This window comes from Aquabacterium sp., assembly GCF_030652515.1.
Taxonomy (GTDB): domain Bacteria; phylum Pseudomonadota; class Gammaproteobacteria; order Burkholderiales; family Burkholderiaceae_C; genus Aquabacterium.
Window position 1 is genome coordinate 1 of the sequence record NZ_JAUSAR010000155.1, and the last position, 115,343, is coordinate 115,343.

A 115,343-nucleotide genomic window follows, 5' to 3' on the forward strand; every position below is an offset into this window, starting at 1 on the left:
TTCATGCCATTGATGGCAGCTTGTGCTTCTGGGTCGGTGCCCATTTCAACGAAACCAAAGCCCTTGGAGCGACCGGTGTCGCGGTCCATCATGACCTTGGCGGAGCTGACTGCTCCAAATTGCGAGAAAGCATCTTGCAGATCCTGATCGCGCACGCTGTAGGCAAGATTGCCCACGTAAAGTTTGTTGCCCACGAGAGAGCTCCTTTCAAAGTAACCATGTGGAGCTTCAACCCATCAGGACCCATTCCATCGAAGGTGCCGCTTCCAGACACAGACTCGCACATTATGGGTGAGACTTTATTGTCTGGCCAATATTTTCAAGCGTTTTCAACCCTTATTTGTGCGCATATGTCAACCCACTGACCCGGCTGTTGTGCTTCTCCCTCAATCCTGGCTAAGGGCTTGCCCCTATCATTTGCCCCATGCCCACCACCTCTTTTCATCACCCGCAAGGGTTGTCTTTTGCCCAGCGGTTTGACTGGTGGCGTGCCCTGATCCGGGTGCTGGCCAGTGTCGAGGCGATCCGCGATGGCCGCGCCATGTACGTGCTGCTGGCCAGTTTCGCGGCGACGGGGCTGGCAGTGGCCAGTGCCCAGGCCTCGATGGCCCGCAGCGAATTGCCCTGGGCCATCGGGCAGGGGGCGGCCGCCTTGTTCATCGCGTTTTACGGCAGCAACGCCGCCGGCCTGTTGTTGATGGACCGCGCCATGGGCCGGCCCGGCCGAGACGTGGGCCAGGCCTTGGAAGATGCCCTGGGCATCGCGCACCGCCTGCTGGTGACCTTGGTCGTGATCTCACTGGCGGCCGCGGTGCTGGCGGGTGCGGTGCTGGGCTTGTTCTGGCTGTGTTCGCTGCCCAAGGTCGGGCCCTGGTTGTTCGTGGTGGTGGTGCCTTTGACGGTGATGGTGCTTGGGCTGGCCCTGGTGGCGGGGGCCTCCATCGTGGGGCCGCTGGCCGGGCCCTCGGTCTGGGCCGGGGCCTCGTCATTCGAGAGTCCGCGCATCTTGTGGCGCCTGATCCGTGAGCAGTTGCTGCAGGCGGCGGTGTTGATGGCGTCACTCAGCGTGGTCACCGCCCTGGTCGGCGCCGGCGCCAGCTTCGTGGTCATCGCGGGTGGTCGCGTCATGGCGCTGTTGTCGATCTGGCTGCTGGACGTGGACGTGGCACCCGAGCTGTTCATGGCGGGCTTGTTCGGCCACAGCCTGCGTGGCGTGCCGGTGGCCAGTGTGCCCGCCGAGGCCGTGCCCTACATCTCAGCGGCGTCGGTGGGTGGTGGCGTGGTGTTCGCGCTGGGCCTGGTGCTGCCCACCTTGGTTTACCTGCGCGGGGTGTGCGAAATCTACGTGACCTTGCGCGAGCGCATGGCCGAGACCGATGCGCACCGCGCCGATCTAGAAATGAGCCAGGTAACCGCCATCGACCGCCAGGGTCTGGCCGGTGATGTAGCTGGCGGCGCCTGAGGCCAGGAACACCACGGCCCCGGCGATTTCATCGGGGCGGCCCCAGCGGCCCAGCGAGGTGCGCCTGCCCAGCCACTCAGCCACGGCGGTATCGGCCACCATGGCGTGGTTGGCTTCGGTGGCAAAGTAACCCGGGGCCACGGCGTTGACCGTGATGCCGCGCGGCCCCAGCTCGGCGGCCAGCGCGCGGGTCAGGGCGTCCAGCCCGCCTTTGGCCGTGGTGTAGACCACGTCGCCCGCGCGTGAAATCGGCCCGGCGATCGAGGTGATGTTGATGATGCGACCGCCCATGCTCGTGTCGCCCCCCGTGGGCATGAGGCGCGCGGCCTGCCGGGCCAGCTCGAAGGGCGCCACCAGGTTGACCTCCAGCAGGCGACGCACATCGTCCAGCGCGAAATCGTCCAGGGCCCGCCGGTCTCGCTGGCCCACGTTGTTGACCAGGATGTGCAGGGCACCATGGCGCTGTCGCAAGTCGGCCATGGCGCGGGATACCGCGTCGGCGCTGCCGATGTCGAACACGGCGGGGTGGGCCTGGCCGCCCAAGGCCTGGATCTCGTTCACGGCCGCGTTGACGGTGTCTGCGTGTCGGCCATTGACCAGCACCTGTGCACCGGCCTGGGCCAGGGCGTGGGCCATGTTCAGGCCCAGGCCACGGGCCGAACCGGTGACCAGGGCCAGGCGGCCATCCAGGCGAAAAGGGTGGGGCGGGGTGTAAGCGAGGGGCATGACCGATACGATAGGGCTTTTTGCCCCCGAGCCCTTTGCCATGACGACGCCCGAGCCTTGCCCTTGCGGATTGCCCGCCACCTACCTGGCCTGCTGCGGGCGTTATCACCAGGGCCCGTTGGCGGGGCAGGCGCCTACGCCCGAGGCCTTGATGCGATCGAGGTACAGCGCCTTCGTCAAAGATTTGCGCGATTACCTGCTGAGCACCTGGCACCCCGCCACCCGCCCGTCCCTGATCGAGGCGCCCGAACCCGGCTTGAAATGGCTGGGTCTGGAGGTTCGCCAGGCTGTGATGACGGGTGAAGACCAGGGCACGGTGGACTTCGTGGCGCGCAGCAAGTTGGGTGGCCGTGCCCACCGTTTGCACGAAGTCAGCGCGTTTGTCCTTGAAGGTGGGCGGTGGTATTACGTGGACGCCCCTCAAATGCGGGGTTAATGCCGGACTGAAAGGGCTTCCCCCGAAGACAAGTTGCGGGCAAGTCCGTATGGTTGGGGGTTGTAGTCCACGCATTAGACGAAGCGCATCACATGTTGCCCTCACTCACCCCCGTTCAGACCATGATGGTGATCCTCGGCTCGTCGGCCGTGCTGATCACTGCCTTGGAAGGCGTGCTGATTGCACGTGCCCGTGGCCCCGAGGCCTACGACTGGAAGGCGTTCTGGACCACGATCCGCATCAACCTGTGCCGGGCCATCGTGGAGTCCATTCCCATGGGTGTGGTGATCGGTGTGGCCTTGCCCTTCGGCGCCTGGGCCTACGAGCACCGCCTGTTCACCGTGCCGATGGACACCTGGTGGGGCTGGGTGGCCATGTTCTTGTGCACCGAGTTCTTCTACTACTGGTTGCACCGCACCGGCCACCGCGTGCGCTGGTACTGGGCCTCGCACTCGATCCACCATTCGGGCAACCAGTACAACCTGGCGGCGGCCTTTCGGCAGTCGGTCACGGGCAAGATCTCGGGCGGCTTCGTGTTCTTCGCGCCGCAGTGCTTCTTTGGCTTCTCGCCCGACGCGGTGCTGATCTCCTACGGGGTGAACCTGGCCTACCAGTTCTGGATCCACACCGACCTGATCGACAAGATGGGCTGGATGGAAGGCTGGCTGAACACGCCGTCGGCGCACCGCGTGCACCACGCCGCCAACGTGGAATACCTGGACGCCAACTACGGCGGCACCATCATGATCTTCGACCGCCTGTTCGGCACCTATGTGCCCGAGAAGGAAGGCGTGCCCATCCGCTACGGCCTGGTCAAGCAGGTGACCACCCACAGCGCGCTGAAGATCCTGTTCAGCGAATGGATCGGCATCTTCAAGGACGTGTTCCGCGCGCGGCGCTTGCGTGATGCCCTGGGCTACATGTTCATGCCACCAGGCTGGGCGCCTGATGGCCGGGGCCTGACGACCGAAGATTTGCGCCGCGAGATGAAGGCCCTGACCGGCTCGCCCACGGGCGTGCCCCCTGAAGAGTTGCTGGACCGTCGGCCCATGACCCGCGGGGCGGCAGCAGCTGACGATGCCGATCTGGCATTCAAATCTGCCCGCTGATCTCTTTGTCGGGGTGTTTTGGGGGCGCTGTTTTGGGGCGCTCAGCAGGCGGTGTCGGCTTCCAGCCGGGTCAGCCACTGCATGGCGTGCTGCCGATCGGCGCCACACATGTCGGGTGAGGGTTGCAACGATCCGCACACGGCGGGCCGCTCGGGCAGGCCAAACAAGCGACAACGCCAATCAGCGTCCAGGTGCGGGCAGGGCACGCCAGCGGGCTTGCCTTGTGGCAAGCCCGGCATGGGAGATGAAATGGAGGGGGCAATGCAACACGCGGCGCAGCCTGGGCGGCAGTTCATGGCCTGCATTGTCGGTCGGTCACCGCGGCGCTCTGGAAAAAAAGCCCTGTTTTAATGTTTTTCGCGATGACAGCGCTTGTTGGATTGGCATCCTAACGAAGCGCGCTGGCTTTGCAACCCCCTAGTTTCACTCACGCCCTGGTTTGACCACGGGCTGAGCGAGCACGCCAGGCCAGCCCTGCCAGGCCGACGCCCATCAGCGCCCAGGTGCTGGGCTCGGGCACTGCCTGCAAGGTGCCGACGATGATGCCACCCTCGCGGAAGGCCATGGCGCTGCCCAACAATTGCACTTCGCCCTGAGCGTTGACGCCGAAATGCGCCCAGCCAAAGGTGGTGAAGAAGGTGTCGAGGGTGTTGTCGGTGACGGCTTGCTCGAAGCCGGGGTCAGAGAAGCTGCGGGTGCGGATGCCCAGGTAGAAGTCCTGGCCCACGTAGACCGGGGCACCCAAAGTGCCGGGGGCGGAGGATGTGCCATAGATGAAGGTGGCCGCTGGATTGCTGCCGATGGCTTCGTTCTTGAACACATCACCTTCCTGGACCAGGAAAACGTCGGCGCCTTCATCCGCGGTGTAGGTGACGCCGGTGAGCGACCCCGACGCGAGGTACAACAGCACAGCGGCATAGTCACCCGCCGGCGTTTGATCGACGCGCAGTGAGAAATTGATGGGGGAAGAGGGCAGGTCATTGCGCAGCGTGGTGTCCAGGGACACATGGCCCGCTTCGACCACGGCGTGGGTTTGGGTGGCAGCGAGCGCCAGAACGCTCCAGGCCAAGGCGTGTTTGATGGATGGTGTTTTCATGGAATCCTCCTGAATGGTTTGAATGGCACAACGCCACCACGCGTCGTCCTCACCGCAGTTTATGGGCTTTGTTGCGAATCATTCTTGCGTGTAAACCCCTTTGCCTTGGGGTTGCGGCTTGGCCAGGCGATTCGACCCCGCTGACAGGGGTAATTCAGTACAATCCCAGGTTGCCCAAAAATGAGGCAATTTCCCTGACTTGCGCGAGGTGGCCCATGCTGTACCCCAAAGAATTCGACGTCATCGTGGTGGGTGGCGGCCATGCTGGCACCGAAGCCGCCTTGGCCGCCGCCCGCATGGGCTGCGCCACCTTGCTGCTGAGCCACAACATCGAGACGCTGGGGCAGATGAGCTGCAACCCGTCCATCGGCGGCATCGGCAAGGGGCACCTGGTCAAGGAGATCGACGCGCTGGGCGGTGCCATGGCGGCCGCCACGGATGAGTCCGGCATCCAGTTTCGCATCCTGAATTCCTCCAAGGGCCCCGCCGTGAGGGCCACCCGGGCCCAGGCCGACCGCATCCTGTACAAGGCGGCCATCCGCACCCGACTGGAGAGCCAGCCCAACTTGTGGCTGTTCCAGCAGGCGGTCGATGATCTGATGGTGGAGTCGGATGGGGTGAATGAGCGTGTGGTGGGTGCTGTGACCCAGGTGGGCATCCGCTTTCGCGCCAAAACGGTGGTGTTGACGGCGGGCACCTTCCTGGACGGCAAGATCCACGTCGGCTTGCAGAACTACAGCGCGGGCCGGGCGGGCGATCCGCCTGCGGTGTCGCTGTCGGCGCGCCTGAAGGAGCTGAAGCTGCCGCAAGGCCGCCTGAAAACCGGCACGCCGCCGCGCATCGACGGCCGCAGCATCGACTTCAGCCAGTTGACCGAGCAGCCTGGTGACGGCATGGACGGTGCCAGCCCCGTGCCGGTGTTCAGCTTCATGGGCTCGGCCGAGCAGCACCCGGCGCAGTTGCCTTGCTGGATCACGCACACCAACCAGCAGACCCACGACATCATCCGCTCTGGCTTTGACCGCAGTCCCATGTTCACCGGGGTGATCGAGGGGGTGGGGCCGCGCTACTGCCCCAGCATCGAAGACAAGATCAACCGATTTGCCGACAAGGACACGCACCAGATTTTCCTGGAGCCTGAAGGCCTGACCACACACGAGTTCTACCCGAACGGCATCAGCACGTCCCTGCCTTTCGACATCCAGCTGGCCGCGCTGCAATCCATGCCCGGTTTGCAGAACGCGCACATCCTGCGCCCCGGCTACGCCATCGAGTACGACTATTTCGATCCTCGCGAACTGACATCCAGCTTCGAGACCCAGGCCATCCAGGGCTTGTTCTTCGCGGGTCAGATCAATGGCACCACTGGCTACGAAGAAGCAGGCGCGCAAGGTTTGTTCGCGGGCCTGAACGCCGCCTTGCAGGCCAAGGGCCGGGAGGCCTGGTTGCCGCGGCGCGACCAGGCCTACCTGGGCGTGCTGGTGGATGACCTGATCACCAAGGGTGTGACCGAGCCTTACCGCATGTTCACCAGCCGGGCCGAGTTCCGCTTGCAGCTGCGCGAAGACAATGCCGACATGCGTTTGACCGAAGCGGGCCGCGAATTGGGCCTGGTGGATGACGCGCGGTGGGTGGCGTTCAACCGCAAACGCGATGCTGTTTCACGTGAAACAGAGCGCCTGCGCACCCAGTGGGTTCGCCCGGCCACCTTGCCCGCAGCCGATGCCGAGCGCCTGGTGGGCAAGGCTCTGGAGCGTGAGTACAGCTTGGCTGATCTGCTGCGCAGGCCGACGGTGCATTTTGACGGCGTGGCGGAAGTCAGCGCCATCGCGCGCCAGTCCCAAGCTGCGCTGAATGCCGACAAGCTGGCGGCGGGGCAGGGCACTGTTTCACGTGAAACAGTGCCGGTGTCGCGCGCCGCGCTGGAATCCGAGCTGGGCCAATCGCTGGCTGACGCGGTGATTGAGCAAGTCGAGATCAGCATCAAATACGCGGGCTACATCAACAAGCAGAACGACGAGGTGGAGCGTTCGGCGCATTTCGAGAACTTGCAGTTGCCCGCGGAGCTGGATTACCAGCAGGTGCAGGCCTTGAGTTTCGAGGTTCGCCAGAAGCTGAGCAAGCACCGCCCCGAGACCTTGGGCCAGGCCTCTCGCATCTCCGGAGTGACGCCGGCCGCGATCTCCCTCCTGCTGATTCACCTGAAAAAGGGGCGCTTCAAGGGGTTTGACCGTGTGCCCGAAGAAGCCACCAGTCTGATCTGAACGCAGCCTTGATCCCATGAGCATTGTCAAACCTACATCCACCGGCCTGGACCTGGCCGCCGAGTTTCGCCATGCCTTGGCAGGCCTGGACCTGGGCGCCGCCCCGCCGCTCACCGACCATCAGATCGAGCAGTTGCTGGCCTACGTGGCCATGCTGGGGCAGTGGGGCAAGACCTACAACCTGACGGCGGTGCGCGATCCGGCCGAGATGCTGAGCCTGCATTTGCTGGACAGCCTGGTGGTGCGCGCACCGCTGTGGCAGCACCTGCAAGGCCAACCTGCGGCCGTGCTGGACGTGGGCAGTGGCGGTGGTTTGCCTGGCGTGGTGCTGGCCATCACCATGCCGCAACTGGAGGTGGTGTGCGTGGACGCCGTGGCCAAAAAGGCCGCTTTTGTGCGCCAGGTGGCGGCCGAGTTGCGCCTGCCCAACCTCAAGGCTGAGCATGCCCGCGTGGAAGACCTCAAGCCCAAGCCCTGGCAAGTGATCACCTCCCGGGCCTTTGCATCCCTGCATGACTTTGTGGTTTTGACCCAGAACCTGCTCGCACCGCAAGGCGTGTGGATGGCCATGAAAGGCAAGCACCCGGCGGACGAGATCACCGCCTTGCCCGAAGGCGTGAGTGTGTTTCACGTGGAACAACTGAAGGTTCCCGGCCTGGAAGCCGAGCGTTGCTTGGTCTGGATGCGCCGGCAGCAGGGATAATGGTGGCATGCCGCACATCTTCTGCATTGCCAATCAAAAGGGTGGGGTTGGCAAAACCACCACCACCGTCAACCTGGCGGCCGGCTTGGCCCAAGTCGGCCAGCGTGTCCTGATTGTTGACCTGGACCCTCAGGGCAACGCCACCATGGGTTCCGGGGTGGACAAACGCACCCTGACGCACACCGTCTACGACGTGCTGCTGGAAGACGTGACCATCGCCGAGGCGCGCCAACGCAGCCCCAAGGGCGGCTACGACGTGTTGGGTGCCAACCGCGATCTGGCGGGCGCCGAGATCGAACTGGTGCCCCTGGAGCGCCGCGACCGTCGGCTCAAAACCGCGCTTGAAGACGTGGCGGCCGACTACGACTTCGTGCTGATCGACTGCCCGCCCTCGCTGAGCCTGCTCACCCTGAATGGCCTGACCTGCGCCCATGGCGTGATCGTGCCCATGCAGTGCGAGTACTTTGCGCTCGAAGGCCTGACCGACCTGGTCAACACCGTCAAGCAGGTGCACGCCAATTTGAACCGCGATCTGCAGTTGATTGGCCTGCTGCGCGTGATGTACGACCCGCGCATCACCTTGCAGCAGCAGGTGAGTGACCAGCTCAAGGCGCACTTTGGCGACAAGGTGTTCGACACCGTGATCCCGCGCAATGTGCGCTTGGCCGAAGCGCCCAGCTATGGCGTGCCCGGTGTGGTCTTTGACTCCAGCTCCAAGGGTGCGCAGGCCTTCGTGGCCTTTGCGCAGGAAGTGGTCGAGCGGGTGGCCAACAAGTCGCTGGCGTGACGCGGCTGCTGCTCCTGCCGGGTTGGCACGACTCCGGCCCGGGCCATTGGCAAAGCCGCTGGCCGCAGCTCCACGGGGAACAAGCCCGCTTCCTGAAAGTTGATCAGGACGACTGGGCCTGGCCCAAGCGTGGCGACTGGATGATGAACCTGGACGAGGCTTTGCTGGCCGACGCCGGTGATCCTGCCATCCTGATCGCCCACAGCCTGGGCTGCCACCTGGTGGCGGCCTGGGCGGCGCATTCACGGCAAACGCAGCGGGTCAAAGGGGCCTGGCTGGTGGCGCCGCCCGACCTGGATGGCGAGTCCAATCCGGCCAGCGCCGCACCGCAATTGCACGGGTGGCGCAACGTGGTCCGTCAGCGTTTGCCGTTTCCGGCCTTGGTGCTGGCCTCGCGCACCGACCCCTACGCCGCGTTTGAGCGCAGCCAGGCGCTGGCCCAGGATTGGGGCGCTGAGCTGCGGGACCTGGGTGATGCCGGGCACGTCAACGAGGCCTCCGGGCACGGGGATTGGGCACAGGGCTGGGTGGCCCTGCAAGGGGATGTTGCGAGGTGGTGCGCCACATCCCCATGAACCGGGGAGTGTTTTATGGTGGTGCATCAGTTACGCTCTGAAACATACTCCCGCTCAGGAAATCACGCAATGCAAACCACGTTCTGCCGTCTGGCCCTCCGTCCCTTGGCCGCTGCCATTGGCTTCGCCCTGTACGCATCGGCCAGCGCCCAGGTCGTGGAAACGCAATCTGTCAGCGCCACGGCTTCTTACAGCCTGGGTGGCAGCGCCACCGTGCCCCTGGCCGCCGCCTCGTCGGCCCCCAGCGTGTACAACGTGGATGTGCTCGATTTCCAGTACGGCAGCAACCAGTCGGGCATCCACACCTACGGTGGCCCTGACTCCACCTTCGGCAGCCGTTCGTCCGGCGCGGGTGTGTATGACGTGAACGGTCTGTTCTCGATCGTCCAGAACGTCACCAACAACACGGCGACCGCTCAGCGCGCGACCTTCAATTTCTTCATCATCCCCGGTCTGTTGCAAAACGACATCCGCTCGAACATCACCGGTTCGCAGTACGTGTCTTCGGGCATCCAGTTCAATGTCAAGAGCAATGGCACCTCGGTGTGGGGCAGCAAGGCTGATCTGACCACCACGGCGGCGGGCACGTCGCTGCTGCTGTCGGGCCAGGATCTGTACACGCCAGCCTTGCCCTCGGGCGGCGGCAACCCCAGCACTTACACCATCGCTGGCGGCCTGTTCTCGATCGACCTGGGTGTGATCGGCGCGGGTGAAACCATTGCCCTGCAATACGACCTGCAAACCTACGCCCGTGGTGATGCCACCGGCAATGGCAGCTTCACGGTGCCCGAGCAAACCATCACGGTGCCTGACCAGGTCGTCTTCGTGCCCGAGCAGCGCTACACCGTGTACGACAACGGCAGTGGCTATGGCTACGGTGATGGCTATGGCGGCTACGGTGGTGGTTACGGCGCTTCGCACGAAGTGGTGATCCCCGAGCACAATGAAGTGATCCCCGGCTACACCTACACGGTGGGCGGCCAGACCTTTGTGGACCAAGCCAGCGGCTCGCACGCCAGCAGCGGCGATCCGTTCGGCTTCGACGGCTTCAGCGGTGGCGTCTATGACCTGGGCCAACAAGCCGGTCGTTTGCCGAACATCGTCACCTTCTCGGCCGTGCCTGAACCCGAAGGCTACGCTTTGGCCCTGGCCGGTTTCACCGTGCTGGGCCTGATGGCCCGCCGCCGTCGCCAGCCAGCCTGAGCTGACGACCCCGCTCAGCGGGGGGCGGTCCTCAAGCCGCCCCGCTGCTGAGCAGTGACTCGAACTCGTCCACCAGGGCCAGCGTCTGGCCTTCGTGGGTGAAGTCTTTGTAGCGATCGGCCACGGCCTGCGCGGCTTGTGTTTGGCCTGGCGTGTTCAGCATCTGCTGGATCAAGGCCTTGAAATCAGTCGGCCGCTTGCGCTGCGCCGCGTTCACGCCCGCCCCGGTTTCTTCCACACACCTCGCCATCAAAAACTGCTCGGCCTGCGTAGGCAGCAACAGCACCGGCACGCCCGCCAGCAGGGCCTGGGCCAGCGTGGCTTCGCCAGCGTGGCAGACCACCAGTTGGCAGTCCGGGAAGGTCTGGCCCAGGTGGACCGGGCCGCTGGCGTAGTGGATGTTGGCGCTGACCACGGGGGGCGTCATGCCGCCCGCCACTTCCGGCAGGTAGCACAAGGTGCGGCAACCCAATTGGTCGAGCGCCTTCAGCACGGCCGCGTGGTCGGGGTGGGCGCTGCGGACATAGGCGAACACACGCGGGCCATCGCCCGCGGGCCAGGTGGGCGCCTGGCCACCGCTGGGCAAGAAGGTGGGGCCGTGGTAATGCTCGCCCTCGGGCAGGGCGCCGCGCCGGTAGTGGTCCAACTCGGGCCAGGTGCACAGCAGCGGGCGCTCGCCGCGCAGGATGGTGGCCAGCCGTTCGATGGGTGGGGCGCCATTCATCTGCAACACGGTGTTGACGTTGCGCAGCACCTCGCCTTCGGAGTGCTCGACGCGGCCTTTTGGGATGGGCTCCCAGTCGCGGAACAAGGGCAGGGGGGCGGTGTCGGGCGGCAGGTAAAAGCCGATGCCGACGGTGGCCACGGGGATGCCCATGATGCGCGCGGCCAGGTAGGCGGTGGGCGCGTAGTCGGCCACCATCACGTCGGGTTGGGTCAGCTCCAGCACGGCCTTCCAGCCTTGTACCAGCGCGTTCAGGGCATCGACCCCGAAGTAGCCATTGGCCAGCAGGATCTCGGCCAGCGTGGCTTGCGGGTCGGGCAGGCCCATCACGCGGTGCATCCAGACCGGCGCCTGCAAGGTGCGCACCTTCAGGTCCTTCAGCAATTCATGCGTGTGGACCAGCTCGCGCAGCATCAGGTCCACGTGGTGACCCCGCCGCATCAACTCTTGCGTCAAAGGCTTGAGCCGACCAGCGTGCCCCAAACCACCGCCTAATTCCCAGGACAACAAAAAACGGGCCATGATCGGGGCGCTCCGTGCAAAGCGGAGCTGGGGCTGAGGAGCGGCCATTGTAGAAACTGAAGGACAATCCCGGCCTATGGCGACCAAAAAATCCAAAGGCCTGGGTCTGGGCCTGGAGGCCCTGCTGGGCCCCAAAGTCAGCGACACCCCGGCGGCTCCCGCGGCCGAAGGCCCCCCCACGACCTTGAAGCTGTCGCTGATGCAGGCGGGCAAGTACCAGCCCCGCACGCGCATGGACGAAGGCTCGCTGTACGAGCTGGCCGAGAGCATCCGCACCCAGGGCATCATGCAGCCGATCCTGGTGCGGCCCATCGGCGAGGGGCGCTACGAGATCATCGCGGGTGAACGCCGCTCGCGCGCCGCCAAGCTGGCGGGCCTGACCGAAGTGCCGGTGCTGGTCAAAGATGTGCCCGACGAATCGGCCGCCGTGATGGCGCTGATCGAGAACATCCAGCGCGAAGATCTGAACCCGCTGGAAGAAGCGCAAGGCCTGCAACGCCTGACGCAGGAGTTCGGCATGACGCACGAACAGGCCGCGCAATCGGTGGGGCGCTCGCGCAGCGCCGCCAGCAACCTGCTGCGACTGCTGAACCTGGCCGACGCGGTGCAGGGCATGCTGATGGCCGGTGACATCGACATGGGCCACGCCCGCGCTTTGCTGTCGCTCGACAAGGCCCAGCAGGTCACCACCGCACACGAGATCGCGGGCAAGAAGCTCAGCGTGCGCGATGCTGAAAAACTGGTCAACAAGCAGATCGGGGCAGGCCGACAGACGCCGCTGATGCGCATCAAGGGCGACAAGTCGCGCGACGTGCTGCGCCTGGAAGAAGAGCTGTCCGACCTGCTGACCGCGCAACTGGAGATCCGCGTCAAGAAGCGCACCAAGCGTGGCGAGCAGGGCGAGTTGGCCATCCAGTTCGGCAGCCTGGAAGAGCTCAACGGCTTGATCGACAAGCTGCGCGGCGGCCCACAGGCCTGACGCGCGCGCACGCCAAAACACGAGCTGCATGGGGCCCTGGCCACTGCCCGCCTTGCTGAGCTGGGCCCTGGCCTGGGGCCTGTGCTTTGCCTTGCGCTGGGCCGGTGCGCCGCTGTGGGCGGTGCTGGCCTTGCCCACAGCGTTGGGCGCCTTGTTGGCCCTGCTGCCGAAAGTGGCCACCACACCCTGGCGGCGCGTGTTCGTGGCCGGTGGATTTCCCTTGTCAGCGTTGGCCTTGGGGCAGGGCAGTGGCCTGCCCGCCTGGGCCTGGTTGGCGCCATTGGGCCTGCTGCTGCTGGCCTACCCCGTCAATGCCTGGCGCGATGCGCCGGTGTTCCCCACGCCGCGTGGCGCCTTGACCGATCTGCCCCAACACGCCCCTTTGCCCACCAACGCCCGCATCCTCGACGCCGGTTGCGGCATGGGCGATGGCCTGGCCGAGTTGCACCGCGCCTACCCGCTTGCCGAACTGCACGGCATCGAGTGGAGCTGGCCGTGGCGCCTGGTGTGTGGCCTGCGCTGCCCCTGGGCCAGCGTGCGCCGTGCCGACATGTGGGCGGCCGATTGGTCGGGCTTTGACATGGTCTACCTGTTCCAGCGCCCAGAGTCCATGCCCCGCGCGGTGGACAAGGCCCGCCGTGAACTCAAGCCCGGCGCCTGGCTGGTCAGCCTGGAGTTCGAGGCGGTGGATGCCAGCGGTGTGCCGCTCAAGCCGCAGGCCCGTTTGACGCTGGAAGGCGGGCGGCCCGTGTGGATGTACCGGCCCACGCTGTGACGCGCGCCGGGCGGGCGTCTACACTGTGGTCTTGCCCCGCCAAATGACCCGATCAACGCCCCGATGTCCCTGCCTTCCGACCCCGCCGCCGCTGACACGCCCGCGCCCTTGAGCACGCCGTTCACGCCCGAAGAGTTCCGCGCGGCCCTGGGCCAGTTCACCACCGGGGTGACCATCGTCACGGCCCGCACCCCCGAGGGCGTGCTGGTGGGCTTGACGGCCAACTCCTTCAACTCGGTGTCGCTGTCACCACCGCTGGTGCTGTGGAGCCTGGCGCGGCAATCGTCCTCCTTGCCCGCCTTCTTGTCGGCCACGCATTACGCCATCAACGTGCTCGCGGCCGACCAGCGGCAACTGGCCGAGCGTTTCGCGCGCAAAGGCATCGACCGTTTCGAGGGCGTGAAGTGGCGTGAGGGCCTGACCGGCGCCCCCGTGATCCCCGGGGCCGTGGCGGTGTTCGAGTGTGCGCACCGCAGCCACCACGACGCGGGCGACCACGTCATCTTCGTCAGTCAGGTGGCGCATTGCAACCGCCGGGTGGGCGCGGCGCCGCTGGTGTTCCACGGTGGGCGGTTTTTCAGCGACCTGAACTGGTGAGCCGCCCGAGCTAGCCCCTTCGGCTCAGCCTTCTTCGGCCGATTCCTCGTCGCTCTGCGCGATCAACTGCTCGGCATAGCGGTCCAGCAACGTCAGCAGGCGGGCCACGTCCAGCGGCTTGGTCAGGTAATCCAGGAAGCCGCGTTCGCGCGCGGCGCTGATCTGATCGGGCATGGCATCGGCCGACAGGCCCACGCGCGGGATGCCAGCGGTTTCAGCCCGGCGTGCCAGCACGTCAGACACATCCAGGCCGCTCATGTCGCCCAGGTGCATGTCCAGCAGCAGCAGGTCGGGCGGGCTGGCGCGCGCCATCTGGATGGCCTCGGCGCCGTTGCGCGCGACTTCCATGTGCCACTTGGGTCGCATGTGCATGACCTGGCGCACCAGCTCCACGTTGACCACGTTGTCCTCGGCGTAGAGCAGGGTCAGGGTGCCGGGGTTGAGCGCGTCAAAAGTGCCGAAGCCCGAACGGCCACTCAGGCGGCCTGCGACGGAATCGGCCGCTTGAGGTTGGGGATTGAGCGCGGCGGGCAGCCACACCCGGAAGCTGGAGCCGATGCCCACCTGGCTGCTGATCTCAAGGCGGCCACGCATCAGGTCGATCAGGCGCTTGACGATGACCAGGCCAATGCCGGTGCCCTCGACCGAAGTGCGCTCGGCGCCCAGGCGGTTGAAGGGCTCGAACAGGTGGGCCTGCTGCTCTTCGCTCAAGCCGCGCCCGGTGTCGCTGACCGTGATGACCACGTAGGAGCGCACGCCCTGCGCCTCGATCATGACGCGCCCGCCCGGCTTGTTGTACTTGACGGCGTTGGTCATCAGGTTGACCAGGATCTGGCGCAGGCGGACCTGGTCGGCCTTGACGAAGAGGTCATCGGTGGGCGGCGTGAGCAGCAGTTGCACATCGCTTTGGGTGACCTGGTTGCTGACCAGCGCCACGGCCTCTTCCAGCACGCCGGACAGGCGCTGCGGCTCCAGGACCAGGGGCAGGCCGCCCGCCTCGATGCGGGACAGGTCGAGCACGTCGGTCAGCATGGCCAGCAGGTGGGCGCCCGCGCGCTCGATGTGGCCGACCTTCTTGCGCTGGGTGTCGTTGATCGGGTTGGTGGGGTCAACGCGCAGCAATTGCGCAAAGCCCAGCATGGCGTTCAGCGGCGTGCGCAGCTCATGGCTCATGCGCGACAGAAAATCGGTTTTCTCCTTGTTGGCGCGTTCGGCCGCCTTGGCCGAGTTCATGGCCTCTGCATACTGGCGGCGCTCGGTGATGTCCTCGCTCACGGCCACGAAGTGCAGGGGCTGGCCTTGAGCATCGCGCACCAGGGTGGCCGACAGCATCACCCAGACCACCTGCCCATCAGGCCGCACGTAGCGTTTCTCCAGGCCGTAGCGCTGGCGCTGCCCATCCAGCGCCGAGGCTTCCAGGGCTTCGTCGGTGGCCTGGTCTTCGGGGTGGGTGATGTCGTGGTGGCTCAGCTGCAGCAGCTGTTCTCGGGTGCGGCGGGTGATTTCGGTGAAGCGGTGGTTGACGTCCAGGAAGCGGCCGTTCAAGGACCAACGGGTGATGCCCACGCCCGCCGCGTCGAACAGCTGGCGGTATTGCTCTTCGGTGCTGCGCAGGGTGTCGCGGGCGGTGCCCAGGGCGGCCAGGGCCTCCCGCTGGCGATGCTCGGCCTGCCAAGCCGCGAAGCTGCCGGTGATCAGGGCCAGGGCGGGTGTCAGCTGCGCGGCAAGGGCCTCGCTGTAGCCTCCGGGACGATTGGCCAGTCCCAGGATGCCGATGACCTGGCCCCCGCGCAGCAGGGGCAGGGCCATGTGGCTGTGCACCCCCTCGATGACCTGGGCATCCACCTGGTTGTTCACCACCGGCCCTCCCGTGTCCAGCACGGTGGCCCACAAGGTGGACGGGGCCTGACGGGGGTCGTTGGGCCAGACCACAGGGCCTGCGCTGTGCAGCTGGCACTGGCGGCCCGAGGCGGGGTCAGCGATGTCGCCGACGAAGCCGCAAGGGCTGCCGGTGAAAGCCATCAACTCGGTCAACTGCGCTTGGACCAGCTCCCAGCCTGACATGCCCCGGCCATCCACGGTGGCCAGGCGGGTGAGAAGTGGGACGAGGGTGTCGTCAGGGGCGGAAGCTGAAGGGCTGTGCATGGATCTGAAGGACAGACACCACCGGAGCTTGACAGCCGGGCCCCGGGAGGTGGTGTGCCCCGTGGCTCAGGCTCAACTGTCTCACACTTGCCGGGCATCGGCCAAGGTGTTTGCCTGGGCGGTGGTGGTGGGGGCGACGGTGGCAGGGGCGAGTCGGGCCTCGGTGCGGTTGCGGCCCAGCGCCTTGGCGGCGTACAGGGCCTGGTCGGCGCGCTCCAGGGTTTCGCGCAGAGGCTCGCCGCTGGGGTGGTTGGTGAGTCCGGCCGAGAAGGTCACGGGCAGCCCGCTGGCGTCCAGCCCGTGCTGGTGGGTTCTCAGGCACTTGGCGATGCGCATGAGCGCGGCCTGGGCGCTGTCAGGGTGCTCGTTGGGCAGCAGGAGCAAGAACTCCTCACCGCCCCAGCGGGCCAGCACATCGGTCTTGCGCAGGGCTTGCAGGGCGGCCTCGGCGAACTCCTTGAGCACTTGGTCGCCCACGGCGTGGCCATGCTGGTCGTTGACGCGCTTGAAGTGGTCCAGGTCGATCAGGGCCAGGCAGAAAGGCTCGCCGCTGCGCAACTGCATCGCGGCTTCTTCCTCGATGCGCTGCTGCATGTGGCGACGGTTGACCAGGCGGGTCAGGTCGTCGCGCGAGGCGACCTCCTGCAGCAGGGCAAAGGCGTGGGCCAGTTCGCCCTTTTGCTCGATGAGACGCGCGCGCATCTGGCTGACGTAGTAGGCCACGCCCGACACGGCGGGCAGGGTGCCGGCGGCCAGCACGAAGCGGATGAACTCCAGTCGGGCGTCGATCCGCGGATCGTGCAGGGCCATGCCGGCCATGATGACGCCCAGGCTGACGACGGTGAAGACGCCCAGGATCACCACCTCGCGAGCCTTCAGCGAGAACATGCCGAACACCAGCACCAGGGCCACCAGCATCAGCACCGAGCTGCGCACCTCACCAGCGATCATGTAGGCCCACAGGATGGCGGCGGTGGCGTACAGGCATTGCGGCAGGTCCATGCCCGGGTTGCCCAGCCGCGATGACCAGTCCGTGCGCACCAGCACGTAGAACGTGGTCATGCCCACCCACATGTAGGCCAGCAGCCAAAGGCCTTGTTGGCGCACCACCAGGCCGATGTCGATGGCGAACAGCAGCAACAGCGAGCTGACGCTGTAGCCATAGAAGGCGATCATCGCCAGGGTCACGCGCAGGCGGACCTTGCGTTCGGTGCCCAGGACGAGATCGCCGATGCGGGTCAGGGCGGGGTGCATGGATGGGGTCGTCGTGCCCCGCCTCAGCTCACGGTGTCGGAGGCGCTGGGCAGCGAAAGGGCTTCCTTGGCGGCTTGGCTGTCTTGCAGTTCGACGGGGCTGGCCTGGATGACGGTGCGATTACGCCCGTCGCGCTTGGCCTTGTAGAGCGCCTTGTCGGCACGCTCGATGCACACGTCCAGCCGCTCGTTGTCGCAGTAGCCGGTCAGGCCGGCCGAGAAGGTCGCTGTCAGGCCGGGCTGGCTGGGCGCCATGACGACGGTGGCCAGGTGGGTGCGGATGCGCTCCAGGCCGATGTTGGCCAGCGCGGGCGAGGTGTCGTTGAGCAGCAGCAGGAACTCTTCGCCGCCCCAGCGGGCCAGCACGTCGGTGTCGCGCATGACCTTTTGCGCTTCTTCGGCGAAGTGGCGCAGCACCTCGTCGCCCACGCCGTGGCCATAGGTGTCGTTGACGCGCTTGAAGTGGTCGATGTCCAGGATGGCCAGGCAGAAGCGGTGGTGGCCCGAACGCTCCAGGCGCTTTTGATGCTGGCCCAGCACGTCCAGCATGTGGCGGCGGTTGACCAGGCCGGTCAGCTCGTCGCGGGTGGCCAGCACCTGGATGCGGGTCAGGGCCTCGGCCAATTCATTCTTCTGCGCTTTCAGCTTCTCGCGCATGTTGCTCAGTTGCACCGCCAGCGACGAGATGGTGGGCACGATGGCCACGGTCATCCAGAAGTGGGCGAACTCCAGCTTGAAGGGGTAGTGGATCGGGTCGGTCTGGATCTTGATGGCCATGGCGATGCCCATGATGACCACGGTGTAGGCCCCGGCGATCATGGCGCCCTTGGCCTTGAGGTTGAAGATGCCGAACACCAGCACCAGGGCCAGCAGCATCATGGTGGAGCCATGCACCGGCCCGGTCAGCGAATACGCCCCGACGATGATCGTCAACGAGGACAGGATCTGCGGCAGGGTGAGCGAAGGATCTTTGAAGCGCAGGTTGATGCCCAAACGCAGCACCACGTACCAGTACACGACGTTGCCGATGCAGGCCGCGGACAGCAGCTTGGCGTCGTCCAGGTGCATGTAGCCGACGTAATAGGCGTAGACCTGCAGGCCGATGCACAGGAGGTAAACCGTGGCGGCCATGAGCGAGCGCTGGATGCGCAGGCGCTGCTTGGGGTCTGCGCCGAACGCCGCGATGAAGAGCCACTTGAGTGCAGGTGATCTCATGGGGTTTACATGTTGTATGTAAGGGGTTTCGGCAGCAATCGGGCCAGCTTAAGGGCAATGTGAGGGTTCAAATTTCTTGAAATGGCGTGTTAACCGGGTTCAACCCCGGTGATTGATCAGACGCTAAGCTGTCGCCATTGCCCCTCATCTGATCAAAAGGCCACGAACATGAACGCCAAGGGACGCTACACCGGCTTTGCCATCGCCCTGCACTGGTTGCTGGCCGTGGCCATCCTCACGGCTTTTGGCGTGGGGCTGTACATGACGGGGCTGGGCATGTCGCCCGCCAAGCTCAAGTTGATCAACTGGCACAAGTGGGCGGGGGTTTCCATCCTGTTCCTGTCGGCGGTGCGATTGCTGTGGCGCTTGAGCCACCGCCCGCCCGAGCTGCCGGCCAGCATCGAGCGTGCCATGCCCGCCTGGCAAAAAGTGGCCCACCACGGCACCCATTGGCTGATGTATGTGCTGTTTTTCGCGGTGCCGCTGATTGGCTGGGCCTACAGCTCGGCGCGTGGCTATCCCATCGTGTGGTTCGGCGTGCTGCCCCTGCCCGATTTCGTGCCGGTGGACAAGGAGCTGGCCGAGGCCATCAAGCCCTGGCATGGGCTGGCGGCCTTCGCCCTGATCGGCCTGGTGGGCCTGCACGTGGCCGCCGCCCTCAAGCACCACTTCATCGACCGCGATGGCCTGCTGCTGCGCATGCGCCCAGGCCGCTGAGCCCTCTTAACCGCAAGGATCTTTTTGACATGAAACGACTGTTTGCCTCCGCCGCCACCGCCTTGGCCCTGGCCACCGCCGCCGTGCCCCAACTGGCCTACGCCGACCAAGCCCTGGTGCCTGCGCAAAGCGAGATCACCTTCGTGGCCAAGCAACTGGGCGTGCCGCTGGACGGGCGCTTCAAGCGCTTTGCCGCTCAGGTGGCCTTCGACCCCAAGCAACTGCCCGCCAGCAAAGTCGCCTTCCAGATCGAGCTGGGCAGCGTGGCCGTCAATGCCGACTCGGACGCCGAGCTGGTCAAGCCCGAGTGGTTCAACACCGCCAAGTTCCCCAAGGCCACCTTCCAGTCCAGCGCCATCAAGGCCCTGGGCGGCGGGCGCTTTGAAGTGGCGGGCAAGCTGGCCATCAAGGGCCATGCCAAGGACCTGGTGGTGCCCGTGCAATTGACCCAGGCTGGCGCGCTGACCACGGCCACCGGCACCTTCGCCATCAAGCGCCTGGACTTCAAGGTGGGCGATGGCGATTGGGCCGACCCCTCCGTCGTGGCCAACGATGTGCAAGTCAAATTCAAACTCGTCCTGCAAGGCGTCCCCGCGCTTTGATCACTTTTTTCACTCACTGAGGAACCCGACCATGAAGACACTGTCCCTGACCCTGCTGGCCGCCACGGCCGCCCTGGCTGCCGCCGCTGTTCGCGCCGAACCCGCCACCTACGCGATCGATCCTACTCACACCTTCGTGACCTTCGAAGCCAAGCACTTCGGCACCTCGACCAACCGAGGCCGCTTCGACAAGAAGTCGGGCAGCATTTCGCTGGACAAGGCCGCCAAGACCGGCAAGGTCGATATCACGATCGAGACCGGCTCCATCAGCACCGGCACTGGCCCGTTTGACGGCCACCTCAAGAGCAAGGATTTCTTCAACGTCGAGGCCTTCCCGACCGCGACCTTCACGGGTGACAAGTTCACCTTCGACGGCGACAAGGTGACCTCGGTGGCTGGCACGCTGACGCTGCTGGGCAAGAGCCAACCCGCCGTGCTGACGGCCACCAGCTATGGCTGCTACGAGAACCCGCGTCTGAAGCGCGAAGTGTGCGGTGGCGACTTTGAAACCACCATCCAGCGCAGCACCTTCGGCATGAGCTATGGCGTGCCTGCCTTGCCCGACAACGTCAAGCTGGTGATCCAGGTCGAAGCGATCAAGCAGTGATGATCAAGCCGTGACCGAAGGTTGACGCTCGGCGTGCAGGTGGGCTTTGAGCATGGCGCTCAGGTCTTCCTGCGTGAAGGGCTTCGCCAGGTGATCATCCATGCCCGCAGCCCGGCAGCGGTCGCGGTCCTGGCTCATCACGTTGGCGGTCAGCGCGATCACGGGCAGGCTGGGGCGGCCTTGTTCCTGCTCCAGGCAGCGCAGGCGCCGCGTGGCCTCGATGCCGTCCAGCACGGGCATCTGGCAGTCCATCAGGACCAGGTCGAAACCGTGGTGCGGTGGGTTCAACAAGGCCAGCGCCTGCTGACCATCTTCCACGTGCGTGACCTGCAGGCCCAGCTTGGTGAGGATGGCCTCGGCCACCAGCGCGTTGACCGGGTTGTCCTCGGCCAGCAGCACGCGGCCGCTGAAGCCGAGCTCTCCGAGCAGTGATGCAGGCCGCGTGGCCAGGAAGCGGGTCGGCTCGCTGTTGGTGACGCGGGGCAGTGGCACGTTCAAGGTGAACACCGAGCCCTGGCCCGCCGTGCTTTCGCACAGGATGTCGCCGTTCATGGCGCGGGCGATTTCGCGCGAGATCGTCAGGCCCAGCCCAGTGCCCCGGTGGCGCCGCACGAAGCTGCCATCGGCCTGGTGGAAGGCATCGAACACCATCGTCTGTTGATCGGGCGTGATGCCGATGCCGGTGTCTTCCACGCGGAAGATCACGCGCTTGGCGCAAGGGCTGTCGGGGCCTTCGCTTTCGCAATCGTGGCGTTGCACCGTCACCCGCACATGGCCCATGTCGGTGAACTTGATGGCGTTGCCCACCAGGTTGTGCAGCACCTGGCGCAGGCGCGCCGCGTCACCAAACACCATGCAGGGCGAGGGCAGTTGCACCTCGCGCCGCAATGGCAGGCCTTTCTCGGCGGCGGTGACGGCCAGCAATGACAGCACATCGTCCACCACCGCGTGCAAATCAAAAGGCGCCTGGTCGATCTGGAGCTTGCCCGCCTCGATGCGCGAAAAATCGAGCACATCGCTGATGATGCCCAGCAGGTGCTCGCCCGAGCGTTCGATCAAAGCCAGGTGTTCGCGCGATTCGTTCAGCACGCCGGGGCGGGGCGGCAGCTTCTGGCTCACCAGCCGTGCCAGCCCCAGGATGCCGTGCAGGGGCGTGCGCATCTCGTGGCTCATGGTGGCCAGAAACTGGTCTTTGACGGCGCTATGGCGCTGGGCAAGTTTCAAAGCCTCGGCGCGCTCTTGCGCGATGCGGTCGGTGGTGAAGCGCAGCCACAGCAGTTCGGTGATGCGGCGGGCCGAGCGCTCGCCCTCCAGCAGCATGATGCCCATCAGGGTCAGCAGGCCGCAGCCGCCGAACAGGCCATAGGTGTCTTGCCGTGTGAACAGCATCACGGCACAAGGCAGCAGCATCGACACGTTCAGGACGCGGTTGGGGCGCGGGTCAGCCTGCAAGGCGAAGGTGCAGATGGCGCTGGCGCCGATCAGTGATCCAACGATGACGGCCGATACATTCAGGTCATTGACCGGCAGCAGCCAGGCGCTGCCCAGCCCCCAGGTGCCGCCAAGCAGGCCTGACATCACCACCATCAGGGTCAGCCAGCGGGGGTGGTCGCGTTTTTGCGAGCGCACATAGGCCCGGTACACCGTCAGGCGAGTGGCGGTGATGAGCAGGCAGAAGAGGGCCCAGGCCACGGCCCGCAGCCAACCCACCTGCGCGCCAATCAGCGCGGCCAGGGCGACCGCGAACACGCTGCTGACCAGTTCAACTGGCAGCGCGGCACCGAACAGCATCCGCACCCGTTCGGCTTCGATCAGGCGCTTGAGCTGAGGGTCGTCGGGGGTGACCCGCAAGGGGTCTGGTAAGAGCAGCATCGTCTTCTGTATATCGTCCGGCGTGCGGGCGACTTGAGCCGATGCTTGCTGCAGCTTTACGCTTTTTGGCGCGCGGTGTTGAGTCGTTCACAGACCCGCACGGTGGCCATCTGGAAGGCCTGGAAGTTCATGCCGATCTGTTGGGTGAGTGGCTCAAGCTTTTGCCACATGGCGTCGGGGTTGGCGGCGATGACCGGATCCAGCAGCAGGCCGTCCACGGCCGCGCCGATGGTCAGCAGTCGCTGCACCTGCGGGCGCTCGTTGACCCAGGAGGCCGGGCCTTGCGGGCGGCAGCGCACGCCATCGGCCACCTCGCGGGACAGGCCCCACGATTGGCACAGGGCGGCGCCCAGGGCCGAGTGGCTCACGCCAAAGGCGGCAATTTCGGCCTCGGCCAGTTGGGTTTCGTCGGTGCTTTTGCTGTCCAGGGCCATGTAGCGCTGGTGGTCGTAGGCGATCAGCACGGCGCGCCCGCTTTCGGCGAACAGGCCGATGGTGTGGGCCAGCCACTGGTCCACATCCAGCTGGCGCGCGATGCTGCCCATGGCCAGGCCGCGGATGCCGGCGCGGTCCCAGATGGCCTGCAGCAGCGGGCCGGGCGGGAAAGCGCCACGCAGCCCGATCTCATACGTCAGGCCGGCCACTTGGGCCGTGCCCAGGTAGCGGATGCCTTCGTGCACGGTCTCGACCCGCTTGAGCAGGCCGAACAGCGCCGAGTTGACAGTGCGCACCACGGCGGAGGACAAGGCCATGTCGTTTTCAATGACCTCGGCCAGTTGCTCGGTGGTGCAGTCTTCTTCGGCCATCAACAGCGACAGCTTGACCAGGGTGCTGGGGCAAGCGGGCAGGTCGATGTTGAGGTTGCGCAGGGGGGATTCGATGGTCATGGCAGGGCACCTTTCACGACGCAGTCTATGCCTGCGCGCCACATCGTGAAAGGGGAATTGGCCCGCCTTCAGCCCGCAGTATTCTTGATGCTCAGACGCGCGCGGGCCAGCCGTGTGGTCGGCGGGGTCAGGCCCTGGCTGCGGCGGTACTCGCTGGGCGCCATGCCCTTCCAGCGGCGGAAAGCCTCGATGAAGGTGGTGACGTCGGCATAGCCCAGGCGCTCGGCGATCTCGCTGTGCGTCAGGCTGGCGGTGGCCATCAGCTCTTCGGTCAGGGTGCGGCGCACCTCTTCCAGCAGGCCACGGAAGGTGGCGCCTTCGGCCGTCAGGTGGCGGCGCAGGGTGCGGGAGGTCATGCTCATCTCCTCGGCCACTTTCTCCATGTCGGGGATGTGGCCGGGGGTGCGCAGCAGGCGGTCGCGCACATTGGCGGCCACGCCGGTGCGGGCATGGCGGCTTTCCATCAGGTTGCGGCACATCTGCTCGCACAGCGCGGCGGTGTGCGGATCGGCTTGCGGCAGGGGCAGATCCATCAGGCTGGCGTCAAAAATATTGCGCTCGTGCGGCATGCCAAAGCTGGGACGCACGCCGAACAGCGCGGTGTAGGCGGCCACCACGTCGGGCGCTGGCTCGGGGCACTTCATCTGCACTTCGCGGTAGGGCAGCGGGGCGCCCAGGATCTCGCGCTGCAGGGTGACGATGGCGGCGCGGTCGCGGTCGATGATGAACTGGCGCACATCGGGCGGCAGGTGGTCGGTCTGGAAGGTGGAGGTGATGATGTCGCCCTGGCGCTCGATCACGTTGGTGGTGAGCGAGAAGGTCAGGTTCAGCATGCGCGAGGCCATCGAGATCCCGCTGCCGAGGGTAGGGCTGCTCATGACGGCGTAGCCCCACAGGCCGTAAGTGGTGACGTGGTAGCGGCAGCCGGCGTGGATGCCCAGCTCGGAGGCATGGTTCAGCTCGGTGCTGAGGTTGCGGATCAGCTGCACCTCTTGCAGGGCCTCGATCTCGGCCTTGGGGTCGTCCAGCTGGGCGCGGGTGATGCCGGTGTGGCGCAGCATGGCGTCCACGCTGACACCGCGTTCATAGCCCAGTTGGGTCAGGACGCGGGCCGTGGCGATGCCTCGGCGGAAATCCCAGATCGTGGGCTTGGAACTCATGCGACTACTTCCATTGGTTGTTCATTGACGTTACAAATTATGTCCGCCAATGCCAAGGGTGATGTCCGTTCTTCTGTATATCCCGAGCGATTTCGGGGTTATTCAACGGCGCAATATCACGAGTCCCTTGAGGTATTCGCCTTCGGGGAATGTGACGGTGGTGGGGTGGTCGGGCGAGGCCTCCAGGCGCTTGATGATGTAACCGTCCACGCCCGCGTCCAGGCCCGCGCCGGCCACGATCTTGTGGAACAGGTCGGCGCTGATGCCGCCTGAGCATGAAAACGTCAGCAAAGCGCCGCCGGGCGAGAGCAGCTTGAAGGCCAGGCGGTTGATGTCCTTGTAGGCACGGGCGGCGCGTTCGGCGTGGGCGGCGGTGGGCGCGAATTTGGGCGGGTCCAGCACGATGGCGTCGAACTGCTGGCCTTCGGCGATGAAGCGGCGCAAGGTGGCGTTCACGTCGGCGTCCAGCGCGGTGTGCAGGGAGGCAGCAAAGCCGTTGAGGGCGACGTGGGCGTTGGCTCTTTCAAGCGCAGGGCCGGACGAGTCCACGCTGATGACCTCGTTGGCGCCGCCCATCAAGGCCGCCACGCTGAAGCCGCCGGTGTAGCTGTAGCAGTTGAGGACGCGCTGGGCGCCCAACTGGCGGACCAGGTCGGCGAACAGCTTGCGGTTGTCGCGCTGGTCGAGGTAGTAGCCGGTTTTGTGGCCCTCGGCCACGTCCAGGCTCAGGCGCAAGTCGTGCTCGCGGATGGCCAGTTCGGTGACCAGGTGATCGCCCTCGGGGTGGCGCAACCAGCCGGTGCGCTGGGGCAGGCCTTCCAGTTCGCGCACGCCCACGTCGGAGCGCTCAAACAGGTGCTGGCAGCCGGTGGCTTGCAGCAGGGCGTCGGCGATCACATCGCGCCAACGCTCCACACCCACGCTGAGGAACTGGGCGCTCAGCAGGTGGGCGTAGCGGTCAACCACCAGGCCGGGCAGGCCGTCGGCCTCGCCGTGGATCAGGCGCATGGCGTCGCTGTCGATGGCCAGGCGCGGACGCAGGGCCACGGCCTGGGCAATGCGGCGCTGGAAGAAGGCCGCGTCAATGCGCTCGGCCTCGTCAAAACTCCAGGCGCGCACGCGGATCTGCGAGCTGGGGCTGAACGAGCCCCAGGCCAGGAACTGGCCGTCGTGCGATTGCACACGCACGGTCTCGCCAGGGTCGCCGCCGCCTTTGGCGATGCTGCCTTGGAACACCCAGGGGTGGCGGCGTTGGAGCGAGCGTTCCTTGCCTTCGCGCAGGGTGATGGTTTTCATGGGGGCTGACGGTGCTGGGAACCGGCGATTGTCCCCCTCTTCGTGAAGGTGGTGCTTCAGTCCTTGCGCTTGGCCCGGGGGTGGGCCGCGTCGTACACCTTGGCCAGGTGCTGAAAATCCAGCTTGGTGTAGACCTGGGTGGTGGTGATGTGGGCGTGGCCCAGCAGCTCTTGCACGGCCCGCAAGTCACCACTGGACTGCAGCAGGTGGCTGGCGAAGCTGTGGCGCAGCATGTGCGGGTGCACATGAGTTGGCAGGCCCGCGTCGATGGCCATCTGCTTGAGACGATTGCGCAATTGCACCGAAGTCAGACGCCGGCCCATGCGGCTGACGAAGAGAGCGGTCTCACCGGGGGCGGCCAGGGCGGCACGCATCTCCAGCCAGGCGTCGAGCGCCTTCAAGGCCTGGCTGCCCACGGGCACGGTGCGGCGCTTGCTACCCTTGCCCAGCACATGGGCCTCGGCGCCAGCGCGGTCTAGCCAGCCCAGGGCTTGCGGGCTGGCCGCCACGTCCAGGCCCAACAGCTCGGCACTGCGCAGGCCGCTGCCGTAGAGCAGCTCGACCATGCAGTGGTCGCGCGCGGCCAGCCAGGGGGCTTCGCGGGCGTCGCGGCTGCGGGGCGGTGGGGCCTTGGGCGGTGCTTCGGAGGACAGGGCCACGGCCTGCTCCACTGACAGGGCCTTGGGCAGGGGCTTGGGGCCTTTGGGCGCGCGCACGCCATCGACCGGGTTGATGGTGGCCAGGCCTTCGCGGCCCATCCAGCGGAACAAGCCGCGCCAGGCCGACAGGGTGATGGCGATGCTGCGTGGGCCCAGGCCGCTGGCGTGCAAGCGCGCCGCCCAGCCGCGCACGTGGTGCGGCTTGACGGCGGGCAGGCTCAAGGCTTCCTTGGTGCAGAAGGCGTCCAGCCGCTTGAAGGCGTCCTGGTACATGGCCAGCGTGCGCTCGGCCAGGCGGCGTTGCACGCGCAGGTGGTCAAGGTGGCGGAGGATCAGGTCTGACGCTGCGGCTGGAGAAAGCATGCCCCATTGTCGGGGCAAGCACTGGTCGGCTTCAAGCTCGGTGGCGTCGGATCAGCAAGGTGCCAATGCCCGCGATGGCGAGCAAGCCGACCGCTGGTTCCGGCACATTGGAAACGCTGACGGCGCTCCAGTTCAAGGTGCCCGCACCACCTTGCGATGACAGGGTCAGCGAGCCCGCGATGGGCGTGAGTTCGGGCCGGATGCTGACGCTGCCGCTGACCAGGCGCACCGATGGTGGCCGGTTGGGGTCACGCTCTGCCGTGAACAGCACGACGTTGCGCCCAATGTCCACCGAGCCCCCCGCATTCAACAGGATCTCCGGCGAGATGATCTGAAGGCGATCGACGCTCAAGTGGCCGGTGGCCGACAAACTGACCGAGCGGTCGGCCAGCAAGCGGACGTGGTCGCCATTGCCGTACACCGACAGGTCGCCCGTGCACTGGAAGCTGAGCGACTCTCCTCGGAGGATGGTCAGTGACTCGGAGCAGGTGGCGGTCACGTGCTCCAGGCTGTCGGCGGCATGGCCCAATGACGGGCCCAGGGCCATGGCCAGCACGATGGCTTTGACAGAAAAATAGCGCATTTCGCGGAGCTCCCTGATGATTTCTCAGGGCAATGTACCTCACCGAAATGACAGGTTTTCTGGGAGGCCTGATCCATTCGGCGCGCTGGGCAAGGGGTCTCAAGTTGCCCCCGGCTTGGCCGATATGACTTCGGTGAGGCGCAAAGCCTACCAAATCGCGCAGTCAAAACGGGGAGGAACCGCCGCCATGAATGTCATCAAGAATCTGAACCTCGGCAAACGCCTGACCATGGGCTTTGCGACACTGATCCTGCTCAGCCTGATCGCCGCTGGCGTGGGCATCGAGCGCATCAATGCGGTGCGCACCATCGCCGACCAGCTGGGCAGCAACGACGCCGAACTGCTGGTCCTGACCCAGCGCTGGACGCGGGCCATCGAATCGAACGCGGCCCGCACCTGGGTGGTGTTCTTCGCCACCGACCCAACGGTGATCAGTCGGGTCAAGCAGGAGATGCAGGCCACCATCACCGCCACCACGGCACGCATCAAGCGGATAGACGAGTTGGCCAGCTCCAGCGAGCAAAAGCAGTTGATCAAGGACATCTCCGAGCAGCGCAATGCCTTCCAGGCCGAACGCAACGCCTTGCTCAAGCGCAAGGAGGCGGGTGAAGACGTGGGCGCCGAAGTGCTGGCCAAGGTTTTCCCGGCCGCGCAAACCTACCTGGAGGCGGTGGAGCGCCTGGCCGACTACCAGAACAAGTCCATGCAGACCACCAAAGAGGCCGCTGACCGCGCTGCCACCGAAGGCATCACGGCCCTGGCCATCGGCACGGTGCTGGCGTTGATCGCGGGCTGCGGCCTGACCTGGGCCCTGACCCGCTCCATCGTGGTGCCGGTGCGCCGCGCTCAAGCTGCTGCCGAAGCCATTGCCAACGGCGACTTGAGCGCGGACATTCAGGTCGATTCCACCGACGAAATCGGCCAGCTGATGCAGTCCATGCAGCGCATGGTGACGTCCTTGCGCGGCATCGTGCACGCGGTGCGCGCCAGCTCCGATTCGATCGCCACGGGCTCGGCCGAGATCGCCATGGGCAATGCCGATTTGTCGCAACGCACCGAAGAGCAAGCCAGCAACCTGCAGCAGACCGCCGCCTCGATGGAGCAACTCACTGCCACCATCAAGCAGAACGCCGACACGGCGCGCCAGGCCTCGCAACTGGCCAGCAGCGCTTCGGCGGTGGCCGTGGATGGCGGCACGGTGGTGGGCCAGGTGGTGGCCACGATGGAGGACATCACCTCCAGCTCACGCAAGGTGGCCGACATCATCGGCGTGATCGATGGCATCGCTTTCCAGACCAACATCCTGGCACTGAACGCGGCGGTGGAGGCCGCCCGTGCCGGTGAGCAAGGCCGTGGCTTTGCCGTGGTGGCCAGCGAGGTTCGCAGCCTGGCCCAGCGCAGTGCGCAGGCCGCCAAAGAGATCAAGACCCTGATCGGCGAAAGCGTGGAGAAGGTGGAGAACGGAACGCGCCTGGTGGGCACGGCGGGCTCAACCATGGACGACGTGGTCAAGCAGGTGAAACGCGTGACCGACCTGATTGGCGAGATCACCAGCGCGAGCATCGAGCAAAGCACCGGCATTGGCCAGATTGGCGACGCGGTCAACCAGCTGGACCAGGTGACGCAGCAGAACGCGGCCCTGGTGGAAGAGTCTGCCGCCGCGTCAGAGAGTTTGCGGCACCAGGCGGCCAGCCTGGCTCAAACGGTGTCGGTGTTCAAGCTGATGGGTTGAGCCTAGGCTTGCTCCTCCTGCTTCTTCGCACCGAACGGATAAGCGCCGCCAGGCTTGCCCTTGGGTGGGATCTTGAGTGACAGGATCATCGTCGCGGCCAGCGTGACCGCGGTGAAGCCGAGCGAAAACACCACAGGGATCTTGTAAACGTCGATCAGCAGCATCTTGGCGCCGATGAACACCAGCACGATGGCCAGACCATAGCTGAGCAGGTGAAAGCGTTCGTGCATGTTGGCCAGCAAGAAGTACATTGCGCGCAGGCCCAGGATGGCGAACACGTTGGAGGTGAGCACGATGAACGGGTCGGTCGTGATCGCGAAGATCGCCGGAATCGAGTCAACGGCGAACACGATGTCGACGATGCCGATGAGCAGGATCACCACGAGCAGCGGCGTGGCCATCTTGACGCCGCCCACCACGGTGAAGAATTTCTCGCCGTCGTAGTCGGGCGCGATCTTGAAGCGGCTGCGGATCCACTTGAGGGCGGGGTTGTTGTCGAGGTCGGGCTCCTGGCCCGCGGCCCACCACATCTTGATGCCGGTGAATAGCAGGAACGCGCCAAACACATAGAGAATCCAGTGGAACTGCGCAATCAACCAGGCGCCAACAAGGATCATCGCCGCCCTCAGCACCAGCGCGCCCAGGATGCCGATCATCAGCACGCGCTTCTGGAACTCGGCTGGCACCGCGAAGTAGGTGAACAACATCAGGAACACGAAGATGTTGTCGACGGCCAGCGCCTTCTCGATCAGGTAGCCGGTCAGGAACTCCAGCGACTTGGCATTGGCCAGCGAGCGGGCGGTTTCATCCGGGCCGGCACCACCGAGGTACCACCACAGCCAGCCCATGAAGACGAAAGACACCCCGACCCAGACCAGGGACCAGATGGCCGCCTCACGGGTGCTGACGCGGTGCGCCCCTTGTTTGCTCATCGCAAAAAAATCGACCAGCAGCGCCACGAGTACAAACGCCGCGAACGAGGACCACATGAGTGGAGAGCCGATGGATTGCATGAACGCCTTTCAAGTAAGTGGCCGTGACTCGATCAGATTCCGGGCGAATCCTGCGTGGCTTCGGCCCAGCGGTCATGACCGGTGAGGCGCTGGCGCAGGCGGCGGGGGTCTTTTCCGCGTTGCGACACGCGCATGAGGAGACGTGCGGCGCGCGCCAGCGCTTTGTCCAGCGCTGTGCGCCAGTCACTCGCCACGGAGGTGACAACCAAGGACCCGGCGCCATCGGTCCGGAGTTCTACCTGGCAGCGCTTGTCAATGCCACCACGGGGGCCGTTCACGTCGGACATCTGTACCTCGGCGCGTGGCACCAGCCAGCCCAGACGCCGCAGCACGAAGCGCACGCGGCGCTCGGTGAGGTCGCGCAAATCGGTGGCTTGCGGATGGCGGGACTTGAAGAGTACTTGCATCAGGGATCTCCATCGGTTGGGGGACAGATGGAATGTAGGTATCCCCGCCGTGCTGAAAAAGCAGGCTTTTCCGAACATGCACATCGGATGAACCTGAGCGGTTCGCATTTTCCTGAGTTGGAGTCTCGGAAAATCCGCTTCTTCCGAAGTGGTGCCCGGACGCATATTCCAGTCTTGCTCGGCCCTTGTTGTTCACCCCCGACAGGCTTGCCTTATAGGAGATCCCTCGTGCGAAGTTATCCCCACAACAGCCCAGAAGCCGCCGCGCGCATCGTCGCGTTGGTTCTCATCTCCGACGGTCATGTGTGCAGTTCCGAGTTCGACATCCTCGATCAGTTGGGGGCCGAGCGCGAACTCGGTCTGGAGCCCCAACTCCTGCCGCACATCGTTCACACGCTGTGCGAAGACCTTCTGGCTGGCGGGTACGCGACAGGTTCGCTGATGGACAACGTCGATGACAGCACCTTGGCGTCATTGATGGCTGAGATCTCGGATCTGGCGCTGCGAAGGACCGTCCTGCGTCTGGCCTTGGCCGCGGCCCGAGCAGACGGTCACCTGGCCCACGGCGAAACCATGGTCGTGGAGGCCGCGCGGCACCACTGGCAACTTGTCGATGGTGAGGAGCCGAGCGCCCCGAAATCGACGCGCCCCGATCAATGGCGTGCCGCAGCCACCACCTGCGTCACCAGTGGGTGATGTTCGCCGCGCCGCGAGCGGATGGCGTGGATCTCTTCCTTCACGCCATCGCTGCAACCGAGCAAGCGAAGCCCGCGCATCAGGCTGACGTCGTCAGCTCCTAGTCGGCTGACCGGGAAAACGCCAAGCCCGCGGGCCGCGAACACCGCCAGCAAGGCACTGTCCTCGAACTCGCCGACGATGCGCGGCCGCAGGCCCTGCGTCTCGAACCAATGGTCCAGCGCCGCGCGCAGCGCCGAATGCCCTGTGGGCAGCAGTACCGGCAGATCGTTCAGGATTTGCGGGAAGCGATCGCGCTCGCCTGTGCCGACCAACCGGGCAGGGCCATACCACTCGACCGGTGAATCGACAAGCCGCTCGCTGGTCAGGCGCAGGTTCGGGTTGCGCGGGGCCTCCTGACCGGCCAGCACCAGGTCAAGGTGATGCAGCGCCAGTTCGCTGAGCAGTTGTTCAAACTCGCCATCGTGGCAGACGAGCCGGAGGTTGGGGGTGCTCAACACGGGCTTGAGCAGCGCATGGGCCGCGAGCTTGGAGATGCCGTCGGAGAGCCCGACCGCCAGGCGTGCCACCTTGCCGCTGGCCGCTTCACGCACCTCGTCGGGAATGCTTTGACCCAGCTGAAAGATCTTCTCGGCTTGCGCGAAGGCGGCCTGACCTGCTTCGGTGAGGGCCACGCCACGGCCTGACGGCTTGAGCAACTGGTGGCCCAGCGACTTTTCCAGCTCACGCACTTGCGCGCTGATGGTCTGCACGGCCATGTCCAGCCGCTCAGCGGCTCGGGCGAAACCGCCTTCCTTCGTGACCACCCAGAAGTAGTGAAGGTGACGGTAGTTCAGCATGCGCCCCCGCTTTCATCCAGGCAGGTCGAAGAACTCGACGGCGCCGGTCTCCAGCGAGTACTCGGCGCCCACCACCATCAGCCCCTGATCCTGGATGAGCTGTTCCAGCAACTCAGAGCCGTGGCGCAACTGGTTCACTGAAGCGCGCACATTGGCGCGCACCGCGTGGTGCACCAGGCTGTCCAGGTCGTGCCGCAGCTCGGTGGCCAGCAGGCCTTCAACTGAAGGCCGCACCCGGTTGACAATGGAGTTCAAGTTGCGCGACTGGGGTGTTTCCGCCGGTTGCTGCAATGCCTCGATGGTGGCCAGGATGGCGCCGCACTTGGAATGCCCCAGCACCACCACCAATGGCGTGCCAAAGCGCGAGGCTGCGAACTCGACGCTGCCCACTTGCGAGGGCGCCACCACATTGCCTGCCACGCGGATCACGAACAGGTCGCCCAGGCCTTGGTCGAACACCAGCTCGGCCGGCACGCGAGCGTCTGAGCAACCCAGGATGATGGCCACGGGGTTCTGCGGCTGGCCCAGCTCGATGGGCTTGGTGGGGCCCAACAAGGGTTGGCCGGACCGGATGCTGGCCACGAAGCGTTGGTTGCCTTCGCGCAGCCGGGCCAGGGCGTCGCGCGCGGCGTTGTGGCTGGCGCTCATCCCAGCAAACGTGCCAATGCCGCGCTGGCGGTCTCGCCCACCTGCTGCAGGAAGTCCACGCCCATGTCGGCGGTGTAGCGCGTGGGGTCGGGCGAGCCCAGCACCAGCAGGCCATAGGTCTGGCCCAGGTGGTGCAGCGGGATCATGGCCAGCGAGGTGATGGTGCCGGCATCGGGCATCCACCTGGCGGCCTCGAAGCCTGCGTTGACGCCGCAGTAGGGCAGGCTCAGGCTGGCCGAAAAGCTGCGCACGTCGTCGCTCACGGCTTGGGCGGCGGGCAGCTCGCGCAGGGTTTCCCGCACGGGCAGGGTGGGTGTGTCCCACACGCGCACCGCGGCTTGCGGGATCAGGAACTCGCGCTGCAATTCGCCCAGCAGCACGTCGGGCAGGGCGGCGTCGTCGTGCGTCATCAGCACCGAGCGCACCCAGTGGTGCAGGCGCTGGGCGATGGCCTCGTTCTCCTGGCTGTGGCGGATCATCTCCATGATCCGGCGCTCCAGGCCCTTGTTCTTGTCGCGCAGCATTTCCATCTGGCGCTCTTGCAGCGAGACCGCGCGCAGGCCGTGCGGGCTGGTCAACTGCACGCTGGACAGCAGCTGGGCGTGGCGCTCGAAGAAGCCGGGCGTGTGCACCAGGTAGTTGGCGATGTCGTCTTCGGTGATGCCTTGCAGGGGTGTCGTCATGGTGGCGTGTGGTGTTGGGTGTTTCAGAGCGCGGGCACGTCGATTTCGCCGTCGAACACGGTGGCGGCCGGGCCGGTCATCAGCACGGGGTGTCCGATGCCCGCCCACTGGATGGTCAGCAGGCCGCCGCGCGTTTCAACGTCCACGGTGGCGTCCAGCCAGCCCAGGCGGATGCCGGCGACCACGGCGGCGCAGGCGCCCGAGCCGCAGGCCAGGGTCTCGCCCGAGCCGCGCTCGTACACGCGCAGCTTGATGCGCGAGCGGCCCACCAGTTGCATGAAGCCCGCGTTGACGCGGCGGGGGAAGCGTTCGTGGCCTTCGATCTGCGGGCCGATCTCGCCCACGGGGGCGTGGTCGACATCGTCCACGCGCAGCACCGAGTGCGGGTTGCCCATGGAGACCACGGCCACATCGACCGGGTAATCGGCCAGGGGCAGGGGCCACAGCTCGCAACCATTCACCAGTTTGGGCGTGAGGCCGGCGCTGTTGAAGGGCACTTGCGCGGGATCGAGGATGGGCTGGCCCATGTCCACCGTGACGCGGCCATCATCCTGCAGCTGCGGCTCGATCACGCCCAGCATGGTCTGCACGCGCAGCTTGGTCTTGCGGGTGAGCTGATGGTCGTGCACGTAGCGCGCGAAGCAGCGCGCGCCATTGCCGCATTGCTCGACCTCGCCGCCGTCGGCGTTGATGATGCGGTAGGTGAAGTCGGTGTTTTGCTCGGCCGAGCCGGGCTCGACGATCAGGATCTGGTCGGCCCCGATGCCGAAACGGCGGTCGGCCAGAAAGCGGTATTGGGCCGCGCTCAGTGGCAGCGGCCCGCGGGTGGCGTCGAGCACGATGAAATCGTTGCCCGCGCCGTGCATTTTGGTAAAGCGCAGCTTCATGGACGGAGATTATCCGCCCGGCTGGGCCTGGTGCGCGTCAGGCGGGCCGAATGTCCACCTGGAAGCGTGCGACGGCGTCGTTCAGGCCCTGGGCCTGCTGGCGCAGGCTGTCGGCGGCGGCGGCCGATTGCTCGACCAGGGCGGCGTTCTGCTGTGTCATCTGGTCCAGCTGGCTGACCGATTCGCCCACGTGGCTGATGCCCTGGGACTGCTGCTGCGTCGCGTCGGCGATCTCGCCCATGGCCTGGGTGACGCGGCGGATGGCGTCCACGATCTCGACCATGACGTTGCCCGCGTCCTTCACGCGTTTGGAGCCCACTTCCACGCGCTCCACCGACTGGCCGATCAGGCCCTTGATCTCCTTGGCGGCATCCGCGCTGCGTTTGGCCAGCAGGCGCACCTCGCTGGCCACCACGGCAAAGCCACGGCCTTGCTCGCCAGCGCGGGCGGCTTCCACGGCGGCGTTCAAAGCCAGGATGTTGGTCTGGAAAGCGATGCCATCGATCACCCCGATGATGTCGCTGATTTGCTGCGAAGCCTTGCTGATGTCGGCCATCTGCAGCACCACGCTGTCGACCACCAGGCCGCCTTGTTCGGCGCGCTGGCAAGCGGTGTCGGCCAGGGTGTTGGCCACGTTGGCCGATTGGGCCGATTGGGCCACGGTGGTGCTGAGCTGGTCCATCGACGAGGCCGTTTGCTGCAGGTTGGAGGCGGCCTGCTCGGTGCGGTCAGACAAATCCTGGTTGCCCGCGGCGATCTCGGTGCTGGCCACCAGCATGTTCTGCGACGATTCGCGCACCGAAGCCACCATGGTGCGCAGCGAGCCCTGCATGTCCTTCATGCACAGCATCAGGCGGGCGATCTCGTCATGGCCGCGCGGGTTGATCTCTTGCGTCAGATCGCCCTGGGCGATGGCTTGCGTGTGCGCTTCGGCGCGTTTGAGCGGGCCGGTGACCGAGGCGATGGTCAGGCCCATCAGCGGCAGGAAAATGATGCCGGGCGACAGCAGCAAGGCCCACAGAGACAGGATGGCGTTGTTGGCGCTGGTGCTGACCTTGGCGCGGCGGGCCTGGGCCAACTGTTCGATGTCCAGGTTGAGCTTGGCCACGATGGCATCCACGGCGTCGCCTTCGGCGCGTTGCGGTTCGCTGGACTGGAAGGCTTCGGCGGGCGAGGTGATGGCCGAGGAGTTGATCAACTCCAGGGTGGGTGCCAGGCCTTTGCCGTAGCTTTGCAGCTTGGCTTCCACCGATTTGACTTGGTCGGCGATGGTGGCGTTGGGGGCCACCTTGGCCAGGTCTTGCGTGGCCTTGAGGGTGCTGGTCAGCGAGGTCTGCCAAGCCTTGATGTGGGTGGAGGCCGACACCGAATCGCCCGTGTTGATGATGGCTGATTTCTCGAAGCCACGAAGTTGGCCCAGTTGCAGGGCCAGGGTGCTCATGCGCTGGGTGGCCGAGAACTCCTGGGTGGCAAAGGCGTCGAACTCGCCGCGCAGTTGTGACAACTGCCAGGTGGAACCGGCGCCCACGATCAGGCCGATCACCACGACCAGGGCCATGCAGGCGAGCAGGCGCGCACGGATGGAAAAGCCACGCAATGCCGTGATCCAAGGGGTCATGTTTTTGTCTCCGGGTGCAAATTTTCAGCTATTGCGTATATCGGTTGACTTGGGGTGGACTTGAGCGGGTGGGGCGCTTGTTACTTACAGCGCGGGGCGGGGATGAGGCGGAGGCGGGCGGGGCTCCTATGGTGGCGGTCCACCGCAAAGCGGCGGACTGCGCTCGGTGCTCGGCCACGGCGGGCGGCTGCGGAACTCGCTGGCCTGCGACCAGCTCAAACAGTCCTCGCCGACCCCTCGCGGCGCGAGGGGCAACCCGCCGCGGCCTGCGCGCCTCGCCGCCCCCGAAGTCGCCCCGCCCGCCTCCGCCTCATCCCTGATCGCCCCGCTGGTGGCGCAGCACGGTTTGGGGCTGTGGCGTGGAGATCAGTGTCGCGTTAGCAGCCGTCGTGCGGTTGGTGCCCGTTGACGCGGCGGTTGGTCAGCCACCGATTGCAGCCGTGGCGGGCCACCAGCGGGGCGAAAAAAGGGCTGGGCGGGCATCTGGCGGGGCGCCTTGTTGGTGCTGAGATGGTATGGACGCCTCCCACCTTGCTAACCGCCACTGAGCCGCGCTGACAAAAGGGTGGGACCTCGCGTCAAACGGCATCGAGTGCCAAAGTGGATAACTGTGATCAACCACTGGTAGACGGAGGTCCCAACATGAATGCTACGACTTATGCGGCCGACATTGCCAAGAATGTCCTTCAGGTTCACTGGGTCGATCCTTGGAGTGGCGAGGTCGGCCGCAAGAAGCTGTCTCGCGCCAAATTCAGCGAGTTCTTTGCCTCACGCCAACCCGCCCGCATCGCCATGGAGGCCTGCGGCAGCGCCCACCACTGGGGCCGCACTTTGGGTGCCATGGGCCATTCGATCGAGTTGCTGCCCGCCAAGCAGGTGCGGGCATTCGTGCGCGGCAACAAGGACGATGCTGCTGATGCCCGCGCCATCTGGCTGGCAGCCCAGCACGGTGACATCCGGCGCGTGCCCATTAAAAGCACCGAACAACAGGCCGTGCAGTTCCTGCATCGCACCCGCTCGCACTGGATCAGTGTGCGCACGGCCACCGTCAATGCTTTGCGCTCGATGCTCTATGAGTTCGGCGTGGTACTGCCACCAGGTAAAAATCTTGCCTTGACGGTTCTGGGTAAACAGCGCGCAGACATCGATGAATGTCTGCCTGCCACGGTTCGACGCCTGGTTGATGCCCAATTGCAGGCTTTGCGGGACCTGGAGCGGCAGGTCCAGGCCCTGGAGACAGAAATCGAGTTGGTGCAAAAGCAATCTGACACCGCCAAACGGCTGCGTCAAATCCCAGGCGTTGGCTTGCTCGGCGCCACGGCCTTGGCGGCCATGCTGGGCAAAGACGCCACAGGCTGGCGCAATGCCCGCGAGTTCTCCAGTTGCCTGGGCCTGCCGCCCAAACACACCGGCACTGGCGGCAAAGTGCGCATGGGCGGCATGAGCAAGCGCGGTGATCCGTATGTGCGAACGCTGCTGATCAGCGGCGCTCGCAGCCTGATGCGCCAGAAAACTCCGCCACAGTGGATCGCCAAGCTGTTGTCTCGGCGACCGCCCAATGTCGTCGCGGTGGCTGTGGCCAACAAGCTGGCCCGAACGGCATGGGCTCTGATCGCCAACGCTCGCAACTATGACCCGCTATGGCGGCCCGAAATTCTTCCCAGTTGAGGGGGCCTTTAACGCCCTGAACCGTGTGCGTGAGTGAGTTGATGAGGTGATGGCAAAACGGTGAGACCGTGGGTCGGTAAAGCTGTTCCGCTTCTGGGACCGCCTTCGGGCAAGTCCACTGCTGAGATGAGCTCCGACCTCGCGAATGACCATCAAGGCCAGCAGCGAGGCTTGCGCCGGGCTGCATCAACAGGCCGGATATAAGACTGCAGTTGAACCGCCAGTCAAAACCTCAAAAACTGCTTGCCACTCGGGAGGCGTCCATATAAGAAGCGGAATGCCGAGGTGGGCGTGCACAGCACGCATCGTCATCTGACTGGCCGGGGTTGTTTGAACGAAGCGGATGCAATCCGCGCAGTGAGTTCCACGGCCCCACCTCGGCATGAGCATCGCAAGGCAGTCCCGCTTTCAGCGGGACCAGCAACATGAAGCCCTGACGGATGCCCGTCCAGCCCGCGCCCCGCGCTGCCAAGACAAAGCGCCAACCCCAACGAACGCTCAATAAACGCTGGCCTCTCCAGGCGGCCTTGTCTTGAACCGCTTGTGCACCCACAAATATTGCGCCGGCCGCTTCAGAATCTCGGCCTCGATGATCCGGTTCAGCCGCGCCGTGTCAGCCTCGGCATCCGCCGTGGGGAAATCCTTGATCGGCGGCAAAAAGTGGATGCGCCAGCCTTGCCCGCCCGGCAGCGTCTCGGCGATCACCGGCTGCACCACCATGTTCAGCATGCGCGCCATCCGCGAGGGCGCCAGCAAGGTGGCCGCGGGCACGCCAAAGAACGGCACAAACGCCGCGTCCTTGGCGCCAAAGTCCATGTCGGGCAGGTTGAAAAACCCCCGCCCTGACTTGATCGCGCGGAACAGCGGCTTGACCGAATCACTGCGCGGAAAAATCTCGGCATCGCCCAGGCGCAAGCGGCCGCGCTTCATCGCGGCGTCGATCACCGGGTTGCTCTGCGTCTGGTAAATCGACGCGCCCGGGCGCTGTTGCTGCAACAAAATGGAAGCGCCCGCCACGTCCAGCCCCACGAAATGAGGGCACAGCCACATGGTGGCGCGGCCGGTGGTCTGGAACTCGCGCTCGGCCAGTTCAATGTCACCTTCGACCTGGATCAGCCGTTTGATGCGCTCGGGTGGCGCGTACCAGAACAGCGCGCGCTCCAGCAGGCTGCGGCCCAGCCAGCGGAAGTGCTCCTTCACCAGGGCGCGGCGCTCGACCTCGGGCATCTCGGGAAAACACAGCTCCAGGTTGCGCAGCGCAATCTTGCGCCGCGATCCGGCCAGGGGGTGCAGCAGGGCGCCCAGACCTCGTCCCAGCGCGGCCAGCACCGGCAAGGGCAGCCACGACAGCAGCCACAGCAGGCCCAGGGCCAGTCGAACGCCCAGGTCCTTCATGCAGCGTCCTTGGTGGGCGAAGCAGTGCTGGTCAGCATGTCGGCCTTGGGTTGCTTGTAGCGGTTGTAGCCCCACAGGTACTGCTGAGGGCATTGCAGGATCACTGCTTCCATGTCGCGGTTCAGCGCGGCGGCGGATTGGGCCGGATCGCCCTGGCGCACGGCTTCGGCCAAAGCAGCTCCGGCCGCTTGCGCGTGAACAATGAAGTCGGCGCCCACTTTGCGGCGCTGCCAGAACCCAAGCCGCTCGCCACGCAGCCACACCAGGCTGGCCCCGGTCTGGTAGGCCAGCTTGGTGACCATGGTCATGGTGTAGGCGGGCGTGCCAAAAAACGGGGCCCACACGCCCATGCCCTCGGGGGGAACCTGGTCGGGCAGCATGCCCAGGGTCTGGCCGCTTTTCAAAGCCCGCAACAGTTGCCGCACGCCGCTGAGCGTGGCCGGGGCCGTGTGCAGGTGTTCGCGGTTGCGCGCATGTTCGAGGATGCCTGCCAGCCAGGCCTGCTTGGCCGGGCGGTACAGCGCTGTGATGGGTTGCTGGGCACCAAAGCGCTCGGCGTAGGCTTGCGCGCAAATCTCGAAGCAACCCAGGTGGGGCGACAACAGCACCACGCCCTTGCCCTTGGCCAGCGCCTGATCGACCACCTCCGGGTGAGTCCAGCGCACCCGATCGCCCAGCATCACGCCCGCTGGCCGTGCCCACAGGCGCGGCAACTCGGCCACCATGCGCCCGGCATGGGCCACAGCCGACCAGCGCTGCGACGTGCTCAAACCCACCTGATCGGTGTGGGCTTTGAGGCGGCGGCGGTAGGACGGCGACAGCGCGTAGGTGATCCAGCCCAGGGCCGCACCCAGGGGGTGCAGCACGCCGAGCGGCCAGCGGGCCAGCAAGAAAAACAAGCGAGACATGGGCCGCGATGTTACTTGGCGAGCCGGGCTATTCTGGTGGCCTGTTCACGCGAAAGGAGACAGCATGATCTTGTGCGCGGATATCGGTGCCACCAAAACCTTGCTGGGGTTGGCCCGGCTTGACGCGGCGGGCCAACCCCAGGTGGTGGCCTCGCAACGGTATGTGGCGGCGCAAGTGGCCTCGTTCGAGGCCATGCTGGACCGCTTTCTGAAGGACCATGCCCAGCACCTGGGCCAGCCTTTGCGCGCAGCGTGCTTCGGTGTGGCCGGCCCGGTCAACGGCCAGGTGGTGCAGATGACCAACCTGCCCTGGCGCCTCGACGCCACCGCGCTGAGCCAAAAGCTGGGCGGCATCCCCGTGCGCTTGGCCAACGATTTTGAAGCGGCGGCCAGCGGCATCGACGGCTTGTCGCCCGCCGACTTGCTGTGCCTGCAGGCCGGTCAGCCCGTGCCCGGTGCGCCCCAACTGGTGATCGGTGCGGGCTCGGGCCTGGGCGTGGCTTTCCGCATCTGGCAAGCCACACCCCAAGGCGGCCGCTACCAGGTGGTGACCGGCGAGGGCGGCCACTTCGGCTTCACCCCGGTCAATGCCGAGCAGGACCGTGCCCTGATGCGGCTGCGGGCGCACGTGGTCCGGCCCGTGGCTGAGCACTTTGTGTCGGGCCCGGGCCTGGCCAACTTCTACACCTTCCTGGACACGGAAGACGGCGGCAAGGCCCTGCTCAAGGACCACCACGTCGTCGCCACCGCCAGCAATACCGGCGGCCTGACCGGTGAAGAAGTTTTCCGCCGCGCCACGCAAGACAGCGAGCCACGCGCGCTGCACGCCCTGCACCATTTTTTGCTGTCGTATGGTGTGGTGGCGGGCGACTACGCCTTGGCCACCTTGGCCAAGGGCGGCGTGTTCCTGGCCGGTGGCATCGCGCAAAAGCTGGGCCCCCTGATGCAGGATGGGCGGTTTTTGGTCGGGTTCCGCCAGAAAGGGCCCTACGCGGACCTGATGGACACCATCCCCGTCCATGTGGTCAACGAGCCCGACCTGGGCCTGCGGGGCGCGGCCGCCATCGGCGCGCTGATTTGACCGGTGTCGGTCATTTTTACCGATGCGCCTCAGCGCAGCAAAGCCAGCATCTTCTGCAGCATGGTGGCCACCTCAGAGTGCGTGTCCAGGTAATAGCGGGCGCGTGACAAGGGGTCTTCGCGCCCGATGCGCACGGTCAGCCAGTGCGGCTCGGCGCTTTCAAAGACGGATTCGTCGTTCAGGTCATCGCCGATGAACAGGGCCGCGCCCGATTGCGAGCGCTTGACCAGCATGGCCACGGCATCGCCTTTGTCGGGCGCATCGGCGGCCACCACATTGACCACGCATTTACCGCCAAAGCTGCTCAGCGCCGGGTCCAGCCCGCGCAGCAGGGTCTCGATGGTGATCAGGGCGGCATCCCGGTCCCGCGCCAGGCGGTAGTGCAAGGCCAGCGAATGGCGTTTGTCTTCCACCTGGATGCCGGCTGAAGCGAGCGCGTCCGCGTTGCCTTCGATCTTGACGCGCAGCACATTGAGTTGGTCGGTCAGGGCGGTGTAGACCTCGGGGGGCAATTGCGGCTGTTCAGGATCTTCAGCGCCGTGGTTGCCGATGATGTAGTGCGGATCAAAACCCAGGCGCGGCGCCACATCGTCCACGCTGCGGCCGGTGACGATGGCCACGGGCAGGTGCGCGGCGAGTTGCGCCAGCCGCTGCGCCACGCCAATGGACACGCGGGCGTCGTCGGGCCGGGTCACGATGGGGGCCAGCGTGCCGTCGAAATCAAAGGCCAGCAAAGGGCGCCGTTGCATCACGGCTTCCAGGGCCTGCTGGCCTGGGGGGGTGAACAAATGGTGCTTCATCATGTCAGCCGGGCTGGTGCCGCTGCACCCGCGCCTCGATCCTTTCTCTCAGACGCCAGCGCCCTGCGTCGGTCAGCATGCGGCCGGCCCAGCGGTAGACGTTGAACTCGCGCACGGTCATGCGCAGGCTGGCCATGCGTTCGCGCTGCTCTGCCTCGGGCATGGTCAGCGCGCGGTGCAGGGCATCGGCGGTTTCTTCCACATGGTAGGGGTTCACGATCAGGGCCTGGCTCATCTCGCGGGCGGCGCCGGCGAAGCGGCTCAGGATCAGCACGCCGCGCTCGTCATCGCGGGCGGCCACGAACTCCTTGCAGACCAGGTTCATGCCGTCGTGCAGGCTGGTGACCATGCAGGCGTCGGCGGCGCGGTACAGCTCATACAACGAGGCCTGGTCATGGTGCACGGCCAGCAGGTGCACGGGTTGGTAGCCTTCGCGGCCAAAGCGCTGGTTGACCCGTTCGGTCAAGGCATGGATGCGTTCCTGGAAGGATTTGTATTCTTCCAGCGAGCCGCGCGAGGGCGCCGCGATCTGCACGAACGAGAACTGGCCGATCCACTCAGGGCGCTTCTCCAGCAGCCGCTCGACCGCGTGGATGCGCTCCAGGATGCCCTTGGTGTAATCGAAGCGGTCCACGCCAATGGCGATGCGGTGGTCGGGTGGCAGGCCCAGGCGCGCCAGCACGTTCTGGCGGCATTGCGCCACCGGCAGCCACGAGGCCTGCGTTTGCTCCGAGGGCCATTCGATCGAGATCGGGTAGCTTTCCACGAAGGTGCTGTCTTCGTGGAAGGAGATGGTCGAGTGTTCGTGCTCGATGCGCGCTTCCAGATAACGGTCCACCGTTTCGATGAAGTTTTTGCAGTGAAACCGAGTGTGAAAACCCAGGATGGTGCTGCCCAGCAGGCCTTCCAGGATCTCCTGCCGCCAGGGACAGATGCCGAAGGATTCGGGGTTGGGCCAGGGGATGTGCCAGAAGGTCAGGATGGTGGCGCGCGGCAGCTTCTTGCGGATCATCGCGGGCAGCAGGGCGAAGTGGTAATCCTGCACCAGCACCACGGGGTCTTCGCTGCGCGCTTCGGCCACCACGGCATCGGCGAAGCGCTGGTTCACGGCGCGGTAGTGCTCCCAGTCCGATTCGCGGAACACCGGCCGCACGTGGGCCACGTGGCACAGCGGCCACAGGCCTTCATTGGCGAAGCCGTAGTAGTAGCCGTTCTCTTCTTGTTCGCTCAGCCAAAGGCGGCGCAGGGTGTATTCGTCTTTGCCGGGGGGCACCAGCACGCGGTCATGCGAATCGACCACCTCGGCATCGGCGCTGCCGCTGCCATGGGCGATCCAGGTGCCCGAACAGGCGCGCAGCAAGGGCTCCACAGCGGTCACCAGGCCGCTGGCCGGGCGTTTGACCACGATCTGGTCGCCCACCTTGTCGTGGATGTAGGGCTCGCGGTTGGCCACCACGATCAGTTGGTCGCCGCGCAGTTGCGTGCGTAGCAAGGCGCGCAGCCGGTCGGGGTTCCATTCCGTTTCGGGGCCGAGGGAGCGGCGGTACTCGTCTTCCAGGTCGCGCAGGCGGGCGCGCAGGTCGGCGGCGAAGGGCGCGAGCTCGGGCGCGGCCGACGACATCAAGGGGCTGATCAGGCCTTCACCACGCAGCAAGGCGCGCGCGCCCGAGACCCAGCCGCGCCAGCTCAACTGTGCCACCACCACGGTGATCAGGGCGATGATCACGCCCAGCCCGGCGATCAGGATGATCAGGTACTTCTGGGTGTCTTGGCTGCGGTGTTCCACAAAGCTCAGGTCTTGCAACAAGATGAGTTGCGCGATGGGGCCGTTCTCGTCGGCGACGGGGTAAAAGCCCACATGGGCCGGGCCACCCTCAATGCGGATCTGGGGCTCGTCTTGCTGGCCAATGACCTCGGCTTTGGCACAGGTCAGGGAGCGGGGAAAACCAGGCGAGCGGCGCAGCAACTCCCCGTCCAGCGAGCACAGGCCGATGGCGACCAGACGCTCGTCTTGCACCACGCGGTTGAACAGCGATTGCATGCGCGAACTGCCGGGCTCTTGCAGCCCTTCGGCGATCGAGTCAGACAGTGTTTTCGTGACCAGCGAGCCCCGCAGGTTCAGGTCGCGCGAAAACCAGCGCAGGGTCAAGCGGTCCATCAAGGGCACCGCCAGGTAGGCGGCGGCAATGAGCGTCAGGACCAGCGGCACCAGGAAGCGAAGCTGGAGGCGCAATGTGTTCATCAAGGAGGCAGAAAAATAGGGTTATGCCCCAAAGGGCAATTGGCGTGCCTGATGGGCCCAATCGCAAGGCTTGGTTTCAAACCGCAGGAGGTGCTTGCTCGTGCTCGGGGGTGGGGGAGCGTTGCTGAGGTGAGGGCGGCTGACGCAGGGTGTCATTGATGTTGGCGTGGGCCGTGGTGGGTGGTGGGTTGTCGATCTCCGCGCGGACCCGGGGCAGATAGTCTGGATAGTCATTCTGCATCACCTTCATCAGCTCTTCGCGGATCAGGCAACGCAGGTCCCAGGCCTTGCCCGAATCGGCGCTGCTGATCAGGCAGCGCAGTTGCATGGCCTTCTCGCTGAAGTCGGTCACCTGGATCAGGCACACGCGCTGGTCCCACAAGGGTGACTTCTCGCACAGGGCCTGCATGGCGTCGCGCAGGGGCTGCAAAGGCATGCGGTAGTCCACCCACAAAAACACGGTGCCCAGGATGTTGGCGCTGTTGCGCGTCCAGTTCTGGAATGGGTGCTCGACCCACCACTGCAAGGGCACGATCAGGCGGCGTTCGTCCCAGATCTTCACCACCACGTAGGTGCTGTTGATCTCTTCGATGCGGCCCCATTCGCCCTCCACGATGACCACGTCGTCCAGCCGGAAAGGTTGGCTGAAGGCGATTTGCAGACCGGCCATGAGGTTGCCCAGCACGGGCCGTGCGGCCAAGCCTGCGGCAATGCCCACCACGCCCGCCGATGCCAGCAGGCTGGTGCCGATCTGGCGCACGTCGGGAATGGTCATCAAGGCCAGGCTGAAGCCGATCAGGCCGATCCCTCCCACGGCCAGGCGCGTGACCACCTGCGTCTGAGTCTGGATGCGCCGCGCCGTGAGGTTGTCGCTCACGTCGATCGAATGCGACAGCACGATGGCCTGACCGAAGCCGCGCGCCATGCGCATCAGCAGCCAGGTGATGGAGGCGATCAACAGGATGGTGGTGGCCTGCCTGACCGAGCCGATGTGGGCCAGGTCGTCGGGTGCGCCGCGCAGCACGAACTGCAGGGCCAGCAAGGGCAGCAGGACGCTCGCCGGCTTGCGTGCGGCCTGGGTGACGGCGGCCGCCGCCTTGGAATGGGCCGTGGTCCGCTTGAGCACCGCCGCGCCGCTGAAGAAGATCAGCCAGGCCACGGTCATGGCCATGGCGGCGGAAAGGAGGGTGAGGGTCCAGGGTGAGAGGTTCAGATCCATGCGCCCCGCCAGCAATCGGCGTGCCGATCAGCGGCCATCCGATGCTCGCAAGCCCTGAGTTCGCCCGGGTTTCGGGGTTTTATCCAGGGAAAAGTCCGAGGGTGATCCATTACACTGCCCCCATCGCCGAGTTAAAGGAACAACTTGCGGGGCGATTCACAAATGCCGCTAAAGCGTTCGCCGCTTGTTCGAAAGATTCATCAAGCCCGGCGACGCAGCCAGTCTTGAACTTTTATCTTTTGGAGCACACACCGTGGCGAACGACTTCCTCTTCACATCCGAATCCGTCTCTGAAGGCCATCCCGACAAGGTCGCCGACCAGATCTCGGACGCCATCCTCGACGCCATCTTCCAGCAAGACCCCCGTTCGCGCGTGGCCGCTGAAACGCTGTGCAACACCGGTCTGGTGGTGCTGGCCGGTGAGATCACCACCAATGCGCACGTCGACTACATCCAAGTGGCCCGCGACACCATCAAGCGCATCGGCTACGACAACACCGACTACGGCATCGACTACAAGGGTTGCGCCGTGCTGGTGGCATACGACAAGCAATCCAACGACATCGCCCAGGGCGTGGACCACGCTTCTGACGACCACCTGAACATCGGCGCTGGCGACCAGGGCCTGATGTTCGGCTATGCCTGCAACGAGACGCCCGAGCTGATGCCCGCGCCCATCTATTACGCCCACCGCCTGGTCGAGCGCCAAGCCCAGCTGCGCAAGGATGGCCGCCTGCCTTTCCTGCGCCCTGACGCCAAGAGCCAGGTCACCATGCGCTATGTGGATGGCAAGCCCCACAGCATCGACACCGTGGTGCTGTCCACCCAGCACGACCCGGATCAATCCGAGACGCAACACAAGATGAAGGCCTCGTTCAACGAAGCCATCATTGAAGAGCTGATCAAGCCTGTGCTGCCCAAGGAATGGCTGAAGGAGACCAAGTACCTGGTCAACCCCACCGGCCGTTTCGTCATCGGCGGCCCGCAAGGCGACTGTGGCCTGACCGGCCGCAAGATCATCGTTGACACCTACGGTGGCGCCTGCCCCCACGGTGGTGGTGCGTTCAGCGGCAAGGATCCTTCCAAGGTTGACCGCTCGGCCGCTTACGCAGCCCGCTACGTGGCCAAGAACATCGTGGCCGCCGGCTTGGCCAAGCAGTGCCAGATCCAGGTGGCCTACGCCATCGGCGTGGCTCGCCCCATGAACGTGACGGTTTACACCGAAGGCACGGGCGTCATCCCTGACGACCAGATCGCCGCCTTGGTGCAAGAGCACTTCGACCTGCGCCCCAAGGGCATCATCCAGATGCTGGACCTGCTGCGCCCGATCTACAGCAAGACGGCCGCCTACGGTCACTTCGGCCGTGAAGAGCCCGAGTTCACCTGGGAACGCACTGACAAGGCTGCCTTGCTGAAGGCCGCTGCCGGCCTGTGATGGCATGGTCCTGGCGGACCGTGCATATTTCCACCCTCAAGTGAGGGTTCCGGGGCCTCCTGCCCCGGAAAACCAGCCCACGATGAGCAGATCACCTGCTACGCTCCACACATCTTGTATCAATTTTCTTGGGTGTGCAGCATGGCTTTTCATCGATCAATTGGCGCGGCAGTCGCCATGGTTTCCTTGGCAACCGTTTCGGTGGCCCAAGCTGAAAGCCTGGTATTCACCGGCAGCAATCTCGTCACCCTGCCCGGGGCGCAGGTCAACGGGGTGCCTTCTTCCGCCAACGCCTGTGCCTCCAAAGGCGTGTGCGCTGAGGCGCTGACCTTCAACACGGTGGCGGGCGGTTTGGCCACCGTCACGGCGAGCTCGGGTGCCAGCGGGCTGAGCGCCCTGGTGTTTCAAGGCGTGGAAGAGCTCAATGCTGGCCTGGGTGTGGCGGCCGGGAAGGTGGAGAAGGGCAAGTTCGTCATCCATGATGCCAACTACTCCCTGGATTCGCACAACGAGACGTTCACCATCACATTCGCCAACAGCGTGGTGCTGTCGGCGGCCAACTTCTTCCCCGATGACCGTTCGACGCATGCGCTCACGCACGAACTGGACGCCTTCGATGGGTTCACCATCAGCGTGGGGGGAGGCGCGGCCGTGGAATATTCGTTCGGCACGGCCGGCGGCCAGTTTGTCAACTTTGCCACGCCCCTGACAGGCCAGAGCTTCACCTTTGGCTACGCCCAGCACAAGTCGCCCGAAGACTATTACCTGGCCGGTTTGACCTTTACCGCTGCTAATGTGGTGCCCGAGCCTGCCACCTGGGCCATGATGGCCTTGGGTCTGGGTGGCCTGTTGCTGGCACGCCGCCGCAGGGTGGCATGACCCGTGAATTAAGGCTGCTGTAGTTGCTGAAAGGGTGCCGCGATCAGTTGGCGCCCTTTTTTTTCGGCCGAACGTGGCGCGAGGCGTTTACGATGCCTGTCGTCATGCGCAAAAAAATACAGGTCGGGCAATTGCGGGTGGGCATGTTCATCGACGAGGTCGTGGGCTCGTGGCTGAACAATCCATTCTGGAAGTCGGCGGTCATGCTGACCGACGCAAAGCAGCTTGCTCAGCTCAAAAGCAGCCCGATCCAGGAAGTCTGGATTGACGTGAGCAAAGGGCGCGATGTGGACGACGAGGTCCACGTGGTCGATGGTGTGGAGTTCGGTGCCGGCCCCGCGCAGGCGCTGGAAGAGCCCTTGCTGGCCCAAGTCAGCCCGGTCATCGCCCCGCCCACCCTGTCCCTGCACGACGAGGTGGCCCGCGCTGGCCGCATCTGCGACAAGGCCAAGGGCGCCATGAAGACCATGTTCCAGGACGTGCGCATGGGCAAGGCCATCGATGCCGAGCACTGCCTGCCGCTGGTGGACGACATCACCCAATCGGTGCAGCGCAACCCCGGCGCCATCGTCAGCCTCGCGCGCCTGAAAACCAGCGACGACTACACCTACATGCATTCGGTGGCGGTGTGCGCGCTGATGGTGTCCTTGTCTCGCCAGTTGGGTTTGCCCGCGGCAGACACCCGCGAAGCGGGCCTGGCGGGCTTGCTGCACGACCTGGGCAAGAGCGCCATGCCGATCGAGGTGCTGAACAAGCCCGGCAAGCTGACCGCCGATGAGTTTGCCATCATGAAAGGCCATCCCGAGGCGGGCCACCGCATGTTGATGGATGGCCAGGGCGTGGGCTCGATCCCCATGGATGTCTGCCTCCACCACCATGAAAAGATCAACGGCCTGGGCTACCCGCATGGCCTGAAGGGCGACGAGATCAGCCTGTTCGCCAAGATGGGCGCCGTCTGCGATGTCTACGACGCCATCACCTCCAACCGGCCCTACAAATCAGGCTGGGATCCGGCCGAGTCCATCCTGCGCATGGCGCAGTGGGGCAAGGAGGGGCACTTCGATGACCGCATCCTGCAAGCCTTCATCCGCAGCATTGGCATCTACCCCACCGGATCGTTGGTGAAGTTGAAGTCCGGCCGGTTGGGCGTGGTGGTGGAGCAGGGCGCCCAGTCCCTGCTGGCGCCGCTGGTCAAGGTGTTTTTCTCGACCAAGTCCAATCAGCGCATCGTGCCCGAGTTGTTGAACCTGAGCCTGCCCAGTTGCTCGGACCAGATCGTGTCGCGCGAATCGCCAGCGGTCTGGCAGTTCCCGGACCTGGATGAGCTCTGGGTGTCCTGACCTGGCGCTTCACTGGTTTGAGAGGCTCAGCCCCGCATGCTCCCGCAGCGGGTGGAAGTGGATGTTCGGGTGCCGCTCCTGCGTCAGGCGCAGGTCGTAGGCCGAAGTCATCATGTAGGCCAGGGTGTCGGCCGCGTCGTTGGCCAGCTTGCTGGCGTTCTCGTCGGTGAACTTCTTCAGGTCGGCGGCCGAATCAGACGTGATCCAGCGCGCGCCCACGAATCGGCAGGGCATCAGGCGGATGTCCACGCTGTACTCGGCCTTCAGGCGGTGCTGCACCACTTCGAACTGCAACTGGCCCACGGCGCCCAGCAACATCGAGCCCCCCACCGCTGGGCGGAAGACTTGAATGGCGCCTTCTTCGCCCAACTGCATCAATCCGGCCTGCAACTGCTTGCTTTTCATGGGGTTGGCGAGTTCGACCGTCTGGAACAGCTCGGGGGCGAAGAAAGGCAGGCCGGTGTACTGCAGGGTCACGCCATCGGTGATGGTGTCGCCCAGTTGCACGCCGCCGTGGGTGGTGAAACCGATGATGTCGCCCGCGTAGGCTTCATCGACCGCTTCGCGGCGCTGCGACAGGAAGGTCACCACCGAGGTGGGGCGCAGCTCCTTGCCCGAGCGCTGCACCTTCAGCTTCATGCCGGGTTCGTACTTGCCAGAACACACCCGCACGAAGGCGATGCGGTCGCGGTGGGAGGGGTCCATGTTGGCCTGCACCTTGAAGACCACGCCGGAGAAGTTTTCCATCTCGGGCACGATCTCCTTTTGCGAGCCGTCTTTTTCGGTCGACTGGCGCGAGCGGGGCGAGGGGGCCAGGTCCACCAGCGCGTCCAGGATCTCTTGCACGCCGAAGTTGTTCACGGCCGAGCCGAAGAACACGGGCGTTTGCTTGGCGGCGAGGAACAGCGCCAGGTCAAAAGCCGGGGCGGCACCCGCCATCAGCTCCATGTTCTGCTCGGCCAGCTCCCAATCGTGGCCAAAGCGCTCGTGCAGCTTGTCACGATCGCTCAAGGGCACGGTCTCGTCATCACCACCGCGCTTGTCGGCGCCCGCGTCGAACAAACGCATGCTCTGCGTGCGCAGGTTGACGATGCCGCCGAACTGCTTGCCTTGGCCCACCGGCCAGGTCATGGGCACGCAGGGCATGCCCAGCTCGGCCTCGACTTCATCCAGCAAAGTGACGGGGTCGCGGCCTTCGCGGTCCATCTTGTTGACGAAGGTGATGATGGGTGTGTCGCGCTGGCGGCAAACCTCGATCAGGCGGCGGGTTTGCGCTTCCACACCGTTGGCCGCGTCGATCACCATCAGGGCCGAATCGACCGCGGTCAGCACGCGGTAGGTGTCTTCCGAGAAGTCCTTGTGGCCGGGGGTGTCGAGCAGGTTGACCACGTGGTCGCGGTAGAGCATCTGCATCACGCTGGAGGCGACCGAGATGCCGCGCTGCTTTTCGATCTCCATCCAGTCGGAGGTGGCGTGGCGCGAGGCCTTGCGGGCCTTCACGGAGCCTGCGATGTGGATGGCGCCCGAGAACAGCAGCAGCTTTTCCGTCAACGTGGTCTTGCCGGCGTCGGGGTGGGAAATGATGGCGAAGGTACGGCGGCGGCAGGTTTCGGAGAGCAGGGAAGACACGGGACAAAGGCTCCAGCGGGCTAACAAGGTGGGACATTCGCGGAAGCGCGTATTGTCCCTCCTTTTATCTGCATGCAGCTGCTGAAGATCGAACTAGAAAATGATGGTAAAGGCTCATCAGGCGCAGTGTGCATTATCAATATGCGGCTGCAGCTTGCCACGAACGCAAAGGCCGATCAAAAAATGATCATTTCATATAGGTTCTTGGATTGTCAAGGTTCGGTAACTTCATTTGGCCTCAACAGTCACCGACTTCAGTCCCTCCCAGCATCAGCCCCGTCAATTCAAAGTGCAATTATTGTGCACATTATTTGATTGACTCCCCTCGGGCGCCAACCTCTCATGGACATTTTTCAAATGTGCCATGAGTTGTTCGTCATAAAAATTATCAGCAGCAAAAAATTCCTTATGGCGAAACCTTTCCTTTGCAAGGACGCAAAGGATATTGCGCGCCTGCATTGGAAGCTGATCAATACTAGAGTGATAAAGCATTGATTGCCTTGCAATCGAGAGAATAGCACCTTCGGCATCCACGACCAATAGACGAGGCAGCCGACCCTTCTCCTGAGCCTCGATTTCACTAACTCTCAGCGCCGGCTCCACCGCGAACAGCGATGTAATTGCAAGACTTCTCCGCCCTTCTTTCTTGGCCACAAAGTAGCCCAAAGAGAATGCAACTGAAAGCCCGAAAACAATCAATACACTGTTAATTGCAATTGTTTTATATTTTTTCATTAATCGTCACTCATTTCTTAGGCGGCTTGATTTCCCAGGCAGGGTATTTATCCCATCCACCAGATGGTTTCCCATAGGCGGTTTCGTAAAGTTTTCTGTCAAATATTTGAGGCCCAGATGCTTTGCCATCGAGTTGCGCCCTGATCCCCGATTTATTCATCATTTCATTTGTCAAGTACGCCAGTTTTGGCGAATCATCGAATACTGCAGAGTATGCATCAACGCCTAACTCTATCAACCCTTTAAGGGAAGGGTCTGCTCCGGCACCATAAAATGGTATACCACCAGTTAAGCCAGAAGAAGACGCATTAATTTGATCCCGTATATGCTTGTCAAAGTATCCACGAAACCCATTGACCATACTCGCCATATTTTTCTCATTGAAGTCAACATCTGCCGGAACTTGCATCATGAAGTTCTTCAGCGCCGACATTTCCCCCCGATGCGCATCGCTATCAATGTCCCCAAGTCTAATGAACTCCTTTGGGTTCTCAGGATTTCGAACCTCCCAATCCCGAACTTTCGCCCACGCTCCATCAGAACTATTGTCATCAAAATATCCGGCTATCTTTCCAACCGCCTTCTCAAACCAACCATAGTTCTCACCAAATTTCTCCAGCTTAGTGTCGAACTTGCTGTCACGGATGAACAAATTCCCATCGCGAATATTATCGCGGAACACGCCCTCAGCAGGACCAGCAACCAATTGATAAGCATCCTCAATGCCCGTTTTCGGATACAATGCATGACTCAAATCGGCAATATTTTGATCAACGCCCGGATCTTCAGAAGCTCCGAAAGGCATATCGAAATCAATATCAGGAATATTAAATACGCCTTCACCAGATTTTAGCGGCATAAAATTGAAACTCTCGCCCACATCACTCGTGCGATAAGAATGGATCTTCGCCGTCTTCGGCTGATCGCGGTCGTTGCTTGCAATGGATCCCGCGAGAGAGTCCCCCAAGGCACTGCCAAATGCATTAATCGCGATACTGCCCCAATCGGCCTTCTCGTGGCGCGCCATGGAACCGGCCCAGCCTCCCGCAACGCCCTGAAGGGTCTGGCGCGCAACCAACCCGGCAGTGCCGCCAAGTAAGTCATCGCCAAGTTTATTGGCCAGCCATCCCCCTGCCATGCTGCCAGCAGCGTTGGCAGCAGCTGAGGCCACGGATGTCCAACTGAATTTCTTCTGCAAGCCGACTGCCATGGAGGCGCCTTGTGTCAAAACATTGGCGGTGATGCCTCGAAGTATGGCATTACCCATGCCTCCGCCGGAGATGGAAAGGGTTTCACTGAGTGGGCCAGATGCATTTCCGATCCCATTGACGGCCCCCCCGATGGCGCCGCCGATGGCCCCCTGTGCCACGCTGGACCAAGAGAATTTATCGACAGCGCCTATGGTCATGCCGACCAATTGACTGGCGACTGAACCCACAGCGCCGCCAATCGCACCTGCGGCCATCACTGAGCCTACGGAGGCCGTGGCGGCAGTCAAGCCAGGGGCAATGACCGACAGAGCTGCGCCAGCCGTCACGACCGATGCCACGACCGCCACAACGACCATGATGATGGTCCCCAAAACCCCGCAGCCCTTTTTGGGCTTAGGCGGCGGCGGTGCATCCGGCAGCGTGGGTGATGTGTCGCCCATCGCCTCGCTGGCGTTGTAGACCTTGTGGGTCAGGTTGTTGTTGTGGACGTTGGCAACCTTGTTTGGAATCACCAGGTTCTGGTTCTCGACCAAGTCCGTGCTGTTGCTCATGCCGTTGGCTTCGGCGATGAGGTACCAGAGGCTGGAGTCCCCAAAAACCGCAAGCGCCACGCTTTGCAGCGTCTCGGAGCTGGATTTGACGGTGTAGCCGCTGGACGTGAAGCCAGGGTAGCTGGCGTTGATGGCCAGGTAGTTCTGGTCAAAATCGGCATTGGCCTGAGGCCGCCAACTGCTGTATGAGCGATTGGAGCCTTGCGCGAGAGCCTGCGCGTAGTCAATGGAGGTGGTGCCCGGATCGTTGCCGGCTTCGCCCACCCGCTGGCCGTTCACGTAGAAGTAAGTTTGCGTCTTGTTGATCGAGCCACCCGCGCCCAATTCATCGCGCATGAGAATCAAGCCCTGCGCGTTGGTCACATAACGCAAACGGCGTGGGCCTCCAGTTGCCATTTCATCAACGGCTTCGACGAGGGTGCCTCGGCTATCGTAGACAAAGTGAGATGCGCCGGGTGCCCAGCCGCGCACACTGCTGTTGCTGGCCTGGATCCTGATCTCGCTCTGCCTCGCAGCTTCCCACCACTCGTACTCGTAATAAGTGGTGACCGTCGTGGCGCCATCGACCAAAACGCTGTAATTCACCGTGCCGTCGGCCATCAGGTTGTAGGTCGTGGTCTTGCCATTGGTGGTGTCCTGCCAGACCTTGTTGTCCAGGTTGTACAAAAAGTCTCGAACGGTTGAGCCCTCCACGTAGTGGGTCACCCTGCCCATCAAATCGCTGGTGCGGCTTGAAGCAAGGGTGTATCCGCTGCCCCCGGCATACTGAATGGTGACGTCTTGCAGGTAGCCTTCTGCCGTGTAGCTGTACTTCTCACTGTGACCGTCACGGGCCGTGTCGACCTGTGCGCGTTGGCCTGCTGCGTCATACTGAATGGCAAGGCCATCGCCAGAGCTTCCCTTGGTGATGGTGGTGCCTGCGGCGCCAGCAACACCGCTGAGCTGGCCCATCGTCACCACGAAGCGGTTCATGGAGTCATACTTGTACCAGTAGTCATTGGCCAAGCCGCCATAGACTTGGCTGGAGACATGTCTGCGGTTGCCAACGGCGTCGTACTGATAACTCAATTCGTATTGCGCATCCTTGATGGATGTCATACGGTTCAACTCGTCGTAGCGAATCTCTGCCATTTGATAGAAGGTGGCGTCGGAATTCCTGACATAGCCTTCAAAAGTCTTATTGCCTTCAGCATCGTATTCATAGACGGACGAGTTGCCATTGTCCCGGTCCATGATGCTTTGCAACTGGCCATCACCGTAGTAGGTGTAGCGCAAGAAATACCACTCGGTCGTGTGGCTTTCCAGGATCAGCCGGCCGCCCAGGTCGTAGCGGTAGTACCTCTGGTTGCCATTCAGGTAGGTGTGTTTAGAAACGCGACCGAAGGCATCCATCTCGTCGATCAAACGCCGGCCATTGGCGTCGGTCGTCGTGGTTCGCGTGCCCCACGGGGACAGCCCGCCGCTGAGAATGCCCTCTTCATAGGCCATGCTGGTGAGATGACCTGCCCCGCTCCAAGAATTGACCACACGGGCCAATGCATCGTAGTCAGTGCGCTCGGACACGACATCGCTTCCCGTGGCCGTGGTGCGGTGGGCCAGTCGGTTGCCCACTTCGTCGTAGTCGTACTCGTCCCAGCCTTGTTTACCGTCGTCACGCATGGGGCGCAAGACTTTGGTCACGTGGTGCATCTTGTCGTACTCGAAGGTGGTGCGAAAGCCCAACTCGTTGTCAACCCGACGCTGATTGCCCAGCACGTCGTAGCCATAGACCTTGGTGGCGTGATCGGCATGGAACTCCTTGAGCACCACTTCTTCGCCGCTGCCCCCAGCCTTGAGCACCTGGCTGGTGCGGTTGTGGTTGGCATCCTCCGTCGTGACCAAACGCCCCTGCAGGTCATAGCCATAGCGCGTGCTAGGGCGTTGCTTCACGGTCTGCCCGTCCTCCAGGGTCACGTTGGTCTCGGCCTCCAGCTTTTCTACCAGCTTGCCCATCGTGTTGTAGCTCAAGGTGGTCACATGGCCCAGCGCATTGGTTTGCTCCACCACTTCCCCGAATGCATTGACCTTTTGCGAGCGATGCGAAACTTGCTTTGGGTTGGCCACGCCAAGCAAAATGGCGTCGGCCTCGGTCGTGAGAGTTGAAGTTAGGGCGAATGAGCCAGGCTGCAAACTGCTGGGCACGGACGCTGGTGCGCCCGCATCAGGCGTCGACAGCAAAATTGCGCCATCGTAGGCCTCGTAGTAGTACTCGACCTGGGTTGATCCGCCTTCTGGGATGAGCTCGCTCAAGTCGATGGTGAACAGACCATGGCTTCCCTTGTCGACCGTGGCGCTGGTGTACGAAGTCGCGCCCACCGTCCTGTAGTGAATATGCAGGGTCGTGGCCGCGGCGAAAGGCGGGTGAAGTGTCAAGTGCTCAGGCGGGAGAGGCGTTAGGACTCCGGGGATCACCTGCACGCTGCCCAGATTGAATAAAAGCTGGCTTGCGTTACTTGCCACTAGCCTTCCGGTCTGGTCATGGCAATCCAGTTGCAGATCGAGTGTTTGCTCGGTGCTGCCGGACATGAAAATGTCCAGCAGGAGTTGAAGCGTGTCCAATGTGAACGTGCCAGGACTATCCTGGCTTAGATTCACCGAGGTCCAGATGTTGCCGCTTTGCGGCTTGTACTTCAGGACTGCCTGGCTTGTATCCAGGGGCAGGTTTTGCCAATGGATCGAATAAGGCAGATCAGCGTAGTCCTGCAGCCGGGCGTCGCCCAGTGAATCGACGGTGCCGAACATCTTGCCCAACGAAGCGCCGCTGCCATCGGCGTTGGCCTTGTACTCAATCAAGAAACTTACGCCTGGGCCGGTGGGCTGAAAGCGTAACCATCCTGGCAGCGAGAGGCCATGAATGCTGCTGCCAGTGCTCAGGACAGTGGAGGACCAAGACCCGGTTTGCTCATTCAGGTAAGAGAGGACCGCACTATTGGCCGCCAGGTCCTGGCTGGGGATGTTGACAAACCCCTGATCGTCGGTGAAATACGTGACCTTGGGCGCACTGAGGCGGTTCCATTGCTGGAAGTACGAATTCGAACCGTCGATACGCAGATTACCGCTTTGATCGTTGAGGACATGCCCATTGGCATCCAGCGAGATGTAGCGCAATTCGTAGGTGCCTGACGCCAACGCGCTGTAGTCCATGGCAAACCAACCCTGGCCCAGCTTCTGACCAGCTCCCAAGACCACACTGGACCAAGGCGCGCCCTGTGTTGCGGTGTTTCGGTAGTTGACAAACACGTGGGCTGTATCGCCCTCCTGCCCTTTGATGTGGATGCGATGCTCATCACTGACAGCCTCGCCCTGGCTGGCGGCGCCGCTGTAGTGATCAATAAACAGCATTGAACCGGTGCCTGGGTCGTCGTCATCGGAGCTTTGCGTGTGTCCCTTGACCAAGGTCGGGTCGGTCACGACGGTGCCGATCAGCACACGCCCGGTCGGGGCGTTTTTGTAAACCTCTACCGTGGCATTGTAAAAATAAGCCCAACCATAGGGGTGATCCAGTTTGCCTCGTGTGAACGTGGCGGACAGTTCCCCGTTCTGCACGACGTACTCGTCAGTAATATTCTCATAGTGCTGACCAACAGTCGGCTCATCTTCTGCAGGGTCGGATGAGCCCCACAAAACAGAATGGTTGGCTTGGTAGACCGAATAGGTGACCTTGACAGAGTAGCTGCCTGCGCCCAGGTAGGTCTCTGGCCATCCAACTGAAAGTTGTACATCGCCGCCCGAAGCGGGTTGCCCCAGTCTCGGCATGTACTCGGGGCTTACCGAGGTCAGCACTTCAATAGGGCGCACGCCGGATAAAACGGCGGTGCCGCTGACGACCGAGGTAGAGGATCCGCCATCATTGGTGCCTGCCCATCCGAGGTTGTTCACGCCTCCACTGATGGAGCCAACCGTGATGATGTGATTGGCCGCGTTCCCTGGCGCTTTAATCGTCAATGGTGGTGGACTCAATGCATCGCGTGCCGGGGTTTGGATCGGTCGGTAGCTGCCTTTCAGATGATTTCGACCGTCGTAGGTCGAGATCGTCTGATAGGTACCTGCCATGTCCTTGAGCAGGCCTTGAATAGACCAATCCCGCTCAACTTCATTGGAGTTACCGTTGAAGTTGGCAACGACTGTGCCGGGTTCGACCAACAACGTCGAGTTGCCATTTCCATCATAGAAATAGGCCCGCTCCACACCACTTTGGCCATTGGTTTTGACCATGCGGCCTGCCGCATCGTATTCAAACCATTCTTGCCAGGCGCCCCGGTGCTCAGCCGTGTAGAGCGTGGGTAGGGCGTCGCCATAAGTGCGCTTGGCGACGATCTGCCCATAGGCGTCATACCGGGCCTCCTGCGTCTGGATGACGCTGCCAGTGGCCGGCAAGGATTGGACATCAGGCACCATGCCGGCAAATGTCACAGACTGTTGCTTCGTCTGGTGGCCTGCCTCATCGTAGGTGTAGAAGATCACGTCGGTGTAAGACCACCCGTTCGAGTTGTGGCGGGGCGTGCTCTTGACAGTGACGCGCCCAGCCGCATCGTATTGGTAGCGAACAACGGCAGCCTGCGTTTCGCTCATGGCCGTGGTGCTGCTGATCAGCCAGCCATTCTGGTCATACGCGTATTCTGTGATGCTGTCGTCGCCGCTTGACTCGTCATCCTTGCCCAGTTCAATGGTCCGTCTCGTCAAGCCCAGGCCGTTGTACTCGGTGCCTGTGGTCTGGCGCACGGTGTCGCCTTCATGGTCGATGAAGGTCGCGCCTAGCTTTCTGGTTTCCCGGCCCAGTTGGTCATGATGCCAATCGAGCTCCTCGCCCGTTGCAGCCTTTTGCCAGGTGACCATGCCCAAGCCATTATGGCGATACTGGGTCACGGCATCGGACGTGGTGGTGGTCACTTGGCCTGTGCCGGTGTCCACTGTGGAAGACAGCACATCGTGGACCGTTTGCTGGCGCAGTCGCCCCAATTTGTCGTAGCTGTTGGTGGTGGTGCGTGCTCCGCCTTGTGCCGATACCAAAGTGGCAAATGAGGCTGGAGACGAATCCAGTGTGACAGGGACGCTTGGCGGCAGGGGCTTTTCGAAGCGTTTTTCCTCGAGGATGTTGCCGTTGCCATCTCGCGTCCAGGTGGTCAGGTAGCGGTCGGCATCGAGTTGCGCAATTTGCTTGCCAAGCTTGTCGTAGAAGCGCCAAGTGACATTGCCATTGGCATCGGTTTCCTTGGCCAGGTTGCCACTGGCGTCGTACTGCCGCGAGGTGACGAGTTCTAGAAGGCGGATCTCATAGTTGCCGGTTGTGGTGTTCACAGCCCCGACGTATATGCCAGCTGGCTGCGCCTGGGCAAAGTAGGGTTGTCCGAAGGTGACACTGCTGCTTGCGTGGCCGGACAGTGTGGCGTTCTTGACGATCACCAAGGATGCCCGTACCGCGTTGGCCGGCGCGATCGCGTCGATGCCGATGGCCGCGTACTGGCCGTCCGGCGACGTCAATGGCTGCGAACTGGACCGGCCGATTTCTACCCCGTTTTGATTCCACCAGATGATCTGCAGTGTCGCCGTGCTTTGATGCGTGGCCATCTGCACACTGGCCTGGTAGGACGAGCCCGCCCGAACATCGATCTTGCCGCTGCCCGCCTGGAGGGAACGCCCAGGGTTGTCGTCTTGCTGGATCAGCTCAAGGGTGCGGCCTCCCAGGATGGCCTGATCATCGTCGTGAAATACCTGGTTCAACTGGGTGTTGTCAAGCTGTCCATCCAGAAGGCCAGTGATCATCCACGAGTCTTGGCTGACGTTGGCGGTGGCATCATTCAGCAAGGAATTGCTTGGCAAGCCAGTGACCGTGGTGGTGGCGAGGCGGTGGTTGGCGTCGTAGGTGTAGCGCGTTTCCTGATGACCTCGGTTGAGCAAAGCGCTGGGCGGTGAGCCGCCGGCCTGTTCCGGCAGGGGCAGTTGCTGCGCATGAACGACCCGACGGGTCAGATTGCCTCCGGCATCGTACTCGTAGGTGGTCAAGGTGCCGGCCTTGATGTCGGCGATCTTGCGGTCTTGCGCATCCCAATAGTTCAGGGTACGCACCCCGTTGGGATCGATGGCCTCAACGACATTTCCACGGGTGTCGTAGAGGCGCCTGTCAGAGGGCTCCCAATAGGCGTGGATACCGGTCTTGGTGTCGAAGAGCAGAGTGGCTTCGCCGCGCTGCTCTGTCTGGCGGTTAAGAAGGTCGTAGAAGTAGGTCGTGACGCGCTGTTCGGGGAGTAGTTCCGCCTCGATCTTCTGGACCACGTTGCCGCGTGCATCGTAGAAAAATCGCGTGACGACATCCTGCGCCCCGGACTGTTCCGGTGAGGTCTCGGTGATGACTCGGCCCAGTCGATCGTGGGTGTAGAGGTAAGTGCCTGAAAGCTTGTTGGTGAAGCTGACCTTGTTGCCAAGACCATCGTACGAGATGGCTTCCGAATAGCCCTCGGCATCCGTGAGCAGAATCTGGCGGCCGAGTTGGTCGTGCTCGATCCAAGTCGTGGCATCGTTTTCTTCGTCTTTGACCAGGTAGAAGGATGAGCCGGACGTGGCGGCTTCCTGGGCGGTATCAAAGAAGCTGGGTACTGTCCCTGGTGTGGGGAGGCCTTGTGTCGCATTGGCGTACTTGGTGATGCTGACCACCTGTCCCAGGCCATCGTAGCGTGTCTCGGTGGCATCGCCCAATGGGTCCACGTGCAAGGTGGCCTGATTGCGTTGGTCGAAGTAGAAGAAGCCTGTGTTCCCATTGGGGTCGGTGACCATGACGGCATTGCCGAAGGCGTCGAACTGGGAATTGATGCTGTGACCCAGCGCATCGGTCGATTTGATGATGCGGCCGAGGGCATCGAACTCCTGGGTGGTTGTGTAGGCATCCAGCCGGGCTTGCTGCTGTGCGGGGTCCGTGACCTCTTGCGCGGCTGCCACCCCGCGAGGATGGATGGTCTTGAGGTGTTGCCCCAGGGCATCGAGCACATAGCGTGTGGTGCTTTGCTCGGGATTGCCATATGCGCGAGTTTCCTCGATCACGCGGCCTGCGGCGTCATGCTCGTAATGTGTGGTGCTGGCCTGAGGGCCTGCGTTGAACGCAGTTGTGACGTCGGTGAGGAGGCCCGCCGCGTTATAGGTGTGGTGTGTGACGATCTGCTCGGCATTGATGATGTCGGTGACCCGTCCAGCGCTGTCTCGCAGGTAGATCGTTGGAGCATCCTGGTCGTCCGGGCTCAATTGTGGGTCGCCACCGATGGCAAAGTCATAGTCAACTGGAGCTGCGTAGCGCATGACACCGTAGATGCGGCCCAGGTTGTCGTAAGCCGTCTGCGTGACATATCCCTGCGCATCGACCTCGAAGGTGGTGCGGTTTGCGGCGTCATAAATCGAGTAGGTGGTTTGATCGTGCTCGGTATTGGCTGCAATGGTGCTGTCGCCAGTGACGAAGCTGATGCCCACTATGGGCGCCCTGTTCTGGTTCAGCCAGTTCTGCGTGCTGTTAATGAACACCAGCGGCGCGCTATAGCGCGTTGTGCGGAGGGCATTTCCATTTGCATCGAAGGTGCGCTGAGTGGCGTAACCCAGAGCATCGATGCTCCAGATGGCGCGTCCTGCGGCGTCGTATACCGTCTGCTCGACCTGGTTGTTGGCATCCAGGTCGTCCATCGCGGGCGAGGTGAAGTGGATGGCGCCAGTGCCGCTGGCTGTCTGGAGCACGGTGCTGGCCGCTTGGGCGTAGCGGGTCAACTTGGTCACGCTGCCCGCCTGGTCGTATGTCCGGCGAGTCACAAACCCGAGCGCGTCGATGCTGTCGATCAGCCGGCCGTCCTGATCGCGGGTGTAGCGGGTGACCTGGTCCTTGCCTGCATCCCTGGAGATCAAGCTGTAGATGCTGTAGGGAGACATGAGCAAGGCCTGCGCTGCGCTCAGCACGATCCGGTTCGCGTAAGCGGTGGTGCGGCTGACGCGGCCATTGGCGTCGTACTCGGTCCCGGTGACTGCGCCGGTGGGGTCTACTGTGTAGAGCAGGCGGTTCTCATCGTCGTACGCATACCGGGTGACGTTGCCTTCGGCATCGGTCCTGGATACCACGTTGTCCTTGCGGTCGTAGGTGTAGCTGGTGGTGAGGTTCAGCTTGCCCGTGCCGGGATCGACGATCTCGCTGGTGCGCCGGCCCGCCGGGTCGTAGATGTACTGCGTGAGCTTGGCCTGGGCGGTGAGCGCCCCTTCGGTGACGGTCAGGACATGGCTTTGCGCGTCGTAGGTGTACTCGGTGCGCAGGTTCAAGCCGGTGGTGTTGGCCACCAGGTCGTCGAAGTCGGTGGTGCTGCCCGCCGGATTGGGAATAAGCAGGGGGTCGACCACCGTGGCCGTCAACTCGCCCTTGAGGTTGAACTCGGACTTGGTCCACACACCATTGGCATCCTTGGCCCACACGGCTTGGCCCTTGGCGTCGTAGCGGTATTCGCTGGTGAGCTTGAGCCCCGTGCCGTCAGGATCGACCACGCGCGTGAGCACCCGGTTGGCGGCATCGTATGTGGTGCGGGTGATGGTGCCACGGGCGTCTGTGGTCTCGAACACCCGACCCGCTTGGTCGTAAACCGCCGAGGTGCTGATCAGTGGTGTCGCTGCCCCACTTGCCGTCACGGTGGTGGCGGTCAGGTGGTTGTCGTGGTCGTAGGTGTAGGTCGTGGTCGTGCCACGACCATCGGTGACGCTGATGATCTGACCATGGTTGTCACGCACCGTGACTGTGCTGATGCCCTCGGGCGTGGTGATCGTTTGCGCCAGGTTGGCGCTGTCGTACGAGTAGTTGGTGACCTTGCCGAGGGCGTCGGCGGTGGTGACCACGCGGTCGAAGGCGTCGTAGGTCGTGGCGCTCAAGGCCCCCAGGCGATCGTACATCTGTACCTGGCGACCCAGGCGGTCATGGCGGTACTCGGTGGAAGAGGAATAAGTAGGGTCATAGCTATAAGCCACACGTCCAAAGCTGTCTAGCTCGACCCATTCGACATTGCGGCCCGCCATCCCTGTGCCAGATTGGCTGACGCGGACGCGCCTGCCGTTGGTATCGTAAATATTCGTGGTGGTCCGTGTCCGACTGGCGTCGACCTTGTCCACCGACTGAAACAACTGACCAAAGGCGTTGTAGCTGCGGGTGCTGGCGTTGTTCAGTGCATCGGTGACGCTGGAGACCAGGCCGCGTTGGTCGTAGCCCCAGCGGTGGGTGCTGGTGGTACCCGTGCTGGCGGCGACCAAATCTGCCACGGCACTGGCCACGGCGGTGTCCCGTCCACCACCGGCCGATTTCAAGGCGTCGAGCGTGGCGCTGTCCAGCCGCTTGCCCACCTGGGTCTGGGTGGTGAGCTGGCCAAAGGTGCTGTAGGTGTACTGGGTGACTTCGCCCAACGCATTGACGCTGACGGTCTTGCGGCCGGCCGCGTCGTAGTAGTACAGGGTCTTGAGGCCCGGGCCGCCAAAGCCATCAGGCTCGGTCGCAGACGTCAGGCGGTTGTCGTTGTCGTAGGTGTAGTGCGTGCCCCAGGTGGCCCAGATCACTTCGGTTTGCGCGGCGATCTCGGCTGGCAAATACACCCCGGCCCGGACCCAGTCGAGCAGTGCTTGAGAGCCTTCGGCCGGCAAGGTGGCGGTCAGGCGGCCCAGCTTGTCGTAGCGGCTTTGCTTGGCGCTCTCCAGCACATACTCTGTTTTCACGCTGACCAGGTTGCCAGCCGTGTCGTAGTCGTAGTAGGTGTAGGCGTACTCAGGGCGCGACCACATCCAGTAAACACGGTTGAGTTCGTCATAGAAGCTGTTGACGATGTGGTCGTGTTCTGGGTTGGTGTAGATGTATGAGCCAGTGGCAGGTGCTGCGGCACTGCTGCCGATGAAGGCGGGCGCTGTCCTGCCGTCAAAGCTGCCTTGCACCTTGTTGGTATAGCGGTAAGTGAGAGTCTTGTTGCCTGCGGCGTCGTAGGCAAAGCGCGTGTAGTAGCTCTCGGCGTCCAGCACGCCGGTCAGCTGTCCACGGGCGTTGTACAGGTAATGGGTGACCTGGTCATTGGCCGGATCACGCAAAACATAGTCACCGCTGGTTGGCGGCTGGTCATAGGCCTGGGGCTTGACACTGGCGTCAGGTGTGTCGCCGCTGGCGTTGGCGAACAAGTTCGCGTACTTGACCGTCTTGATCAGCCGCCCTGCTGCGTCATAGGTGTTCTCGGTGTAGGCCCCCACGCCGTCAAGCACGCCATCGAGCAGGCCGTCGGCGCTGTAGTAGCGGTTCTCGTAACGATCATTGATGCTGGTCGTTGGCACGGTGTTGGCGTCGTCTGCCAGCACTTCGGTGCCTGCCGTTCGAACCGCGGCCAGCTTGGTGGCATTGAGGACGTTGTTGTGGCGAATGGTCTGCACCAATTGCCCCGCACCATCGTAGGTGTGGGTGACCACGGCGCCGGCCGCATCAATGGTCTTGACCAGGCGCCCGGCCAGATCGTAGACGTTGACGTTGATGCGGTCGTTGGCCGCATCGGCGATGGGGCGCACGTCCAGGCCGATGGTGGCGCTCAGGCTGCCCACGTCGGGGGCGCTGGCCAGCGCGCTGAGCACATTGGCCGAGACCGGGTTAGCCCACTGCTTGGTCTGCACCAACTGGTTGTCGGCGTTGTAGATGAACTGCGTGAGCGCGCCACTCTGGTCGATCTGACCCACCTTGCGGCTGGCCTCGTCGTAGATGTAGAAGGTCTTCTCGCCCGTGGCGCTGGTCACCATGCGCAGGCGGTTGAGCTTGTCGTAGCTGTAGCCAATGGTGCCATAGTCGATGGTGCTGGCAACATCCGAGATGCGCTGCACCGCGAACAAGCGGCCATGGGCATCGTAGGAGTTCACGGTGGCTTGCCCATTCACCTCGATCGTGGCGGCCACATAACCCAGGCCCATGAACTCGTTGTACACCGTGAGCTTTTGCTGGCCCAGGGCATCGGTCTCTCTCACCACTCGGTTCAAGCCGTCGTAGGTGTAGCTGGTGCTGTGGTTCAGACCGTCAATGCGAGTGAGCAAATTGCCGGCCTGGTCATACACATACTGCGTGACCGCTGGCGAGGCACCTACGCCCGCGCTGCTGATCGTCGCGTACGTCGTGGCCTTGTCCAGCTGCGAGCGGCTGTTGTAGGTGTAGTCGGTGCGCTGTGTGCGGGTCAGGTCCTGCTGGGCCGTCCAGGCGCTGAGTGCCGTGTCGGTGATGGCCTCCGAGCCCAGTGGTGCCGCGCCGTACAAGGTCATGCTGGTTTGCTGGCCCAGGGTGTTGTACTTGTACTCGGTCACGCGCTTTTGCGGGCTGATCACAAAGCGCAGGTGTCCGGTGCTGTTGTACGCGTAGCTGGTGGTCTGCGCACCGCTGGGCAAACCTGCCAGATCGCCGTCCGGGTCTACCACGGTGTAGGTGGTCTCCTGCAGCAGCAGGTTCGTGGCGCTGTACGTACGTTCGACCACGTGGCCAGTCGCATCGCGCTCATAGGTGCGATTGCCGTTGGTGTCGTACTCGTAGGTGGTGATGCTCCCCCGCCCGTCGGTCACGTGCAAGACGTTGCCGTTGGCGTCGTAGTCAAAATTGGTGGTCTGGCTGGTGCCGCCCACCGCTGGGGTCTTGACCTGAGTCAACTGGTATTGGTTCTGGCCCGCAGCCGTGCCGTAGCTCAGCTCGGTGTTTTGCAGCAAGGGGTCGGTGATCGTGGTCTTGCCGCTGACCGAGTAGTCAAAGGTGGTGAGCTGGGATTGTCCAAATGCTACCTGCGTGAAACTTTGGATGCGTCCCGACGTGTCATAGCCAAAAATGACTTTGCTGCCATCACTTTGGGTGATGCTGGCCAGCCGCTTGCTGGTCGCGTCGATGTAACCATAGGTGGTCACGTGGGTGGTGGTAGACCCGGTGTAGACCGGCTTGAGGTCCACCGTGACCGTCTTCAGGCGGCTGAAGCTGGTGTTGTAGGTTTCGTAGGTGTAGCTGACCCGGTTGAGCGACTGGGTCGCGCCCAGCGCATCCTTGTACGTGGTCGTCATCGACAGGATGTTGCTGGTCTTGCCTGAGGTCGTGTCGTAGGTGATAACCACCTTCTCGTTACTGGCAGTGCTGCCCGAGAACGTGGCGATCTCGGTAATCAGGTAAGACGTGGCATTGAGGTACGTCAGGTTGATTTTGTTGCTGTCCAGGTCGATCACGCTTGTCAGGCGGGCATTGAAGCCGCTGACCACGTTGTACAGCTCTTGGGTCTGGGTGTCGCCATCGGTCCAGGTCCACACGTCGGCGTTGTACGTCAAGGTGTCGAAGCTGCCGCTGCCGGACTTGCTGACGTATTGGCTGCCATCGTGGGTGTAGACCGTCTCTGAGCTGTCTTCGCCGACCCGCGTGATCGTGCTGCCCACCGTGTTGATGGTGCCAGTCAAGCCATTGATGACCCGGTTCAGGCCCAGGCGCCAGTTGTCGCCGTTGTCATCCGCGCCTGCGCCCAGGCTGTTGTAGGTGCGCGAGACGGCCACGTCCGGGCCGACGCCCACCAGCCACTCGTCTTGCTGCTGCACCACCAGGTTGCCGGTGGCGGCATTGACCAGCACCTTGTCGCCCGTAGCGCCTTGGCCGGCCACCCCCAATTGCCCCTGTCCGCCCAGCAGACCCCATGAAGTGTTCAACAAACCCAGGCCTTGGCCAGCAACGATCGCAGTCATCTTTTATTCCTTGGCAGTGCAAGGCGCCGCTTGGTGTCTCCCTCGCCGCGCCCTCGTTAACTCTGACGGCCCCCCATGCGCTTCAAGCACCATGCGGCAAGCCTTCAAAGGCTTCTTTCCAAAGAATTGAGAATTTGTTTAGCTCCGAGACCCCCTTATTTGAGGGGTGCTGGAAAAAATCATGTAACAGCCCTATACTGGCCATCCTTTCGAGGAGCGTTGCAAGGTTCGTCTTTCATCAAGGCACGGACCCCAGGCTCGAAAGTGTCTCCCCTGCAACCGCGCTCACCCGCAAGTGTCCCGCTGGGTGAGTTGTCTTTTTTCCCCTCCTCCCTGGCAGTCCTGCGGCTTCAAAACAATGTTGCTTGAAGGAAATTCGCCATGAGCGCTCCACAAAAATCCCTGATCACCGACCACAAAGGCGTTGACTGCGTCGTTGCCGACATGTCCCAAGCCGCTTGGGGCCGCAAAGAAATCCTGATCGCCGAATGCGAAATGCCGGCCCTGATGGCCATCCGTGAGGAATACGCTGCCAAGCAGATCCTCAAAGGCGCGCGCATCACCGGCTCGCTGCACATGACCATCCAGACGGCCGTGCTGGTCGAGACCTTGCAAGCCCTGGGCGCCCAAGTGCGCTGGGCCTCGTGCAACATCTTCTCGACGCAAGACCACGCTGCAGCTGCCCTGGTGGAAGCCGGCACCCCCGTGTTCGCCTACAAGGGCGAGTCGCTGGAAGAGTACTGGGACTACACCCACCGCATCTTTGAATTCGGCGCCAAGGGCACGGAGGGCGAAGGCCCCAACATGATCCTGGACGACGGCGGCGATGCCACCATGCTGATGCACCTGGGCAAGCAAGCTGAAAAAGACCTGAGCGTGCTGGACAAGCCCGGCAGCGAAGAAGAGCGAATCCTGTTTGCCGCCATCAAGGCCAAGCTGGCCGTGGACAACACCTGGTACACCCGCAAGGCCGCCCAGATCATCGGCGTGACCGAAGAAACCACCACGGGCGTGCACCGCCTGAACGAGATGAGCGCCAAGGGCAGCCTGCTGTTCCGCGCCATCAACGTGAATGACTCGGTCACCAAGTCCAAGTTCGACAACCTGTACGGCTGCCGCGAATCGCTGGTCGATGGCATCAAGCGCGCCACCGACGTGATGGTGGCTGGCAAGGTCGCCGTGGTGGCTGGCTACGGTGACGTGGGCAAGGGCTCGGCCCAAGCTTTGCGCGCCTTGTCCGCCCAAGTCTGGGTGACCGAGATCGACCCCATCAACGCCCTGCAAGCCGCGATGGAAGGCTTCCGCGTGGTGACCATGGACTGGGCTGCCGACAAGGCCGACATCTTCGTCACCAGCACCGGCAACAAGAGCGTGATCACCTTCAAGCACATGGCCGCGATGAAGAACAACGCCATCGTTTGCAACATCGGCCACTTCGACAATGAAATCGACGTCGCCGAGCTGGAAACGCAATGCCAGTGGGAAGAGATCAAGCCCCAGGTCGATCACGTCATCTTCAAGGACGGCAAGCGCATCATCCTGCTGGCCAAGGGCCGCCTGGTGAACCTGGGCTGCGGCACGGGTCACCCCAGCTACGTGATGTCGTCCAGCTTTGCCAACCAGACCATCGCCCAGATCGAGTTGTTCGCTCACAGCGACGCCTACGACAACGGCAAGGTCTATGTGTTGCCCAAGCACCTGGACGAAAAAGTGGCCCGCCTGCAGCTGACCACCTTGAACGCCCAGCTCACCGAGCTGACCGACGAGCAAGCCGCCTACATTGGCGTGCCCAAGACGGGCCCTTACAAGCCCGACACTTACAGGTATTGAACCCTCCCCCTACGGCCTGACGGCCGCCCCCTCACAGGGGGCACCACCTGCGGACCGGCCAAGCCGGCTCCGCGGTGGTTGCTGGATCAACCAAAGAAGCCATGGCTCGCGCAGATCAACTCCTCGTTCAACAAGGGCACGCGCCCACCCGCTCCGCCGCCCACCGATTGATTGACGCCAGCGCCGCGCAATGGCTCAGCCCCAAAGGCTGGACCACCTTGCGCAAAGCTGGTGAAGATCTGCCTGACGGCACGCAGTTCCGTGTCACCAATGACGCGGAGTTGCGCTGGGTGTCACGTGCCGGGCTCAAGCTCGAAGGCGCGCTGGCCCACATCAACCTGAACGTGTCCGACTGGCGCTGCCTGGACGTGGGCCAGAGCACCGGTGGTTTCACCGACGTGCTGCTGGCCAACGGCGCCAGCCAGGTCGTGGGCGTGGACGTGGGCCATGGCCAACTGCACCCTCGTCTGAAAGAGGACGCCCGCGTGGTGTCGCTGGAAGAGGTGCACGCCCGCGAGCTCGACAAGAGCACCTTGCGCGAGCATGCCCCGGCCGACGGTTTCGATTTGATCGTGGCCGACCTGTCCTTCATCTCGCTGGCCAGCGTGGTGCCGCACCTGAAAACCTGGCTCAAGCCCGGTGGCCACGTGCTGATGCTGATCAAGCCCCAGTTCGAAGTGGGCAAGGGCAATGTCGGCAAGGGCGGCGTGGTCAAGGATCCGGCCTTGCACGCGCGGGCCCGCGACATGGTGCGCCGCGCTTGCACCGACCTGGGTTGGACCGTGCACAAGGGCTTCAACAGCCCGATCGCGGGCGGCGATGGCAACCAGGAGTTCTTCATCTGGGCGTCGTCCTCATCGACCGCGCCCTCGGCTCCCTGAGCCTTCCCTTGAAAGTCTGAAAAAGCATGAGCACGCTTGCCCCTACTTCCCTGCCGTTGAGCTTCGAGTTCTTCCCGCCCAAGACGCCGGAAGGTTTTGACAAGCTGGCGGTCGTGCGCCAGCAGTTGTACCCGCTCAAGCCGCAGTACTGCTCCGTCACCTATGGCGCGGGCGGCTCCACACAAGATGGCACCATCCAGACGGTGCGGGCCATCCTGTCCGAAGGCTTTGACGCGGCGCCGCATTTCTCGTGCATCGGTGCCAGCAAGGCCGGCGTGCGCGAGCAATTGGCGCAGTTCGCCTCTCAGGGCATCCGCCGCCTGGTGGCCTTGCGGGGCGATCTGCCCAGCGGCTACGGTGGTTTTGGCGAGTTCCGCTACGCCAGCGAGCTGGTGGCCTACATCCGCGAGGAAACCGGCGACCACTTCCACATCGAGGTGGCGGCTTACCCCGAGGTGCACCCCCAGGCCCGCAATCCGCAGGCTGACCTGGAGGCTTTTGTGACCAAGGTCAAGGCCGGTGCCGACGTGGCCCTGACCCAGTATTTCTTCAACGCCGACGCCTACTTCCGTTTTGTGGATGACGCGGCCAAGCAAGGTGTCAGCATCCCCATCATCCCGGGGATCATGCCGATCACCAACTCCACCCAGCTCATGCGTTTCTCGGACGCGTGCGGCGCCGAAATCCCCCGCTGGATCCGTGCACGCCTGGAAGGCTATGGCGATGACAAGGCCTCCATCCAGGCCTTTGGCTTGGACGTGGTGGCTGAATTGTGTGAAAAGCTGCGCCGCGCTGGCGTGCCGGGGCTGCACTTCTACACCATGAACCAATCGACCTCGGTGCTGGCCTTGTGCCAACGGCTGGGTTGGTGATGTTCTGAAGGCGCTGCTGCGGCGCCTTTCCTTGCATTGACAGGCCATGAAAAAGGCTCCCGATTGGGAGCCTTTCTTTTGGCGGCTGATTGATTCAGGAATCGAATCAGTCGTTGGCAGCCTTGCGGCGGCGAGCCATCAGGCCCATGCCGACCAGACCAATGCCCATCAAGGCATAGGTTGATGGCTCAGGCACGCTGGACACGGTACCGATCTTGATGCTGGTGATCAGGCCACCGACGAACGCCACCTGGGCGGGATCCAGGCCGTTGCTGCTCAACAGGCTCTTGAAGCTGTTCGACAAGGCGAAGCCGCTGGCATCCAGGCCGATCAGGCGGGGGGTTGCCGAGGTAGGAACGCTGGTGCCGACGGAGGTGCCGAAGCTGCTGCTCACGTTGGAGGCGGTCAGCAGGGACTGGTTCAGGATCTTGGTGGCGAACAGGCCGGAGCCGATCACCAAGTCACCGGTCAGGTCCTTGGTGCCCACGTCGAAGCTGAAGTTGGTCAGAGAGATGGGCAAGTTGCCCAGCTTGGTGAAGTTGAAACCTTGGGCATCGGTGAAGTCGATCGTCATCGCGCCAGGGTTGGTGGCGGTGGAGACGCCTTGCACATTGGCCGTCAGCACGCCGGTGGTGGTGTTCAGCGTGGCGCCGCCCGTGGCAGCCAGGGTGTAGCCATTCAGGTTGGCGTTGATGGCGGCCAGATCCAGATTGATGGCAGCCGTGGTGGCGACGAAGGGTTGACTGGCGGCCGAGGCGATGCCGGTGGCCAGAGCCAGGGCTGCAAAACTGAACTGCTTGAGAGCTTTCATTTGTCGATTCCTTAGTAGTAGTGAAGCAGGGCTCTGAACTGACGCCCTTTGTCTTACTTGACGGTTAGGCCATCTTGCTGCATGCCGGGCGCATAACGTATAGGGTTCTCGCGCACTCCCCCTTGGTTCGGGGGGGTCAGGCGCTGAAGACCTGCAACTCTGTAACAACGCCAATCAAGGGAAAGTCATGGGGTTGTGAACTAAACACGGTCGGGCTCAGTTGGGCCTGTGACCAGGCGATGCCCACGGCGGTGACATCGGGGTGTTGGGCCAGAAAGCGGTCGAAATAGCCGCCGCCATAACCCAGTCTGAAACCGTCCGGCGTGAACCCCAGGCAAGGCACCAGCACCACATCGGGCTCGCACGGGCGCCCTGGCGGGCTGGGGATGCCGCATTCGTCCAGGGTGGTGACTTCCTCGCCCTGCCAGGGCCGGTAGTGCATCTGCCGCGTGGTGCGCGCCGCCCAGGGCAGCGCCAACTGGCACGACCATGTCTGTTGCGCCAACAAGGCGGCGGGCCTTGGGTTAAATTCAGCCTGGATGGGCCAGTACAGGCCCAGGCACTCGGGCTCCAGCTGGCGCAGCACGTTCATCAGGTTTTCTTGCAGGGCGGCTTGGGCTGAGGCCAGCACGGCGGGGTTCTCGGCCCAGGTTTGGCGAGCCGCCTTCAGCCGATGACGAAGTGCGCTGCGGGGATCAAGGGGCGGGTTGGCTGGAGGGGGCGAGGCGGTCATGACAAGGGCAAAAGGGCAACACAATTGATACAAGTTAACGAGTATGCGGCCGTTGCACCAAGTGGACGATGGGGGCGGGCGCTGATCCTGGCGGGGCTGGCCATGGTGGGGGCGTCGGCGGCCCACGCGGCCATCGACGATCTGGCCGTGGTGGAAGCCCGCGAGGCCCTGCGGGTGCGCGACAGCGGGCGGCTCGCGGCGGCCCGCGACGCCTTGATCGCGGCGCGCCACCCCCTGGCCCCCTGGGCCGACTTCTGGTCGGTGCAGAACCGCCTGGTGCAGGCCTCGGTGTACGAGGTGGACGATTTCCTGGCGAGGTGGCCCCAGGCCTACGTGGCCGATCGCTTGCGCAATGACTGGTTGCTGGTGCTGGGCCAGCGGCGCGACTGGGCCACTTTCCTGCGCATTCAGCCGGGTTTCCGCATGAACGACGACAAGGAAGTGGTGTGCTACGGCGTGCTGGCCCGCCAGCAGACCAACGCCGTCCCGGAAGGGCCGGGCGACCTGCGTGAGCAAGCCCGGCAAGCCTGGTGGGCGCAAAAAGACCCTGACACCGCTTGCATCACCATGGCGCAGACCCTGGTCCCGGCGGGCGTGCTCACCACCACGGACGTCTGGCGCAAGTTGCGCTTGTCCCTGGAGGCGGACAAGCCCAAGGTGACGCAGCAGACGGCCCAGTTGCTGGGCGACACCGTGGCCCAGGCCGTGAGCCGATTGCTGGTTCAGCCCAAGGATCACCTGTTTCCCCGGCCCGCGTCTGCGGGCGCGGCCAGGGGGGGCGCCCGTGCCCAGCGCGAGGCGGGAGCCCACCTGGGATCCGGGGCCAAGGGCAAGGCCCGCCGCCCATCGGGCCGCAACAAGATCGTGCGGCCCAGCGATTTGCCGCAGGTGGCGCCGGCCGTGGCCGGTTTGCCCAAAGAGATCCAGGGCCCTTTGAACCTTTTGGCCTTGGTGCGCTGGGCGGCGATGGACGCGGCGGCCGTGGCGGCGGCCCTGGACGACCCCGAGGCCCGCGAACGCTGGCACCTGACCGCCGAGGAGGCGGCCTGGGCCTGGGCCCAGGTGGGGCGGCAAAGTGCCTGGCGCCTGCAGCCGGAGGCGCCTGCGCTGTATGAACGTGCCCTGGCCGTGGGCGGGGGCTTGTCCCCCGCCGACGTGGCCCGCACCTGGTCCAGCGACACCCTGGCCTGGATGGCCCGCTCGGCGCTGCGGGCGGCCACGGCGGGCCAGACGCAACACTGGCCACTGGTGGAGCGCGCGGTGGACGCCATGCCCATCGACCAACAGCAAGATCCCACCTGGGTGTACTGGAAGGCGCGCGCTTTGATGGCGCGGCCCGCCAACCCGGCGGTGCCGGTGCCCGGTGTCGCCCAGGCGGCCGATGCCCGCCAACAGGGGCGTGAGCTGATGGCGCGCATCAGTGGCACGGTGGGCTTTTACGGCTTGCTGGCCGCCGAAGACCTGAACGGCGCGCCCGCCAAGGCGCCCTCCCGGCCGGCGGCGGTGAACGAGGTCGAGAAAGCCGAAGCGAAAGCCATTCCGGGCATCGACCGGGCCTTGCGCCTGTTTGCCCTGGGCTGGCGCTCGGAGGCGACCCGCGAGTGGAACTACACCTTGTCTTACGGCAAGGCGGGCGGTCTGACCGACCGCGAATTGCTGGCCGTGGCCGATGCGGCCTGCGAGCTGGAGATCTGGGACCGCTGCATCAACACCAGCGAGCGCACGCGCCTGGAAGTGGACCTGTACCAGCGGTTTCCCACGCCCTTCCGGCGTGACGTGCTGGCCGCCGCCCAGGACGTCGGCCTGGACCCGGCCTACATGTATGGCCTGATCCGCCAGGAGTCGCGCTTCATCGTGGCGGCCCGCTCCCACGTGGGCGCGGCCGGTTTGATGCAGGTCATGCCCGCCACGGCCGCCTGGACGGCCAAAAAGCTGGGCATCGACTACACGCCTGATCTCATCACCGACCGGCTCACCAACATCAAGCTGGGCGCGGGCTACCTCAAGCTGATCCAGGATGATCTGGACGGCTCGCAGGCCATGGCGGCGGCGGCCTACAACGCCGGGCCGGGTCGGCCGCGCCGCTGGCGCGAAGGCCCACGCCTGGAAGCCGCCGCTTGGGCCGAGAACATCCCCTTCAACGAAACCCGCGACTACGTGAAAAAGGTGCTGGCCAACGCGGTGCTGTACGGCCATGTCTTGCACGGGCGGCCGTTGTCGATTAAAACCAGGCTGGGTGGCTTCATTGGGCCTCGTCCAAGGAACGAGCCACCTCCACAGCAAGACTTGCCCTGAGGCCACAGATGAAACGATGGTTGGTGTTGGGGGGCTCCGGTTTTGTGGGCCGGGCCTTGTGTGAACAACTGGTGGACGAGCATGGTGCGGGCGGCGTGCGCATCACCGTGCCCACCCGGCGGCGCGCCCACGCGCAGCACCTGTTGACCCTGCCCACCGTGGAAGTGGTCGAGGCTTCGGTCCATGAGGAAAACGCCTTGATGCGGCTCCTGGCGGGCTGCGACGGCGTGGTCAACCTGATCGCCATTCTGCATGGCAGCAAGGACGAGTTCGAGCATGCCCACGTGGGGCTGCCCCAGCGCCTGGCGGCGGCCTGCGTGCGCGCGGGTGTGCGGCGCGTGGTGCACGTCAGTGCCCTGGGGGTGCCTGATGACCCGGCGGCGGCGCCGTCCAACTACTTGCGCAGCAAGGCGGCGGGTGAATTGGCCTTGCGCGCCGCGGGCCTGGATTTGACGGTGCTGCGTCCCAGCGTGATCTTTGGCGCGCACGACCAGTTCCTGAACCTGTTCGCCCGCCTGCAGGCTGTTTTCCCGGTCATGCCGCTGGCGGGCAGCGATGCCCGGTTTCAGCCCGTGTGGGTAGGTGACGTGGCCCGCGCCTTGGCGCGTTGCCTGGACGACCCCGCCACGGTGGGGCAGACCTATGAGTGCGCCGGGCCTCAGGTCTTCACCTTGAAGGAGCTGGTGGCGATGGCGGGTTGGTTCAGCGGCCATCCTCGGCCCATCATGCCCATACCGCTTTGGGCGGGCCGACTGCAGGCCCTGGCCATGTCGATCTTGCCGGGCGAGCCCTTGATGTCCCAGGACAACCTGGATTCAATGCAGGTGCCCAATGTGGCCACCGGGCGGTGGCCTGGGCTGCAGGCGCTGGGCGTGGCGCCCACGCCAGTGAGCAGCGTCGCGCCCGGCTACCTGCGTGGCCAGCACGCAGGGGGCGAGCAGCTCAACGACTGGCGCTCACGCGCCGGACGTTGAACTTGCTTTGGCTTGGTCGCCCGGTCAGGCGACCAGCAACATGGCCGTGTCGAACGCGCTGCTCATGGGCGGCAGGTTCATGGTCATGGGCTGGGGCGCGTTCTTGGAGACCTTGGTCGGCTTGACGACGACGGCGGCGGCCGCAGGCGAGTCGTTCTGGGCGACTTCAGCGCGGTCCCAGTTGCCAGCGGACTCTTTGCCCGACACGGCGATGGAATAGAACACGCGGAAGGCGATCTTGCGCTCGCTCCAGAAGTCGGCGGCATCGCGGAAGGAGTCGAGCAGCAACTCGCGGGTTTCGCGGTCGAACTTGACGCCATCGGGGATGAGTTCCAGCACCACGACGAAGCCTGGCTGCGGACCTGATTTGTGGACCAGGTCGGTCATGCAGTCGTACAGCGCGTCCATGTTCTTGCCGAAGTGGTCGGGGAACAGGAAATCCTTGGCGATGATGTCCAGCACGTCTTGCTTGGACTGGGCTTCGCTCAGGTTGGTGTACAGGAAGTGCTGCCCGGAATCCTGGGCCGCCTGTTGCAAGTCTTCCGGGCGAAAGGCGCGGATGGATTGAACGATGTTGGGTCGAACGGATTGCAACAACATGATCGCTTGGGGCCGAGAGTGCATTGAGATGCTCACTGCCCTCGTGGGCCAGATTTGAGGGTCGAAGAAAAGGACAAAAGAGCGAAGCAGCAAGCCAAAAGGCTCAGTGCCGGGGATCAATGGTTTTGAAGCTGCTGTAGTGATCCTCGGTGTAAAAACAAGTTTCAGGGATTTGCACTACTTCACCTCCGCAAACGATGCGCCGGGCTCCTCGGGTACGCGCGCCTGGTGTTGGCACGGTGTACTCGTGGTAGAACCCACGCGGTTTTCGAGGCAAAGCACGCTCCCTGTTGCCAAAGACGGTGCCGTCCTTGGTGTATTTGAAAGGCCCACCCGCCAAAATGCGCCGGTGGACGTCTTGAGCCTGGGGTGGCAATTGCGACAAGCCAATCGCCGAGACTGTTGGGCTGGACCGTGCCCAAGCGGGTGAAACGCTGGCATCCAGCAGCGCTGCACTGGTCAAGAGGCTGGCCGACATCAGCAATGATGTGGCAACGCCAGTCCAAGACTTGCTCAGCAACTTCTTCACAACTTCTTCACGCCAGCTCAAGTCTCTAAAAGCCGTGATGCTACTGAAAACGGGCCGAAAGCTCAAGGCCCCAGCCCCGGAAAACCGGTGGACAGGGGCCTTTGCGTGAGGGGTTGACAGTTCGTGGTATATGACGTTTTTTTGACAAACGCCTGTTTGAGTCCTATCGGACGGCGTTGGCCTCCGCCACGGTCATGGCCGTCATGTTGACGATGCGGCGCACGGTGGCCGAGGGCGTCAGGATGGTCACCGGCTTGGCCGCGCCCAGCAAAACCGGCCCCAGCGCGATGCCGTTGCCAGCCGCCTCCTTGAGCAGGTTGTAGGCGATGTTGGCCGCGTCGATGTTGGGGCAGACCAGCAGGTTGGCCTCGCCCGCCAGGGTGCTGCGGGGCATCAGCTCGGCGCGGTAGGTGGCGTTCAGGGCGGCGTCGCCGTGCATCTCGCCATCGATTTCCAGCCAGGGCGCGCGCTCCTGGATCAGGCCCAGGGCCTCGCGCATCTTCAGCGCCGAGGGGTGGTTGCTGGAGCCAAAATTGGAATGCGACAGCAGCGCCACCTTGGGCCGCTGGCCGATCCGCATCATCTCTTCGGCCGCCATGATGGTGATTTCGGCCAATTGCTCGGCCGTGGGGTCGTAGTTGATGTGGGTGTCCAGGATGTTGACCTGGCGGCCCGGCAGCAGCAGGCCGGTCATGGCCGCGTAGGTTTTCACGCCTGCGCGCTTGCCGATCACCTGGTCGATGTAATGCAGGTGCAGGGGCGTGTTGCCCCAGGTGCCGCAGATCAGGCCATCGACCTCGCCCTTGTAGAGCAGCATCGACGCGATCAGGGTCAGGCGGCGGCGCATTTCGATCTTGGCCATCTGCTCGGTCACGCCCTTGCGCTCGGTCAGGCGGTGGTACGTTTGCCAGTAGTCGCGGTGGCGGGGGTCGTGCTCGACGCTGACCACCTGGTAGTCGGTGCCCGCTTTGAGGCGCAGGCCGAAACGCTCGATCTGCTGCTCGATGACGGCCGGGCGGCCGATCAGCGTTGGGCAGGCCAGGCCTTCGTCGACCACGATCTGGGTGGCGCGCAGCACGCGCTCGTTTTCACCTTCGGCGAAGGCGATGCGTTTGTTCTTGGCGCGTTTGGCCACGCTGAAGATGGGCTTCATGGTGTGGCCCGAGGCGTAGACGAAGCTTTGCAGCTTCTCGCCATAGGCGACGAAGTCCTTGACCGGGCGCGAGGCCACGCCGGAGGCGGCCGCCGCCAGTGCCACGGCTGGCGCGATCTTGATCATCAGGCGCGGGTCGAAGGGCTTGGGGATCAGGTACTCGGGGCCGAAGCTCAGGGTGGCGCCAACATACGCGGCAGCCACCACATCGCTTTGCTCGGCCTGGGCCAACTCGGCAATGGCGTGGACGGCGGCGATCTCCATCTCATCGGTGATGGTGGTGGCGCCCGAATCCAGCGCGCCCCGGAAGATGTACGGGAAGCACAGGACGTTGTTGACCTGGTTGGGGTAGTCGGACCGGCCGGTGGCCATGATGGCGTCGTCGCGCACGGCCTTGACGTCTTCCGGCAGGATCTCGGGGTTGGGGTTGGCCAGCGCGAAGATGATGGGCTTGGGGCCCATGCGCGCGACCATGTCGGCCTTGAGCACACCGCCAGCACTCAGGCCCAGGAAGAGGTCGGCCCCTTCGATGACCTGGCTGAGGGTGCGCAGTTCGGTCTTCTGGGCAAAGAAGGCCTTGTCGGGGTCCATCAGTTCAACGCGGCCTTCGTAGACCACGCCAGCCAGGTCGGTGACCCAGATGTTCTCGCGCGGCAGGCCCAGCTTGACCAGCAGGCCCAGGCAGGCCAGGGCGGCGGCGCCAGCGCCTGACACCACCAGCTTGACCTGCTTGATGTCCTTGCCGACCACCTTCAGGCCATTGAGCAGGGCGGCGCCCACCACGATGGCGGTGCCGTGCTGGTCGTCGTGGAAAACCGGGATCTTCATGCGTTCGCGCAGTTGGCGCTCGACGTAGAAGCAATCGGGGGCCTTGATGTCTTCCAGGTTGATGCCGCCGAAGGTGGGCTCGAGTGAGGCGATGATCTGGACGAGCTTTTCGGGGTCGTTCTCGTTGATCTCGATGTCGAACACGTCGATGTCGGCGAACTTCTTGAACAGGACGGCTTTGCCTTCCATCACCGGCTTGGCGGCCAGCGGGCCGATGTTGCCCAGGCCCAGCACGGCGGTGCCGTTGGTGATGACGGCCACCAGGTTGCCCCGGCTGGTGTAGCGGAAGGCGTTGGCGGGGTTGTCGACGATTTCTTCGCAGGCGGCGGCCACGCCGGGCGAGTAGGCCAGGGCCAGGTCGCGCTGGTTGGTCAGCTGCTTGGTGGCGCTGATGGCGACTTTGCCGGGCGTGGGGAACTCGTGGTATTCAAGCGCGGCTTTTTTCAGCTCGGCGCGTTTGTCTTCGGGGGTGGTCATGCAGGGGTGCCTTTCAAGGGCGCTGGCCATGTTGGCGGCGCCTGACCCCTGCATTGTAGGAACATGACGAGTGGTCGGCCATGTGGGTGGCCACAAGCCGCGCGACAATCACGGCATGAGCCTGGGTGAATTCGACCTCATTGAACGATTTTTCTGGCGCCCTGCAGGGCAAGGGCCGCGCCGCGCCGTGGTGGGCAATGGCGACGACTGTGCCGTCATCGCGCCCGCCGCTGGCATGCAATTGGCCGTGTCCACCGACACCCTGGTGGAGGGGCGGCACTTCCTCTCCACGGTGGACCCGGCGCGCCTGGGTCACAAGGCCCTGGCGGTCAACCTGTCGGACCTGGCCGCCTGCGGGGCCAGGCCGCTGGCCTTCACCCTGGCCCTGACCCTGCCTCACGCGAACGAGGCCTGGCTGGCCGGTTTTGCGCAGGGCCTGTTGTCCCTGGCCGATGCCCACGATTGCGAATTGATTGGGGGCGACACCACGGCGGGGCCCCTGGCCATCGGCATCACCGCGATGGGCGAGGTGCCCGCAGGCCAGGCATTGCTGCGCCATGGTGCCCGCGCGGGCGACGACCTGTGGGTCAGCGGTTGGCCCGGTCTGGCGCGTCTGGCGCTGGAAGCCTTCCGGGGCACCTTGCAGCCGCTTTTGCCCGCCGATGACTTCGACACCGCGCGCCGGGCCATGGAATGCCCCGAACCGCGCGTGGCCCTGGGCCTGGCCCTGCGCGGCCTGGCCAGCGCTGCCATCGATGTGTCCGATGGCCTGCTGGGCGACCTGGGCCACCTGCTGCGCCGCAGCCAGGTGGGCGCCACGGTGGTGCTGGATGCGCTGCCGGTGCACCCTGTGCTGGCCGCGCGGCCCGTGTCGCAGCAGCACGATTGCCTGCTGGCCGGTGGTGACGACTACGAACTGGTCTTCACCGCCCCGCCCGAACACCGCGCGCGCATCCTGGCCCTGGGCGATTCGCTGGGCTTGCCCTTGACGCGCATCGGCGCCATCACCGCCACGCCCGGCCTGCAATTGCTGCAGGGCGAGCTGGACGTCTGGCCCGACGACGAGGTCAAGCCGCAAGCCGTGCCCAACCGCTGGACCTCGTTCGACCATTTCAAAAGCTGAGCATGCCAAGCCCCATTGACGTCGATCCTGATCCTGATGCGGTGGATGCCGTGAGCACCTTGCCGCCACGGCGCCCCGACGCCGCCTTGCTCCTCAGTCACCCCGCGCATTTCATCGCCCTGGGCGCTGGCAGTGGCCTGAGCCCCAAGGCCCCTGGCACGGTCGGGACGCTGTGGGCCTGGGTCAGCTTTTGGGCCTTGCAGAACCTGTGGGGCGTGGGGCCACAGGCCGACGTGAAATGGGCCTGGCTGATCGGCCTGGGTCTGCCCGTGGGCTGGTGGGCTTGCACACACACGGCGCGCAGCCTGCGTGTGGCCGACCCCGGCTCCATCGTGTGGGACGAGATCCTGGCCTTCTGGCTGGTGCTGTGGCTGCTCACGCCCACCGGCTTGATCGGCCAGTTGCTGGCCTTTGCCCTGTTCCGCTACTTTGACGCGGCCAAGCCCGGCCCGGTGGCTTGGGCGGACCAGCTGTTCAAGCGCCAGCCTGGCCAGGGCATTGGTTGGGCGCAAGGTTTCGGGATCTTGTTCGACGATTTTGTCGCGGCCTTGTGCACCTTGCTGGTCCTGGCCGTGATCATGCTGGGGTGGCCCAGCCTGCTGGCACCTTGACGGGGCTCGAAAGGACGAGGGCATGACTTTGGAACACAACCTGACCAGCCTGGTGACCGACCTGGCCGCCCAACTGCAAGCGCGGGGCTGGCAGTTGGCCACCGCCGAATCCTGCACCGGTGGCCTGATCGCGGCCACCTGCACCGAGGTGTCGGGCTCCAGCGCCTGGTTCGATCGCGGTTTCGTCAGCTACAGCAACCAGGCCAAGACCGAATTGCTGGGGGTGGATGGAGCCTTGATCGACGCCCACGGCGCCGTCAGCGAAGCCGTGGCCCGGGCCATGGCCGAAGGCGCGCTGGCCCGATCACGCGCGCAGTTGGCGGTGGCCGTCACCGGCGTGGCGGGCCCCACGGGCGGCTCGCCCGACAAGCCGGTGGGCACGGTGTGGCTGGCCTGGGCCCTGCAAGGCGGAAGCACACAAGCACTGCGTTGCCAGTTCCCGGGCGGTCGGGCGGCGGTGCGTTGGGCCACGGTGGAGCAGGCTCTGCAAGGCCTGCTCCAAGCGCTCTCACACGCGCCCTGAGCGGCGTCCGAAAATGTATTCCAGCGCGATGTCGATGATGATGCCCCACAGGCTGTAGAGCACCGATGCCAGCAGCGCATTCCAGAAACCGTGCACCTGGAACCCTTCCAGCAGCCCCGAGGCCATCTGGAAGGTGAAGGCGTTGATCACGAACAGGAACAGTCCCAGCGTCAGCACCGTCACCGGCAGCGTGAGCAAGATCAACAAGGGGCGCACCACGGCGTTCAGCAAGCCCAACACGGCCGCCGCGATCATGGCCGCACCGAAGCTGCTGACCTGCACGCCTTGGTCCCATTGGGCCAGCAGCATGAGCGCGGAAGACAGCAATAACCAGCGGATGAGCAATTTCATGCGGCCAAGCTTATCCCAGTGCGGCGCATTCCGTCACACCCAGCCCACAGTCCCCGGGTGATGACGGGTTTTGTTGCTGGGTGATTTACTCGATACTCGTGGCACATGGTCGCACGCACCGAATCAGGCCGCCATGGTTCCTTGATCTTGTCCCGGGTCCATGCGCCAGAAGTTCGAGCAATTTCTTGATGAAGCCAATCCGGCCAGCCGTTGCCTGCTGGCGGTGTTTGCTTCCACGCCCTTTTACTTCACCTACTGGTTCATCCACCTGTCAGGCCTGCTGGACCCGGTGGTTCAAGTCGGTTTGCGGCAACCGGTGGTCTGGATACTGCAAGCGGCCCTGGTGTTCAGCACGGCCTTGTCTTTCGGTTTCCTGATCTGGTTGTGGCCCCGGCGCCGCGATCCCAGCCCCATGCCCGGGCTCAGCGTGGCGGTGACGCTGAACATCGGCCTGATCTACACCTTGATCACCTTGTTCGCTGGCACCTTCACCACCGGGGCCAACATGACGCTGCTGGGCGTGCTGGCGATCGGCCTGCTGCTGTTCGATTTGCGCACCATGTGGATTGCCTTCCTGGTGTGCTCCGGCTTGCTGGTGCTCTACGACGTGTTCGTGATGGCGGGCCAGGTGCCTTACGCCCCGGCCATCACCCGCCTGGCTTTCAATGGGGTGGAGCCGCAGTGGTGGTGGGCCGTGTGGCGCAACGTGGTCTTCTACGCGGGCGTGGCCGTGATCTCCACCCTGCTGCTGGTGATGTTCGGGCGCCTGGATGCTCAGCACCGCCAACTCAACAAACTGTCTTACACCGACGTGCTGACGGGCCTGCCAAACCGGCGGTACTTCATGGACCGGCTGCAGGCCGAGGTGGCGCGCCAGGGCCGCACCGCCCAGCCCTTGTCCCTGATGCTGATCGACGCGGACCACTTCAAACAGGTCAACGACACCCATGGCCACGCCGTGGGCGACGAGGTGCTGACCGTGCTGGCCCGCCTGCTGGGCGAGTGCGTGCGCACCCCCACCGACCTGGCCGCCCGTTTAGGCGGTGAGGAGTTCGCCGTGCTCTTGCCAGACACCACGGTGGACGAGGCCGAGGCGGTGTGCGGGCGCATCCACAGCCGCCTGGCCGAGCATGTTTTCCAGGCCTCGGGCCAGACCTTCCACCTCACTGTGAGCATCGGGGTGGCGCAGTGCCACGGCCAAAGCGCCGAGGTGGTGCTCAAGCAGGCCGACCGCAACCTCTACCGCGCCAAGCAGGAGGGGCGCAACCGCTCGATCTACAGCGTGGACAGCACCTTGGGCAGCGAGGTGGGCGCATGAACTTGAAGGCGCTGATGCGCCGCATCGAGCTGCGCCTGTTGGACCGCAACGTGGCCAACCGCTGCATGGTGTTCGCGGTGCTGTCGCTGCCCATGGGCCTCATCTTGTGGGGGCTGCAGGCCTACGCGCTGGCGCACCCCGAGGCGGGCGCCTTCTACCGCCCCGGTGCCTTGCGCCTGGCACAACTGGGGCTGACGGCACTGATCCTGTGGCTGACCGCGGTGGTGTTGCTGGCCTGGCACTTGCGCCGTCAGGGCCGCGATGCGCGCTGGCTGGCGCAGTGGACGGTCATGCCCACCTTCATCGTCTTCCTGCTGCTGGCCATCGGCCATGGCCTGAAAGACACGCCCATGGGCATGGTGCTGATCCAGGAGCTGGTGGTGGCCCGCGCCCTGTTCAGCCTGCGCACCCTCAAGTCCACCCTGATCCTGGTGGTGGTGATGGTGATGGCCAGTGATTTGTTGATCACGGCGGGGCAACTGGGCTATGCCCCTTTGCTGACCGCGCCGGTGTTCAATGGCGAAGACCTGGCCGGGTGGTGGGCGGTGTGGTTGCGTGTCATGTTCCAGGCTGCCGTTTTGCCCTTCAGCGCCATGTTGTTCTTCGCCTTCAACACGCTGCGCCGCCAGCGCAAGGAGCTGGAAAGCCTGGTGCGCACCGATGTGCTGACGGGCTTGTCCAACCGCCGCGAGTTCATGAGCCAGCTGGAGATCGAATCGCACCGCCATGCCCGCAGCGGGCGGCCTTTTTGCCTGGTGGTGTGCGATGTGGATCACTTCAAGAAGGTGAACGACAGCTGGGGTCACCCGGTGGGCGATGCCGTGCTGGCCCAGTTGGGCCGCATCCTGCAGTCCAGCACCCGCGATCAGATCGACACGGCTGCGCGCCTGGGCGGCGAGGAGTTCGTGCTGCTGCTGCCCGACACCCACCTGGACGGTGCCCGCCGGGTGGCCTCAAAGATTGCGAGCAGTTTGCGCGAGCATGTTTTCCAGGCCGATGGGGCCTCGTTCAGCGTGACGCAGAGCATCGGCATTGCCGAGGTGCATGGCGGGCAGGGTGAGCGGGCCTTGCGCATCGCCGACCAGAACCTGTACACCGCCAAACGCGCGGGCCGCGATCAGACCGTGGCTTCGGTGGTGGCTTGACCCTTCAAAGCCACAGCGTCCAGGCCAGTCGGCCCCAGAACCCCGCCAGCACGACATTGCTGATGGCGAACAGCACCAGGCGGTGGATGACGTGGTTGTAGCTCAGGTGCACCACGCTGTGCGCCACGCGCAAAGCCACGTAAACCCAGGCCAGCAAAACCAGCATGTGATCGACGTGGTGCGTGACGTACGCCACCACGCTGCCCGCATAGAACAGCACCGGCAACTCCAGCAGGTTCATGTAGTTGCGGTTGGGGATGCTGACGTGCGGTGGCACCCGGGCCGACTCGCCAAACCGGAAATCACCCGGCCCCACCTCGCCCTTGAAGGCCGCGCGAAAACGGCGGATCGGGATCTGCAGCAACACGAGCATGGTCCAGAACACCAGCACGGTGACGGGTTGAAAGATGTGGATGGGTTCGAAGTTCATGTCCGCGATCCTAATCCAGCGTCTTTTCGCGCTCGGCCGTCTTGAGAGTCAGGTGACAAAAATGACAAAGCCCGCAGATGCGGGCGGTTTTGAGGAAAACCGGCGTCCTGACACGCAGGTCAGGACGGGGTCCGGTCGAATAGAAAAACAGAACTCCCTGTGTGTGTCAGAAACCGGCCTCCCAGCCTGCTTCTGACCTCCCAAGTCCATTTTGATATTCTCAATTCTTAAGTACGAACGACAGCGTTATTTGCATTCACCGCACACACCCCTCGCTCGTCAAATCAAGCTTTCCGTTTTATCGGACACGGTATTTTGGAGAGCTTTGACCATTCCACCTCCATGGAACGCCTCTGCTTTGAAAATACCGCAACTTGGTGTGAAAAGACTCGTTGATGCCTGGTGCGGAAATGCTTGTTTTCTTTAGAATGATTTCATTGTCTGACCTGCCGTCTGGAAAGTCCTTAAAAAACCTGAAGATCTTCTGAAAACGCTTGAAGAAGTGTCCCAGGGCCAGAAACCACAGAGGTAGAGTTGTCACATTGCTATCGCTTTGACCGCTTCGAGCTGCGTGCTGTGGAGCGCGTGCTGTACGTGGACGGCGAGCCCGTCGGCCTGGGCGCGCGCGCGATCGATTTGTTGCTGGCGCTGGTGGAGCGGTCAGGCCGCATGGTGTCCAAGAACGACTTGCTCGACCTGGTCTGGCCAGGGCTGGTGGTTGAAGAAAACAACCTCCAGGTTCAAATTTCCGCTTTGCGCAAAGTGCTGGGGCAGCAGGCCATCTCGACGATTCCCGGTCGGGGCTACCGATTTGCCCTGCCCATGGTGCGCGACGACGATTCCTTGCCCAGCCGCTTCACCCAAGTGGCGCCGCAGAACCCGGACGCGCTCATCCAGCTGCCCGCCGAAAATGTGCTGTCGGTGTTGCCCAGCGTGGCGGGCCGTTTGTGGGGCCGCGATCCCGATCTCGCCGCCTTGCACCGCGAGGCCCACCACCCCCTGATCACCATTGCCGGTCCAGGCGGCATCGGCAAGACGGCGTTTGCCCTGGCGGCTGCGCACGCCTGGTGTCGTGAGCACCGAGATGGTGCGGCGTGGGTGGAGCTGGCGGGCATCACCGACCCCTCCCTGGTGCCCACCGTGGTGGCGCAAGCGGTCGGCCTGCCCTCGGGCGGTGCCGATCCCCTGACCTCGCTGGTGGCGGCCTTGCGGCCTTTGCAATTGCTGCTGGTGATCGACAACGCCGAGCACCTGATCGACGCGGTGGCGCGCATGGCGCAGGCCATCACGGCTGCCGCGCCGGGTGTGCGCCTGGTGGTGACCAGCCAGGTGGCCCTGAAGCTGGACAACGAGCGCTTGTTCAGGTTGAGCGCCTTGTCGGTGCCTGAGCCCGGCACACCGCTGGAGTCGGCCCTGGCCCATGGGGCGATCGCCTTGTTCGCCGACCAGGCCCAGGCGGCCGATCGCCGTTTTGCGTTGACCGAGGCCAACCTGGACGAGGTGATCGCCCTGTGCCGTCGCCTGGACGGCATGGCGCTGGCCATCAAGCTGGCCGCAGCGCGCCTGCCCTTGCTCGGATTGCAAGGCGTGGTGACGCGCCTGGACGAGCGCTTCAAGCTCTTGCGCAGCCAGAACGCCTTGGCGCCACCGCGCCGACAAACGCTGATGGGCACCCTGGAGTGGAGCCACGAGTTGTTGTCGCTTGATGAGCAGACGGTGTTCCGACGCTTGTGTGTTTTCGCCGGTGGCTTCAACCTGCAATTGGCCAGCGCCGTGGCCATGGACGAATCCCTGGACGAATGGGCCGTTATCGAACTGTTGGGCGCCCTGGTGGATCGTTCACTGGTGGCCGCCGATGGCGCCGACGTGCCCCGCTACCGCCTGCTTGAAAGCACGCGCGACTTTGCCAGCCTGAAACTGGACGCCTCGGGCGAGCACTGGCTGATGAAACGTCGGCACGTGTCCACTGTGGCTGCCCTGATGGAGCAGGCTTACGCCGCCTACTGGCGAACGCCCGACGCGGCCTGGCTGGAAACCTACGGCCCCGAGATCGACAATGTGCGGGCGGCGCTGGACTGGGTGATGGCCCACGAGCCCTCCCTGGCGGTGGACATGGTGGGCGCCTCCAGCCCCTTGTTTTTGCTGCTGGGCCTGGCGCCGGAATGCCGTCGGCGTTGCCTGGCTGTGGAGTCACAAGTGCTGGCCATGCCAGCCTGCGCCCCGGTGGCGCGCTACTGGCTGGAACGCAGCCGTTTGAACTGGGGCGTCTCCAACACCCTGATGCACGACTTTGCGCGCCGCGCCGCCGAGCAAAGCCGCGCCTTGCAGGACGACGTGGGCCGCTACCTGGCCTTGCGCTGCATGGCGGGCAGTGGCGTGTTGCCCGCCGCCCAGGCCAAGAACCTGCTGGAAGAGATGATCGGGCTGGAAAAACCGGCTTGGCCGCCCCGCCTGCGTTTGCAGCGCCAACTGGCCACGGTCAGCGTGTTGCGTTCGGGCAAGCAACTGGAACAGGCCCGGCGCGTGTGCGAGACCTTGCTGTCGCACTCGCAGGCCAATGGCCTGGACGCCGTGGTCTCGGCTGCCCTGGCCGACCTGGCCGCGCTCAGCCTGGCCGTGGGTGACCCGGATGCGGCCGTGCAGCATTGCAGCGACATCATCGCGCGTGGCCGGCACCGCCGCGACAACTTCATCCTGCACGCCATGGCGATCAAGGCCACCGCCTTGTTCATGCAGGGCGATGACGAGCAGGCCCGAGGGGCCCTGGTGGACTTTGCCGCCGCTTCGCGCAGCCGCGATTGGGAGTGGTTCGGCCTGTACTCCGGCTTGTTCGCCTTGCTGGCCGCCATCGAAGGGCGCCACGAAACAGCCGCGCGCCTGCTGGGCTATGCCGACCGCGCCCACCAGCAATTGGGCTCGCGCGATGCCCACGCCGGCCAAGCCTGGGAGCGCGCCAGCAGCCTGGTGAACGCGGTGCTGCCATTGGCAACCACCTCGCGCCTGGCTTACGAGGGCGCGCAGATGGCCCCCGAGGCGGTGTGCAATTGGGCCCTGGCCCGCGTGGACGTCTGACGTGCAGGCCTTGTCCGATTGGCTGGCGTCGATTGGCATGGCCCGGGTCGAGCGCGTGCTGCTCGACAACGACATCGATGCTGAAGTCATCACCAGCCTGACCGAGGCCGACCTGGAAAAACTCGGCGTGTCCATGGGCGACCGCAAACGTTTGCTGCAGGCCATCGGCGTGCTGCGGCAGCAGGCGGTGAGGGCCCCGCTCAAACCTGGGCTGGCCAGCCAGGGCGAGCTTCGGCAATTGACCATCATGTTCTGCGACCTGGTCGACTCCACCCAGCTGTGCGAGCGCCTGAGCCCGGAGCAATGGCAGCAGGTGGTGTTGCTGTACCAGCAGACCTCGGCGGCGGTGATCGAGCGTTTTGGCGGCACCATCGCGCAGTACTTGGGCGATGGCCTGCTGGTGTATTTTGGCCACCCGCAGGCGCAAGAAGACGCGCCGGAGCGAGCGGTGCGCACAGGTCTGGCCCTGGTCGAGGCCATCCGCCACTTGCCCAGGCAGCCCCCAGGGCACGACGAACCCTTGCCCTTGCCCTGGGCCGTGCGCATCGGCATCCACACAGGCCTGGTCGTGATGGGTGAAATTGGCGGGGGAGCTCGGCGCGAGCAACTGGCCTTGGGCGACACGCCCAATCTGGCCGCGCGCCTGCAAGCCCTGGCACAACCCAACACCGTGGTGATCAGTGACAGCACGCGCAAGCTGGCTGGCACGGGCCTGCAGTGTGAAGACCTGGGGCGGCCTTTGCTCAAGGGCGTGCGGGAGCCGCGCCAGGTCTGGCGCGTCCAGGCCGTCAACACCGCCACCAGCCGCTTTGACGCGGCCACCAGCGCAGGCTTGACCCCGCTCGTGGGCCGCGCCCATGAACTGGGTTTGCTGGTGGACCGATGGCAGGCCGTGCAGCGCGGGCAGGGCCAGGTGATGGTGCTGTCGGGTGAGCCAGGCATCGGCAAGTCCCGCCTGCTCAAGGAATTGAGGGATCGCCTGGGCAACGCCGGTCTGGGCGCAGTGCGCCTGCAATGCTCGGCCCACCAGATCCACCGTGCTTTCCACCCGAGCATCGACTACTTCGAGCGCGTGCTGAACCTGAGCCGCGACCAGCCCGCCGAGGTCAAGCTGGGCTCGCTGGAGCGCATGGTGATGGGGCAGTTGCACCGCTCAGCGCAGCAGGTGGCCTTGCTGGCCTCGATGCTGTCCATTCCCTGCGAGGACCGCTACGGCCCGTTGGTGGAAAGCCCGCAGCAGCACGAGCGTGACACCATCATGGCGCTGGTCGACGTGGTCGAGGCCGCTGCCCTGCGCGAGTCCACCCTGGTGCTGGCTGAAGACGTGCATTGGGCTGATCCGGCCACCCTCGATTTCCTGGGCTTGCTGATCGAACGTGCCAGGTTCGTGCCTTTGATGCTGGTCATCACCCACCGGCCCGAGTTCCAGTTGTCGCTGGGTGCAGGTGACCAGCATGTCACCACCTTGAAGCTGCCTGGTCTGCACCGTGCGGAGGTGGCCGAGCTGGTGGCGCAGTTGTCGCGCGAAGTGGCCTTGCCCGCGGCCTTGACGCAGCACATCCTGAGCAAAACCGATGGCGTGCCTTTGTTCATCGAAGAGCTGACCAAATCCATCCTTGAGATCCCCTTGAGCGGTGGGCGCGAAGATCACCGCACCGAGGTGCCCGCCACGTTGCGTGACTCGCTGATGGCGCGGCTGGATCGCGTGCCGGCGGCCAAGGCCATCGCGCAGATTGGCTCGGTGTTGGGCCGCGAGTTCAGCCATGAGTTGATCGAGGCTTTGTCCCGCATGTCGCCAGCAGAGTTGGCGGCGGCCCTGGCCGCGCTGACGCAGTCGGGTCTGGCCACGCAGCAGGTCAGCCACCAGGGCACCGTCTACACCTTCAAGCACGCGTTGGTGCAGGATGCGGCCTACGACTCGCTGCTCAAGCCGCAGCGCGAGGCCTTGCACGCGGCCATTGTGCAGGTGGTGGAGTCGCGCTTTCCAGCCCTGCAGCACAGCAAGCCCGAGATGCTGGCGCGCCATGCCAGCGCGGCTGGGCAGCCGCAGCAGGCCATCCCGTATTGGCGCAAGGCCAGTGAGCAGGCCTTGCAGCGCCTGTCCTTGCACGAGGCGGCGGCGCACTTGAATGCGGGCCTGGCTTCGGTGGCCGCGCTGCCGGTGTCATCGGGGCGTGATCAGACCGAGCTGCAACTGCGGGCCTCGCTGGGCACGGTGCACATGCTGGCCAAGGGCTGGGGTGCGCCCGAGGTCGAGCAGGCGTATGCGCGCGCCAATCAGCTGGCCGACGCGGCCGACAAGGTCGAGGAATCGATCTGGCCCTTGTGGGGCGTGTGCGTGTTCCACCTGGTGCGTGGCGAAGTCAACCAGGCCGAGACCATCGGCAAGCGCTTGATGACGGTGGCCCGCCAGGCCAACAGCCGCCATGCCTGGCTGGTGACCAACATGATGCACGCGCAGTTGTGCCTGTACAGCGGCCGGGTGAACGAGGTCGCGGCGCATGCCGACCAGGTGATTCACCGCTACAGCGATCCGCAGGACCGCTCCCTCATCACGCTGTATTCGATGGACCTGAAGTTGGTGGCGCTGGTGCATGGCTCACAGGCGCGCTGGATCGCGGGCGAGGACCATGATGCCGAGGCGCTCTGCCTGGAGCAGGAGCACTTCGCGGCCTCGCTGAACCACCCGCACAGCCTGGCCTGGACCCATGCCTGGGGCGCGATGTCCTACCTGTTCCGTGGCGATGTCGAGGGCTTGCTGGCGCGGCTGGAGCGAGGCTTGGGCCTGGCCGAGCAGCATGGCTTCACTTACGTGACCTCGATCGGCGTGATCGCCCGGGGTTGGGCTTGGGCGCAGCAGGCGGGGCGCCTGCAGGAGGGCATCGAAGAGATGAGGCGCGGCCTGGCGCTGTTCAGGCAGACGGGCGCGGGCATCGTCGTGCCCTTCTTCCAGACTTTGCTGGCGCAGGCCTTGGGGCGCGCCGGGCAGCGCCGCGAAGCGCTGGCTTTGCTGGACGCGTCACAGGCCTTGATCGAGCAGGGCGGTGAGCGCTGGCACGAGGCCGAGCTGCACCGCATTCGGGGCGAGTTGCTGGCGTCGGGGCCTCATCCCGACCTGCCGCAGGCCGAAGCCAGCATTCGCCGGGCCTTGAAGGTGGCTTCGGCGCAAGGGGCCCGCCATTGGGCCCACCGCGCGCAGGCGGACCTGGACCAATTGCTGGTCAGGCGCTGACGGCGGTCTGGGCGGCGGCGATCTTCTGCAGGTTCTCCGGGCTGAAGAAATCAGCCGGTGACACCGTCTGGCCGAAGACGCCGAAGTAGCGGTCGGCCTGGGGCTGGTTGTGCGCCAGGCTGGTGAACAGCTGGATGACCTCGTCGGTGGGCGGGGCCAGGCGGGCCATGTCTTGCGAGAACAGGTGCAAGGGCACCGACACCGCATCACGGCGGGAGGCGTATGCCGCCACGGTCTCGTCCAGATCACCTGGGCCCGACAGGCCTTGGTGAAGCAGCTCGGCCAACAGGTCGGCATCGCGCAGGGCATTGGTGATGCCGGCGGCGGTGATGGGGTCGACGGTCAGGCCGGCATCGCCGACCAGGCTCCAGCCCTGGCCCACCGGTTGGCGGCAGAAAGTGCTCACGCCGGTGCTGATCCAGTCTTCTTCGCGCTTGCCGGCGCGCAGGCGCGCTGCCAGGTCGGGGCTCATGGCTTCCATCTCGGCGAAGAAGTGGGCTTCGGTGTCCTGGCGCGGCACGCGGGGCGAGGTGCCCGGCAGGATGACGCCCGACAGCACCTGGTCGTCGTTGGTCTGCCAGGCGTAAGCCATGCGCTGCGGGCGCGAGATGAACTCCACGCCCTTGAGCGATACGCCGCTGAAGTAGGCGAAGGTGTTGAGCGAGCCGGCTTCCTTGGGGAACTCGTGGTACGCCGTGCTGCCCACGGAGCGGGCCACGCGCGAGTGCCTGCCATCGGCGCCGACGACCCAGCGGGCCTGCTCGGTCATCACGCTGCCATCGGGGTTCTTGGCGGTGATGCCGACCACGCGCTCGCCATCGCGCAGCACGTCGTCCAGTAGCACGCCTTCGCGCAACTCGGCGCCTGCAGCCACGGCAGCATCCAGCAGGATCTGATCGAGCACGATGCGCTTGGGGGCGAAGGCCGCGCCCACCTTGGCATGAGGCGGTGTGCCCTTGAGCACCAGCTCGCCCAGGTCGAGCGAGAACTCGGTGAGGGCGGGACACAGGGAGGCGCGCACGGCATCGAGCACGCCCCACTTTTGCAGCAGGTCGGCGCCCGCGTGCCACACCAGGTGGGTGGACAAACGCATGTCGCTGGGGAAGCGGTCCTGGTCAATGATCAGAACCTTGTGCCCTTGGCGCGCCAGCAGCAAGGCCGTTGCTGCACCGGCGCATCTGGCGCCCACCACAATCACATCATGCATGGTCAAGACTCGATACTGCTAGGTCGTCAACTTGGGCCAGCCGTAAGGCGGGGCGGGCTTCGTGTCGATGTGGACCACGATGACCTGCGGCCGACGGCTGGACTGTGCTGATGCTAGCGCATTTGCCAGGGCCTCGGCCAGAGCGCTTGTACCCTGGTCGGGCCTGATGGCCACCGCTTGCGCGCCCAACCCTTCGGCGAATTTGACGAGGTCGGGCTGGCCCAGCTTGTAATAGTCGTCCCAGGCTGCGGCGGGCGGCAACAGCTGGGCCATGCCCTGGCTGACCATGGCCAGGTCGTTGTCGTTCAGGACCACCCAGATGGCACCCACGCCGTTCTGCGCTGCGGTTGATATCTCAGCCCCGTGCATCATGAAGGCGCCGTCGCCAACGATGGCCAGGCAGGGCTGGTCGGGCGCGGCCAGCTTGGCGCCGATCACGGCGGCCACGGCAAAGCCCATCGGGCCCATGGCCAGGGCACTTTGGTAACGCAGGGGTGGATCGATGACCAGGTTGTTGAGCGACCAGCCCACGCAATTGCCCGCGTCGATGAAGACGTGACCGCCCTGCATGGCCTCGTTGATGACGCGCATCATCGCGGCGGGGTGCACCGGGGCACTGGTGGCATCGCGGCCGGCCGGGTCGGACCACGGCGCGTGAGAGCGTTTGATCTCGGCGATGGATTGCAGCCGTTGTGCCACCCGGTGCGCGTCGGGGTGGGCCCGCAAGGCCTGCTCGCACAACTCGTCCAGGGTGGCGCCGATCTCGGCCACCACGCCTCGGGTGATGGCGAAGTCTCGGCCGATCACGCTGGCGTCCAGGTCGATCTGCACAAAGGTTTTGCGTGGGCTCAGTGTGCGGCTGTACAAGTCGGAGGCCACGACCGAGGTTGCCAGCTCGCCCAGCGTGGAGCCCAGCACCACCAGCGCGTCCAGGTGATCCGGATCGGTGGGGGGCTTCATGTACAGCTGTGTCCAGGCCGAGCCGCACATGCCGTAGTTGCGCAGCGACCAGGCGTGCGTTTCCGGGAAGATGCCTTTGCCGTTGGGGGTGGTCATCACCGGGATGCCGAAGCGTTCGACAAAGTGGGTGAAGGCGGCCAGGCGGTGGGGATCGGCCAGTGCTTCGCGGCAGCCATTGCCCAGAAAAATCAAGGGTCGATCGGCGTGGATCAGCTCGTGCAAGGTGGCGGCCACGGCCTTGGCGTCGGTGCAGGCGGCCACCGCGCGGTAGCTGGAAGGCTTGATGCTGCTGGGGTAGCTGCTCAAGGCCGTGCCGGCCACGTCGTTGGGCAAGCTGATGTGCGCGGCCCGTCTTGGCAAGGAACAGGCATTGCGCAGCGCTTGCTGGAAGAGCGTCTGGAAGTTGCCCTGGTTGGAGATCATGTCGCTGGACTGCACCGAGTTGCGGAAGATGCTGGTGATGTCCAGCTTGGCATCGGCGCCTTCTTGCAGGTAACCCTGGCCGAAGTATTTCTCGGGCACCTCGCCCGTGACGACCAGCACCGATGAATTGCTGGCCTGCGCGTTCATGGCGCCGGTCACGGCATTGGTGGCACCGGGTCCGGAGGTGGTCATCACCACGCCCAAGCCTGCGCCTGCCCGCGCGTAGCCATCGGCCATGTAGGCCGCGCCGGTCTCGTGCCGGCAGATCACGTAGTCGATGTCGTGCTGCTGTTTCAACTCGTTCATCAGCCAGACCAGTGCACCGCCTGGTATGCCGAAGATCCTGGTCACGCCCTCCGCTTTCAAATAGGCCAACAGCAGTTGCGCGACGGTCTGGGTGGCGGGGGTGTCAACGGTGGTTTGCATGGGGCTCCCTCGAATTAGTGGCAAAAGGTGCCTGAAATTACCGCGTTGCACGACCGCGTGGCTGCCAGAATTCCGAGACAAATCACCGGGAGTTCACGCTATGACTCACTCAACAGCTTCGAGCAAGACTGTGTTGGACGTGGCCATCGTGGGAGGCGGCGTGTCCGGCCTCTACAGCGGTTGGCGCTTGTTGACCACGCCCTCACCCGATCAGCCGCAGACGGTGTCCTTGTTCGAAGGCAGTGATCGCGTTGGCGGCCGTCTGCTTTCGGTCACACCGCCGGGCATGCCCGAGGCGCGCATCGAACTGGGTGGCATGCGCTTCACCACCGGGCAGCAGCTGGTGATGTCGCTCGTGCCCTATCTGAAGCTGGCCACCGAGCCCTTCCCGGTGGGGCAGAACCAGAACATGGCCTACCTGCGCGGCCACCGCTTGCGCACCGCCGACCTGAACGATCCCGACAAGATCCCCTATGTGCTGACGCCTGCCGAACGCGATGGCTTGAAAGACGGCTTCACCGCCATGGCCGCCGAGAACTTCCTGCAGAAGGTGATGGGCCAGCCCCACGTGGACCTGAAGACCGTGCCCTGGGAGAAGCTGGCGCGCAGTGGCCAATACGAAGGGCACTACCTGCGCGATCTGCCCATGCGCTATGTGTTCAACCGCTCGGTCAGCCACGAGGCGTTTCAGTTCGCCGAAGACACCAGCGGCTACGACAGCATCTTCTTCACCTGGAACGCGGCCGACGGCTTCCCCTGGAACCTGGCCGACTACGGCGCCACCATCGAGTACAAGCGCCTTGTTCAAGGCTACGAGTCCTTGCCCTTGACCTTGCGCGGCAAGTTCGAAGAGGCGGGTGGGAAGCTGCACCTGAAGCACCGCCTCATTGGCTTCGACCATGTCGAGCAGGAGGATGGCAGCAAGCTGATCGAGATGCACTTCGACCGCGATGGCCACCGAGAGACTGTCTACGCGCGCAAGCTGATACTGGCCATGCCGCGCCGATCACTGGAGCTTCTGGCGCAAAACGGCGCCGTGCTGGGCCCCGAGCAGCACGAGGTGCACCGCCTGATCCAATCCGTCACGCCCATCCCTTTGTTCAAGCTGGCCCTGTGCTACCGCGAACGTTGGTGGGAGAAGCTGGGCATCACGCAAGGCCAGTCGGTCACCGACCTGCCGATCCGCCAGTGCTACTACTGGCCGGTGGGCGATGACACCAAAGCGGGTGCCATCCTCATCTACAACGATGGTCTGGACCTGGACTATTGGTGCGACCTGATTGCCCACCCCGCCAAGTTCCAGAACAAGACCCTGGATGGCGATGTGCCCTGGCCCGAGCAGGAGTGGATGCAACACCCCGCGCCCGAGTTGATGGTGCAGGAAGCCCACCGCCAGTTGCTCGACATCCACGGCATTGAAGATCATCCAGACCTGCAGCCTTACGCGGCGGCCTTCCGGGATTGGGGCGAAGACCCCTTCGGGGGCGGCGCCAACTTCTGGCCGCAGCACGTCGAGAGCTACGAGGTGGCCCGCCAGATCCTCAAGCCTGTGCAGGACGTGCCGGTGTTCATCTGCGGCGAGGCTTATTCGCATGGCCAGGGCTGGGTGGAAGGTGCGTTGGAGACGGCCGAGGCCATGCTGCAGGGACACTTTGGTTTGGGGCGCCCCCCTTATCTGCCGGGTGCACAGCCACCAAAACCTTGATGCATCGCAACATGGCCTTGCGCGGACTGCAGTGAAATCCTGCTTGAGGAATTTGCCCTCGTCATTGCAGGAAAAAGACCATGAGAACCAAGAACGCTCAATGCGCCGCCGTGTTGCTGGCATTGCTCGGCGGTGCCGCCATGCCCTTGGCCGCGCAGGCTGAGGAGTCCCCCTGGCTGGTGCGCGTGCGCGCCGTCAACCTGGAAAGCGACAACGAAGACTCGACGGGCCTGAACCTGTCGATCAACAACAAGGTCATCCCGGAAGTCGACATCTCGTACTTCTTCACGCCGAACATCGCGGCGGAGTTGGTGCTGACCTACCCGCAAAAGCAGACCATTTACTCGGGCGGCGCGGAGATTGGCTCGCTCAAGCACCTGCCGCCCACGCTCACGCTGCAGTACCACTTCGACAAGATGCGCGAGTTCAAGCCTTACCTGGGCATTGGCGTGAACTACACGCGCTTTTCCAGCGTGCATTTCAGCCCCGCCGTGCAGGCCGCGCTGCAACCCAGCGTGAGCAAGAACAGCTTTGGCCTGGCCTTGCAAGCGGGCGTTGACTTTGAGTTCCGCAAGAACTGGTACCTGAACCTGGACGTGAAGAAGGTTCAGATTCGCACCGACATCAAGTCCGCCGGGGCCAAGGTGGGCGAGTTCAAGGTGGATCCCTGGTTGCTGGGCGTGGGCGTGGGCATGCGGTTCTGAGTCAAACCGCTGGGCCGCCTTGCTCAGCCGGGGATGAAGACGTAGCCCACGTTTCGCACCGTCTTGATCACCTCGGGCTTGTCGGGGTTGCGCTCGACCTTGCGGCGCAGGCGCATCACGCGCAGATCAATGGAGCGGTCGAACACATCCCAGCCGCGGTTGTGCGCCTGCTCCATGATCTGGTCGCGGTTGAGCGGCCGGTTGGGGTGCGAGGCGAACAGGGCCAGCAGCTCGAATTCCGAAGCCGTGACGGCGATCTCGACACCGTCGTGGCTGAAGAGCTGTCGCGAATCGAGGTCGAGCGCACATTGACCGAATCGGACCCGCTTGGTGGGCGCCACGGCCGTCACGGCCATTTCAGCTGTGACTTCTGAGCGCAAGCGGCGCACCAGCGCGCGCACGCGGGCCAGCAGCTCGCGCACTTCAAAGGGCTTGGGCAGGTAGTCGTCGGCGCCCAGCTCCAGGCCCACGATGCGGTCCACCGAATCGCCCGCCGTGGTCAGCATCACCAGCCCGATGCCGGGGTGGGTTTCGCGCAGCCAGCGTGCCAGTGACAGGCCGTTCTCGCCCGGCATGTTGATGTCCAGGATGGCCACGTCGGGCACGGCCTGGGCCACCAGTGCGCGGGCCGACAGCGCATCCTCGGCGGTGCGCACGGTGAACTGGTGCCGCTCGAAGTACTCGCTCAAAAGCGAGCGCAGCTCGGGCTCGTCGTCCACCACCATCACCACCGGCTGGGTCTTGTTGCCTGGCACAGGGCCTCCCGCGTTGTTGCCTGGCCGGGATGATATCGCCCATCCATCACAATGCCGCACTGGCCAAAACGGATGGCCCACCTATGCAGCGGGGAGTGCGAGAGGCATGAACAACGAGGAACAAGACGGCGAATTCACCTGGTCGGTCACCGCCGAGCGAGCGGGCAAGACGCCAGCCTTTCCATTGGACCCCACGCTGCTCGGTGCCTTGCTGGACCACAGCACCACGCAGGTCGGTATCTTTGGCCGCGACCATGTCTACCAATATGCCAACCAGGAAATGCTGGACGGCCTGGGCCGCACCTGGGACCAGGTGGTGGGCCAGCACCTGTCCACCGTGATGGGCACGGCGCTGTACGTCAAGCGCTACGCCAGACTGAGCGAGCGCCTGTTCGCGGGCGAAACCCTGCGCTGGAGCGGCTGGCTGGGCGAGCCCGGGCAAGGGTGGCGTTTTCTGAAGGAGGCTCTGGTGCCCTTTGCGCCGGTGGACGGGGTGGTGCAATCGGTGGCCGTGTTCCGGCATGACCTGACCGAACTCAAGCAACGCGAGCTGGAGCTGGCCGACAAGCTGCAGGAGTTGCAGGCCAGCGAGGTCCTCAAGTCCGCCATCGTGGATCACGCCCTGGCCGCGCTGATCTCCACCGATGCCAAAGGCTTGATCGTCGAGTTCAACCCCTCGGCCGAGGCCATGTTCGGCCGCACGCGCGCCGACGTGCTGGGTCGGCCGGTCAGCGAAGTGGTGATGCCCCAGCGCTTTCGAGCGGCCCACGAAGCCGGCATGCAGCGCATGGACAGTGGCGGCGAAGCCCGCATCCTGGGCAAGCGCATGGAGATGCACGCCCTGCGTGCCGATGGCAGCGAGTTCCCGATCGAGATGGTGCTGTGGCGCACCAGCGTGCATGACTCGGTCTTCTACACGGCCTCCATGGTGGACCTGACCGAGCGCCACAACGCCGCCGAGCAGATCGAACGGCAGCGCGAAGCCTTGCGGCAAAGTGAAAAGCTCACCGCCATGGGCAGCCTGCTGGCGGGCGTGGCCCACGAGTTGAACAACCCCCTGGCCATCGTGATGGGCCGCGCCAGCCTGCTGGAAGAGAAGTGCGAGTCGGACGACCTGAAGGCGGATGTGCAGCGCATCCGCGAGGCCGCCGAGCGTTGCGGTCGCATCGTGCGCACCTTCCTCAACATGGCGCGCAGCCGGCCTTCGCAGCGCCACAAGGTGGGTCTCAACGAGATGGTCCACGCGGCCACCGACATGCTGCACTACGGCTACCGCAGCCATGGCATCGAGTTGCAACTGCAGCTGGACCCCGCGCTGCCCGAGGTGCTGGCCGATGGCGACCAGATCGGGCAGGTGATCCTGAACCTGCTGGTCAATGCGCAGCAAGCGCTGGCCAGCATCGCTGGCCCTCGCCGCGTCAGTGTCCAGACGGGTGTCGAGCGCGCGGAAGGCCAGGTCGGCGTGTGGCTGCGCGTGCGCGACAGTGGTCAGGGCGTGTCACCCGAACTGCATGGCCGCGTGTTCGAACCCTTCTTCACCACCAAGCCTGACGGCATGGGCACCGGCATGGGGCTGGCCGTCTCGCGGGCCTTGGCGCGCGAACATGGCGGCGACCTGCTGCTCGAAACGGTGGACGTGGACAGCAGCCTGGACGGCCTGCGCGGCGCCTGCTTCCGCCTGGTCCTGCCCATGAACGCGCAGCCAGCCGAGGACACCATCCCGGCACCCTTGCCGGAGCTGGAAGAGGAGCCCATGCTGGCCCGCATCCTGGTGGTGGACGACGAGCCCGAGCTGACCGCGTTGATGCGCGACATGCTCGAAGGCGCGGGTTATGAAGTGGCCACGGCCGAATCAGGCGCGGTGGCACTGGAGCTGCTGGAGATGGCGCGCTTCGACGCGGTCGTCTCCGACCTGCGCATGCCCGACATGGATGGATCGGCCTTGTGGCGCGAGCTGTCGATTCGGCACCCGAGCCTGGCGCGCCGGATGCTCTTCGTCACCGGCGACACGCTGTCGCTGGATGCGCAGAAGTTCTTGCGCGACTCACGCAGCGACAGCCTGGACAAGCCCTTCTCCAAGGGTGACTTGCTGGCCAAGGTGGCGGCTTTGGTGAGTTGATGGATCGCGGGTGTTCAGGCTTGATCAAGCCAGGTCGCGCTGGTAGAGCAGGGCCACGGCATGCATCTCCATGCCGATGCCCAGCATCACCACGTACTTCGTGGTGATCTCGTTTTGGCACCGGGCAAAGTTGACCGGCACCGACGAGGCCACCATGTCGCCCAACTCCTCGATCGTGTTGAGGTAATGCGCCGGCTGGATGGCCGCGTTCCACGCGTCGAAGACCGCTTTGGACGTCTGGTGCGCCACCAGCGTGATGTCTTGGCCGCTCAGGCCATGCTTGGCCAGCAGGCGGTTCACGATCACGCCGGGCACGTTGAAGCCAAAGGTTTTCACCGCGTTCTCACCTGTCTTGTCGTCCAGCTTCATCAAGGGCTTGGTGAACAGCTCGTGGTGATGACGCACCGGCCGCTGCGCCATGCGCAGGGCGCTGAAATACTGCGTCTGCGTGTCGTTGTCCCAATCGATCAAACGGAAACGCGTGGGGTCGTCGGTCCAGCCGACCACGGCCGCGCCAGCACCGTCAGAGGCCGCCAGCGAGACAGGCTCGTGGTAGTCCATGTGGTGCGTCCAGTTGTTGCCGCAGGCCACCAGGGCGTGGCGCGCGGTGCCGCAACTGACCATGTCGTGCGCCAGCTTCATGCCGTCGATGAAGTTGCTCTCGTCGGTGTTGAGCGAGAAGATGCGGCATTGCCGTGACAGGCCCAGGTCGCGGTGCACGGCGGCCAAGGCATTGGGCGCGTAGTACTCGCTGACGGTGGCGGAGCCTAACAACAGGTCGACCTCGTCCAGCGGCACCTTCGCTTGCGCCAAAGCCGTCTTGCACGAGTCAACCATGATGCCGACCACGTCGTTGGCATGGGCCAGCACGCGCCGGTACTTCAGGCCATTGAACAGGTCGGAGCCGCCGGGCTCATGCGCTTTGAGCCAGTCGAAGATGGGGTCGTCGTTGCCCCGAATGTGGTCTGGGACCTGGTGGCCCTGGCCGAGGATGGCCACGTGCTTGACGGCTGTTTGCTGATCCATGTAGACCTCCCCCTGATGCAGTGGAGTCCGAATGTTCCATCGGATTGGCCTTCAGGGTTTGAGAAACAAGTCGCGATTTCCGCGGCTTTTCAAGTCGGAGGCCAGCCGTGGCGGCATGAATTTTTAGAATGAAAGTATTGTTTTATAGACATAAATCAATTCAATGTATAAAATAATTAACATATGCCACGCCGAGATCCTTTGTCAGAGCCCCTTGAGGTCACCCAGTTCGTGACCGAGGTAGGCATGCGTCTTCGCCTGATGCGCGTGGCACGCGGCCTCAGCCAGGCAGACTTGGCCGAGCGGGCCGACGTGAGCCGCCAGACCTTGATGGCCATCGAAGGCGGGGCTTTGTCCACCCGCTTTGCCGATGTGGCCAGGCTGCTGTGGGTGCTGGATGACGTCGGGCTTCAAACGGCGCTGGCCAGCGCCGCGCAAGATGCCGTGTACCAGGAGGCTGCGCGAACCAGCTTGCCCAGGTCCAAGCGCCGTGGCGCGGGCCCAGCATGATCCGAAGGGCGCCCGTGTTCCGCTGGATGACCCTATCTGCCGGGACGCAGCGAACCGCCATCCGCGTCGGCGAGCTTTGCCAAAAGGCCACGCACTGGGAGTTTGTGTACGACGCAAACTACCTGGCCTTGGGGCCACTTGCGTGGGAGTTGGACCCCACCCGCATCAGGACCAAGCAACGCTCGCCCTACACGGTGGTGGGGGCAGTGCCGCACGGTGTGTTCTGCGACGTGGCCTTGTCCGGTTGGTCGCTCGATGCCTTGCGCAAGCGCCGTCATGAGTTGCCAGGTCTGTTGCCTGGTCAAGGCAAGGACGGTGAACCATGGGGCTGGTGGGAGCGTTTGATTTACGCGCCCGCCGATGGCTTTGGCGCCTTGTTCGTGGGCGAGCCCGACAGCAAGCCACCATTGGGCACGGTGCTGATCGACCAGTTGCTGAAGGTCACCAAGGCCACCTTGATGCCTGGGCACATGCAGACGTCTTCCGGGGCCATGGGCGGAGAGCGGCCCAAGTTGACCGCCTATCGCGACGAGGCTGGTACAGGCGATGCTCCTGTGATCCTGAAGTTCGCCCTGCCGAGTGAACGCGCAGACAGTGTGGTGGCGGAGGCCACAGCCTTGAGCCTGGCGAGCGAGCTTGGCCTTCGTGTGCCCACGCACCATGTGGACTTGATCAATGATGTGCCGGCGTTGTCCATCGCGCGGTTTGACCGAGGGCTCGGAAAGAGCGGGCTGGCCTACCATTGCGTGAGTGCTGCCACTGCCCTGGAGCTGACTCCCGGCACCGACCGTGATGATCGGCGCCGCAGCTATGTACAGTTGCGCTCCAAGCTCAAACAGGCTGGTGATGCGCTGGAGCTTTACCGGCGCATTGTGTTGAACGCGGCGGTGGGCAACAGTGACGACCACCCCTGGAACACCAGCTTGCGCCAAACAGGGCTGGGCTCCTGGGAGCTCTCACCTTTGTACGATGTGATGCCCTTTTTTGCACACCAGCCACCCACGGTGATGGGCATGGCCTTGCGCCGTGGTGGCGAAAGGGCCGCGACCCAGGAGAACCTGGTGGCCGCAGGTTTGGAGATCGCAGGCTTGAAACCCGAGGCTGCTCAAGCGGTCGTGGATGAGATCTTTCGGCATGTCCGTGTGCACTGGCGGCGTGTCTTCAACCAGCATGCCGCGCATCTGCCGACTGCAGTGGCCGACGACTGGGCGCCCGTGTTTGAGCCCAGCGATCAAGCTCCGTGACCGGACGGTTCACTGCCCCGCCGCGTGCAGCGCATTGCCCGCCGCGATCGGATCGCCCGTGCGCTGAAAGGTCTGCAGCCAGGTCCCATAGCTGGGCATCTCCTTCACCTTCCACGGATGAAAGCCCGGCTTGTAGTACGCCAGGTAGTAGCCCAGCGTGGGCATGAACAAGCCGCCTGGCTTGTAGAACCACCAGAGCCCCTTGGCCCACATGCCCACGCGTTGCCAGCGGCTGAAGCCATCGACCTTGAACATGTGGTTCATGATCTTGGACACCGTCAGTGGGAAGCCGAAGCTCACAGTTAGCATGGCCAGGTTGCGCTGCCAGTAACCGGCCTTGGCCACTTGCGTCAGCACGTCAAACGCCACGGCCTTGTGCTCGACTTCTTCGATGGCGTGCCAGGCATACAACGCCCGCACGCGCGCGTCGCTCTTGTCCAGCAGCTCGCGGCGCTCGAAGAAGCTGGTGCACATCATCGAAGTCAAATGCTCCAGCGCCGAGGTCACGGCCAGGCGCTGCAAGGGTGTCGTCAGCTTGAACGCATCAACGAACAGGCGCGTCTCGAGCTGTTCATTGATCGAGTCGATCTCCACGCCCTGTTTTTTCAGGCGCTCGTTGTATTGGCGGTGCACCAGGCTGTGCTGCGCCTCTTGTCGCGTGAAGTCCTTGACCTCCTGCTGCAGTTTGGGGGAGGTGATCTGGTCCTTGAACTCGCGCACGCTGGTGATGAAGAACTTCTCGCCCATCGGGAACAGCGTGGACATGGCGTCAAAAAAGCGCGTCTTGAACGGGTCGTTGTCCATCCAGTATTTGGGGATGTCGCCGTCCAGGCCGAAGTCCAGGTTCTCGCGGGGGACGATGGTGGCGTGTTCGCTCATGGTGTGTCTCCTTGTTCTGCGGTGCCTTGCGATTGGCGAAAGGCGCTGGGGGACAGCCCGGTCCAGCGCCGGAAGGCGCGGGTGAAGCTGTGTCGGTCGGCAAAGCCCAGCTCGTTGCTGAGCGATTCAATGTTGCAGCGCGGGCCCTGCAGGGCCACTTTGGCCAGGGCCAGTCGGCATTGGGCCTGGATCTCGGTGTAGGCCTGGCCCTCATCGCGCAGGCGGCGTTGCAGGGTGCGTGGGTGCAGGTCCAGCCGCTCGGCCATCCGTTCGATGCCCTGGCACAGCAGGGCCGGGTTCTGTTTGAAGTGGTGTTCGATCTGGCTGACCAGGGCCTGGCCACTGACGGGCAGTTGCTGGTTCAGCAAAGCTTGCGCGCGTTGGTGCAAACCGGGGGCGGCGCCAGGCAGGGGCATGTCCAGCAGGCGCGTGGCGAACACGGCGGCGTCGCGGGCCTGCCGGGTACGGATGGGCGCGGGCAGGGCCGAGGTGTGCGACGTGAACAGCGCATCGGGCTGGTGCCGCACTTCGATGTGGTGGATCAGGTCGGTCGGGCCCAGGGCCAGGCGAACGATCTTGCTGATGGCGGCCAGCACCGACTCGACGAAGTAGCCGCGCACGGCGGGGTCGTTGTCGTGCAGGTCGATGTCCAGCAGCAAGGCGGATTGGGCGCCGCTTTCCTCCACCCGCAAAGCCATGTTGGGCATGGTCATGCCGGCCCATTGCAAGGCGGGCAAGGCCTGGCGCAGGGTGGGGCTGGTGGCCAGGAAGGTTTCCAGCGCAGGCAGGTGGTCGAAGGCGAACAGCTCGCCCAGCACCAGAGGGAAGTGGTAATGAGGTGCAGCCTGGTTCACGCACTGTTGCATCAGCCGGGTCAGTGCCTGCCGGCGGATCACCGAGACGTTGTTCGTGCCCAGTTTCACGCCCGCCTCGGCAAAGAGTGGGTCGATGTTGAAGCGACAGTGCATCGCCGCCTTGATCCAGGCATTGGCGGCGACGAAAGGCATGTCGCTGGTGGGGGAGCCCAAGCGGGCGGTGTCAAGCATGCCTGCACTGTAGGCATGCCTTGGTGTCGCGACCAGTCCCCTGGGCGACACAAAGGGGGCCGTTTGCGACAAGTTGGGGCCTTATTCTTGGGTGTTTGAACGCAACAAGGGGCGTGAACATGAAATTGCAGCGCATCGGCCACCGATATCTTGACCAAGCTTCCGGCCAAACCATCGACACCTGGTTCGCGGCCTCGAACGCCAAAAAGAGGCGTAGCTGCCTGGCCGAGAAAGTCGGCCTGATCCGGGGCGAGTTCGTGGAGGTCGTCATCGAATCGCTCGACCTGCCGCCCGTTTCCACCGAGGACGCCTACCTGCGGCTGCACTTGCTGTCGGAGCGGGCGGTGTTGCCCAATGGCCTCAACCTGGAGGGCTTGTTCGGCTGGCTGCCCGTCGTCGCCTGGACGTCGGCGGGGCCCGTGTTCCCGGCCCAGGTCGAGGCGCTGCGCGACCTGCTGGCCGCGGAGTTTCACCACCTCACCGTGCCGTCCATCGACCGCTTTCCCCGCATGACGGATTACGTGGTGCCCAGCGGCGTGCGCATCGCCGACGCCGACCGCGTGCGCCTGGGCGCGCACCTGGCCGAGGGCACCACCGTCATGCACGAAGGCTTTGTCAACTTCAACGCCGGCACCCTGGGCGAGTCGATGGTGGAGGGGCGGGTCACCCCAGGCGTCATCGTGGGCAAGCACTCGGACATCGGGGCGGGTGCCTCGATCATGGGCACGCTGTCAGGCGGCGGCAAGCAAAAGAACGCGGTGGGGGAGCGCAGTTTGCTGGGCGCCAATGCGGGGATCGGCATTTCCCTGGGCGACGAGTGCATCGTGGAAGCAGGGTTGTATGTCACGGCGGGGACCAAGGTGAAGTTGCCCGATGGCCAGGTGGTGTCGGCGCGGGCCTTGTCCGGCCAGTCCGGGCTCTTGTTCCGCCGCAACAGCCAGACCGGGGCGGTGGAGGTGCTGCCGACCGATTCGGGCCGGTGGGGCGGCCTCAATGCGGCTTTGCACGTCAACACTTGAAACTCGGGCCCAGGTCTTGTCGAATCCCTGCCGCAACGTTCGTCGTGTCGATGTTCCCCATCACCACATTGCAACCAGGAGAGAGACCATGACCTCAACATCCACCGTCAAGCCCATTCCCGATGGCATGCATTCGCTGACGCCGCACCTCGTGTGCGCTGGCGCCGCCGAGGCCATTGAGTTCTACAAAAAGGCCTTCAACGCCACGGAAATGGCCCGCCTGCCCGGGCCTGACGGCAAACTGATGCACGCGGCGGTGCGCATCGGCGATTCGGTGCTCATGCTGGTCGACGAGTTCCCGCAATGGGGCACGCTCGGACCCCTGGCCTTGAAAGGGTCACCGGTCGTCCTGCACCTGTACGTGGAGGATGTTGATGCCCAGGTGAAGCAGGCCGTGGCCGCGGGTGCCAAGCTCACCATGCCGGTGACCGACATGTTCTGGGGTGACCGATACGGGCAGGTGGAAGACCCGTTCGGCCACAAGTGGTCGGTGGCCACCCACACCCGTGATCTGACGCCTGAGGAGATCAAGGCGGGGATGGCGCAGCAGCAATCCTGCTGATTCGGTTGGCGTGCATTGACCGTCCGCCAGCTTTGGCACACGGCTTGCACTATTCTTGGTTCATGTGCGCCGACCCTGTTTCATCCGCCCCGATTGTCCTGGTTCCTGCCTGCCATAAGCCCGTTGGGGGCCACGCCTGCTACACCGTTGGCCAGAAATACATCGATGCCGTGCGCCTGGCCGGTGGTGTGCCCCTGGTCGTGCCCGGCGCCACAGAGGCTGAACTCGACGCCCTGCTGGCCATCGCCGACGGCATCCTGCTGACCGGCTCGCCCTCCAACGTCCACCCCAGCCACTTTGGCGAAGACGTGCACGACCCCTCCCTGCCGCTCGACCCCGAGCGTGACGCCTGGACCTTGCCCATCGTGCGCCGTGCCGTGGCCATGGGCTTGCCCTTGCTGGGCATTTGCCGGGGCTTCCAGGAAGTGAACGTCGCCCTGGGCGGCTCATTGCACCAGGCCGTGCACGAACAACCCGGCTTGAGCGACCACCGCAGCGACGAAACCCTGCCGCTGGACGAGGAATACGGTTTTGCCCATGCCGCGCAACTGGTGCCCGGCGGCGTCCTGGCCCAAACCCTGAAGGGGCTGCCTCAAGACATCGTCAGCGAACAAGGCGAATTCCAGGTCAACAGCCTGCATGGGCAAGGCGTGAACCGCCTGGCGCCCAGGCTCCGCGTCGAAGCCCGCGCGCCCGATGGGGTGGTCGAGGCGGTCAGCATCGCCGACCCCATCCACCCCGGCGCCTTCAGCCTGTGCCTGCAATGGCACCCCGAATGGAAGGCCGAAGGCAACTCGGTCTCGCTGCGCATCTTCAAAGCCTTTGGCCAAGCCTGCCAGGCGTGGCATGCTGGCAAGCAGAAATCATGACCATGAAGGGACGCAATGCAATCCAAGGTACCCAGCAGTTTCAGCGAGCTGGAGCAATGGCTCAACCAGCGGCACGTCACTGAGATCGAGTGCCTGGTGCCCGACCTGACGGGCGTGGCGCGCGGCAAGATCCTGCCGCGCGAAAAGTTCACCGAAGACCGGGGCATGCGCCTGCCCGAGGCCATCGTCGCCATCGGCGTGACCGGCGAGTTCCCGTCCGAGGGACCTTACTACGACGTCATCACCCCCACCGACCGGGACATGCACCTGCAGCCCGACCCCAGCACCGTGCGCATCGTGCCCTGGGCCACCGACCCCACCGCGCAAGTCATCCACGATTGCTTTGACCGCGATGGTGTGCTGATTCCCTACGCGCCGCGCTCGGTGCTCAAGCGCGTGTGCCAGCTGTTCGACGACGAAGGCTGGTCGCCCGTGGTGGCGCCGGAGCTTGAGTTCTATTTGATCGAACGCAGCATCGACCCCAACCAGCCCTTGCGTCCGCCCCGTGGCCGCAGTGGCCGCGCCGAGACCTCGCGTCAGGCTTACTCCATCGACGCCGTCAACGAGTTCGACCCGCTGTTCGAAGACATCTACGACTACTGCAAGAAGATGGAGCTGAACGTGGACACCCTGATCCACGAAGTGGGTGCCGGGCAGATGGAGATCAACTTCTTCCATGACCACCCGTTGGGCCTGGCCGACGAGGTGTTTTTCTTCAAGCGCACCATCCGCGAGGCTGCGCTGCGCCACGAGATGTACGCCACCTTCATGGCCAAGCCGATGGCCAATGAGCCGGGCAGCTCCATGCACGTGCACCAGAGCGTGGTCAGCAAAGAGACGGGTCGCAACATCTTCAGCAACGAAGACGGCACGCCCTCCAAAGAGTTCTACTGGTACATCGGTGGCCTGCAGCGTTACGTGCCGGCGGCCATGGGCCTGTTCGCGCCCTACGTCAACTCCTACCGCCGTCTGGCCCGCGCCACGGCCGCGCCCATCAACACGCAGTGGGGCGTCGACAACCGCACGGTGGGCTTTCGCGCGCCCTTGGCCACGCCCGCCGCGCGCCGCATCGAGAACCGCGTGATCGGCTCGGACGCCAATCCCTACGTGGCCTTGGCCGCCACCCTGGCCTGCGGCTACCTGGGCATCAAGAACAAGATCGAGCCTTCGGCGGAATGCCGGGGCGATGCCTACCTGGGCGACTTCCAGCTGCCCCGCAGTCTGGGCGAGGCGCTGGGCCTGCTGCGCGAGCAATCGGACCTGCACGATGTGCTGGGCAAGTCCTTCATCACGGTCTACACCGAGATCAAGGAAGTGGAGTACACCGAGTTCATGAAGGTGATCTCACCCTGGGAGCGCGAGCACCTGCTGCTTCACGTCTGAAACAAGAGACCACCATGCCCCATACCCGCACCACAGCCGAGTGGCAGGCCGCCGATGCCGCCCACTTCCTGCACCCCTTCACCGACTTCAAGGCCCTGGCGGCCAAGGGCTCGCGCATCATCACCAAGGCCGAGGGCATCTACCTGTGGGACAGCGAGGGCCACAAGATCTTCGACGCGATGAGTGGCCTGTGGTGCGTGAACGTGGGCTACGGTCAGCGCACCTTGATTGACGCGGCCACGCGTCAGCTGGAAACACTCCCTTTCTACAACGCCTTCTTCCAGACCGCCACGCCACCGGCCATCGCGCTGGCCGAAAAGATCGCCAGCCTCAGCCCGCCAGGCTTCGAGCATGTGTTCTTCACCGGCTCGGGGTCGGAGGGCAACGACACCATCGTGCGCATGGTGCGCCGCTACTGGGATCTGCTGGGCCAGCCTGAGCGCAGCGTCATCATCAGCCGCCAGAACGCGTACCACGGCTCGACCATGGCGGGTGCTTCATTGGGTGGCATGGTCGACATGCACACGCAAGGCGGCTTGCCCATCCCGGGCATCGTGCACATCGATCAGCCCTACATGGTCGAGCACGCCAAGCCCGGTGAAAGCCGCGACGACTTCGGCCTGCGGGCGGCCTCGTGGCTGGAGGCCAAGATACTGGAGGTTGGCGCCGACAAGGTTGCGGCCTTCATTGGCGAACCCATCCAGGGCGCGGGCGGCGTCATCATCCCGCCCGACACCTACTGGCCCGAGATCCAGCGCATCTGCGACAAGCACGGCATCCTGCTGGTGTCCGACGAGGTGATTTGCGGTTTTGGCCGCACCGGCGAATGGTTTGGTTGTGAACGCCTTGGCTACAAGCCTGACCTGATCACCTTCGCCAAAGGCATCACCTCCGGCTACATCCCGCTGGGCGGCGTGCTGGTGGGCGAGCGCGTGGCCCGCGTGCTGATCGACCAGGGCGGCGACTTCAACCACGGCTACACCTACAGTGGCCACCCCGTGGCCTGCGCCGTGGCTTTGGCAAATTTGCAACTGATCGAAGACTTACAACTCGTTGAGCGGGTGCGGGATGAAACCGGGCCCTATCTTGCGAAACAATACGCGGCGTTGGCAGACCACCCTCTGGTGGGTGAGGCCGAGACCTTCGGTTTGATGGCGGCCATCCGCCTGGTCAAAACCAAGGCCTCTGGCACGCAAGCTGCTGTGCCTTTCGGGCCCGAAGTGAGTGCGGGCATGGTGTGCCGGGGGCATTGCTTTGCCAACGGTTTGATCATGCGCGCCGTGGGTGATCGCATGATCATCGCGCCCCCACTGGTGCTGACGTGTGAACAGATTGACGAGATGATGGTTTTGATCCGGCGCTGCCTGGACCTGACCTGGACCGACTTAAAGGGAGAGTGACGACATGACCCGTTCCTGGAAGAGCCTGAGCGCCCTGAGCTGCGCCGTGCTGGCCGCGATGGCCGTGACCACGACGGCGCGCGCCGAGGAAGAAAAGATCCTCAACGTCTACAACTGGTCCAACTACATCGGGCCCGACACCATCGCCAACTTCGAGAAAGAGTTCGGCATCAAGGTGCGCTACGACAACTTCGACAGCAACGAGGTGGTGCACGCCAAGCTGGTGGCCGGCAAGACGGGCTACGACGTGGTCATGCCCTCGTCCTACTGGGCCAAGATGCAGGCCGATGGCGGCCTGCTGCAAAAGCTCGACAAATCCAAGCTGCCCAACTTGAAGAACCTGGACCCGGCCTTCCAGGCCCAACTGGCCAAGCTCGACCCGGGCAACCAGTACATGTCCAACTGGCTGTGGGGCTTTACCACGGTGGGCATCAATGTGGACAAGGTCAAGGCCGCGCTGGGTAGCACGCCCATGCCCGACAACGCCTGGGACCTGGTCTTCAAGCCCGAGTACATCAGCAAGCTCAAGAGCTGCGGCGTGTCGATCCTGGATGCCGCCAGCGAAGTGATCCCCGCCTCGCTGCATTACATGGGCAAGCCCGCCTACAGCAAGAACATCGCCGACTACCAGGCCGTGGGCCCCATGCTCAAGGCCATCCGCCCCTACGTGACGCTGTTCAGCTCGTCCGGCTACATCAACGACATGGCCAATGGTTCGATCTGCGTGGCGCTGGGCTGGTCGGGTGACATGAACATCGCCAGAGCCCGCGCCATCGAAGGCAAGACCGGCCAGAACATCCAGACCCTGATCCCCAAGATCGGCGGCGTGGTGTTCATGGACACCATGGTGATCCCGGTCGATGCACCGCACCCGGACAACGCGCACAAGTTCATCAACTACATCATGCGGCCCGAGGTGCATGCCGGCCTGACCAACAAGGTGTTTTACGCCAACCCCAACCTGGCCTCGCGCAAGCTGCTCAAGCCCGAGGTGGCCAATGACCCGGCGGTCTTCCCCTCCGAGTCGGACATGAAGAAGATGGCCATGCCCGAGGCCATCAACAACGATCTGCGTCGCCAGATGACGCGCATCTACACCTCCTTCAAGACCGGCCTGTGACCGCGTTCCTGAGCATCCAGGAGGTCGTCAAGGACTTCGGCGCCAGCGCGGGCGGCGCGGCTTTCAGGGCGGTCGATCGCGTGAGCCTTGAGATCGCGCAGGGCGAGATCTTTGCCTTGCTCGGCTCCAGCGGCTGCGGCAAATCCACGCTGCTGCGCATGCTGGCGGGCTTTGAAACGCCCACCTCGGGCAGCATTCGCTTGAACGGGCAAGACCTGCTCAAGCTGCCGCCGCACGAGCGGCCGCTGAACATGATGTTCCAGTCCTACGCGCTGTTCCCGCACCTGAGCGTGTGGGAGAACATCGCCTTTGGCCTGAAGCGTGAGCGCCTGCCCAAGGCGCAGATTGCCGCGCGCGTAGAGGCCATGCTCAAGCTGGTGCAACTGAGCCCCTTCGCCCAACGCAAGCCGCATCAGTTGTCGGGCGGACAGCAGCAGCGCGTGGCCCTGGCCCGCAGCCTGGCGCGCCAGCCCTCCTTGCTGTTGCTCGATGAGCCCCTGGGTGCTTTGGACAAGAAGCTGCGCGAGGAAACCCAGATCGAGCTGGTGCACATCCTCAAATCCGTGGGCGTGACCTGCGTGATGGTGACGCACGACCAGGAAGAGGCCATGACCATGGCCAGCCGCATCGCCGTGATGAGCGAAGGCCGCATCGTGCAGGTGGGCGAGCCGCGCGACCTGTACGAGAACCCGGCCACGCGCTTCGTGGCTGATTTCATCGGCAACGTCAACGTGTTGGATGGCAACGTGGCTGTGCGCCCTGAAAAGATCCGCCTGTCGCGGCACTTGCCACAGGAGCAGACGCTGGGCGCCATCAATCAGGTACAAGGCCGCGTGCGCGACATCGCCTACTTTGGCAGCTACACGGTCTACCACCTGCAGTTGGCCAACGGCCAGACCTTGAAGGTGAGCCAGAGCAACACCGAGCGCCACCCCGACGACGCCTTGCGCCAGGACGATCAGGCCTGGGCCTGGTGGTCGCCCTCGGCCCAAGTGGTGCTCACACAGTAGGGCCGCGGCATGAAATGGCTTGACCGCACCGTCATCGGCATCCCCTTCGTGTGGCTGCTGCTGTTCTTCATGCTGCCGTTCTTGATCGTGCTGAGGATCAGCGTGTCCGACATGGACATGGCCGGTCAGCTGAGCGGCTTCAAGCTGTCCAACTACACCTTCCTCGCACAGGATGCGCTCTACGTCAAAACCTACCTGGCCAGCCTGAAGTACGCCGCCATCACCACGGGCGTGTGCCTGCTGCTGGCTTATCCCTTCGCGTACTTCATGGCGCGGGCCGACAAGAGCGTGCAGCCCGCTTTGCTGCTGATGGTGATGCTGCCGTTCTGGACCTCCTTCCTGTTGCGCGTGTACGCGTGGAAAGGCCTGCTGGCCGATGGCGGCTGGGTGGCCACCGTGCTGAACACCTTGCAGGTCGATCAACTGTTGATGGCTTTGGACGTGATCCCCGGCCCCGGCCAATACTTGAACACGGCGTTCTCGTTGGTGCTGGGCATGGTCTACACCTACCTGCCCTTCATGATCCTGCCCCTGTACGCCAACTTGTCCAAGCAGGATGGCCGCCTGCTGGAGGCAGCCCATGACCTCGGGGCCTCGCCGTGGGTGGCGTTCTGGAAGGTGACCGTGCCCTTGTCCCGCCCGGGCATCCTGGCCGGTTCGATGCTGGTGTTCATCCCCTGCGTGGGTGAATACGTGGTCCCTGAGTTGCTGGGCGGCCCGCAGACCCTGATGATCGGCCGCGTGTTGTGGGATGAGTTCTTTGCCAACAACGACTGGCCCATGGCCTCCAGCGTGGCGGTGGTGATGGTGTTGCTGATCCTGGTGCCGCTGGCCCTGTTCAGCAAGGCCAGGGCCGACGCGCAGGAGGCCCGCGCATGAGCAGCGGCCACACCTGGTTGTCGCGTGGCTGGCTGGCGGCCGTCTTCGCTTTCCTGTACCTGCCCATCGTGGCCCTGGTCACTTACTCCTTCAACGATTCGCCCTTGCCCACGGTGTGGGGCGGGGTCACCTTGAAGTGGTTCTTTGAGCTGGCGCGCGACCGCGAGATTTTGGAAGGCCTGTGGCTGTCCTTGCGCATCGCTTTCATGAGCGCCACGGCCGCCGTGGTGCTGGGCACCTTGGCTGCGCTGGCCCTGGTGCGCTACAAGCGCTTCCTGGGCCGCACCTGGATGGTGGGCATGGTCAATGCGCCGCTGGTGATGCCGCAGGTCATCGTCGGGGTGGCCTTGCTGTTGATGCTGGTGTCGATCCAGCGCTGGCTGGGCTTTCCCGAGCGCGGCATGGGCACCATCTGGGTGGGCCACCTGCTGGTGGGCATGGCCTACGCCACCGTGGTGATCCAGGCGCGCCTGCAGGGCCTGAACCCGCAGCTGGAAGAAGCGGCCCAGGATCTGGGCGCGCGGCCTTGGCAAGTCTTCTACCTGGTGACCCTGCCCATGATCTCGCAAGCCTTGCTGTCGGCCTGGTTGCTCACCTTCACCTTGTCGCTGGACGATGTGGTGCTGGCGGCCTTCCTGTCCGGGCCAGGCTCCACCACCTTGCCCCTGGTGATTTTTTCGCGCGCCAAGCTGGGGGTGGACCCCAGCGTGAATGCCGTGGCCACCGTGGTCATCGCCGTGGTGTCGCTGGCGGTGGTCGGGGGCAGTTATGCCCTGGCCCGCACCGAGCGCCGCCGCGCCCGTGAAGTGGCGCAAGCGGCCCGGTCCTGAGTTTGAAGTTCAACAAATACATCCCATCTTTCAAGGAGGTTTCGCCCATGACTCGCCCCACACGACTTGCCCTGCTGCCTGTGGCTCTGGCCGTCTGCCTGGCCTTCCCCACCTTGGCCCGCGCCGGGGTCAATGAAGACATCCTCAACGAGTTGAAGGCGCTCAAGTCGCGCGTGGCCGAGCTGGAAAAAAAGCTGGAAGCGCAAAACGCCAAGATCGCTGAAACCCCGCAGGGCATGACGGTGGAACAGCAGCAGGACTTCAACCGCATCACCGTCAAGACCGAGGCGCTGGAAGACTCGCGCGATGCGCTGGGCTTCAAGGGCCTGAAGATCAGCGGCTACATGGACCCGACCTTCATCTACAACCAGCGCCAGGACCGGGCCGGTTTCCAGTTCCTGAACCGGGTGGATGACGACGGCTACAACTACGACAACTCCTACTTTGGCGCGGCCGTCATCGACTTCACCAAAGAGACCGACGGTGGCTCGCGCTGGCGCCTGACCCTGGCGCCCAACCGGGGCGTGGGCTCGGTGTTCGATGGCAACTCGCCAGTGCACGAGGCCTCGGTGTCCATCCCTTTGACCGATTTGCAGACGCGTTTCATCGCGGGTCAGATCCCGGATTGGTCAGGCTATGAGTATCTGCAGCCCACGCTGAACAAGCTGATCACGCACAACCTGTTGTTCGACTTCACGCTGCCCACGGCCTACACCGGCGCTGGCCTGGAAGTGACCCGTGGCAAGTGGCTGACCAAGGTGATGCTGGCGAATGTGAATGCCAGCAAGCGCGGGGCCGGAGAGACCTCGCCCGGTGTGGCTTACCGGGTGGACTATGCCAAGGGCGAGTTCCAGGGCTTTGGGTTTGCGGGTGTGCATGGCAAGGCGGCCAATTTCCGCCCCTTGGATGACGATGGCAATGTGACGATCAACCCGATCTCGACGCTTGATTACTCCGCCAAAGACACCCGCATTGACCTGTTCGAACTGGACGCTTACTTCATCCGTGGCGACTGGACCGTGCAAGGCCAGGTGAGCCTTGGGCGGCAAGCCAATGCGGCGATCACATCCGATGTTTCGACCGGTGACCTGCGCGATGCCCAATGGTGGGGCCTGTCGGCCCTGGCGGCCTACAAGTTCCAGCCGCGCCTGGAAGGCACCGTGCGCGCCGACTACATCAACAACCGCAAGAACGGTGGCGGTTTGTTGGGGTACACCGGAGCGGATGAGCGCAATGGCCTGGGCCCAGACGCTACCTTGGCCTGTGACTCAACCCTGGCTGGCGGCGGCGTTGAGGGCTGCGAACACGGCATCAACCGCAGCGCCCTCACCTTCGGCCTGAGCTACCTCTACAACCTGAACACCACCTTCAAGTTCGAGTACCGCTTCGACCACGCCAGCGGCCCTGTCTTCCTGGATGTCAAGGACGGCAGCTACAAGAAGAACAACCAGCTGATCGGCGCGTCGGTGCTGGTCAGCTTCTAAGCTGGGGGCTTCAGCCCTTCAACCAGGCCGTCAACGGCGCCCACTGCTCCAGGTCTTTTTCGACCTTGGTGGGCGCCACGTCGAACAGCGTCAGGCCGTGGGCGGCCAGGTGGGCGTAGTTCTGCGTGTCGCGCAGCAAGGTCAACACAGGCACGTCCAGCGTGGCCAAAAATTCTTGCAGGTGTTCGGTGGCCTTGGTGTGCTCCTTGATGCGGTTGCCCACCACCGCCAGCTGCACCTTCTCGGAGCGGCGCCCCTTGTGCAGCTTGGCGATGAACTCCCGCGTGGGGTAGATGTCGAACACGCTGGCCTGCAGCGGGATGATCACCTTGTCGGCGATCTTCATCACCGCGTCGAGCTGCTTGCCATGCATGCCCGCCGGCGTGTCCAGCACCACGTGCGTGACGCCCTTCGGCGGCTTGGCCACGAACTGCTCGTCCACCTCCCAGGGTTGGATGGCGGGCAGGCTGGCCGGGCGCAACTGCAGCCACAGCCGCGAGGACTGCTGCCGGTCGATGTCGCCCAGCATGACGCTGTGACCTTGCTGGGCCAGGTGGCCCGCGATGTTGCTGGACAGGGTGGATTTGCCCACGCCTCCCTTGGGATTGGCGACAACGATCACTGGCATTGCACGGCCTTCATTGGAGTTGGCATGGAGGGCATTGTGGCCTGAATGTGGGCTAGAGTGGGGGCCACCTTGACACCGGAGGCTGCGCATGACGACATCACCCGACACCGCCCCGTCTGTGGTGGCTTCACCTTGGCACCGACGCGCCATGGACATCAAGCCGGATGGGCGGGCCCTGGTCAACGGGCAGCGCGTGGCGGCGGTCGCCGGTGAGACCTTCGAATGCCGATCCCCCATTGATGGCCGCTTGCTGGCCCAGGTCAGCCGGGGGCAGGCCGTGGACATCGACCTGGCGGTGGCGGCTGCGCGGCGCAGTTTCGACAGCGGTGCGTGGTCGCGCCAGGCCCCGGCGGTGCGCAAGCGCGTGCTGCAACGCTTCGCCGAACTCATCTTGCAGAACAAGGACGAGCTGGCCCTGCTGGAAACCCTGGACATGGGCAAGCCCATCCAGTCCAGCCTGGACGCCGACGTGCCGGGCGCGGCGCGCTGCATCGCCTGGTACGCCGAGGCCATCGACAAGGTCTATGACGAGATCGCGCCCACCCCGGCCAATTCGCTGGCCCTGATCCAGCGCGAGCCGGTGGGCGTGGTGGGCGCCATCGTGCCCTGGAACTACCCCATGCTGATGTCGGCCTGGAAGCTGGGGCCCGCCCTGGCCACGGGCAACAGCGTGGTCCTGAAACCCTCTGAGAAATCACCCCTCACTGCCATGCGCCTGGCCGAACTGGCCCTGCAGGCCGGTCTGCCCGAAGGCGTCTTCAACGTCGTGCCGGGTTACGGCCACGAGGCGGGCGAGGCGCTGGCCTTGCACATGGACGTGGACGCCCTGGGCTTCACGGGCTCGACCCGGGTGGGCCGCAAGATGTTGGAATACGCGGGCCGCAGCAACCTCAAGCGCGTGTTCAACGAGCTGGGGGGCAAATCGGCCTTCATCGTGTTCGAGGATTTTGACGACCTGGACCGGGCGGCCCAGGCCGTGGCCGGTTCGGTGTTCTACAACCAGGGTGAATCCTGCAACGCGCCCACACGCCTGCTGGTGCACGAGTCGATCGCCGATGTGCTGGTGGCGGCCGTCACGGGCCAGACCACGCGTTTTCAGCCCGGCGATCCACTGTCGCCCACGACCTCCATGGGCGCGCTGGTCGATGAAGCGCAGATGCAGTCCGTGCTGGGCTACATCGCCGCAGGGCAGTCACAAGGGGCCGATTGCGTGATCGGTGGGCAACGCGCCCGCCAGGAGTCGGGTGGCTATTACGTCGAGCCCACCATCTTCGACCACGTGCGCAACGACATGACCATCGCGCAGGAAGAGATCTTTGGGCCGGTGCTGAGCGTGATCCGTTTCAAGACCGAGGCCGAGGCCGTGGCCCTGGCCAACGATTCAAGCTATGGCCTGCAGGCCAGCGTGTGGAGCCAGCACCTTGACCGCGCACACCGCGTGGCGCGTGAGTTGCGCGTGGGCACGGTGCACGTCAACCAATATGACGAGGATGACATCACGGTGCCGTTTGGCGGGGTCAAGCAGTCGGGCAATGGGCGCGACAAATCGCTGCATGCACTGGACAAGTACACCGACCTGAAGACCACGTGGATCCGGCTGGCGCGTTGAGGCGTCAAAAAAAGCGGGTGGAGCACCGATTCGACCCGGCACTCTGCGGTGCCCTTTCGGGTCGTGGCTGCT

The 115,343-nt window shown here is 64.3% G+C and carries 91 protein-coding genes, 1 pseudogene and 1 riboswitch; of the genes and pseudogenes, 49 read left to right on the forward strand and 43 right to left on the reverse strand.

Annotated elements, in window-relative coordinates; all coding sequences use genetic code 11:
* A partial coding sequence (locus tag Q7V20_RS17470; protein WP_370652493.1) for an RNA recognition motif domain-containing protein occupies positions 1-194 on the reverse strand: 194 nt, incomplete at its 3' end.
* Positions 195-424: 230 nt separating this feature from the next.
* Here Q7V20_RS17470 and Q7V20_RS17475 point away from each other — a divergent pair.
* Positions 425-1,462 (forward strand): hypothetical protein, encoded by a 1,038-nt coding sequence (locus Q7V20_RS17475; RefSeq protein ID WP_304794101.1) that lies wholly within the window; start codon positions 425-427, stop codon positions 1,460-1,462.
* Here Q7V20_RS17475 and Q7V20_RS17480 read toward each other — a convergent pair.
* The gene (locus Q7V20_RS17480; RefSeq protein ID WP_304794104.1) at positions 1,394-2,188 is read right to left on the reverse strand and encodes an SDR family oxidoreductase; all 795 of its coding nucleotides are present in this window, start codon (positions 2,186-2,188) and stop codon (positions 1,394-1,396) included. The two genes, Q7V20_RS17475 and Q7V20_RS17480, sit on opposite strands and share 69 nt — an antisense overlap.
* Here Q7V20_RS17480 and Q7V20_RS17485 point away from each other — a divergent pair.
* Both Q7V20_RS17485 and Q7V20_RS17490 read left to right on the forward strand, forming a co-directional pair.
* Positions 2,187-2,624: a YchJ family protein gene (locus Q7V20_RS17485; protein WP_304794107.1), complete on the forward strand. Its 438-nt coding sequence runs from the start codon at positions 2,187-2,189 to the stop codon at positions 2,622-2,624. The two genes, Q7V20_RS17480 and Q7V20_RS17485, sit on opposite strands and share 2 nt — an antisense overlap.
* Before the next feature lie 92 nt (positions 2,625-2,716).
* Positions 2,717-3,733 (forward strand): sterol desaturase family protein, encoded by a 1,017-nt coding sequence (locus Q7V20_RS17490; RefSeq protein ID WP_304794110.1) that lies wholly within the window; start codon positions 2,717-2,719, stop codon positions 3,731-3,733.
* A 41-nt stretch (positions 3,734-3,774) separates the two neighbouring features.
* On the opposite strand, the gene Q7V20_RS17495 is transcribed toward Q7V20_RS17490, so the two are convergent.
* Positions 3,775-4,029 carry a YkgJ family cysteine cluster protein gene (locus Q7V20_RS17495; protein WP_304794113.1) on the reverse strand — a complete coding sequence of 85 codons (255 nt, stop codon included), beginning with the start codon at positions 4,027-4,029 and terminating at the stop codon, positions 3,775-3,777.
* Positions 4,030-4,160: 131 nt separating this feature from the next.
* The gene (locus Q7V20_RS17500; RefSeq protein WP_304794115.1) at positions 4,161-4,829 is read right to left on the reverse strand and encodes a PEP-CTERM sorting domain-containing protein; all 669 of its coding nucleotides are present in this window, start codon (positions 4,827-4,829) and stop codon (positions 4,161-4,163) included.
* Between the two features lie 215 nt (positions 4,830-5,044).
* On the opposite strand from Q7V20_RS17500, the gene mnmG reads away from it, so the two are divergent.
* The 5 genes from mnmG to Q7V20_RS17525 all read left to right on the forward strand — a co-directional run bounded on the left by mnmG (position 5,045) and on the right by Q7V20_RS17525 (position 10,361).
* Positions 5,045-7,093 (forward strand): tRNA uridine-5-carboxymethylaminomethyl(34) synthesis enzyme MnmG, encoded by a 2,049-nt coding sequence (gene mnmG, locus Q7V20_RS17505; protein ID WP_304794118.1) that lies wholly within the window; start codon positions 5,045-5,047, stop codon positions 7,091-7,093.
* Positions 7,094-7,109: 16 nt separating this feature from the next.
* The gene (rsmG, locus tag Q7V20_RS17510) at positions 7,110-7,796 is read left to right on the forward strand and encodes a 16S rRNA (guanine(527)-N(7))-methyltransferase RsmG (protein WP_304794121.1); all 687 of its coding nucleotides are present in this window, start codon (positions 7,110-7,112) and stop codon (positions 7,794-7,796) included.
* Positions 7,797-7,803: 7 nt separating this feature from the next.
* Entirely contained in the window at positions 7,804-8,583 is a 780-nt protein-coding gene (locus tag Q7V20_RS17515) for a ParA family protein (RefSeq protein WP_304794124.1), read from the forward strand.
* Positions 8,580-9,158 carry an alpha/beta hydrolase gene (locus Q7V20_RS17520; RefSeq protein WP_304794127.1) on the forward strand — a complete coding sequence of 193 codons (579 nt, stop codon included), beginning with the start codon at positions 8,580-8,582 and terminating at the stop codon, positions 9,156-9,158. The genes Q7V20_RS17515 and Q7V20_RS17520 overlap by 4 nt, the downstream gene beginning before the upstream one ends.
* Before the next feature lie 69 nt (positions 9,159-9,227).
* Positions 9,228-10,361: a PEP-CTERM sorting domain-containing protein gene (locus tag Q7V20_RS17525; protein WP_304794130.1), complete on the forward strand. Its 1,134-nt coding sequence runs from the start codon at positions 9,228-9,230 to the stop codon at positions 10,359-10,361.
* A 31-nt stretch (positions 10,362-10,392) separates the two neighbouring features.
* On the opposite strand, the gene Q7V20_RS17530 is transcribed toward Q7V20_RS17525, so the two are convergent.
* Entirely contained in the window at positions 10,393-11,607 is a 1,215-nt protein-coding gene (locus tag Q7V20_RS17530; RefSeq protein ID WP_304794132.1) for a glycosyltransferase, read from the reverse strand.
* A 76-nt stretch (positions 11,608-11,683) separates the two neighbouring features.
* Between Q7V20_RS17530 and Q7V20_RS17535 the strand changes: the two genes are divergently transcribed.
* The 3 genes from Q7V20_RS17535 to Q7V20_RS17545 all read left to right on the forward strand — a co-directional run bounded on the left by Q7V20_RS17535 (position 11,684) and on the right by Q7V20_RS17545 (position 13,958).
* Entirely contained in the window at positions 11,684-12,586 is a 903-nt protein-coding gene (locus Q7V20_RS17535; protein WP_300549649.1) for a ParB/RepB/Spo0J family partition protein, read from the forward strand.
* Positions 12,587-12,614: 28 nt separating this feature from the next.
* On the forward strand, positions 12,615-13,361 hold the full coding sequence (locus tag Q7V20_RS17540; protein ID WP_304794137.1) for a trans-aconitate 2-methyltransferase: 747 nt from the start codon (positions 12,615-12,617) through the stop codon (positions 13,359-13,361).
* A gap of 63 nt (positions 13,362-13,424) precedes the next feature.
* Positions 13,425-13,958 (forward strand): flavin reductase family protein, encoded by a 534-nt coding sequence (locus Q7V20_RS17545; RefSeq protein ID WP_304794140.1) that lies wholly within the window; start codon positions 13,425-13,427, stop codon positions 13,956-13,958.
* Between the two features lie 24 nt (positions 13,959-13,982).
* Here Q7V20_RS17545 and Q7V20_RS17550 read toward each other — a convergent pair whose 3' ends face one another.
* The 3 genes from Q7V20_RS17550 to Q7V20_RS17560 form a co-directional block, all read right to left on the reverse strand.
* Entirely contained in the window at positions 13,983-16,103 is a 2,121-nt protein-coding gene (locus Q7V20_RS17550; RefSeq protein WP_304794143.1) for an ATP-binding protein, read from the reverse strand.
* An 81-nt stretch (positions 16,104-16,184) separates the two neighbouring features.
* Positions 16,185-17,357 (reverse strand): diguanylate cyclase domain-containing protein, encoded by a 1,173-nt coding sequence (locus tag Q7V20_RS17555; RefSeq protein WP_304794146.1) that lies wholly within the window; start codon positions 17,355-17,357, stop codon positions 16,185-16,187.
* 23 nt (positions 17,358-17,380) lie between these two features.
* Complete coding sequence (locus Q7V20_RS17560) at positions 17,381-18,571, reverse strand: diguanylate cyclase domain-containing protein (protein ID WP_304794149.1); 1,191 nt, start codon at positions 18,569-18,571, stop codon at positions 17,381-17,383.
* A gap of 168 nt (positions 18,572-18,739) precedes the next feature.
* Between Q7V20_RS17560 and Q7V20_RS17565 the strand changes: the two genes are divergently transcribed.
* From Q7V20_RS17565 to Q7V20_RS17575, 3 genes are read left to right on the forward strand one after another with little or no spacing between them, the layout of a single operon-like run.
* Complete coding sequence (locus tag Q7V20_RS17565; RefSeq protein ID WP_304794152.1) at positions 18,740-19,288, forward strand: cytochrome b; 549 nt, start codon at positions 18,740-18,742, stop codon at positions 19,286-19,288.
* Positions 19,289-19,317: 29 nt separating this feature from the next.
* Complete coding sequence (locus Q7V20_RS17570) at positions 19,318-19,890, forward strand: YceI family protein (protein WP_304794155.1); 573 nt, start codon at positions 19,318-19,320, stop codon at positions 19,888-19,890.
* Positions 19,891-19,921: 31 nt separating this feature from the next.
* Entirely contained in the window at positions 19,922-20,497 is a 576-nt protein-coding gene (locus Q7V20_RS17575) for a YceI family protein (protein ID WP_304794158.1), read from the forward strand.
* Between the two features lie 3 nt (positions 20,498-20,500).
* Here Q7V20_RS17575 and Q7V20_RS17580 read toward each other — a convergent pair whose 3' ends face one another.
* The 6 genes from Q7V20_RS17580 to Q7V20_RS17605 all read right to left on the reverse strand — a co-directional run bounded on the left by Q7V20_RS17580 (position 20,501) and on the right by Q7V20_RS17605 (position 27,317).
* Positions 20,501-22,369 carry an ATP-binding protein gene (locus Q7V20_RS17580; RefSeq protein ID WP_304794162.1) on the reverse strand — a complete coding sequence of 623 codons (1,869 nt, stop codon included), beginning with the start codon at positions 22,367-22,369 and terminating at the stop codon, positions 20,501-20,503.
* A 56-nt stretch (positions 22,370-22,425) separates the two neighbouring features.
* Complete coding sequence (locus Q7V20_RS17585; RefSeq protein WP_304794165.1) at positions 22,426-23,256, reverse strand: HDOD domain-containing protein; 831 nt, start codon at positions 23,254-23,256, stop codon at positions 22,426-22,428.
* A gap of 68 nt (positions 23,257-23,324) precedes the next feature.
* Positions 23,325-24,416, reverse strand: a complete 1,092-nt coding sequence (locus Q7V20_RS17590) for an AraC family transcriptional regulator (RefSeq protein WP_304794168.1) — start codon at positions 24,414-24,416, stop codon at positions 23,325-23,327.
* A gap of 102 nt (positions 24,417-24,518) precedes the next feature.
* Positions 24,519-25,712 (reverse strand): class I SAM-dependent rRNA methyltransferase, encoded by a 1,194-nt coding sequence (locus Q7V20_RS17595; protein ID WP_304794171.1) that lies wholly within the window; start codon positions 25,710-25,712, stop codon positions 24,519-24,521.
* A 56-nt stretch (positions 25,713-25,768) separates the two neighbouring features.
* Entirely contained in the window at positions 25,769-26,734 is a 966-nt protein-coding gene (locus Q7V20_RS17600; protein ID WP_304794174.1) for a tyrosine recombinase XerC, read from the reverse strand.
* Positions 26,735-26,765: 31 nt separating this feature from the next.
* Positions 26,766-27,317 (reverse strand): PEP-CTERM sorting domain-containing protein, encoded by a 552-nt coding sequence (locus tag Q7V20_RS17605; protein WP_304794177.1) that lies wholly within the window; start codon positions 27,315-27,317, stop codon positions 26,766-26,768.
* A 187-nt stretch (positions 27,318-27,504) separates the two neighbouring features.
* On the opposite strand from Q7V20_RS17605, the gene Q7V20_RS17610 reads away from it, so the two are divergent.
* Positions 27,505-29,049 (forward strand): methyl-accepting chemotaxis protein, encoded by a 1,545-nt coding sequence (locus tag Q7V20_RS17610; protein ID WP_304794180.1) that lies wholly within the window; start codon positions 27,505-27,507, stop codon positions 29,047-29,049.
* Positions 29,050-29,051: 2 nt separating this feature from the next.
* On the opposite strand, the gene Q7V20_RS17615 is transcribed toward Q7V20_RS17610, so the two are convergent.
* Positions 29,052-30,062 carry a TerC family protein gene (locus Q7V20_RS17615; protein ID WP_304794182.1) on the reverse strand — a complete coding sequence of 337 codons (1,011 nt, stop codon included), beginning with the start codon at positions 30,060-30,062 and terminating at the stop codon, positions 29,052-29,054.
* 32 nt (positions 30,063-30,094) lie between these two features.
* Entirely contained in the window at positions 30,095-30,469 is a 375-nt protein-coding gene (locus Q7V20_RS17620; protein WP_304794185.1) for an HPF/RaiA family ribosome-associated protein, read from the reverse strand.
* Between the two features lie 228 nt (positions 30,470-30,697).
* On the opposite strand from Q7V20_RS17620, the gene Q7V20_RS17625 reads away from it, so the two are divergent.
* Positions 30,698-31,165, forward strand: coding sequence for a TerB family tellurite resistance protein (locus Q7V20_RS17625; RefSeq protein ID WP_304794188.1), 468 nt, complete (start codon positions 30,698-30,700; stop codon positions 31,163-31,165).
* Here the strand turns inward: Q7V20_RS17625 and Q7V20_RS17630 are convergent.
* From Q7V20_RS17630 to Q7V20_RS17650, 5 genes are read right to left on the reverse strand one after another with little or no spacing between them, the layout of a single operon-like run.
* Positions 31,123-32,004, reverse strand: coding sequence for a LysR family transcriptional regulator (locus tag Q7V20_RS17630; RefSeq protein ID WP_304794191.1), 882 nt, complete (start codon positions 32,002-32,004; stop codon positions 31,123-31,125). The genes Q7V20_RS17625 and Q7V20_RS17630 overlap by 43 nt on opposite strands.
* Before the next feature lie 12 nt (positions 32,005-32,016).
* Positions 32,017-32,652 (reverse strand): carbonic anhydrase, encoded by a 636-nt coding sequence (locus tag Q7V20_RS17635; protein WP_304794195.1) that lies wholly within the window; start codon positions 32,650-32,652, stop codon positions 32,017-32,019.
* On the reverse strand, positions 32,649-33,335 hold the full coding sequence (locus tag Q7V20_RS17640; RefSeq protein ID WP_304794198.1) for a DUF484 family protein: 687 nt from the start codon (positions 33,333-33,335) through the stop codon (positions 32,649-32,651). The genes Q7V20_RS17635 and Q7V20_RS17640 overlap by 4 nt, the downstream gene beginning before the upstream one ends.
* Before the next feature lie 23 nt (positions 33,336-33,358).
* Entirely contained in the window at positions 33,359-34,222 is an 864-nt protein-coding gene (gene dapF / locus Q7V20_RS17645; protein WP_304794201.1) for a diaminopimelate epimerase, read from the reverse strand.
* 37 nt (positions 34,223-34,259) lie between these two features.
* Positions 34,260-35,840, reverse strand: a complete 1,581-nt coding sequence (locus Q7V20_RS17650; RefSeq protein WP_304794203.1) for a methyl-accepting chemotaxis protein — start codon at positions 35,838-35,840, stop codon at positions 34,260-34,262.
* A gap of 642 nt (positions 35,841-36,482) precedes the next feature.
* On the opposite strand from Q7V20_RS17650, the gene Q7V20_RS17655 reads away from it, so the two are divergent.
* Positions 36,483-37,508, forward strand: coding sequence for an IS110 family transposase (locus Q7V20_RS17655; protein ID WP_304794206.1), 1,026 nt, complete (start codon positions 36,483-36,485; stop codon positions 37,506-37,508).
* A 498-nt stretch (positions 37,509-38,006) separates the two neighbouring features.
* Here Q7V20_RS17655 and Q7V20_RS17660 read toward each other — a convergent pair whose 3' ends face one another.
* The gene (locus tag Q7V20_RS17660) at positions 38,007-38,903 is read right to left on the reverse strand and encodes a lysophospholipid acyltransferase family protein (protein WP_304794209.1); all 897 of its coding nucleotides are present in this window, start codon (positions 38,901-38,903) and stop codon (positions 38,007-38,009) included.
* Positions 38,900-39,811 carry a lysophospholipid acyltransferase family protein gene (locus Q7V20_RS17665; RefSeq protein WP_304794212.1) on the reverse strand — a complete coding sequence of 304 codons (912 nt, stop codon included), beginning with the start codon at positions 39,809-39,811 and terminating at the stop codon, positions 38,900-38,902. The genes Q7V20_RS17660 and Q7V20_RS17665 overlap by 4 nt, the downstream gene beginning before the upstream one ends.
* A 64-nt stretch (positions 39,812-39,875) precedes the next feature.
* Between Q7V20_RS17665 and glk the strand changes: the two genes are divergently transcribed.
* Complete coding sequence (gene glk, locus Q7V20_RS17670) at positions 39,876-40,892, forward strand: glucokinase (RefSeq protein WP_304794215.1); 1,017 nt, start codon at positions 39,876-39,878, stop codon at positions 40,890-40,892.
* Between the two features lie 29 nt (positions 40,893-40,921).
* Here glk and otsB read toward each other — a convergent pair whose 3' ends face one another.
* The 3 genes from otsB to Q7V20_RS17685 all read right to left on the reverse strand — a co-directional run bounded on the left by otsB (position 40,922) and on the right by Q7V20_RS17685 (position 45,153).
* The gene (otsB, locus tag Q7V20_RS17675) at positions 40,922-41,695 is read right to left on the reverse strand and encodes a trehalose-phosphatase (protein ID WP_304794216.1); all 774 of its coding nucleotides are present in this window, start codon (positions 41,693-41,695) and stop codon (positions 40,922-40,924) included.
* Between the two features lies 1 nt (position 41,696).
* On the reverse strand, positions 41,697-43,934 hold the full coding sequence (locus Q7V20_RS17680; protein ID WP_304794219.1) for a trehalose-6-phosphate synthase: 2,238 nt from the start codon (positions 43,932-43,934) through the stop codon (positions 41,697-41,699).
* Between the two features lie 76 nt (positions 43,935-44,010).
* On the reverse strand, positions 44,011-45,153 hold the full coding sequence (locus Q7V20_RS17685) for a mechanosensitive ion channel family protein (protein ID WP_304794222.1): 1,143 nt from the start codon (positions 45,151-45,153) through the stop codon (positions 44,011-44,013).
* Positions 45,154-45,406: 253 nt separating this feature from the next.
* Between Q7V20_RS17685 and metK the strand changes: the two genes are divergently transcribed.
* The 3 genes from metK (at position 45,407) to Q7V20_RS17700 (ending at position 48,807) form a co-directional block, all read left to right on the forward strand.
* A complete protein-coding gene (gene metK / locus Q7V20_RS17690; RefSeq protein ID WP_304794225.1) occupies positions 45,407-46,588 on the forward strand; it encodes a methionine adenosyltransferase in 1,182 nt (393 codons plus the stop codon).
* A gap of 177 nt (positions 46,589-46,765) precedes the next feature.
* A complete protein-coding gene (locus Q7V20_RS17695) occupies positions 46,766-47,467 on the forward strand; it encodes a PEP-CTERM sorting domain-containing protein (protein ID WP_304794228.1) in 702 nt (233 codons plus the stop codon).
* Positions 47,468-47,571: 104 nt separating this feature from the next.
* A complete protein-coding gene (locus Q7V20_RS17700) occupies positions 47,572-48,807 on the forward strand; it encodes an HD-GYP domain-containing protein (RefSeq protein ID WP_304794232.1) in 1,236 nt (411 codons plus the stop codon).
* 9 nt (positions 48,808-48,816) lie between these two features.
* Here the strand turns inward: Q7V20_RS17700 and Q7V20_RS17705 are convergent, their stop codons facing one another.
* The 3 genes from Q7V20_RS17705 to Q7V20_RS17715 form a co-directional block, all read right to left on the reverse strand.
* Positions 48,817-50,436: a peptide chain release factor 3 gene (locus Q7V20_RS17705; RefSeq protein WP_304794235.1), complete on the reverse strand. Its 1,620-nt coding sequence runs from the start codon at positions 50,434-50,436 to the stop codon at positions 48,817-48,819.
* 279 nt (positions 50,437-50,715) lie between these two features.
* A complete protein-coding gene (locus Q7V20_RS17710; RefSeq protein ID WP_304794238.1) occupies positions 50,716-51,171 on the reverse strand; it encodes a hypothetical protein in 456 nt (151 codons plus the stop codon).
* 10 nt (positions 51,172-51,181) lie between these two features.
* Complete coding sequence (locus Q7V20_RS17715) at positions 51,182-65,686, reverse strand: hypothetical protein (protein WP_304794240.1); 14,505 nt, start codon at positions 65,684-65,686, stop codon at positions 51,182-51,184.
* A 205-nt stretch (positions 65,687-65,891) separates the two neighbouring features.
* Positions 65,892-65,980: riboswitch (S-adenosyl-L-homocysteine riboswitch) on the forward strand.
* Positions 65,981-66,067: 87 nt separating this feature from the next.
* Between Q7V20_RS17715 and ahcY the strand changes: the two genes are divergently transcribed.
* The 3 genes from ahcY (at position 66,068) to metF (ending at position 69,269) form a co-directional block, all read left to right on the forward strand.
* The gene (gene ahcY / locus Q7V20_RS17720; RefSeq protein WP_304794243.1) at positions 66,068-67,516 is read left to right on the forward strand and encodes an adenosylhomocysteinase; all 1,449 of its coding nucleotides are present in this window, start codon (positions 66,068-66,070) and stop codon (positions 67,514-67,516) included.
* Positions 67,517-67,617: 101 nt separating this feature from the next.
* A complete protein-coding gene (locus tag Q7V20_RS17725) occupies positions 67,618-68,397 on the forward strand; it encodes a TlyA family RNA methyltransferase (protein ID WP_304794246.1) in 780 nt (259 codons plus the stop codon).
* Positions 68,398-68,423: 26 nt separating this feature from the next.
* Complete coding sequence (gene metF / locus Q7V20_RS17730; protein WP_304794249.1) at positions 68,424-69,269, forward strand: methylenetetrahydrofolate reductase [NAD(P)H]; 846 nt, start codon at positions 68,424-68,426, stop codon at positions 69,267-69,269.
* A 106-nt stretch (positions 69,270-69,375) separates the two neighbouring features.
* On the opposite strand, the gene Q7V20_RS17735 is transcribed toward metF, so the two are convergent.
* Both Q7V20_RS17735 and Q7V20_RS17740 read right to left on the reverse strand, forming a co-directional pair.
* Complete coding sequence (locus Q7V20_RS17735; RefSeq protein ID WP_304794252.1) at positions 69,376-70,080, reverse strand: PEP-CTERM sorting domain-containing protein; 705 nt, start codon at positions 70,078-70,080, stop codon at positions 69,376-69,378.
* Positions 70,081-70,216: 136 nt separating this feature from the next.
* Positions 70,217-70,813: a 5-formyltetrahydrofolate cyclo-ligase gene (locus Q7V20_RS17740; protein WP_304794255.1), complete on the reverse strand. Its 597-nt coding sequence runs from the start codon at positions 70,811-70,813 to the stop codon at positions 70,217-70,219.
* A gap of 102 nt (positions 70,814-70,915) precedes the next feature.
* On the opposite strand from Q7V20_RS17740, the gene Q7V20_RS17745 reads away from it, so the two are divergent.
* Positions 70,916-73,108 (forward strand): lytic transglycosylase domain-containing protein, encoded by a 2,193-nt coding sequence (locus Q7V20_RS17745; RefSeq protein WP_304794258.1) that lies wholly within the window; start codon positions 70,916-70,918, stop codon positions 73,106-73,108.
* Between the two features lie 8 nt (positions 73,109-73,116).
* Positions 73,117-74,082 (forward strand): complex I NDUFA9 subunit family protein, encoded by a 966-nt coding sequence (locus tag Q7V20_RS17750; protein ID WP_304794262.1) that lies wholly within the window; start codon positions 73,117-73,119, stop codon positions 74,080-74,082.
* 213 nt (positions 74,083-74,295) lie between these two features.
* Here the strand turns inward: Q7V20_RS17750 and Q7V20_RS17755 are convergent.
* The 3 genes and pseudogenes from Q7V20_RS17755 to Q7V20_RS17765 form a co-directional block, all read right to left on the reverse strand.
* A pseudogene (locus Q7V20_RS17755) lies at positions 74,296-74,682 on the reverse strand (barstar family protein); the annotation flags it as partial.
* Between the two features lie 103 nt (positions 74,683-74,785).
* Entirely contained in the window at positions 74,786-75,160 is a 375-nt protein-coding gene (locus Q7V20_RS17760) for a ribonuclease domain-containing protein (RefSeq protein WP_304794264.1), read from the reverse strand.
* Between the two features lie 214 nt (positions 75,161-75,374).
* Positions 75,375-77,669, reverse strand: a complete 2,295-nt coding sequence (locus Q7V20_RS17765; protein WP_304794267.1) for an NADP-dependent malic enzyme — start codon at positions 77,667-77,669, stop codon at positions 75,375-75,377.
* Positions 77,670-77,790: 121 nt separating this feature from the next.
* Between Q7V20_RS17765 and thiL the strand changes: the two genes are divergently transcribed.
* Genes thiL through Q7V20_RS17780 form a run of 3 tightly spaced genes read left to right on the forward strand, consistent with a single transcriptional unit; the run spans position 77,791 to position 79,926 of the window.
* Complete coding sequence (thiL, locus tag Q7V20_RS17770) at positions 77,791-78,792, forward strand: thiamine-phosphate kinase (RefSeq protein ID WP_304794406.1); 1,002 nt, start codon at positions 77,791-77,793, stop codon at positions 78,790-78,792.
* Positions 78,793-78,794: 2 nt separating this feature from the next.
* Complete coding sequence (locus tag Q7V20_RS17775) at positions 78,795-79,403, forward strand: phosphatidylglycerophosphatase A (protein WP_304794270.1); 609 nt, start codon at positions 78,795-78,797, stop codon at positions 79,401-79,403.
* 22 nt (positions 79,404-79,425) lie between these two features.
* Positions 79,426-79,926, forward strand: coding sequence for a CinA family protein (locus tag Q7V20_RS17780; protein ID WP_304794273.1), 501 nt, complete (start codon positions 79,426-79,428; stop codon positions 79,924-79,926).
* On the opposite strand, the gene Q7V20_RS17785 is transcribed toward Q7V20_RS17780, so the two are convergent.
* Complete coding sequence (locus Q7V20_RS17785; protein ID WP_304794275.1) at positions 79,912-80,277, reverse strand: phage holin family protein; 366 nt, start codon at positions 80,275-80,277, stop codon at positions 79,912-79,914. The genes Q7V20_RS17780 and Q7V20_RS17785 overlap by 15 nt on opposite strands.
* Positions 80,278-80,437: 160 nt before the next feature.
* On the opposite strand from Q7V20_RS17785, the gene Q7V20_RS17790 reads away from it, so the two are divergent.
* Together Q7V20_RS17790 and Q7V20_RS17795 are read left to right on the forward strand one after the other, a co-directional pair.
* Complete coding sequence (locus Q7V20_RS17790) at positions 80,438-81,595, forward strand: GGDEF domain-containing protein (protein ID WP_304794278.1); 1,158 nt, start codon at positions 80,438-80,440, stop codon at positions 81,593-81,595.
* The gene (locus tag Q7V20_RS17795) at positions 81,592-82,740 is read left to right on the forward strand and encodes a diguanylate cyclase (protein WP_304794282.1); all 1,149 of its coding nucleotides are present in this window, start codon (positions 81,592-81,594) and stop codon (positions 82,738-82,740) included. Before Q7V20_RS17790 ends, Q7V20_RS17795 begins: the two co-directional genes overlap by 4 nt.
* Positions 82,741-82,744: 4 nt before the next feature.
* Here Q7V20_RS17795 and Q7V20_RS17800 read toward each other — a convergent pair whose 3' ends face one another.
* Positions 82,745-83,170 (reverse strand): MAPEG family protein, encoded by a 426-nt coding sequence (locus Q7V20_RS17800; RefSeq protein ID WP_304794285.1) that lies wholly within the window; start codon positions 83,168-83,170, stop codon positions 82,745-82,747.
* Positions 83,171-83,704: 534 nt separating this feature from the next.
* Here Q7V20_RS17800 and Q7V20_RS17805 point away from each other — a divergent pair.
* Positions 83,705-86,242 (forward strand): winged helix-turn-helix domain-containing protein, encoded by a 2,538-nt coding sequence (locus tag Q7V20_RS17805; protein WP_304794287.1) that lies wholly within the window; start codon positions 83,705-83,707, stop codon positions 86,240-86,242.
* A 1-nt stretch (position 86,243) separates the two neighbouring features.
* Entirely contained in the window at positions 86,244-89,474 is a 3,231-nt protein-coding gene (locus Q7V20_RS17810) for an adenylate/guanylate cyclase domain-containing protein (RefSeq protein ID WP_304794290.1), read from the forward strand.
* On the opposite strand, the gene Q7V20_RS17815 is transcribed toward Q7V20_RS17810, so the two are convergent.
* Both Q7V20_RS17815 and Q7V20_RS17820 read right to left on the reverse strand, forming a co-directional pair.
* The gene (locus Q7V20_RS17815) at positions 89,464-90,681 is read right to left on the reverse strand and encodes an NAD(P)/FAD-dependent oxidoreductase (RefSeq protein WP_304794293.1); all 1,218 of its coding nucleotides are present in this window, start codon (positions 90,679-90,681) and stop codon (positions 89,464-89,466) included. The genes Q7V20_RS17810 and Q7V20_RS17815 overlap by 11 nt on opposite strands.
* Before the next feature lie 18 nt (positions 90,682-90,699).
* Positions 90,700-92,490 (reverse strand): thiamine pyrophosphate-binding protein, encoded by a 1,791-nt coding sequence (locus tag Q7V20_RS17820; protein WP_304794296.1) that lies wholly within the window; start codon positions 92,488-92,490, stop codon positions 90,700-90,702.
* A 100-nt stretch (positions 92,491-92,590) separates the two neighbouring features.
* On the opposite strand from Q7V20_RS17820, the gene Q7V20_RS17825 reads away from it, so the two are divergent.
* On the forward strand, positions 92,591-94,195 hold the full coding sequence (locus tag Q7V20_RS17825) for an FAD-dependent oxidoreductase (protein ID WP_304794299.1): 1,605 nt from the start codon (positions 92,591-92,593) through the stop codon (positions 94,193-94,195).
* A gap of 80 nt (positions 94,196-94,275) precedes the next feature.
* Entirely contained in the window at positions 94,276-94,899 is a 624-nt protein-coding gene (locus Q7V20_RS17830; RefSeq protein ID WP_304794302.1) for an OmpW family protein, read from the forward strand.
* A 23-nt stretch (positions 94,900-94,922) separates the two neighbouring features.
* On the opposite strand, the gene Q7V20_RS17835 is transcribed toward Q7V20_RS17830, so the two are convergent.
* Entirely contained in the window at positions 94,923-95,654 is a 732-nt protein-coding gene (locus Q7V20_RS17835) for a response regulator (RefSeq protein ID WP_304794305.1), read from the reverse strand.
* 106 nt (positions 95,655-95,760) lie between these two features.
* On the opposite strand from Q7V20_RS17835, the gene Q7V20_RS17840 reads away from it, so the two are divergent.
* Entirely contained in the window at positions 95,761-97,773 is a 2,013-nt protein-coding gene (locus Q7V20_RS17840; RefSeq protein ID WP_304794308.1) for a PAS domain S-box protein, read from the forward strand.
* A gap of 24 nt (positions 97,774-97,797) precedes the next feature.
* Here the strand turns inward: Q7V20_RS17840 and Q7V20_RS17845 are convergent, their stop codons facing one another.
* Entirely contained in the window at positions 97,798-98,799 is a 1,002-nt protein-coding gene (locus Q7V20_RS17845; protein ID WP_304794311.1) for a hypothetical protein, read from the reverse strand.
* Positions 98,800-99,045: 246 nt separating this feature from the next.
* On the opposite strand from Q7V20_RS17845, the gene Q7V20_RS17850 reads away from it, so the two are divergent.
* Both Q7V20_RS17850 and Q7V20_RS17855 read left to right on the forward strand, forming a co-directional pair.
* Positions 99,046-99,309, forward strand: coding sequence for a helix-turn-helix transcriptional regulator (locus Q7V20_RS17850; protein WP_304794314.1), 264 nt, complete (start codon positions 99,046-99,048; stop codon positions 99,307-99,309).
* Between the two features lie 26 nt (positions 99,310-99,335).
* The gene (locus Q7V20_RS17855) at positions 99,336-100,553 is read left to right on the forward strand and encodes a type II toxin-antitoxin system HipA family toxin (protein WP_304794317.1); all 1,218 of its coding nucleotides are present in this window, start codon (positions 99,336-99,338) and stop codon (positions 100,551-100,553) included.
* Between the two features lie 9 nt (positions 100,554-100,562).
* On the opposite strand, the gene Q7V20_RS17860 is transcribed toward Q7V20_RS17855, so the two are convergent.
* Positions 100,563-101,432, reverse strand: a complete 870-nt coding sequence (locus tag Q7V20_RS17860; protein ID WP_304794320.1) for a metal-dependent hydrolase — start codon at positions 101,430-101,432, stop codon at positions 100,563-100,565.
* A complete protein-coding gene (locus Q7V20_RS17865) occupies positions 101,429-102,478 on the reverse strand; it encodes an AraC family transcriptional regulator (protein WP_304794322.1) in 1,050 nt (349 codons plus the stop codon). The genes Q7V20_RS17860 and Q7V20_RS17865 overlap by 4 nt, the downstream gene beginning before the upstream one ends.
* Positions 102,479-102,597: 119 nt before the next feature.
* Here Q7V20_RS17865 and Q7V20_RS17870 point away from each other — a divergent pair, with 119 nt between their 5' ends.
* The 10 genes from Q7V20_RS17870 to Q7V20_RS17915 all read left to right on the forward strand — a co-directional run bounded on the left by Q7V20_RS17870 (position 102,598) and on the right by Q7V20_RS17915 (position 113,034).
* Complete coding sequence (locus Q7V20_RS17870; protein ID WP_304794325.1) at positions 102,598-103,497, forward strand: DapH/DapD/GlmU-related protein; 900 nt, start codon at positions 102,598-102,600, stop codon at positions 103,495-103,497.
* An 88-nt stretch (positions 103,498-103,585) separates the two neighbouring features.
* A complete protein-coding gene (locus Q7V20_RS17875) occupies positions 103,586-104,059 on the forward strand; it encodes a VOC family protein (protein ID WP_304794328.1) in 474 nt (157 codons plus the stop codon).
* 62 nt (positions 104,060-104,121) lie between these two features.
* Positions 104,122-104,928, forward strand: coding sequence for a gamma-glutamyl-gamma-aminobutyrate hydrolase family protein (locus tag Q7V20_RS17880; RefSeq protein ID WP_304794408.1), 807 nt, complete (start codon positions 104,122-104,124; stop codon positions 104,926-104,928).
* A gap of 15 nt (positions 104,929-104,943) precedes the next feature.
* The gene (locus tag Q7V20_RS17885) at positions 104,944-106,311 is read left to right on the forward strand and encodes a glutamine synthetase family protein (RefSeq protein WP_304794331.1); all 1,368 of its coding nucleotides are present in this window, start codon (positions 104,944-104,946) and stop codon (positions 106,309-106,311) included.
* Positions 106,312-106,325: 14 nt separating this feature from the next.
* On the forward strand, positions 106,326-107,711 hold the full coding sequence (locus Q7V20_RS17890; RefSeq protein WP_304794333.1) for an aspartate aminotransferase family protein: 1,386 nt from the start codon (positions 106,326-106,328) through the stop codon (positions 107,709-107,711).
* 4 nt (positions 107,712-107,715) lie between these two features.
* Complete coding sequence (locus Q7V20_RS17895) at positions 107,716-108,831, forward strand: polyamine ABC transporter substrate-binding protein (RefSeq protein WP_370652494.1); 1,116 nt, start codon at positions 107,716-107,718, stop codon at positions 108,829-108,831.
* Positions 108,828-109,841, forward strand: coding sequence for an ABC transporter ATP-binding protein (locus tag Q7V20_RS17900; RefSeq protein WP_304794335.1), 1,014 nt, complete (start codon positions 108,828-108,830; stop codon positions 109,839-109,841). Before Q7V20_RS17895 ends, Q7V20_RS17900 begins: the two co-directional genes overlap by 4 nt.
* A gap of 9 nt (positions 109,842-109,850) precedes the next feature.
* The gene (locus Q7V20_RS17905) at positions 109,851-110,720 is read left to right on the forward strand and encodes an ABC transporter permease (protein ID WP_304794338.1); all 870 of its coding nucleotides are present in this window, start codon (positions 109,851-109,853) and stop codon (positions 110,718-110,720) included.
* Positions 110,717-111,550 (forward strand): ABC transporter permease, encoded by an 834-nt coding sequence (locus tag Q7V20_RS17910; protein ID WP_304794340.1) that lies wholly within the window; start codon positions 110,717-110,719, stop codon positions 111,548-111,550. The genes Q7V20_RS17905 and Q7V20_RS17910 overlap by 4 nt, the downstream gene beginning before the upstream one ends.
* Before the next feature lie 47 nt (positions 111,551-111,597).
* Positions 111,598-113,034 carry a DUF3138 family protein gene (locus Q7V20_RS17915; protein WP_304794343.1) on the forward strand — a complete coding sequence of 479 codons (1,437 nt, stop codon included), beginning with the start codon at positions 111,598-111,600 and terminating at the stop codon, positions 113,032-113,034.
* Between the two features lie 10 nt (positions 113,035-113,044).
* Here the strand turns inward: Q7V20_RS17915 and Q7V20_RS17920 are convergent, their stop codons facing one another.
* A complete protein-coding gene (locus Q7V20_RS17920) occupies positions 113,045-113,662 on the reverse strand; it encodes a ParA family protein (RefSeq protein ID WP_304794346.1) in 618 nt (205 codons plus the stop codon).
* 88 nt (positions 113,663-113,750) lie between these two features.
* Here Q7V20_RS17920 and Q7V20_RS17925 point away from each other — a divergent pair, with 88 nt between their 5' ends.
* Complete coding sequence (locus Q7V20_RS17925) at positions 113,751-115,271, forward strand: aldehyde dehydrogenase (protein WP_304794349.1); 1,521 nt, start codon at positions 113,751-113,753, stop codon at positions 115,269-115,271.
* Positions 115,272-115,343: the final 72 nt, after the last annotated feature.

What these genes read in the sequence shown, in the direction of transcription:
- Q7V20_RS17475 (WP_304794101.1), top strand. Translation starts at nt 425, where the DNA reads ATGCCCACCACCTCTTTTCATCACCCGCAAGGGTTGTCTTTTGCCCAG.
- Q7V20_RS17485 (WP_304794107.1), top strand. Translation starts at nt 2,187, where the DNA reads ATGACCGATACGATAGGGCTTTTTGCCCCCGAGCCCTTTGCCATGACG.
- Q7V20_RS17480 (WP_304794104.1), bottom strand. Translation starts at nt 2,188, where the DNA reads ATGCCCCTCGCTTACACCCCGCCCCACCCTTTTCGCCTGGATGGCCGC.
- Q7V20_RS17490 (WP_304794110.1), top strand. Translation starts at nt 2,717, where the DNA reads ATGTTGCCCTCACTCACCCCCGTTCAGACCATGATGGTGATCCTCGGC.
- Q7V20_RS17495 (WP_304794113.1), bottom strand. Translation starts at nt 4,029, where the DNA reads ATGAACTGCCGCCCAGGCTGCGCCGCGTGTTGCATTGCCCCCTCCATT.
- Q7V20_RS17500 (WP_304794115.1), bottom strand. Translation starts at nt 4,829, where the DNA reads ATGAAAACACCATCCATCAAACACGCCTTGGCCTGGAGCGTTCTGGCG.
- mnmG (WP_304794118.1), top strand. Translation starts at nt 5,045, where the DNA reads ATGCTGTACCCCAAAGAATTCGACGTCATCGTGGTGGGTGGCGGCCAT.
- rsmG (WP_304794121.1), top strand. Translation starts at nt 7,110, where the DNA reads ATGAGCATTGTCAAACCTACATCCACCGGCCTGGACCTGGCCGCCGAG.
- Q7V20_RS17515 (WP_304794124.1), top strand. Translation starts at nt 7,804, where the DNA reads ATGCCGCACATCTTCTGCATTGCCAATCAAAAGGGTGGGGTTGGCAAA.
- Q7V20_RS17525 (WP_304794130.1), top strand. Translation starts at nt 9,228, where the DNA reads ATGCAAACCACGTTCTGCCGTCTGGCCCTCCGTCCCTTGGCCGCTGCC.
- Q7V20_RS17530 (WP_304794132.1), bottom strand. Translation starts at nt 11,607, where the DNA reads ATGGCCCGTTTTTTGTTGTCCTGGGAATTAGGCGGTGGTTTGGGGCAC.
- Q7V20_RS17535 (WP_300549649.1), top strand. Translation starts at nt 11,684, where the DNA reads ATGGCGACCAAAAAATCCAAAGGCCTGGGTCTGGGCCTGGAGGCCCTG.
- Q7V20_RS17540 (WP_304794137.1), top strand. Translation starts at nt 12,615, where the DNA reads ATGGGGCCCTGGCCACTGCCCGCCTTGCTGAGCTGGGCCCTGGCCTGG.
- Q7V20_RS17545 (WP_304794140.1), top strand. Translation starts at nt 13,425, where the DNA reads ATGTCCCTGCCTTCCGACCCCGCCGCCGCTGACACGCCCGCGCCCTTG.
- Q7V20_RS17550 (WP_304794143.1), bottom strand. Translation starts at nt 16,103, where the DNA reads ATGCACAGCCCTTCAGCTTCCGCCCCTGACGACACCCTCGTCCCACTT.
- Q7V20_RS17555 (WP_304794146.1), bottom strand. Translation starts at nt 17,357, where the DNA reads ATGCACCCCGCCCTGACCCGCATCGGCGATCTCGTCCTGGGCACCGAA.
- Q7V20_RS17560 (WP_304794149.1), bottom strand. Translation starts at nt 18,571, where the DNA reads ATGAGATCACCTGCACTCAAGTGGCTCTTCATCGCGGCGTTCGGCGCA.
- Q7V20_RS17565 (WP_304794152.1), top strand. Translation starts at nt 18,740, where the DNA reads ATGAACGCCAAGGGACGCTACACCGGCTTTGCCATCGCCCTGCACTGG.
- Q7V20_RS17570 (WP_304794155.1), top strand. Translation starts at nt 19,318, where the DNA reads ATGAAACGACTGTTTGCCTCCGCCGCCACCGCCTTGGCCCTGGCCACC.
- Q7V20_RS17575 (WP_304794158.1), top strand. Translation starts at nt 19,922, where the DNA reads ATGAAGACACTGTCCCTGACCCTGCTGGCCGCCACGGCCGCCCTGGCT.
- Q7V20_RS17580 (WP_304794162.1), bottom strand. Translation starts at nt 22,369, where the DNA reads ATGCTGCTCTTACCAGACCCCTTGCGGGTCACCCCCGACGACCCTCAG.
- Q7V20_RS17585 (WP_304794165.1), bottom strand. Translation starts at nt 23,256, where the DNA reads ATGACCATCGAATCCCCCCTGCGCAACCTCAACATCGACCTGCCCGCT.
- Q7V20_RS17590 (WP_304794168.1), bottom strand. Translation starts at nt 24,416, where the DNA reads ATGAGTTCCAAGCCCACGATCTGGGATTTCCGCCGAGGCATCGCCACG.
- Q7V20_RS17595 (WP_304794171.1), bottom strand. Translation starts at nt 25,712, where the DNA reads ATGAAAACCATCACCCTGCGCGAAGGCAAGGAACGCTCGCTCCAACGC.
- Q7V20_RS17600 (WP_304794174.1), bottom strand. Translation starts at nt 26,734, where the DNA reads ATGCTTTCTCCAGCCGCAGCGTCAGACCTGATCCTCCGCCACCTTGAC.
- Q7V20_RS17605 (WP_304794177.1), bottom strand. Translation starts at nt 27,317, where the DNA reads ATGCGCTATTTTTCTGTCAAAGCCATCGTGCTGGCCATGGCCCTGGGC.
- Q7V20_RS17610 (WP_304794180.1), top strand. Translation starts at nt 27,505, where the DNA reads ATGAATGTCATCAAGAATCTGAACCTCGGCAAACGCCTGACCATGGGC.
- Q7V20_RS17615 (WP_304794182.1), bottom strand. Translation starts at nt 30,062, where the DNA reads ATGCAATCCATCGGCTCTCCACTCATGTGGTCCTCGTTCGCGGCGTTT.
- Q7V20_RS17620 (WP_304794185.1), bottom strand. Translation starts at nt 30,469, where the DNA reads ATGCAAGTACTCTTCAAGTCCCGCCATCCGCAAGCCACCGATTTGCGC.
- Q7V20_RS17630 (WP_304794191.1), bottom strand. Translation starts at nt 32,004, where the DNA reads ATGCTGAACTACCGTCACCTTCACTACTTCTGGGTGGTCACGAAGGAA.
- Q7V20_RS17635 (WP_304794195.1), bottom strand. Translation starts at nt 32,652, where the DNA reads ATGAGCGCCAGCCACAACGCCGCGCGCGACGCCCTGGCCCGGCTGCGC.
- Q7V20_RS17640 (WP_304794198.1), bottom strand. Translation starts at nt 33,335, where the DNA reads ATGACGACACCCCTGCAAGGCATCACCGAAGACGACATCGCCAACTAC.
- dapF (WP_304794201.1), bottom strand. Translation starts at nt 34,222, where the DNA reads ATGAAGCTGCGCTTTACCAAAATGCACGGCGCGGGCAACGATTTCATC.
- Q7V20_RS17650 (WP_304794203.1), bottom strand. Translation starts at nt 35,840, where the DNA reads ATGACCCCTTGGATCACGGCATTGCGTGGCTTTTCCATCCGTGCGCGC.
- Q7V20_RS17655 (WP_304794206.1), top strand. Translation starts at nt 36,483, where the DNA reads ATGAATGCTACGACTTATGCGGCCGACATTGCCAAGAATGTCCTTCAG.
- Q7V20_RS17660 (WP_304794209.1), bottom strand. Translation starts at nt 38,903, where the DNA reads ATGAAGGACCTGGGCGTTCGACTGGCCCTGGGCCTGCTGTGGCTGCTG.
- Q7V20_RS17665 (WP_304794212.1), bottom strand. Translation starts at nt 39,811, where the DNA reads ATGTCTCGCTTGTTTTTCTTGCTGGCCCGCTGGCCGCTCGGCGTGCTG.
- glk (WP_304794215.1), top strand. Translation starts at nt 39,876, where the DNA reads ATGATCTTGTGCGCGGATATCGGTGCCACCAAAACCTTGCTGGGGTTG.
- otsB (WP_304794216.1), bottom strand. Translation starts at nt 41,695, where the DNA reads ATGATGAAGCACCATTTGTTCACCCCCCCAGGCCAGCAGGCCCTGGAA.
- Q7V20_RS17680 (WP_304794219.1), bottom strand. Translation starts at nt 43,934, where the DNA reads ATGAACACATTGCGCCTCCAGCTTCGCTTCCTGGTGCCGCTGGTCCTG.
- Q7V20_RS17685 (WP_304794222.1), bottom strand. Translation starts at nt 45,153, where the DNA reads ATGGATCTGAACCTCTCACCCTGGACCCTCACCCTCCTTTCCGCCGCC.
- Q7V20_RS17695 (WP_304794228.1), top strand. Translation starts at nt 46,766, where the DNA reads ATGGTTTCCTTGGCAACCGTTTCGGTGGCCCAAGCTGAAAGCCTGGTA.
- Q7V20_RS17700 (WP_304794232.1), top strand. Translation starts at nt 47,572, where the DNA reads ATGCGCAAAAAAATACAGGTCGGGCAATTGCGGGTGGGCATGTTCATC.
- Q7V20_RS17710 (WP_304794238.1), bottom strand. Translation starts at nt 51,171, where the DNA reads ATGAAAAAATATAAAACAATTGCAATTAACAGTGTATTGATTGTTTTC.
- Q7V20_RS17715 (WP_304794240.1), bottom strand. Translation starts at nt 65,686, where the DNA reads ATGACTGCGATCGTTGCTGGCCAAGGCCTGGGTTTGTTGAACACTTCA.
- ahcY (WP_304794243.1), top strand. Translation starts at nt 66,068, where the DNA reads ATGAGCGCTCCACAAAAATCCCTGATCACCGACCACAAAGGCGTTGAC.
- Q7V20_RS17725 (WP_304794246.1), top strand. Translation starts at nt 67,618, where the DNA reads ATGGCTCGCGCAGATCAACTCCTCGTTCAACAAGGGCACGCGCCCACC.
- metF (WP_304794249.1), top strand. Translation starts at nt 68,424, where the DNA reads ATGAGCACGCTTGCCCCTACTTCCCTGCCGTTGAGCTTCGAGTTCTTC.
- Q7V20_RS17735 (WP_304794252.1), bottom strand. Translation starts at nt 70,080, where the DNA reads ATGAAAGCTCTCAAGCAGTTCAGTTTTGCAGCCCTGGCTCTGGCCACC.
- Q7V20_RS17740 (WP_304794255.1), bottom strand. Translation starts at nt 70,813, where the DNA reads ATGACCGCCTCGCCCCCTCCAGCCAACCCGCCCCTTGATCCCCGCAGC.
- Q7V20_RS17745 (WP_304794258.1), top strand. Translation starts at nt 70,916, where the DNA reads ATGGTGGGGGCGTCGGCGGCCCACGCGGCCATCGACGATCTGGCCGTG.
- Q7V20_RS17750 (WP_304794262.1), top strand. Translation starts at nt 73,117, where the DNA reads ATGAAACGATGGTTGGTGTTGGGGGGCTCCGGTTTTGTGGGCCGGGCC.
- Q7V20_RS17760 (WP_304794264.1), bottom strand. Translation starts at nt 75,160, where the DNA reads ATGTCGGCCAGCCTCTTGACCAGTGCAGCGCTGCTGGATGCCAGCGTT.
- Q7V20_RS17765 (WP_304794267.1), bottom strand. Translation starts at nt 77,669, where the DNA reads ATGACCACCCCCGAAGACAAACGCGCCGAGCTGAAAAAAGCCGCGCTT.
- Q7V20_RS17775 (WP_304794270.1), top strand. Translation starts at nt 78,795, where the DNA reads ATGCCAAGCCCCATTGACGTCGATCCTGATCCTGATGCGGTGGATGCC.
- Q7V20_RS17780 (WP_304794273.1), top strand. Translation starts at nt 79,426, where the DNA reads ATGACTTTGGAACACAACCTGACCAGCCTGGTGACCGACCTGGCCGCC.
- Q7V20_RS17785 (WP_304794275.1), bottom strand. Translation starts at nt 80,277, where the DNA reads ATGAAATTGCTCATCCGCTGGTTATTGCTGTCTTCCGCGCTCATGCTG.
- Q7V20_RS17790 (WP_304794278.1), top strand. Translation starts at nt 80,438, where the DNA reads ATGCGCCAGAAGTTCGAGCAATTTCTTGATGAAGCCAATCCGGCCAGC.
- Q7V20_RS17795 (WP_304794282.1), top strand. Translation starts at nt 81,592, where the DNA reads ATGAACTTGAAGGCGCTGATGCGCCGCATCGAGCTGCGCCTGTTGGAC.
- Q7V20_RS17800 (WP_304794285.1), bottom strand. Translation starts at nt 83,170, where the DNA reads ATGAACTTCGAACCCATCCACATCTTTCAACCCGTCACCGTGCTGGTG.
- Q7V20_RS17815 (WP_304794293.1), bottom strand. Translation starts at nt 90,681, where the DNA reads ATGCATGATGTGATTGTGGTGGGCGCCAGATGCGCCGGTGCAGCAACG.
- Q7V20_RS17820 (WP_304794296.1), bottom strand. Translation starts at nt 92,490, where the DNA reads ATGCAAACCACCGTTGACACCCCCGCCACCCAGACCGTCGCGCAACTG.
- Q7V20_RS17825 (WP_304794299.1), top strand. Translation starts at nt 92,591, where the DNA reads ATGACTCACTCAACAGCTTCGAGCAAGACTGTGTTGGACGTGGCCATC.
- Q7V20_RS17830 (WP_304794302.1), top strand. Translation starts at nt 94,276, where the DNA reads ATGAGAACCAAGAACGCTCAATGCGCCGCCGTGTTGCTGGCATTGCTC.
- Q7V20_RS17840 (WP_304794308.1), top strand. Translation starts at nt 95,761, where the DNA reads ATGAACAACGAGGAACAAGACGGCGAATTCACCTGGTCGGTCACCGCC.
- Q7V20_RS17845 (WP_304794311.1), bottom strand. Translation starts at nt 98,799, where the DNA reads ATGGATCAGCAAACAGCCGTCAAGCACGTGGCCATCCTCGGCCAGGGC.
- Q7V20_RS17850 (WP_304794314.1), top strand. Translation starts at nt 99,046, where the DNA reads ATGCGTCTTCGCCTGATGCGCGTGGCACGCGGCCTCAGCCAGGCAGAC.
- Q7V20_RS17855 (WP_304794317.1), top strand. Translation starts at nt 99,336, where the DNA reads ATGACCCTATCTGCCGGGACGCAGCGAACCGCCATCCGCGTCGGCGAG.
- Q7V20_RS17860 (WP_304794320.1), bottom strand. Translation starts at nt 101,432, where the DNA reads ATGAGCGAACACGCCACCATCGTCCCCCGCGAGAACCTGGACTTCGGC.
- Q7V20_RS17865 (WP_304794322.1), bottom strand. Translation starts at nt 102,478, where the DNA reads ATGCTTGACACCGCCCGCTTGGGCTCCCCCACCAGCGACATGCCTTTC.
- Q7V20_RS17870 (WP_304794325.1), top strand. Translation starts at nt 102,598, where the DNA reads ATGAAATTGCAGCGCATCGGCCACCGATATCTTGACCAAGCTTCCGGC.
- Q7V20_RS17875 (WP_304794328.1), top strand. Translation starts at nt 103,586, where the DNA reads ATGACCTCAACATCCACCGTCAAGCCCATTCCCGATGGCATGCATTCG.
- Q7V20_RS17880 (WP_304794408.1), top strand. Translation starts at nt 104,122, where the DNA reads ATGTGCGCCGACCCTGTTTCATCCGCCCCGATTGTCCTGGTTCCTGCC.
- Q7V20_RS17885 (WP_304794331.1), top strand. Translation starts at nt 104,944, where the DNA reads ATGCAATCCAAGGTACCCAGCAGTTTCAGCGAGCTGGAGCAATGGCTC.
- Q7V20_RS17890 (WP_304794333.1), top strand. Translation starts at nt 106,326, where the DNA reads ATGCCCCATACCCGCACCACAGCCGAGTGGCAGGCCGCCGATGCCGCC.
- Q7V20_RS17895 (WP_370652494.1), top strand. Translation starts at nt 107,716, where the DNA reads ATGACCCGTTCCTGGAAGAGCCTGAGCGCCCTGAGCTGCGCCGTGCTG.
- Q7V20_RS17905 (WP_304794338.1), top strand. Translation starts at nt 109,851, where the DNA reads ATGAAATGGCTTGACCGCACCGTCATCGGCATCCCCTTCGTGTGGCTG.
- Q7V20_RS17910 (WP_304794340.1), top strand. Translation starts at nt 110,717, where the DNA reads ATGAGCAGCGGCCACACCTGGTTGTCGCGTGGCTGGCTGGCGGCCGTC.
- Q7V20_RS17915 (WP_304794343.1), top strand. Translation starts at nt 111,598, where the DNA reads ATGACTCGCCCCACACGACTTGCCCTGCTGCCTGTGGCTCTGGCCGTC.
- Q7V20_RS17920 (WP_304794346.1), bottom strand. Translation starts at nt 113,662, where the DNA reads ATGCCAGTGATCGTTGTCGCCAATCCCAAGGGAGGCGTGGGCAAATCC.
- Q7V20_RS17925 (WP_304794349.1), top strand. Translation starts at nt 113,751, where the DNA reads ATGACGACATCACCCGACACCGCCCCGTCTGTGGTGGCTTCACCTTGG.